Raw genomic sequence first — 115343 nt, 5'->3', positions numbered from 1 at the left:
GACTTCCGTTGGCAGTCACCGTACGAACATTGGTCTAGACTTTTCATTCCCCAGTGTGGTGAAAGGGACCGGTCCATGCGCGGAACGACGGTGTTGCCCAGGACGCCTTGCCTCAAACCGAAGGCGGGGGAATTGCCACTTCATCGGCTGGAGGTCCGTTCGCCGGACGCCCTGCCGTTCACAGTAGGTACCTTCGACACGATCGGGCCGATGTCGCGGGCGGCTTTTCCGCACCGGCACACTTTCTACGAAATAGTCCATGTCACCGGCGGCAGCGGTGACCACGTCATCGATTTCACGCGCTGGGAATTGGGGCCGCCCCAACTCGCGGTCATAACACCGGGGCAGGTGCATCATTGGGATGCCCGCGATCTCACCGGATTCGTCGTCTTGTTCACCGACGACTTCCTGCTCGAACATCCGGCGGATCGCGAAACCTTGAGACGGCTGAGTCAGAAGCCTTGGCGGCTCGACGAACGCGCGGCCGAGGAGACGGCGCGGCTGGTCGCCGAACTGGACGAGGAATTCCGTTGTGGCGGACAGGGTACCGATTCGGTGCTGCGGGCCCTGATGCACGTGCTGATCGTCCGGGCGGGACGGCTGCCCGGACTGGCGGATCCGCGTCCGCCCGCCAGGGCGCAGGCGGTGGGAACGGAATTCGCGCGGTTGCTCGGCAGGCCCGATCTCGGGCTCTGGTCGGTCGGCGCGCTCGCGGAACGGATCGGCGTCACACCGGGATATCTGACCGACGCGGTGAAAACGGCGACCGGCCGGACGGCGGCACAACTGATGCGAGAAGCCAGGACCCGGGAGGCGAAACGGTTCCTGCTCGGGACCGATCTCACCGTCCGGCAGGTCGCCAGCCGGGTCGGATTCGCGGATCCCGCCTATTTCTGCCGGTTCTTCCGACGGGAAACGGGGTTGAGCCCCGGTGATTATCGCCGGACCGGAGACGCGCCCCCGGAGATTCACCACGACTGACCAAGGCAGTCCATCGTCCGGAGCTGATCTTCTCCATACCGTCGAGGGTGATTCCCGAAGCCCCACGAGGAGCAGGTCATGGACGAAGATAACAAGCTCAGCCGAAAGACTGTGCTGAAGGCCGCGCTCGCCGCGGGTGTCGTCGCCCCGGTCGCGCTGGTCGGTGGCCCCGCTCTCGCGCGCACCACCGTCGCGAGCGGCAAGACGCCCGAGCTGACCCCGGAATGTCACGACGGAGACGCCCCGACCATCGCGCAGACCGAAGGTCCTTACTTCAAGCCGAACTCTCCGGAGCGGACGTCGCTCGTCACCCCGGGCACGCAGGGCACGAGGCTCACCGTCTCCGGCTTCGTCTTCGGTCTCGCGTGCCAGCCGATCGCGCGGGCGCTGCTGGACTTCTGGCAGGCCGACGTCAACGGCAACTACGACAACTCGGGATACACCTTCCGCGGTCACCAGTACACCGATGACCAGGGCAGGTTCTCGCTGAGCACGATCGTGCCCGGCCTGTACCCCGGCCGCACGCGGCACATCCACGTCAAGGTCCAGGCGCCCGGCAGGCCGATCCTGACCACGCAGCTCTACTTCCCCAACGAGCCGCGCAACAACACCGACACGATCTTCGACCCGCGGCTGCTGATGGAGGTGCGCGACGTGGGCACGGCCAAGGAGGCCGCGTTCGACTTCGTGCTCAACGTGCGGCAGACGCCGACGTCGACGTCGCGGCCGACCAGCTCGAACCCGACCACCTCCAATCCGCCCACTTCGACCTCCAACCCGCCTGGCGGGACGACCTGGGCGGCGGGAACCGGCTATTCCGCGGGCGCCCGGGTCACCTACAGCGGCCGCGGTTACGTGTGCTTGCAGGCGCACACGGCCCAGCCTGGCTGGGAGCCGCCGAACACGCCCGCGTTGTGGCGCGCGGAGTGACGAGCAGCCGCTGCGGAGGGAGATAAACGCGGGTGGATTCCCGCCGCCGACCCACACTCCGGCGGCGGGGGTCCACCCGCCTTCTCGTCTTGGGGTGGGGTTTTCCCCACCCCAAGTGGGAGCTTCGCTACAGCGCGCCGACACCACTCCTCGGACGATGATCGTCTTCGACATCGGAACGAAGGGGTGAGCTGGTATGACTGAGAACCGGAAGCGTTGGGGGAGACGGGGTTTGGCGGTCGCCGCGGTGGTGGCGGCGGGGGCGATGCTCGCGCCCGCGGCGAACGCGGCGGAGACGGCGGAGACGGCCGCGGCCTGGCGGGATCCGGTGGTGCGCTCGCTGGACCGGGCGGCGTATCCGCTGCGGTCCACCGATCCCGGCCGGAACACCGCCGACCTGCGGGCCTTGGGCAGGATGATCGGCGACGCGAAGGTGGTCGGTCTCGGCGAGGCCACGCACGGCTCCCACGAGTTCTTCACGATGAAGGAGCGGGTGTTCCGCTATCTCGTCGAGGAGAAGGGTTTCCGGGCGTTCGCGCTGGAGGCGAGCTGGTCGGCGGGCATGGAGATCGACGACTACGTCCAGACCGGCCGGGGTGACGCCCGCGAGATCCTGAAGCGGACGGTGGCCGGTTCCCCTTGGGACCGCGAGGAGTTCGTCAGCCTGATCCAGTGGATGCGCGACTACAACCGTGCCCACCCCGACCGCACCGTGCACTTCGTCGGTGACGATCTCGGCGGGCCGTCGATCAACGACGCCTTCTTCGCCAGGATCACCGACTTCGTGCGGCAGCACCACCCGGCGGCGTTGCCCCGGCTGAACCAGCTCTACACCGGTCTTCGCCCGATCGACGACCATCTCGCCTACCTCCGCAAACCGCTCGACGAACGGAAGCGGCTCGCCACCCAGGCGGAGCAGGCCTTCGAGCTGATCAAGGGGCTCACCGGCGCGGACGACCTCGACTGGACCGCTCAGCACGCCCGGTTCGTCGCGCAGACCGCCCGTTTCCTCACCGTCGACCTCGCGGACATGACGACGCTGCCCCCCTTGCAGATCCTGCGGGACAGGGCGATGGCGCAGAACGTCGCCTGGTGGCAGCGGCGGACCGGGCAGAAGGTCCTGCTCTCCGCGCACAACACCCACGTCGCCTACATCCCCGACAACCCGGCGATGTACCCGAAGACGCAGGGTGCCTTCCTGCGCGAGACGCTGGGCCGCGACTACCTGCCGATCGGGTTCAGCTTCGACAAGGGTTCCTTCCTCGCGACGGACAAGGCGATCGGCGGGGCGTGGAAGCGGTTCTCCGTCCCGGCCGCGTCGCCCGGGTCGAACGAGGACACCCTCGACAAGGTCCGGTACGAGGACTTCTACCTCGACCTCCGCACCGCGCCGCCCGCCGGCCGCGCCTGGCTCGACGTCGCCCGGTCCACCCGCACCATCGGCACCCAGTTCCCCGTGGACCCCGTCGACCTTTCGCTGCGGAAGTCCTACGACGTCGTCATCCACCTGCACGATGTGCGCCAGGCCGATCTGGCAAGGTAGTGACGTCGCGCCCGTTTAGGGGTTTTTAACCCGTTTTGCCTGGCGTGCCGCGGCTGTTCTCGGTAGTAGTCGAAGTGGCCGCTCTCGCGGCACACAGGTTCCAGTACCCAGCGGAGGAAATCCCTGATGTTCAAACGGATGCTCAGCGCCTTCGGGGTGGGCGGCCCGTCCGTCGACACCGTGCTCGACTCGCCGCACGCCGTACCCGGCGAGGTGATCACCGGACAGGTCCGTATCCAGGGCGGTTCGAGCGACGCCCAGATCGAGGAGATCCTGCTTTCGCTGGTGACCCGGGTCGAGGTCGAGCACGGTGACCACGAACGCGCCGGGACCGCGGAGTTCCTGCGGGTCAGCGCGGGGCACAAGGTGAAGGTGACGGCGGGGCAGCTGACCACCGTGCCGTTCCGGATCGCGCTGCCCTGGGAGACACCGATCAGCGCGGTCGGCGGACGCGAGCTGCCGGGCGTGGTCGTCGGCGTGCGGACCGAGCTCGTCATCGCGGGCGCGCCGGACAAGGGCGACCTCGACCCGGTGCTGGTCGGGCCGCTCCAGGCGCAGGACCGGGTCCTGGAGGCGTTCGGGGAGCTGGGATTCTCGTTCCGCAGCGCCGACGTCGAGGCCGGGCGGCTGCACGGGGTGCGGCAGGAACTCGGGTTCTTCCAGGAGATCGAGTTCTTCCCGCCGTCGCGCTACGCCGGCCGCGTCAACCAGGTGGAGCTGACCTTCGTCGCGAGCCCGGACGAGCTGGTGGTGGTGCTGGAGGCCGACAAACGCGGCGGCATGTTCCGGTCCGGCGGTGACTCCTTCGGCCGCTTCCACGTCTCGCACGAGGAGGCCCTGCGCACCGACTGGGCGGCGGCCATCGACGGCTGGCTGGCCAAGGTCGCCGAATCCGGCGGCGGGCACGCCATGTTCGGCGGGCACCAGGAGCACTACGGGCACGAGTACGACCACCACGGCCACCCTGGTCACCACGGTCAGCACGGCAGGCGGGGCCCGGGGATGGGCGGCATGGTCGCCGGTGCCGCGGCCGGTGTGGTCGGCGGCATGATCCTCGGCGAGGTCATGGAAGACGTCTTCGACGGGGGAGACGAAGGCTTCGAGGAGTAAGCCGGGCCGGGTTGGTCGTGAGTGGTAAGTGTCGTTAGAACGTCACTTACCACTCACGACCACCTGTACCGAAGGATCAGGTGTACCAGGTGGGTTCCGGGAGTTCGTTCAGCAACGCGTAGGCGCCGACCTCCCGGCGCTTGTAGGCCACCGGGTCGTGGAGCGAGTGCGTGCGCAGGTTGCGCCAGAAGCGGTCGAAGCCGTGTTTCGTCGCGCTCGCGCGGGCGCCGGTCAGCTCGAAGATCTTCGTGCCGATTTCGAGCCCGGTGTCGATCACGCGCTGTTTGGCGGCGGCGACGAGGACCGCGATCTCGCCACGTGCCTCGGGCGTCAGCTCTTCGCGTGGCGCGTGCAATACGGTCGAGATCGCCGTCCCGGCCTTGTCCACCAGTGCTTCGGCGGCCCACAGCTTCGCCTGGAGATCGCCGTAGCCTTCGAGGATGTACCACTCCTCGCCGGCGGAGGTCTTGTCGTCGCCGCCGTACGGCCAGGCGCGGGTGTGCTCGCGCGTGTACGCCAGCGCGGTTTCGAGTGCTCCCTGCGCGATGCCGAGGTAGAAGTTGGCGAACACCAGCTGGATCGCCGGGACGTTGAGCGTGTTGTAGGTCAAGGGGTGGAACTTCTTGTCGACGTAACCCGCCGCGCTCGCCCACGGGACCCGCACGTCGGTGATGGTCACGCTGCCCGATTCGGTGAGCCGCTGGCCGATGTTGTCCCAGTCGTCGTGGAAGACGATACCGTCCTGTTCGGACGGAACGATGGCGAAGATGTGGTCCTCGGTGCCTTCGAGGACACCTTCGAGCACGGTCAGATCGGAGATCCTGCTTCCGGTGGAGAACGACTTGTGTCCTTTGTAGACGAGTTCGTCGCCGTCCTCGGTGATCTTCAGATCGGAATCGCGGGGATTGACCGCGCCGCCGAACACGAAATTGTTACGCGTATACAGTTCTTCGACCGCGGCGATCTGGTCGTCGGTCGCCACCAGTCGCGCGGCCCAGGCCCAGAGGTAGTGATAGCCGAGCACTTGGCCGATGGAACCGTCGCCGCGCGCGACCTCGCGGGTCACGCGATAAGCGGTCTCCCAGCTCTGGCCGCCACCGCCGTGCTCGACCGGGCCGAGCAGGGTCACCAGGCCGGTTTCCTTGAGCAGCCGGACTTCCGCGGTGGGCGTTGCGTTCTTCCGGTCGCGCTCGGCCGCGTTCACCGCGAGTTCGGCGGCGACCTCTTTCGCGACGGCCAGCCATTCGGTGGCGGACCGGACCCGGTCCTCGGTCGTGGTCATGGGTGAATTCCGTTCTGTGCGAGGGCGAACGGGAATTCCGGGCAGGGCGGAGCGCCCGGAATTCCCGGGTGTTCTCGAAAGTGGGCGGACACTGGTTCAGGCCGTACAGAGCATGCGTCCGAGTAGAGCAGTGGCACTACAGGGTGTCAACGAACGTCCGCGCTCTGAGACCGCGCCCCTCGCGTGATCAGAACCAGTGCAGGCAATGCGGCGGACGTTCGGCACGGAACAGGGCGTCGGCCAGCGCGGCCGCACCGGGGCGATGGGCGCGGACGCGCCCGGCCCGGACGAGCGTGCTCGGGGCGGTGCCGCCGAGGTAGATCGAGCCGAGGTCGCTCACGTCCAGAGACAGGTCGGGTTCCCGGTCGGTGGGGACGCAGTCCGCCTCGCCGTCCCGGACGGTCAGCAGATGGCGGCCGTGCTCGCCGAGCGCGGGGTCGTCGACATCGAGGACGAGCTCGCCGTCGGCGAACCAGCCGCGCGCGGTGAGCGCTCGGGGGATGTCCAGCAGCCGCACCCACAACCAGTCGGTGTCGTCGGCGGCCTCGGCGGCGCGGAAGTCCTCGAGCTGCCAGCGCAGCGGGTGGTCGGGCGGGCAGTGCTTGAACACGACCTGGGTGATCAGGTCGTGTTCGAGGAGGAACCGGGCCAGCGCGGTGCCGACGGCGTCGTCCGCCGCGATGGTCTCGTCGACGGTCAGGGTGCTCGGGGCGGTGTGCGAGTAGGAGGCGTACCCGTCCGGGACGCCGTCGGCGTCACGGTGCACGGCGATGTAGCGCGGCGCGGCGGAGATCGGGGCCAGTCCCGCGCCCGCCGTCCACCAGCGGCGCGGGCGCGACAACGCGCCCGGCCGAGTGCGGCGATAACGGTCGTAGACCTCTTCCAGGATCTCGCCGCAGTCGGCACGACGCAGCAGCTCGACCGAGCCCCCGTCGGCCTGGGGGACGGCGAAAGCCGCCTGGTGGCGCTGCACCGTCAGCCGGTGGGTGTAGGTCGCCGGTCCGTAGCCGAACCGGCGGTAGATCACGGCCTCCGAGGCCAGCAGCACGGAGAGGAATTCACCCCTGGCCCGGAAGTCGGCGAGCTGACGCAGCATCATCGCGCTGAGCGCGCCCCGGCGCCGGTGCGTCGGCAGGACACCGACGGCGGTCACTCCCGACACCGGGATGACGGCTTCACCGGGAAGGGTGAGCTCGAAGGAGTGCGCGGAGGCCGTGCCGACGGGACGCCCGTCGTCGGACATCGCGAACAGGCCGCGGTCCATTTCCAGTGCCGACCAGACCGTGGCCGGGGTTTCCGGGAAACGTGCGAACGCGGCGTGCGTGGTGTCGACGAAGACGTCGAATTCGTCACCGGTCGTGGGACGGATCTCCATCCCCACAGTGCATCGTCGTCCCGCGACCGGGTCAACCGAATTGCCGGTCAGAAGGCCACTGCTCGGCGCAGGACGTCGCCCAGTTCCTCGATCTGACGGCGGGACACCTCGGCGGACAGGATCGCCTGCGAGCCGTGGAAGGTGCCGGGCCACTGATGCAGTTCGACGGACACCCCGGACCGCAGCAGCCGGACCGCGTACTCGATGTCCTCGTCGCGGTTGGGGCAGAGTTCGGCGGTGGCCATATACGCGGGCGGCAAGCCGGAGAGATCGGTGGCCCGCGCGGGGGCGGCGTACGGCGAAGGAGCGGGACGGCCGTCGAGGTAGTGGCGCCACATCGCGGTGACCTTTTCCCGGTTCATCCACGGCGTGCCGGTGAACTCCCGTGCCGACCACGTCTCCTGCCGGTCGTCGAGTCCGGGCTGGTTGAGCAGCTGGAAGCAGATCCGCGGTCCGCCCTCGTCGCGCGCCCGCAGCGCCGTCGCCGCCGCGAGCCCGCCGCCCGCGCTGTGCCCGCCGATCGCGATCCGGTCCGGCGAGACGCCGAGTTCGGCCGCGTGGTCCGCCGCCCAGTTCAGCACGGCGTAGACGTCGTCGGACGCGGCCGGGAACGGGTTCTCGGGAGCCAGGCGGTACTCCACCGAGATCACCACCGCGCCGGAGGCCTCGGCGAGCCGGGCGGCCCACGGATGCTCGGTCTCCAGATCGCCCATGACCCAGCCACCGCCGTGCAGCCAGACGATGGCGCCCCGCGCCTCGTACGGCCGGTAGATCCGCACCGGTACGCCGGGTTCGCCGGGCACGAGCCGATCCTCGACCGTCATCGCCGACGTGTCCGGTTTCGGCACCGACCGGGCCAGTTTCGCGAAGTTCGCGCGTTCGGTGACCGGGTCGTCGAGCGTCGCCGGAGGGAACAGCGCGATGAAGGCTTCCAGTTCGGGATCCATGACGACGATCCTTCCAGGCCCCGGCCCTCCGGCCGCCCGCCAACCGTCGCGCGTGATCGCCCCTCCGCGCGACGATCGCCGCGTACGCTCGCGGACATGGAGGCATTGGCGGCCCGCTTGTCGCATCTGGATCCCGACGTCGAGGGCGCGATCCGGGTCGTGATGTTCTACGACACCCTGATGCGCCGCCGGGTCGACCTTCCCGCGCTGGCCCGCGCCACGGCGGGCCTGGCGGAATGCGTGGCGGGCATCCGGCTCCACAGCGCGGGGCGCACCATCCGCATGGCGCCGGACGGCCGCGAAGCCGCGCCGTCGCCCGTGCCCGCGTCCATCACGGTGGCGATCACCCTCGACGAGGAAGAGATCGGCACGGTGTGGCTGGAGCGTGAGGGAACCCCCGGCGCCCTCGACGACGCGGTGCTGGACCGGCTCGCGATCGCCGCGGCGACGGTCGTCGAACGGTACGGCCCGGCCCGCACCACCATGGCCGATCCGGCGCTGGTGGAACTCGTGATCAGCGCTTCCGGCGACGACGCGGCCAGGAGCCGGGCCTTGCGGCTGCTGGGTTTCCCCGCCGACGCGCCGATCAGGGTGGTCGTCGTCCGGTCGAAGGTCCCGCTGGAGAAGGTCGGGAACCTGATCTGCCCCGGTCGCCCGGTCAAGGCCGCGCCGCTCACGGACGCCGGCGTCATCCTGGCCGCCACGGTGGATCCCGCCCGGTTCCCGGAAGGAGTGCGCGCGGGGATCGGCGCCGCCGGATGCCCGCACCGGTCCTGGCAGGACGCCAGGACCGCCCTGCGCTTCACGACCGTTCGCCTGCCGGTGATCCACTACGACGACCTCGGCGCGCTGGCGCTGCTCGCGCGGATCCCGGAGGAGGACACGCGGGCCAACGCCGACGTCGTCGCGATCGCGGGCCTGGCGGCGGAACCCGAGGACCTGCGGACGCTGGACGCCTACTGCGTCACGGGTTCCGTGCGCCAGGCCGCCGATTCCCTGCACCTGCACCACAGCAGCGTCGCCCGGCGGCTCGGTCAGATCGGGAAGAGCCTGGGGATCGACCTCACCGATCCGCTCGGCCTGACGCGGGCGCGGCTCGCCCTCACCGCCTGGCGGCTGCTCGGCGAGGCGACTACCTAATGATCTTCGGCGCATACTCAAAAATCTCTTCCACGCGTCATGGAATTAAATAGGTAGCGCACGCGAACTTTCGTCGGTTTCCGGAATCCTTTGGCACGACACAGAATCAGCGCGTTGGTCCCCACTGACGCGGCCCGGACTCCGGCCGCAGAAATGAGTCGGAACATGCGACTGCGCTCCCTCGTCCTGCTGGCCGGTACCGCCTTCATGGCGTTGCTCGGCTCGACCGCCCCCGCCGCGACCGCCGCCGAGCCCTCGGGCGTGCAGCCGATGATCATCGGAGGCCAGAACGCGCAGAGCGGTCCCTGGGCGGCCCGGCTGTTCGTGAACGGCCAGCAGAACTGCACCGCGACGATCATCGCGCCGCAGTACATCCTCACCGCCAAGCACTGTGTCGCGAGCAGCGGCACCTACACCTTCCGGATCGGCAGCCTCGACCAGCAGAGCGGCGGCACCATGGCCACCGGCTCGACCATCACCCGGCACTCGGGCGCCGACCTCGCCATCGTCAAGCTGACCAGTTCGGTCAACGCCACCTACTCGCCGCTCGGCACCACGAGCAACGTCGCGGTCGGCCAGAACGTCCAGGTCTACGGCTGGGGCGCGACGAGCCAGTGCGGTTCGGAGATCAACTGCCAGTCCCGTTACCTGAAGGTCGCCACCGTCCGGGTCAACTCGGTCAGCTGCAGCGACTACAACGGCGGCGTTGCGGTCTGCGCGAACCGCGTCGACGGCATCACCGCCGGCGGTGACTCGGGCGGCCCGATGTTCTCCGGTGGCCGCCAGGTCGGTGTCGCCTCGACCAGTGACCGGTCGAACAACACCGCCTACACCAACATCACCCGCTACCGCAGCTGGATCCAGCAGGTCGCCGGCGTCTGACCCCCCCGGTGAAAGCGGAGCCCTCCCCGGCGCGGTCGGGGAGGGCTCCGTGCTCGTGGGCAAATAACCAGCACGGAAACATGCGCATGTATTTGTCAATTGACACTCAACTCGGGGCCGAATGACGCGATAATGTGGCGTTCGGCGCCGGTGTCGGCGCTGTGGACCTTGGGAGGGGGCCAGTGGCGCAACCGACGCAGGCTCTCGACCGCACGATCGTCGTGGTGGACGTCGTGGGCTTCACCGCCCCGGACCGTAACTCGCTCGATCGGCTCGCGGTGCGCCAGGGCATGTACGAGGTACTGAAGACCGCTTTCGCCGAAAGCGGCGTCGATTTCGATTCCTGCGCGTGTGAGGACCGCGGTGACGGAGCGCTGGTCCTGCTCCCGCCGGGAACGACGAAAAGCCTGGTCGCCGACAGGATGCCGGATCGCATGCTGGTCGCGCTCCGCCGGTACAACCACACGCGGACCCCGCAGGCGCGGATGCTGCTCCGGGTGAGTGTCAACTCCGGCGAGGTGCTGTACGACGGGAAAGGCTGGGTCGGCGAAGCGGTCGACACCGCCTTCCGCATTCTGGACGCGCGAACCGTGAAGGACGCGTTCGCGGAATCCGGCCGGATGATCGCGTTCATCTCGTCGGAACGTTTCTTCACCGACGTAATCGAGAAGGACCCGGGTCTGCTGCCCGAGTCGTACGGTGCGTTACCGGTCTCGGTCAAGAGTTTCACTGGAATGGCTTATTTACGCTTGCTCGGAGAGGTCACGGCGCCGATTCCGCAACCATCGCCCGATCCGGCGATCGTGGCCGCCGAAGACCTGTTCGTCGCCGATCTGAGCAGCGCGGTGCTGGATTTGATCCCGCGCAAGGATCTGGTCGGCCTGCATCACCATCTGACCCGGATGGAGGTCCCCCATCTGGCGGTGATGATGAGCCGGGCACTCGGTCCCGCCGTTCCGTTGCCCCGGCTGGAAGGCATCAACGACGCGTGGGGCGCTTTCCATCTGCTCACCGATTTCAACGCCGGACCGGACGGGATCCCGCCGGCGGTGACGTTCTTGCGGCTGCTCGGGGAGAACCTCGACGGTGAACCGGGTGCGATGATCGCGCGCTGGATCGCCGACCAGGCCCGATCGCTGCGGCTCGTTCCCGCCCTCGGTCACCAGGAAAAGAGCAGGCCGCCGATCCCGGAGCGCCCCCATCTGCATTTGATGATCATGCTCGAACCGGTTTCCGCCGACCCGACGCGATGCACACTCGCGTTCTGGCGTCAGGACGACCCGGAAGTCTGGCCGCCCGCACTCGGAGGAGTGCGGGAAATCGGCATCGACGAGGTCGAGTTCCGGGTCGACGACGTCATTCTGGAAACCGAGGGTGTCTGGTCCGGGCAGAGCATGTCCGCGTCCGTCGAATTCCTGCTGCCGAGGACGTTGATCAATTTGCCCGTGCAGCGCTGGGCGAAGGAGCACGGGACCGGTCAGCCTCAGCCGCTGCGCTACGGGTACCGTCTCGGAATACGGTCATTGGAGAGGATGCGGGCGAGGCATTGGCATCGCGCATGGCATGTTCGCTGGGACTCGATGGTGGAGAACCCCGCCGCCGAACGGTTGCACTATTCCGGATGCGCGGAGTTCGACGGTCACCCGATCGACGCGATTCTGAGCGACGATCACTGGGTCGGGCTCGTCTTGGCGAAACCCCCGTCGCCCCAGGCGGTACCGGGTTCCGCACCGGACGAGTTGACGAGTGCCCTGCGCAGCGGGCTGCCGGTGGTGCTGTGGCATCCGGACGCCGAACCGGAGAACCTGCGCGAGTTGCTCGACTGGGTATTGGCCGAGGAACGCGGTTTTATCGAACTTCCGGATCGTCGCAAACTGGCGAATTCGGGTGCCGCCGTACCGTTCAAGAATTCTCTGGCTCACGATCTGGTGGTAATGTGGGACGACCCGAAACGGGTAATCGTCCTGGACCAGCCGTTGATCCCGACTCGACTGTAAGGGGATGCCGCGGATGAGCGGGAACGATCAGGACGCGACCGTGAACGGCCGGACGCCACCGGCCGACGCACCCGATTGGTGGATATACCGGGGCACCGGAAGGCCGATTCACGACATCGACCTCGCGCAGCTTCTGCCCGCGCCCCCGCCTTGGCGTTCCTATCGCGGTGACCCGCCGCCGGAGAACGACGCGCCGCCGCCGGACGACGGGGAGGCCGAGCGCCGTCTCGGAAGCGAGTTCACGTTTTCCGAGGCCGACATCGACGCCGCTGAGCTGAACATGGTGAACGCCGCGCTTTATCTGCGACGGCCGTTGCTGGTCACGGGGAATCCGGGGACCGGGAAGTCCAGTCTCGCGTACCGGATCGCCAGGGAACTGGGGCTGGGCAGGGTACTGCGCTGGGGGATCACGAGTCACACCGCGCTGGGTTCCGGGTTGTACGGCTACGACGCGATCGGCCGGGTGCAGGCCGCGGCGACGAGTCAGGCCCAGCTCGGTGGCGAGGCCGAGGAACCACCGATCGGCGATTTCGTCCGGCTCGGTCCGCTGGGCACCGCTTTCCTGCCCGGCAGGTTGCCCCGGGTGCTGCTCATCGACGAGCTGGACAAATCCGAGGCGGACCTCCCCAACGATCTGCTGTCGATCTTCGAGGACGGCGAGTTCTCCATCGAGGAGCTGGCCCGGGTGCGCAACCGGCATCCCGAGGTCACCGTGCACACCGCCGACCCGGAGCGCACCGCGGTCGTCCGCGACGGCCGGATCGCTTGTCGCGCCTTCCCGGTCGTCATCATGACCAGCAACGGTGAGCGGGAGTTCCCGCCCGCGTTCCTCCGCCGCTGCCTGCAACTGCGGATCGAGAACCCCGACGAGGACCAGCTCGCGGCGATCGTGGCCAGTCATCTGGTCGGCGAGCACGGCGAACACCGGGACGAGCTCATCCGCGAATTCGCCGAACGGAGCAAGGCGGAAGGCGGTCTCCCGACCGACAGGCTGCTCGACGCCGTCTATCTCGCGACGTCGGGCGCGTACCAGCCGGATCAGGAGACCTGGCCGCGGCTGGTGGACGCCCTCTGGCAACGACTGACGGTGCGGTGACATGAACGGGCCGGGCGGTGCCTCCGACTCGCGTTCCGCCCCGGTGGCGGAGCACCGGAGGACCGGTTTTCCCCCGCGGGCCAAGCGGATCGAATTCAAGGACCTGAGCTGGACCGACGTCGCGGACATCGTGTGGCTGGCCGCGGCCATCGCGCCGCGGGGCACGAGTGACGAGTCCGCTTCCGCCGACGAACCGGCGAACCAGGACGTGCGGATTCGCAACAGGCCTTCGGAACGCGGGGAAATCCCCGAGCCGCCCGAGTCGCAGCTGTCCGCGGTATGGGACGAGACGTCGCCGGATCAGGACGACGACGCCGAGGTCGTCGAGATCGAGGCCGTCACCGGTGAGCTGCCCGAACCCGCGGTGGACGGCACGGGGCCGGGCGGTGCCGTCCTCATCGAGTCCCTCGACTACTTCCGCGCGCTGAGAACGTTGAAACGGCAGAGGGCCTCGTTGCGACACAACAATGTGGTCCTGGACGAAGTGGCGACCGCTGTCCGCGCCGCGGAGACCGGACGGTGGTGGCCTGTCACCCGATCGAGGAAAGAGCGCTGGCTGGACCTGACGCTCGTCCTCGACAACGGCCCGTCGATGGCCTTGTGGCGGCCGCGGGTGTCGGCTTTTGTCGAATTGCTCCGGCAAGTGGGTGCATTCCGCACCATTCAGGTCCGGCTGTTGGAAACCGCTAAGGACAATGACCAGGAAGATCTCGTTCTTCGTGGTGGCACGTCCGGCGCGTCCGCCCGCGACCCGGACGAGATCATGGATTCGTCGGGGCGGCGGGTGGTATTGCTGCTGACCGACGGTGTCGGCGACGCCTGGCAAAAGAAAGACACGCTCTACCCGATGCTGGCGCGGTGGGGCGCGAAGATGCCGGTGAGCATCGTGCACCTGCTCCCGGAATGGCTGTGGGGCCGGTGCGGCATGAGCCCGCACAAGGCCCGGTTGCGGGTCCCGAACGTGTTGGCCCCCAACGGTCGATGGGCTTGCGAACTCGCAGACGCCTGGCTCGAACCCGGCGCGAAAGTGCCCGGCCACGTCGTGCCGGTGCCGGTGCTGGAACTGCGGCCGCGGGCGCTGGGCTGGTGGGCCGGGCTGATGACCGGCGAAAACGATGCCGCCGCCGAAGGAACGGTAGTGCTCACCACGGAACGGATTTCCCAGTCCGATTCCGATGACCCGCCGGTAACTTTGTCACCCGTCGAAACAGTTCACAGATTCCGCAGTGTGGCCTCTCCGCCGGCGCTACGCTTGGCGCAGTTACTCGCGGCGGTGCCGGTTCGCCTCGATGTGGCTAAACTGGTGGGACAGCGGTTCGTGCCGGAAGCGAGACTCGAGCACCTCCTCGAACTTCTCCTTTCGGGGATCATGTACGCTCCCGGACTCAGGGAGGGGAAGTCCACTTGGGACACAGGTGGGGTCTTCGCTTTTCCCGAGGCAGTCCGGGAATTGCTGCTCAGTGGCGCGCGGCGGTCGGAAACGGCCAAGGTCGTCCGGGTGGCCGCCACTCATTTCGGTGGCCGGATTCCGCTGCTCGGTCACCTCCGAGACGCCATCGCCGACCCGAACAACACACCGGATCCAGAGCTCACTGTCGAGTCCTCGGCCGATGTGGAACTGGAAAGCGTGCTCATGCGCGCGCTTTCCGGCCCGTACCTGTCCCGGGCTGACCGTCTGCGGAACGCGGGGAACTACACGGGCAACGTCGTATCCGTTCCCGTGACGATCAAGACATCCACTAAGACTGCGAGCCCAGACATGCCCGAAACGGTCGAACGTCCACCTGCCTTGACGTCGGCGACGCAGGGACGCTCGTCCTACCTCGGCGAATCCGAAGCGAACGAGCCGACGACGAGGATCGTCCACCCCGCCGCGTCGGACACGACCCGGACCTTCCCGGCCCGCCAGCCCGACGATCCGCCACTCGTCTTCGGGAACGTCCCGCCGCGCAACCCGAACTTCACCGGTCGTGACGAGCTGCTCGACCAGCTCACCAAGCGGTTGAGCAGCGGTACCACCGCGGTGCTCCCCTCGGCGCTGCACGGACTCGGCGGTATCGGCAAGACCCAGATGGCCGCCGAGTACATCTACCGGCATCTGCAGGACTACGACCTCGTCTGGTGGATCGACGCCGCGCACACCACGCAGATCCGCGCCGGGCTCACCGAACTCGCCGGTCTGCTCGGCCTGCAAGGCGCGTCCGAGGCGAACATCGCCGTCCCCTCCGTGATCGAGGCGCTGCGGACCGGACGGCCGTTCCGCCGCTGGCTGCTGGTCTTCGACGCCGCGGAAAGCCCGGAGACGGTGCTGCCGTTCTTCCCGCGCAACGGTCCCGGTGAAATCCTGATCACCTCACGGAACTCCGACTGGGCGGGCATCGCGCGCCCGCTGGAGCTGGCCGTGTTCAAACGCGAGGAAAGCGTCGAGCTGCTCGGCCGCCGCGGCCCCGAGATCGATCCGGCCGACGCCGAGGAACTCGCCGAGAAGCTGGGCGATCTCCCGCTGGCCGTCGAACAGGCGGCGGCCTGGCGTGCGGTGACCGGGATGCCGGTGCAGGAGTACCTGCGCCTGTTCGACGAGTCGGTCGAGGAAATCCTCGACACCGCCTCGGCGCCCGACTACGAGGTCTCGGTCGCCGCGGCGTGGAACGTGTCGTTCGAGGAGCTGAAGACCCGCAACCCGGCGGCGCACCAGATCCTGCACATCTGTGCCTTCTTCTCCCCGGAACCGATTTCTCGTGACCTGCTCACCGGGGTCAGCCGGGTGTCGATCTCGCCGGAGCTCGACGCCGCGCTGCGCGATCCGATCAAACTGGCCCGCGCCATCCGCGACATCAACCGGTACGGCCTCGCGAAGATCGACCACGGCAACAACACCCTCCAGCTGCACCGGCTGGTCCAGCTGGTCCTGCGCAACCGGGTCATGGCCCGTCAGGTGCACGCGCGGATGCAGCACGGGGCGCACCAGCTGCTCGCCGCGCTCGACCCCAACGACCCCGAATCCAGCAGGCACTGGTCGCGCTACCGCGAACTGCTGCCGCACGCCTACGCGGCGAACGTGCTGGACTGCGACGACGACTGGCCGCGTCAGCTCCACATCAACCTGATGCGGTACCTGTTCGAGTACGGCGACCACGAAGAGGCGGCCCGGCTCGGCCTCGATGCGCGGAAGCGGCTCACCGACACCCTCGGTCCCACCCATCCGCAAACCCTCGAAGTGTCGTCCAGGCTGGGTCTTTACCTGTGGGCGATCGGCCGGTACTCCGAAGCGGCGGAACTCAATCAGCGCACCTTGGCACTGCGTCTCCAGGTCTCCGGTGAGGAGAACGAAGAGACATTCGCGCTACAGCGCAACATCACGATCGACCTGCGGGCGCAAGGCGACTTCGCGGGCGCGACCAAACTGAGCGAAGAGATCTACCACAAGTCCAAGCGCATGTTCGGCGAGGACGACCCGGAGACGCTCAGCGCCGCGTACCAGCACGCCATCAGCCTCCGGCTGGCCGGCGCCTACCGGGAAGCCGCGGAGCTGGACCAGGACACTCTCCGTCGCCGGATCGAGGTCCTCGGCCGCGACCACGTCCGCACCTTCGGCGTCAACAGCTCGCTGATCGTGGACCTGCGCGAGGCGGGGGAGTACGGCCAGGCCCGGGTCCAGCAGGAAAGGCTCACCGAGAACTTTTACGCCCGGTTCGGCGCGGAGCAGGTGGACGCGGCGGGTAACACCTTCCTGCTTTCGATCGCGAGGCGGAAGGACGGCGACCATCCGGGCGCGCTCGCGCTGTCCACGGACGCGCTCAAGCGGTTCCAGCTCGTCTACGGCGACGACCACTCGATCACGATGGCTTGCGCTCTCGCCCATTCGATCGATCTTCGTCACTCGGGCGACTTGACGGCGGCCAAAAAGCTCGGGGAAGACGTCTTCGAGCGGTACCGGAGTGGCCTCGGCGAGCATCACCCGCACACCCTCGCGGCCACTGCCGACCTCGCGGTGACCGTGCGGCTCATGGGAGATCCCGCGACGTCCCGCGTTCTCGACGAGCGCGCGCTCGAACAGTTCCGCGCCACCATCGGCCCGGATCACCCCTACGCCGTCACCGTCACGATCAACCTGGCGAGTGATCTCTCGGTCTTGGGCGAGTTCGACAGGGCGATCGAACTGGGGCGGGACGCGGTCGAGCGCGGCAAGCAGGTGCTGGGGGAGGACCACCCCACCGTGCTGGCGGCGACCTTCAACCTCGGACTGGACTTGGCCGCCCTCGGCCGGGACGAGGAGGCTGCTCCGTTCCGTGACCCGATTTTGGTGAAGTATCGCAGGATTCTCGGCGAGGCTCACCCGGGAACGCAGGCGGCGGGCCGCGGCGCCCGTGCCGACTGCGACATCGACCCGATGCTGATGTAGCTCAGCCCGGGACGAGCTGGCCGATCCAAGAGGCGAGCCGTTCCACCGTCGGTGGCCGTGGAGCGGAGCGCAGAAGCCGGTGCACCGCGCGGACGAGCTCGGGGCGGTGCACCAAGGCGCGGCCCGCGGGATGAGGGCCTCGTGCGGAGAGCGCGAGGCCCAACCCGACGAGAGAATTCGGCCGGTCGGGATCCGCGGCGAGTTCTTGCCGATAGCCCTCGATGGCGTCGAGGAAGTCACCTGCCGTGTAAGCGGAATCCGCGGCGGTGGCCCCGGGCACCGTCGGGGCTTGCGGCGCGCCTCCGACGGCCAGCCGGATCAGGTCCGTCCTGGCCTGCGACCAGCTCCCGTCCGGCACCGGGGTCGGTGAAAGTTCCGAGGTGTCGCGGAGGACGGGCGGCCTCGGCCGCCCGTCGAGCCAGGCGGCCGCCAGTTCGGTGACCACGGACGGGTCCGGGCGCAGATGGCGGGCACGCCAGCCCGCCAGGTGATCCAAGCCGGCGGCGGCGGCGAGTTCGCGTGCCTCCGCCGGTACGGGTTCGTCCCGCCAGGGACCGAGGCGTTCGGCGATGTTGCCGAGGAATCGCCGTCCCGCCGCGGTCAAGGTCGCGTCCTCGCGCAGGACCCGCAAGGTCGCCCAGGTCCGCTCACGCCAAAAAGCGAATTCGAAGCCGGAGCGCCGGGGAGTTCGACCGGCCCGGAGCAGCGCACGCCAGAACGCGGTGACCCCGAAAAAGGCGTAAACCCCTTGCAGGGCACCGCTCAAAGGGCGCGGATCGTCCCGCCACGCCACGTAGATCCGCTCCCTCGGATCCGGTTCGTACAACTCGACGAGGTGAAGCAGACCGCCGAGCACGATGTGCTGGAATTCGTGGATCAGGCTCTCGGCGAGGGAAGCGCCATCGGCGGGAAGGCCGATCACCGCGCTGCCGAAAGCTTCCCCGGTCGACGCGCTCGGATTCCGGAACAGCACCTGGGGTTTCGGCACCAGCGAAGCCAGCCCCACCGGCATGATGCGGGCAAGGCCGGGCAGATGAGCGGCGATCAGGCGGCAGGCTTCGTCGATCAGCCGTTGCCAATCCGCGAGCTCCTTGCCGGGCAACCGTTCCGGCGGGATCGGTTCGTAGAGCCCGCGATAGGGATCGATATCGTCCAGCCACAACGAGAACCGGTGCGTGCCGACCTGGCTCCGGACCCGTCGGATTCCCCACCAGCCGGGGGCGTCGGACTCGGGTGCGTCCGGCAGGTGGACCGTCGTTCCGGCGTTCGACACCGAGTACTGGGCGTCCGCGCCTCGCACGACCGCCGAAGAGAAGGGGTCGGTGCCGGGAAATCTGGCCATTCCGAGGGAGGGGAGCATGGCGTTGCCGTGCCACGCCGGAATGGCGGTCTCGAAGTCCAGCTCCGCCCGGATCGCCGCGGCGGCCGAGATCGCGTGCGCGTGCCCGAGGTGCATCCACAAAGGACTCACGCCGTCGATTCCGTTGCGCATCAAGCGAATCGTGTAGCCCACCCAGCTTCCGGTGTACGGATTGGTGAGCAACCGGTTCACGGCCCGGGGTGCTCGTGCTTCGGCACGTGCGAGGAGTTCCCACGCGGAATCCAGCGGCGGCAGGCGATCTTCGTAACTTGGCGTCTTCGCGGCCTCTGTCAGCAACGTGTGGATCAGGAGCTTGCGACGGCTTCGTTCGGCCCGACGAAGGCGGCGAGCCATGTCCTCTTCACCGTCGAGGCGTGCCAGTGCGTCGAACTCCCGCCACGACAAGCGATGGAACGCGGGGCGAACCTCGGCCGCCGGCGGCATCAGTCGATCCGCTCGCCGCCAGCGGCGCCCGCACTTCTATAGCGGGCACGGACAAGAGTGGTGCGTTCGACCACATGATGCGCCGACCGGCGGAACGCTTCACCGTCCAGCTCCCGTAACGCGGTGAACGAGACATCGTCGAGATCGATCAACGCCGATTCGATGTCCGGTTCCGTGCTTGCCGAGAAAGAACTCATCGTGCCGATTCCCTCCACCCCGTGAAACGGTTGCGAGAGTTGAACCACGACCAGGATAGCCGAGATTCCGGGTTCGATCAGGTCTTGTCGTCCGGAGGGGGACGGCCGGCGGCCAATTCCCGCAATGCGCGAGGGTGGGTGATGGTGACGCGCTGACGTGCGGTGTGCACCACCCCCAGCCGCCGGAGCTCTTCGAGACCTCGGATCAGGGTGCTGCGCGAGACCCGGGCGAAACCGGCCAATTCCCCTTGATTGAAACGGAGAACGACCTGTTCCTCGTTCGTCCAGTCGACAGCGTGCTGCAAGGCCAGTTCCACGAGGACCGCGGCGAGACGTTGCGGGAAATCCGGCCCGCCGGACTCGAGGCGCAGCCTGTCGGATTGCTGCAGCCGGATCGCCGCGTTGCGGAAGATCTCCTCGGCGATCCGCGGCCTGTCGCGCAGCACGCCGAGGAATTTGTCCTTGGGCACGACGAGGGTGTGCACCTCGTCGATCGCCGACATCGTGGCGGACCGGGGGAGCCCGCTGATCGGGGCCAGTTCGCCGACGATCTCCGCGGGCCCGCGCGCGGCGAGCGGGGCGTCCTCCCCGCGATAGTTGGTGGCGCTGATCTTCACCCAGCCGTGCAGGACGACGAACATGCTGGTGGGCGGGCTGCCCTGGAGGGCGAGGATCTGGCCGGGTCGCCACACCTTCACATGTCCCGCGCTCCGGAGAGCGGACTGTTCCGCCGGGGACAGCCGCCGCCAGGCTCCGAAGCCTCCGGGCTCATCCGTGGCGGAACCGGTCATCCCGGCCCTTCGGCGCTCGGTGCCTTTTCGACGCTGTGTTCCATTTGACGCATCAGCCAGTCCCCCGACTCGTCAGCATGGTCAGTGGGCAGAACGACCCGGAAAGTTTCGAACCGCAACCGGTAATTGTGCCAGGCGAGAGGTCGCTTCACCAGGCCTCGGGCCGGCGACGGGGGAGGATGTCATGCGCGGTGCAGAGAGTGTCATGAGACGACCGAAGGATCATCGCCACGTGCCGGCCGAGGAGAATCCCCGCACGCCCAAGGCGTTCGGGCGAAGGCCTGCTTCCTTCGCGCCACACCCGCCACTGATGTCCGGCGGCTGGTATCAGAGCACCGACCACGAGGTCGTCGGACCGGGGCGGTACGCGGTTCCCCGGCCGCCTGCCAAATCGGCGAAGACGGCGCTGCGGTGGGCGCTCTTCTCGGGGCCGCTGGGCCTTTTCTACGTATCACCGGTGGGAGGGCTGATCGCGACGGCGGTTTCCGTCGCCGCGATCACCCTCGGGGGCGCCTCGCTGCTGGCCGTGATCTGGCCGGTCGTCATGGTGCTGTCGCTGGCGCTCTCGTCCGGGAGGTCCGAAACGGGGGATGAATGACGTCCGGCCGGTCCGGGCCGGGTGAACCGGGTGGGGGCCGCTCAAGGGGGGCGGCCCCCACCTCGGCTTTCTGGCACAGTCGACCCCATGTCGTCGGACGAACTGCCGGGGTGGCTGACGGAATGGTGTTCCGAAGAGCTGGGTGCCAAACCCGATGACGTCCTGTTCCGGGCGCACTCGATCTCGACGGTGTTCGGCCTCCGCCTGACCGACGGGACGGACGTCGTGGTCAAGGCGCGCCCGGACGACGGCCGGGCCGAAGCGTGCGTCACGGCCCAGGCGCGACTGGCCGAACGCGGGTTTCCCTGTGCGCGGCCGCTCACCCGGGTGGTCGAGGTCGGTTCGCTGGCCGTGCACGCGGAGGAATCGCGGCCCGGCGGCGAGATGCTGCGCGGGGATTCGCCCGAGGTGGCTGTGCGCTACGCGGAGGTCTTCGCCGGGGTGATGGCCGGACTGGCGGACGTCGTGGTCGCGCCGCCGTTGCCGAATCCGCGCTGGGTGCGCTGGGATCACCGGGATCCCGGGCTTTGGCCGTCTCTCGATTTCCTCGACGAGCGAAACCAGGACGTCGTGTCCGCGCTCGTCGTCGACACCGCTTCCCGGGCTCGTGGGCGGTTGACGGCGGCAGGGTTGCCCCGCGTTCTGGGGCACGGGGATTTCGAGGGGCAGAACCTCCGGTGGTGTGACGGGGCGGTGTCCACCGTGCACGACTGGGACAGCTTGGCGTGGCAACCGGAGGCGGCGCTGGTGGGCGCGGCGAGCGGGATGTTCTCCAGCACCGGACCGCCGACGCTGGCGCCGATCGCGAGTTCCGAGGCGTTTCTGTTGGCCTATCAAGACTTTCGGGAACGCCGGTTCACCGCCGCGGAGCAGGAGGTCGCCTGGGCGGCGAGCCTGTGGCCGGCCGCGCACAACGCCCGCTGGGAGGCGCTGCACGGCGACGCCCCGTTGTGCGGTGACCAGCTGCGGGCGCAGGCCGCCGAACGCCTGCGCCGGGCGAACGCCTGAACGTGGGTGGTCGCCTGCTCTGTTCCGTGAAGGCCTCCTTGAGGGACCCAGAGTCCCTCAAGGAGGCCTTCACGGAACAGGGATCACAGCTCAAGCAGTGAAGGTCGAGTTTCCGCGGCTGAGCCGAGGGAAGGGGGCCTTCCCCCGGTCCGGCAGTGAGAGCTGGGGGCACTGTGACTTCTGTGGCGATGGGCAAGGTAGTGAAGGAGGCCTTCACGGACCTTGGGAGCGCCCGAAGGGGGCCCGACCATCCGAAAGTCGCGACCTGTTGGTCCGATCATGCAGCCCGGCGGCGGAACTCTTGAACCGAGCAGGCACTTATGTTTACATCTGCTCGCAGATCGCATCAAAGGTGCAGTTTCGATCACATTCGAGCGGTTCAACGCCATTCCTGGAGGGCTCCGTGCGCCGTCGCACCCTGCTGAAGGCCGCTGGTGCGGCCACCGCCTTCACCTTGCTTCCGGAGAGCGTCCGGCAGGCGCTCGCCGCCGAGGCGCCGACGGGCGGACTCGACGTCATCGAGCACGTCGTGGTCTTCATGCAGGAGAACCGGTCGTTCGACCACTATCTCGGGACACTGCGCGGCGTACGCGGTTTCAATGATCCGGCCGCGATCAAGCTGCCCTCGGGGGCGTCGGTCTTCCAGCAGCCCAACGGCTCGGGCACGCTGCTTCCCTACGCGATCGACGACCAGTTCATGGCCGACGTCGACCACAGCTGGTCGGGCGGGCACCGCGCGTGGAACAAGGGGCGTCACGACGCGTGGAGCGCGGCCAAGGGGGTCCGTTCGCTGACCTATCACACGCGTTCGGCTCTGCGGTTCTACCACGAGCTGGCCGACGCGTTCACCGTCTGCGACGCCTACCACTGCTCCGAATTGGGGCCTACCAACCCGAACCGGATGTACCTGTTCACCGGCAAACTCGGGTTCGAGCCGGACGGCAAGACCCGCGCCATCGGCAACGCCGCCTGGCAGAATCCCGGGCACACCGGCTACACCTGGAAGACCTACGCCGAACGACTCCAGGCCGCGGGCCGCAGCTGGCGGGTCTATCAGGAATGGGACAATTACGGCGACAATTCGCTGGACTATTTCAGCAGTTTCCTCGCCGTCGGCACCAAGGCGCTTTCGAAGGTGAAGGACTCCGCGGGCAAGGCATTCCCGAAACTGGAGTACTTCTACTACGCCTTGGATTCGGCCTCGGCCGCCGAACGTACCCGGCTCCTCGACGGGCTTGCGGCGGGCGTGGCGACCCTGAACCCGACCGAACGGGCCCTGTACGACCGCGGCTTGGCCCGGGTCGCGCCGAAGCAGTTGTTGAGCGCCTTCAAGTCCGACGTCGACGCGGGCAAGCTCCCGGCGGTGTCCTGGATCGTCGCGCCGGAATCGCAGACCGAGCATCCCGCTTGGGGACCCAACACCGGCGCCGATCTGGTCAAGTCGATTCTCGACACGATCGCTTCGAAGCCCGGGGTCTGGGACAAGACGCTGTTCCTGCTGACCTACGACGAGGACGGCGGCTTCTTCGACCACATGCCGCCGCCGGCGCCGCCCGTTTCCGACGACGAAGGCAAGAGTTCCGTCGCCACGACCGACGAATTCGTCTCCAGTGAGCCGATCGGGCTGGGGGTGCGGGTGCCGATGTTCGTCATCTCGCCGTGGAGCCGGGGCGGCAAGGTGTGTTCGGAGGTCTTCGACCACACGTCCGTGCTGCGGTTCCTGGAACAGTGGAGCGGCGTCGCCGAACCGAACATCTCGCCGTGGCGGCGCGCGGTCTGCGGGGATCTGACCTCCGCGCTGGACACGACGGCGCCGAGTGCCACCTATCCGGCGCTGACCAAACCGGTGCCGACGAGCGGGCCGTGGAACACCCAGCCACAGCCGCCTTCCGTGCAGAAACCACCGGTGGCGGAGACCGGGGTCCGGACGGCGCGGCCGTTGCCCTATCAGCTGACGGCGTCGGGACGAGTGACGGCGGAAAAGTTCTGGATCGACTTCGCCAGCACCGGATCCTCCGGCGCGCACTTCTACGTCTACGCCAACGCGCACCGGACCGACGGGCCGTGGCGCTACACCGTCGGCGCCGGTGCCACGCTCTCGGACTTCTGGCAGGTGGGCTCCCCGGACGGCGCGTACGACCTCACCACGCACGGCCCCAACGGTTTCCTGCGGCGGTTCGCGGGAAACCGGATCACCGCGACCACCGGGGGCAAACCGAATCCGGAAGTCGTGCTGCGGCCGGGTTCCGGTGTCGTGTACCTGAAGATGACCAACGCCGGCGCCGCTTGCGAACTGACCGTGCGCACCGGGAACCGGGGCGGCGGGCCGTGGACGTACTCGGTCGCGTCCGGCGCGACGGTCGAGGACTGGTTCAGTACCGAAGGCGGCATGGGCGGCTGGTACGACCTGACCGTTCAGGGTCCGGACGGCTTCCTTCGCCGCTTCGCGGGGCATGTCGAGACAGGTGCCGAGACCATCAGCGATCCGGTCATGGGCTCAGGGCCGCTCGCCGCCACCGTCCGCTCGGCCGACAGTCAGGAGACCTCTGGCGAATCCGGCGCCGCGACGAACGCGGTCGACGGCGACCCCGCCACCCATTGGCACAGCAAGTGGTCCGGTGGGGAAGACCCGCTGCCCCACGAACTCCAACTCGATCTGGGCGCCGCCCGCACCGTCACCGGCCTGGCCTACCTGCCGCGCCAGGACGGTTCCGACCATGGCCGCGTCGGCGGATACGAGGTCTACCTGAGCGCCGACGGCTCGGCTTGGGGGAGTCCCGTCGCGGCGGGTACTTTCGCTGATGACGCGGTCCGGAAGACACTTCGCTTCTGGCCCACCCGGGCCCGTTATGTGCGGTTCCGCGCGCTCACCGAGGCGGGTGGACGCGGGCCGTGGACGTCGGCGGCCGAGGTCACCCCGCTCGGCTGGCCCTGACCGAACGGGCAGAGTCGACTGTCCTAAAGGGAAAGATGCGTGGAGGCCGTCGAGGTTGCTTCAGTGAGAGCAGCGTCATCGTGACGCATCTTTCCACCCCGGTTGGGCATCTTGCTTCGTGAATGATCCACAGCGAGCAGGACCGACCGGGGAGAAGATGATGAGCCACCGATCCATTCGAACGAACGTCACGCGGGTCGCCAAGGTGGTCGCGGCCTGTGCCGGTGTGCTCGCCGTCGTCGCCTGCAACAACTCCGGTACGCCCTCGGCCGCGCCGCAGTCCTCCGCTTCGGCGGGCGGTGGCGGGGTCGAGACGTCCGCCGCGCCCACCGCCACCTCCGCCGCCACCGGCGCGCCCGTGCCGCAGGGCGGGCAGGCGGGGACACCAAAACCGTCCACCGCCGGGAAACCCGTCGGGTCGGGCAACAATCCCCGTTGCGCCACAACGGATCTGTCGCTCGTTCTGGGCGCTCCCAAGCCGTCCCCGAACTCGCCGACGCAGCTCGACGTGCCGCTGACTTACAAGAACAAGTCACCCCGGACGTGCGCGTTGTACGGCGTGCCCGGCGCGGACCTGAACGGCCCCGCCGACCCGAACGGCCCGGTCTACCACCTGACCAGGGTGGACAACGGCGTGAAGTACAACGACGTTCCCGCCGGTTCGACCGCGACCGCGACCATCACCGTCCTGAAGCCCGCGGCGGGCGAGCCCACGTGGACGCCGACGCAGGTCACGACCATCCCGCCGGGGCAGACCCAGGCGCTCACCGCGAACTGGCCGTCGGATCTCCCCGTGCTGCGCCAGGACGCCGCCACGCACCCCGGCACCTACGTCAACGGGATCCTCTCCGACCCCGCCTGACTCCAGTGGGTCGTGAGTGGAAAGTGTCGTTCTAACGACACTTTCCACTCACGACCCACCTCGGCCGGTGAGATCCGCTGGGAGGCAAGGGTTGCGAAAGCCACTTTCGCAACCTTCAACGTTGCGAAAGTGGCTTTCGCGTCATCCCCCGGTCCGCGGCCACGACCACCTCAGCAGACCGCTCGCCCTGCGGCGGCAAGGCCAGTCTTGTACCGTGTACTTGATACAAGAGGAGGCTGATCGTGCCGTTCGACAACATCGTGGCCGTCGCCCTGTTCATGGGCCTGTTCGGTCTCGTGATCCTGATCGTGCTGTGGCCGGGCGACAGGCAAGGCGTCAAGGTACTGCGACGGTGGGGCGTCGCCGATCCCTCACTGTCCGACGTCGACGAGGCCGTGCGCTATCTGCGCCGCCGCCGGTTCTGGTATCCGTGGCTTTACCTCGGGTTGCCGCTGCTGGCCGAGTCAACCGGGGTACGCGGCGACAGTATGTCGTCCATCCTGGCCACCTTGCTCGCCGGCGCGCTGATCGCCGAGGTGCTGGCGCAGCGACCCCGGAAAGGCGCCCGCCGCGAGGCGACACTGGAACGCCGCGGGGTGCGCGAACTCATTCCGGTCTGGGGCCTGGTCACCTACGCGGTGATCGCCGTGGCCGCGGCGGTGTGGATCGCGGTCAACCAGTGGTGGGCGCAGCTCGGGATTGCCGCCGGTGTCTCGGCGGTGACGTGGCTGGTCGTCCTGCTCGCCGTCCGCCGACCGTCCACAGGGGACACTGCGGCCGACGCCGCGCTGCGGGTCCGGAGTGCCCGGGTCGCCGCAGGGCTGGGGTTGGCCGCCACCGTGACCCTCGCGATCCCGGAGAAGGCGAACCTGGTGTCCCTGCTGCTGGTCCTCGCCGGATTCGCCGGCTGGTACCACCTCGCGCACCGATCGCGTGCCGAGGCCGGCCGATCGCGTCCCGAAGCGGCCTGATGCCGCTGAAGGTCGTCGTCGACACGGATCTCGGGATCGCGCCGTGGCGGCAGGTCCGGGACCAGGTCGTCCATCTGATCACCACCGGCGCGCTGGCGCCGGGCACCCGGCTGCCGCCCATCCGGCAGCTCGCCAGGGATCTGGCGCTGGCTTCGGGCACGGTGGCGCGGGCCTACCGTGAGCTGGAAGAAGACGGCTGGGTGCAGACAGCGCGCGCCAGGGGCACGGTCGTCGCCGAAGCCGCCGACCGTCCTGGCAAAGCCGACCTCCTGCGGGCCGCGGCGGACGACTACGCGCGTGCCGCTCGTGAGCTCGGCGTCGATCCCGCCGTCGCGCTGACCGCCGTGGCCACCGCGCTGGAGTCACTCCAGTGACGTGTCGCCGAAGTGCTCGAGCAGCAGCCGCAGGCCGCCGATCAGTTCCGCCCACTGCTCGGGCTTGAGCTCCGGCAGAAGGTCGGCCTCGTTCTCCAGGTGGAGCACGAAAACCTCGTCCACGACCTGCCGTCCCTTGCCGGTCAGCCGGATCTTGACCGACCGGCGGTCGCCGCTGTCGCGCACTCGCTCGACCAGTCCCTTGGTCTCCATGCGGTCGATGCGGTTCGTGATCGCCCCCGAGGTGACCATCGCGGCCTTGAGCAGCGCGCCCGGCGTCAGGCCGTCGGCTTCCCCAGAACGGCGGAGCGTGGTGAGCACGTCGAACTCCCACGATTCCAGGTCGTGCTCGGCGTTGAACTCCTTGAGCTTCCGGTCGAGGACTCGGGAAAGCCGCTGGACGCGCCCGATCACCTCCGCGGGCCAGAGCTTGTCTTCGAGGTCCGGCCGCTCGCGTCGCCAAAGCCCGATCACCGCGTCCACCGCGTCGGCCATGACACACCTCCCACTCATCTCAACATTAAGAGACTTGACATTGACAGAACTCGCTGGTGGTATCTCAACGTTGAGATTATCAGTGAGGAGACATCATGGCGATCATCGCCGAACGGCCTGTCCAGACCGAGCCCGCGGCCGCGAAACCGACACTCCGTGACGCCGGGCTGGCCGCGCTGGCACCCGCCAGCTGGGGCACCGTCTACGTCGTCACCGCGACCTTGCTGCCCCCGGACCGGCCGCTCCTGGCCGCCGTGCTGCGGGCGCTCCCGGCCGGGCTGCTCCTGCTCGCGCTGACCCGGCGGCTCCCGCACGGGTCCTGGTGGTGGAAGACGGCGGTGCTCGGAATGCTCAACTTCGGCGCCTTCCTGCCGCTGATCTTCCTCGCCGCGTACCGCCTTCCCGGCGGTGTCGCCGCGACACTCGGCGCCCTGCAGCCCCTGATGGTGGCCGGGCTCGCGCTGGTCGTCCTCCGGGTCCGGACACCGGTGGCGACCGTGCTCGCGGCGATCGCCGGTGCCGGTGGTGTCGCTCTGCTGACCCTTTCGTCGGAAGCCCGGCTCGACCCGCTCGGCCTGGCCGCGATGCTCGGCGCCGTCGCGCTCGTGGCCGTGGCCATCGTCCTCACCAAGAAATGGGGCCGTCCGGAACACCCGCTGGCGATGACCGGCTGGCAGCTCACCCTGGGCGGGCTCGTCCTCGCCCCGGCGACACTCCTCTTCGAAGGCCTCCCCGGCTCGCTGACGACCGCGAACCTGCTCGGCTACGGCTACATCGGCATCGTCACCACCGCGCTGGCCTACCCCCTGTGGTTCCGCGGCATCGACCGCCTCGCCCCGACGTCGCTCTCCCTGCTGACGCTGACCAACCCCTTGGTCGCCACGGCGGCGGGTTTCCTGGTGCTCGGCCAGACCCTCACCGGCTGGCAGCTCACCGGATTCGCCGTCGCCCTCACCGCGTTGACGCTCAGCCAGACGCTCGCAGGTGCTCGGCGAGTTCGATGACGGACGGATGGTCGAACAGGACGCGGGCGGGGACCTCCACGCCGGTCAGCTCCCGGAGCCGGGTGCGCAGGTCGATGACGGCGAGCGAGTCGAGCCCGAGGTCGGTGAACGGCTTGTCGTCGGGGATCGTCTCCGGATCCTGGTGGCCGAGGACTTCGGCGAGTTCGACGCGGAGCAGGTTCCGCAGCTCCTGCTCGGAAGGATGTTCGGGCCAGCGCCGATCCGGTGACGGTGCCGGTCTCGGCGCGGGGCGGCCGAGGTCATCGGCGATCGGGGGCAGGCCGGCGGCGGTGGGGTCGAGCCGCGCGGCGATCAGGACCGGCTCGGCATGCCCGAGCGCGGCGTCGAACAGGGCCATTCCCTGCTCCAGCGTCAGCGCGACCACCCCGGAGGACTGGATGCGATGCCTCGCCGCGTCGGGAATGTGCGCGCCGAGCCCGACTTCCAGATCCCAGAGGCCCCAGGCGATCGACGTCGCGGGCAGGCCCTCGGCCCGGCGCCGGACGGCCAGCGCGTCGAGCACGCGGTTCGCGGCCGCGTAGTTCGCCTGCCCGGCGTTGCCGAAAATGCCTGCCAGTGAGGAAAAGAGCACGAACGCCGACAGCGGGAGACGTCGCGTGGCCTCGTGCAGGACCAGGGCGGCGTCGGCTTTCGGACGGAAGACGGTGTCGAACCCGGCGGGCGTCTGCACGGTGAACGCGGCGTCGGCGACGACGGCGGCGGCGTGCACCACGGCGGTCAGCGGCGGGTCGCAGGAAGCGACCAACCGCCGGACGAAAGCGGGATCGGCGATGTCGCCGCCGACGATCCGCACGTCGGCAGGGAGCAGCCGGAGCGCCTCCGCGCCGGGCGCGTCCGGGCCGCGCCTGCTGACCAGCAGCAGATGCCGGACGCCGTGCGCGGACACGAGATGCCGGGCCAGTGCCGCACCGAGGCCGCCGGTGCCGCCGGTGATCAGCACGGTCCCCGCCGGATCGATCGGCTTGGCCGACGCGGGCGCGGTGCGGGCGATCCGCAGCGCGTGCGGCACGCCGTCCCGGATCGACAGCTGGGGTTCGGGGTTGCCGCCGACGAGCTCACGCACCTTCTCCACCGGCAGATCCGTGCCGACGACGCTGATCAGGCCGCGGTACTCGGCCGAGGCGGCGGTACCGAGCCCGAACACGGCGGCCGCCGCCGGATCGGCCGCGTCACCGGTGACGACGACGGTGCGTTCTCCGCGCGGGAGCGTGTCCTGCAAAGCGGTGAGCACGGTGCGGACGTCCTCGCCACGCGCGTCGACGACCCGGACGTCGTCGGCGCTCGCGGCCGGAACGCGGATCCATCGCGGGCGGTAGAGCATCGTGCTCCCGGCGGGCAGCGGCCGGGTGAGCAGGGATTCCACGACCGCGACGGGCATACCTTCGGGGTCGAAGAGTTCGACGCGGACTTCGCCTGGGCCGGACCGTACACAGTGGACTCGCGCCCGGCCCGGGGCGGACGCGAACACGTGGACACCCGTCCAGAGGAACGGCACCCGCGGCTCGGCGTCCGGCGGCCCGGCCAGCGCCAAGGTGTGCACGGCGGCGTCCAGCAGCACGGGATGCAGTTCGAAGCGGCCATCGACGCCTTCGGGAAGCGCGACGTCGGCGAAGAGTTCGTCCCCGTCCTCCCACAATCCCGTCACCGCACGGAAAGCGGGACCGTAGTCGAGGGCCGCGTAGGCCCGGTCCAGGTCGACCGGTTCGGTCGCGGGAGGCGGCCACTCGCCTTTCCACGGCTGCGCGAAGACATCGGACGGCCCCACGCGACCCGTGGCATGACGGATCCAGGCGCCGGAATCCTGGGCGTAGATGTCGATCCGGGGCCCGTCCACGACCACCTGGAGCGCGACGTCCTCGGTCCGGCCGAGCCGTAGCGGTGCCTCGATCGTCAGCTCGGCCACGCCGGTTTCGCCCGCGTGCAAGGCCAGTTCGACGAACGCGGTCGCCGGGAACAGCGTCGTGCCGCCGACGACATGGTCGGCGAGCCACCCGTGTGTACGTACGCCCGCCGAACCGCCGTGCACGATCCTGGGCGAGTCGGGCGCGACCAACGCCGGGCCGAGCATCGCGTGCCCGTCGCCCGCCGGGCTCCGGCGCGGTTGCGGGTCGAGCCAGAAACGCTCGCGCTGGAAAGGATAGGTCGGCAGCGAGACCCGTCCGGCGCCGCTGTCCGCGAACACCGATCGCCACGACACGGGCACACCGGTGGTGTGCAGCTCGCCCGCCGCGTCCAGTACTCCTCGACCGGTGTCCATAGTGGACACTGTGGGGAGTACCGCTCCCGCGGCCCGGCTCAGCACGGCCGACGGCCCGATCTCCAGGCAGATATCGGTTCCCTCGGCGGCCACGGCGTCCAGTGCGTCGGCGAACCGGACCGTGTCCCTGGCCTGCCGGATCCAGTACTCGGGGCCGAGGCCGGTGATCGCGCGGCCCGCGAGCCCGGAGACGAGCGTGAGTTCCGGGCCGAGGTGGGTCAGCCGGGTGACCACTTCGCGGAACTCGGCGAGCATCGGGTCGATCAGCGGCGAATGGAAGGCGTGACTGACGCGCAGCCGCGTGGAACCCGGCCACTGGGCCGCGACGGCTTCGGTCACGCTCTCGGATCCGGACAGGACAAGGGATCGAGGGCCGTTGACCGCGGCGATCGCCACCTGGTCGGCGAACTCGCCCACCAGCGGCGCGACCTCGCTTTCGGCCGCCCGGACCGCGATCATGACGCCTCCTGGAGGCAAAGCGGCCATCAGGCGCCCGCGCGCGGACACCAGGACGCCGGCGTCTTCGAGGGAGAGAACCCCGGCGACGTGCGCGGCGGTGATCTCCCCGATCGAGTGCCCGGCGACGGCGGCGGGCCGGACGCCCCAGGATTCGAACAGCCGGAACAGCGCGACCTCGAAGGCGAACAGGGCGGCCTGCGCGTGATCGGTCCGGTCCAGCAGTTCTCCACCCGAGAAGGCGACGTCGCGAACCTGACCGCCGACGGCCTCGCAGGCCGCGTCGAACGCCGTGCGGAACACGGGGAAGGTGCCCGACAGTTCCTTCCCCATCCCCGCGCGCTGCGCGCCTTGCCCGCTGAACAGGAACGCCGCGGTCGCCGGTCCGCGTACGGTCCGGCCGCGACGTTCACCCGCGGCGAGGGCGCGCAGCGCGGCGAGATCGCCGGACGACACCATCGCGCGATGCTCCAGCGGAGTGCGGGTGGTGAGCGTGAACGCGACGTCGTCCACGTCCTGGCCGCCCGCCGTCGCCAGCAACCGGGACGCGACCGCTCGCAGCGCGTTCTCGCTCGCGGCGCTCAGCAGCCACGGCGCCTTGGACGGCGTCCGGCGTCCGGCGTCGGCCGGTGGCGGCGCTTCCGAGACGAGCACGTGCGCGTTGGTGCCGCCGATCCCGAACGCGGAAATCCCGGCGTGGCGGGGCTTCGGTCCGGTACGCCATTCGCGGGCCTCGGCGAGCAATGCGACGTCGCCCGCCGACCAGTCGATCCGCGGACTCGGATCGTCGGCGTACAGCGACGGCGGCAAATGCCCGTGCCGCAACGCTTCCACCATCTTGATCACCCCGGCCACCCCCGCCGCGGCCTGGGTGTGCCCGATGTTGGACTTCACCGACCCCAGCCACAGCGGCCGGGCACGCCCCGCGCCGTACGCGGCGATCAGCGCCTCCGCCTCGATCGGATCGCCGATCGGGGTGGCGGTGCCGTGCCCTTCCACGACGTCGACGTCCGAGGCGGCCAGTCCGGCGTCGGCCAGCGCGGACCGGATCACCGCACGCTGGGCACGTCCGCTGGGCGCCGTGATCCCGTTCGACGCCCCGTCGGAGTTGACGGCCGAACCGCTCACCAGCGCCAGCACCGGATGCCCGTTCCGGCGGGCGTCCGAAAGCCGCTCCAGCAGGACGACGCCCGCGCCCTCGGCCCAGGCCGTGCCGTTCGCGCCCGCCGCGTACGAACGGCAGCGCCCGTCCGGGGAAAGACCGCGCTGGCGGCTGAATTCGAGGAAGGTGCGCGGCGACGACATCACCGTGGCGCCACCGGCCACGGCGAGCGAACACTCTCCGGCCCGCAGCGCGCGCACGGCCCAGTGCAGGGCCACCAGTGAAGAGGAGCACGCGGTGTCGACCGTGACCGCCGGACCGTTCAGGCCGAAGGTGTAGGAGATCCTGCCGGACGCGAGCGCGTGCGAGGACCCGATGCCCAGCCGTCCTTCCAGCCGATGCCCTTGCAGGCGACTGGCGTAGTCCTCGTTCATCACTCCGACGAACACGCCGGTGTCGCTGCCTCGCAGCGTGGCGGTGTCGAGACCGGCGCGCTCGAACAGCTCCCACGACGTCTCCAGCAGCAGCCGCTGCTGAGGGTCGGTCGACAACGCCTCGCGCGGCGACATGCCGAACGGGGCGGGGTCGAAATCCGCCGCGTCGTACACGAAACCGCCGCGGCGGGTGAGGGAACCGCCGATCCGGGCGGGATCCGGGTCGTACCGCACGGTCTGGTCCCAGCCGCGGTCGGCCGGGAAGTCACCGGTGGCGTCGACACCGCCGGCGACCAGGTTCCACAGGTCCTCGGGTGAGGTCACCCCGCCGGGGAACCGGCACGCCGTCGCGACGATGGCGATCGGGTCGTCGTCGCGCGTGGGCGCGGTTTTCGGCGTGACGGGCCCGCGTCGCCCGGACAGCAGCCGCTCCAGTTCGCCGATGACCGCCGCCGGGGTCGGGAAGTCGTAGACGAGCGACTGGGGGAGTTCGCGGCCGGTCGCCTCGGCCAGCCGGTGCCGCAGGTGCACCCCGCCCAGCGACGTCAGGCCCAGCTCGGAGAACGGCCGGTCGCGCCATCCTTCTCCGGAGTCCTCCTCGCCCAGTTCGGTGATCGCCTCGCGCACCAGCGCTTCGACGTCGTCAGGGCGGGGGACCCGCAACTCCCGCCGCAGCGCCTTTCCTGACGGCGTCCGCGGAAGCCGCTCGACCAGGTGAAAGGCCACCGGAACCTTGAACGGGGAGAGCCGGCGTCGGCACAGGCGGCGCACTTCGTCGAGGTCCGGCTCGTCGGACACGAGGAACGCCACCGGCACCGCGCCGAGGACCTCGTCGGGTCTTCCCGTCACGAGGACGTCCCGCACCGCCGGGAGTTCTCCGATGACCGCCTCGATCTCCGTCGGGTGCACGTTCTGGCCGCCGCACACGATGACGTCGTCGGCCCGCCCGTCGAGCGTGAGCCGCCCGTCGGCGAGGCGGCCCAGGTCGCCGGTCCGGTACCAGCCGTCCACGGCCTCGACGTTCGGCGCCACCCCGGGACCCCGGACCTCGATCCGGCCGTCGACGATCCGGATCTCCATGCCCGGTACCGGAATCAGCCCGTCGTCGCCGGTGAGCTGGACGGCGATCTTGCCGCCGGTCTCCGTGCTGCCGTAGCCGTCGAGGACGGGGGTGCCGAACAGTTCCCGGACCGCGGCGCGGGCCGACGGGGTGCAGGGCGCGCCCCCGGACAGACACAGCCGCGGCGCGGGGAGCCCGCCGCGCACCTCCTGCCGCAGGTTCAGGAAGGTCGCCGGGACACCGGCGAGGACGCCGCCCGGATACGCCGTGAGCGCTCCGCGCAGGTCGTGGCCGACGATCCTGGTGTGCGTGCCGAGCGCGATCGTCCCGGCGAAGGCCAGCGACAACGCATACGCGTGGTGCAGCGGCAGGGGCCAGAGCAGAGTGTCGGCGTCGGAGATCCCGTACATCGGGCCGTAGCAGGCGGCCGGCGACCAGAGGATCGCGCGCTGCGTCGTCAGGACACCTTTGGGGCGGCCGGTCGTGCCGGAGGTGTACAGCAGCCAGGCGGGTTCGTCGAGACCGAGATCGTCGCGGGGTTCACCCTGGGGCGGCATCGGCTCGTCCTCGACGAACACCACCCGCAACCGCGGCCGCTCCGCCTGGACTTCGCGCACCACTTCCGCGTGCCGGGCCTCGGTGATCAGCAGAGCGACGCCGGAGTCGTCCGCGATCCGCGTCAGCTCGGCCGCCGTCGACCGCGCGTTCGCCGGAACCCCGACCCCGCCCGCGCGCAGGACCGCGAGACAGTACTCGGCGAATTCGACGCGGGCGCCGAGATGGACCAGGACCCGGTCGCCCCGCGCGATTCCGAGCCCTGTCGCCAACCGGCCGCTCGAGTCCAGCAATTCCCCGAAAGTCAGGGTCCGGCGCTCGTCGGTGAATGCCGACCGGTCACCCGGCAGTTCCCGCAATAAAGTCACCAACGGCCGCAGCGGGCCGCCGCGAATCTCGGTCATTACACGAAGGTATAACCGCGTTGCTCCACGCTGGTACAAACGGGCGCCGTCGCGAACACAGCGAAGTCTTTTCTTGCCCGATCGTGCACTGTCCGGAGACGGATCGCGCATTCCAGACTGGGAACTCCGGCAAAGAACCCAGGAGGAAACATGACCGAGACCGTGTCCACGTCCGAAGCCGCTCAGACTTTCGAAGCCGTTGAGGGCGAACAGAAAATCCACGTCCCCACCGACGCGAAGTGGGGCCGCTTCACGCTTCGAGGAGGACAGGGAGGGCACGGCAACGCGGATTCCGGCGGCCCCGGCCACGGTGCCGAGGTCGAGGCGACGATACCGGTGAAAGGCGGGGAAACACTCAAAATCAAGGTCGGCAAACAGGCCGGTAGATCCGGCGGTTCCGGATTCACCATCGGCGGCAGAGGTGGATCCGGGGAAACCGATTCCGGCCGCAACGGCGGAGGCGGTGGCGGGTCGAGCGCGGTCTGCCGCGGCGACGTGCCGTTGATCGTCGCGGCCGGGGGAGGCGGCGCCGGCGGAGGATCACTGCTGGGCCGCGGCGGTGACGGCGGAGCGGGCGACGAGAAACCGCACAAGGGGGACAACGGCGAGCGCGGGACGCTCGGCGTGGGCGGCGACGGCGGAGGCGGCGGTACCGCGAAGACGTCGAAGGGTGACAACGGTCAGGGCGCGCCCGGAGCGTCGACCGCCGGTGGTGGCGGTGGCGGTGGCGCGGGCTACGCGCTGAAGGGCGGCGGCGGAGGCGGTGGTGGCAAGTCGGGCACCAACGATTCGGCGGGTGGCGGCGGTGGCGCCGGGGCCTCGTACTACGTCGAGGGTTCCCGCGACGCGAAGATCCACAAGACCGGTTCGAAGGGTGACGGAACGGTCAAACTGCTGGAGTGGCTGAAGAAGTGAGCCGGAGGCGGCCCTCCCCGACTTGGCAAGGGGAGGGCCGCCGCCTCGGGCGCGCGGTCATCTCGGGCAGCGGGGCCGAGGGTGTCGCGAAAGCCACTTTCGCGACGTTGAAGGTTGCGAAAGTGGCTTTCGCGACACGCGGCGCTGCCGGAGTGCGCCGGGTTCGGGTGGTCGTGAGTGGTAAGTGTCGTTAGAGCGGACCGGTATTTACCTACCCACGCCTGACCTGCGCGAGGGTGACGGTTGCCGGGCTCGACGATGAAGGAATTGGGACGTTGAACGTCCCAATTCCTTCATCGTCACTCCTGCATCGTCGCTCGGTGTCGCCCGGCTTCGGATCTTGATCAACGGAGGATCCGGGACGCTCAACGTCCCCGATCCCCCGTCGACCACACTGCCATCCAGCACAGGCGCTACCCCTGGCGCGCGAATCCCTCATCAACAAGACCGAGCGTGGAGGATTCAGGACGCTCAACGTCCCAAAACCTCCACACACGATCGCCGACCACACCAAGGGGTAGGTGAATACGAGTCCGCTAGAACGACACTTACCACTCACGAGCGTTTCACCAGGTGACCGGCAACTCGTGCACGCCGTAGATGTTCATGTCGGTCTTGAGCTTGACCTCGTCCGCGGGAACGGCGAGCGAGAGAGTCGGGAATCGGCGCAGCAGACCTTCGAAACCCGCGCGCATTTCGATCCGCGACAACTGCTGCCCGAGACACTGGTGGACGCCGTGCCCGAAGGAAAGGAGACCGCGGGCGTTGCGGTGGAGGTCCAGGGTGTCGGGGTTCTCGAACCGCCGCGGGTCGCGGTTGGCGGCCAGCAGCGAGACGATGACCGTCGAGCCCGCCCGGATCGTTTCGCCGCCGAGTTCCAGATCTTCCGTGGCGTAGCGGAAAAAGATGTCGGCGACGGACAGATAGCGAAGGAGTTCCTCGACGGCGGCGGGGAGCAGTTCCGCGTCGGCCCGCAGTTCGGCCAGCTGCTCGGGGTGCTCCAGCAGCGCGAAAGTGCCCAGCGCCAGCATGTTCGCCGTGGTCTCGTGCCCGGCGAGCAGCAGCAGGAACGCGGCGCCCGCCAGTTCCTCGATGGTGAGGTCGTCGTAGCGGCCCAGGTCGGACAGGATGTCGTCGCCGGGGGTCTCGCGCTTGCGCGTCACCAGTTCGGTGAGGAACGTGTTCATCCCGATGAACGCGGCCATCTTCTCTTCCAGCGTCTGGTCCCTGACCATGAGCTGGGCGGAGTTGGCCTGGAAGTTCTCACGGTCTTCGTACGGGACGCCGAGCAGTTCGCAGATCACCAGCGACGGCACCGGCAGCGCGAACTCCTTGACCAGGTCGACCGGCGGGACCAGCTTCGTCATCGCGTCCAGGTGCTGTTCGGTGATCTCGACGATGTGCTCTTCGAGCTGCTTCATCCGCTTCACCGTGAAAGCGCCGGTGAGCCGCTTCCGCAGCCGCCCGTGGTCCGGCGGGACCATCGCGACGAACATGCCCGGCATCGGCGGGGACGGTTCGGTCGGGGCGGGCATCCCCGGCGTCTCGTACGGCAGGTGGAGGATGCCGAGGTCCTGGCGCGAGCTGAACCGGGTGTCGGCCATCATCTGCCGCACCTCGTCGTAACCGGTGACCAGCCAGCCTTCGTGACCGTCGGGGAAGACCATGGGACTGACCGGGCGGGCCCCGCGCAGCCGGGTGATCTCGCTGGGCGGGGCGAAGGGACCCGCGTCGCGCTGCATCGGGAGGCCCTGCGGGACGGGAACCGTCTCAGTCATCGGGTTGCCTTTCGTGGTGGTTGTGCCGACCACGTTCCTCGCGGGACCTGACACGCGGCTGACACGGCGCTGACACCGCCTGTGTCAGCGCCGTGGCGGAGGCGTGTCAGCAGGGCCGCCCAGAGTGGCTCCCATGAACGACACAGCGATTGCGGTCTCCGGACTGCGAAAGGCCTTCGGCGACAAGGTCGTGCTCGACGGAATCGACCTGGACGTCCCCGCGGGCACCATCTTCTCCCTGCTCGGCCCGAACGGAGCGGGCAAGACGACGACGGTGAACCTGCTGACCACCCTGATGACGGCGGACGGCGGTACGGCCAAGGTGGCGGGCCACGACCTCGCGACCGACGCCAAGGCGGTCCGCGCGGCGATCGGGGTCACCGGCCAGTTCGCGGCGGTGGACGAACTGCTGACCGGGCAGGAGAACCTCCAGCTGATGGTGGACCTGAACCGGGGCGCCGTCGGCGGCAAGCGGGTCGTGAGCGATCTGCTGGAGCGTTTCGACCTGGTGGAATCGGCGAAGAAGCCGGCCTCGACCTACTCCGGCGGCATGCGCCGGAAGCTGGACCTGGCGATGACGCTCGTCGGCGATCCGCGGATCATCTTCCTCGACGAGCCGACCACCGGCCTGGACCCGCGCAGCCGTCGCACGATGTGGTCCCTCATCCGCGAGCTGGTGGCGGACGGCGTGACCATCTTCCTCACCACCCAGTACCTCGAGGAAGCCGACCAGCTCGCCGACCGGATCGCGGTCCTCGACCAGGGTCGGCTGGTCGCCACCGGAACCCCCGACGAACTCAAGCGCCGGATGCCCGGCACGCACGTCCGGCTCCGGTTCACCACCGTCGCCGAACTCGACGCGGCGGCGGGGATCTTCCCCGGCGCCACCCGGGACGACGAGGCGCTCGCGCTGCGGGTCCCCAGCGACGGCGGGACGAAATCCCTGCGGGAGCTGCTCGACCGGCTCGACGAGCGTTCGCTCGGCGCCGAAGAGTTCTCCGTCCACACCCCTGATCTCGACGACGTTTTCCTCGCCCTGACGGGCCACGACACAGAGGCCGTGAAGTGATGACCACCAGGACCATGACCATCCAGACCACGACGACCGCGCGCGCCAAGTCGCCTTCGCTGGTGATGCTGCGCCGCAACTTCAAGCACCTGACCCGGAATCCGACCTCGGTGTTCAACGCGATCCTGATGCCGGTCGTGATGATGCTGATGTTCGTCTATGTGTTCGGCGACGCGTTCAGCGTCGGCGTCGACTACATCGACTACGCGACGCCGGGCCTGATGCTGCTCGCCGTCTGCTACGGCCTCGGGGCCACCGCGACCGCGGTGAACTCCGACATGACGAAGGGCATCATCAACCGCTTCAAGGTCATGGACGTCTCCCGCGGCGCGGTGCTGACCGGGCACGTCGTCGCCAGCCTGCTGACCAACCTGATCGCCATCGCGGCGCTCACCGGCGTGGCCTTCCTGCTGGGTTTCTCGCCGTCGGCGGGTTTCCTCGACTGGCTCGGCGTCGTGGGGATGGTCGTCCTGCTCGGATTCGCGGCGGGCTGGCTCACGATCGCGCTGGGCCTGGCGGCGAAGTCCCCGGAGACCGCGGGCATGGCTTCCGTGCCGCTGGTCATGCTGCCGTTCTTCAGCAGCGCGATCGTGCCCGCCGAGAAGATGGGACCGGGACTCCGGGAATTCGCGCAGTACCAGCCCTTCACCCCGATCATCGAGACCCTGCGCGGGCTTCTCAACGGGGCACCGGCCGCGAGCGACGTGTTCCCCGCCCTCGGCTGGTGCGCCGGGATCGCGCTGGTCGGCTACCTGTGGGCGTCCTCGACGTTCAAGAAGCGAGCGTGACCTCGACCAGCTTGGTCCAATCCGCGGCAGTGCCCTCTCGCGCCGCCTCCGCGAACTTCGTTTCGCCGAGGCGGCGCAGCACTGTCTCCTCGATCCGCGCCACGTCCGGACGTGACCGGTCCGGCAGCCCGCGCAGCTCGTCGGCCGCCGCGAGCAGCCGCGCGGCCTGCTCCGGGTCGTCGTTGCGCAGGGCGAAGTCCGCGATCCCGACGATCATGTGGGCGATCAGGGGCACATGCCGCACCTCGGCCGCCGCTTCCCAAGCCGCTTTCCGGTGTTCCCTCGCCTTGTCGAGGTCGTCCGCGAAATAGCCCAGCAGGTCGTGGGCGATGGCGCGGACGTGTCCCAGTTCCGCTTCGTCGCCCATCACGCTCATCGCGATGTCGAGTTCCCCGGCGGCTTCTTCGGTTTCGCCGCGCCAGTGCGCGAGTTCCGCGCGGGCGAGGGCCAGCATGCCCAGCGCGCCCGGCCAAGTGACCTGTTCGGCGCACCGCCGCGCTTCGGCCGCGGCGGCCGCGCTGGCTTCCTCGTCGCCCATCAGCCAGTACAGCTGGGCCTGCCGTGACTGCAGCCGGATGAGGTCCTCGACGGAACCGACCTCGGTCACCACCGTGATCGCCTGTCCGTAGTACTCGCACGCGGTCGCGAACTCGCCGCGAGTGGCGATCCGGTCCGCCAGTTCGGTCAGGGCGAACGAGATCCCGAACCGTTCGCCGAGGGCGCGGAACTCGGTGAGCGACTGTTCGAGATACGTGTCCGCCTCCCGGCCGGGTTGGCCGAGGGTGATCCGGAGCTTGCCGAGGTGCAGCCGGGCCAGTGCGCGCACCCAGGGGTTCTCGTCCTCCAGCACCGGCTCCCACGCGGCCGCCGGTTCCGCCCCGGTCAGCATGCGCTGCAGCGCGGCGACGAGCCCGAACAGCGGGTGGTGCTTCGCGCCGCTCTGGCTGAGCCGGTACGACTCGTGGATCCACTTCGCCGCGGTGTTCTCGTCGGCGAAACCGGAACTGACGAACAGCGAGACGAGCCCGTACACCACGGCCGCGACCTCGTCGGGCGTCTCACCCGGGACTTCGACGGCCGCGCTGACCAGCTCCATCCCTTCCGTGCGGTGCCCGCTGAGCCACCAGTACCAGCCGCAGGCCGCCGCGAGCCGCATCGCCGCCGGTGCCTCGGCCGCCGCGAGCGCGCCGCGCATCGCGGAAGTGATGTTGTCGTGGTCGGCGTTGAGCTTCGCGAGCCATTCCAGTTGCTCGGCCTGGCGGAGCATCGGTTCCGCGGCCTCGGCGAGCTCGATGAAATAGGAGAGATGCGCGTCGCGCGCCAGCGCCGCTTCGCCCGCTTCGGCGAGCCGGAGTTCGGCGTACTCCTTGATCGTGCCTAGCATCCGGTAGCGCGGGGCTTCGTCGCCCGCGGCGACCAGCAGCGACTTCTCGGTCAGCGCGGTGAGCAGTTCGAGCACCTCGTACTGCTCGACGTCTTCGCTCACGCAGACGTGCTCGGCCGCTTCCAGGCTCGCCCCGCCCGAGAACACCGAGAGGCGGCACAGGACCGTCCGTTCGGCGTCGCTCAGCAGTTCCCAGCTCCAGTCGACCATGGCGCGCAACGTGCGGTGCCGCGGCAGCGCGGTCCGGCTGCCGCCGGTCAGCAGGCGGAACCGGTCGTCGAGCCGGTTGGCGAGCTGGTCGATGGACATGGTGCGCAGCCGGGCCGCGGCGAGTTCGATCGCCAGCGGCATCCCGTCCAGCACCCGGCACACACGCGCCATCGTGGACAGCGTCGCCTCGTCGGCCACGAAATCCTTGCGCACCGCGCTCGCCCTGTCCCGCAGCAGCAGGACGGCGGGGGAGGATTCGATCTCGCCGGGAGCGGCGTGCGGATCCGGCAGGGCCAGCGGCACGACCTGCCACAACGCCTCGCCGGTGATGCCGAGCGGTTCCCGGCTCGTCGCCAGGATCCGGAGACGACGGCATTCCCCGAGGACCCGGTGCGCGAAGGCCGCGGCCGCCTCGATCACGTGCTCGCAGTTGTCGAGGATCAGCAGGACTTCACGGTCGCGGATGGAGGCGATGATCCGGTCGACGGGTTCGGCGTTCGGTGAATCCCCGAGCAGCGAGTCCCGCAGGCCGAGCCCGGCCAGCGTCGCCTGGGCGACGTCTCCGTCCGGGCCGATGGCCGCGAGTTCCACCAGCCACGCGCCGTCCGGCAGATCGCCGAGCAGGGTGCGCGCGGTTTCCGTGGCCAGCCTGGTCTTTCCGGAGCCGCCAGGCCCGATCAGCGTGGTGAGCCGGTGCTCGGCGACGAGGTCGCGGACCTTGGCGACGTCGGCGTCCTTGCCGACGAAACTGGTCAGCTCGGCGCGTACGTTGGTCTTGCGGTTCTCCTCCCGCCGTCCCAGTTCGCCGCGCAGCAGCGCGACGTGCACCGCGGACAGCTCCGGCGAGGGATCGACGCCCAGCGCGTCGGCGAGGGCTTCCCGCGTGCGCTGGTACACGAGCAGCGCTTCGGTGTCGCGCCCCGTCGCCGCGAGGGCCCGCATCTGCGCGGCGACGATCCGCTCCCGGAGCGGATGCGCGGCCGCCAGATCGGTCAGTTCGGTGACCAGGTTCGCGCCGTGGCCGAGGTCGAGTTCCGCGTCGAACCGGTCTTCCAGCGCCGTCAGGCGAAGCCCTTCGAGCCGGGTGACCGCCGCGTCGAACGCTTCGCTGTCCTGAAGACCGACGTCCTGCATGGCCGCGCCGCGCCACAGGGCGAGGGCCTCACGCAACCGTTTCGGCTCCTCGTCGCCGCGGGCCTGGCCGACGAGGCGTTCGAACCGCACGGCATCGACGTCCTCGGGCGCGATTTTCAGCCGGTAGCCGTCCGGCTGCCCCTCGACGGCCCCTTCCGGCAGCACCTTCCGCAGCCGGGAAACCAAGCGCTGCAAGGCGTTCGTCGCGTCAGCGGGCGGCTGTTCGCCCCAGATCCAGTCGACGAGCGTCGCCTTCGGGACCACACGGCCCGGTTCGAGCGCGAGGGCGATCAGCAGCCCCCGCAGCCGGGCGCCCGGGACGTCGGCGAGGCCACCGTCATCCGTGCGAACCTCGAAGGAGCCCAGCATCCCGATCTGCATTGGGACGATTTTGCCACGGATGATCAGCGGACCTTCCGCCGCGGACGTGGGTTGGCTCTGCGTATCCCGGCGATGTCACCGAGCTACGACTCGCCGGTGATCCTCGCCGTGCCGATCGAGGCCGCGGTGATCGCCCTGGCTGCCGTCTGGGTGGACGAATTGGAGTTCAGATTGGTGAGCGACGCCCGGTTGAGGGCGTGCACGACGAACTCGTAGGTGTTCACCGTCGAGGGCGAGCACGGTCCCTGGTAGCCGAAGAGGCTCGCGCTCCCGCGGTAGTAGACCTGCCGGGAGCCGGCGGGAACGGGAGGCTGGTAGACGTGCTGGACGTTCTGGGGGAGCGAGGCCGCGGTCGCCGGGATGTCGTAGATGACCCAGTGGATGAGGTTGTTGTTGTCGAGGTCGCGCATGACGATCGCGTAGCTCTTGGCCGCGGCGGGAGCACCCGACCAGGCCAGCGGCGGCGACTCGTTCTTCTTGGCCGGGTCCTGCCCGCCGCCGCTGGTGCACTCGTGGACCTTGGGCATGAGACCGCCGTTGGCGAAAGCGGTGCTGGACAGGGTGAACGCGTTCGGGGCCGCCGAGGCCGCGGGGGAAAGGCACGCGGCGCCGAGGGCGAACAAGGCGCAGAACACGATTCTCGTTGTTCTCATGGGAGACTCCCGAGGAATTTGGTGATTTTCTTGCGCGGGATTCAGCGTAGGCAGCCGGGAATCAGGCGGCTAGCGCACTTTTCCGGCCGAACGAGGTGTTTTCGCCGGGTGATTCAGGGGCGCACGAGGACCGAGAAGTAGATCGGCCTGTTGCCGGGGAACAGTTCCCGGTCCTGTTCGTCGACCATCTTCCAGAACACCTTGCAGGCGGCCGGGGCGGTCGGCGGTGTGCCCACGGTGACCGTCACCTGCACGTTTCCCTGCGGCGCGGTGTCGTTGACCGGGATCCGGTCCGGGGTGCGGCAGGCACCGGGCGCGACCGGGAGGTCGGTGCGGCGAAGGTACCGCTTCTTCCACTCGACGGTGCCGGTGTTCTGGAGTTCCCAGACCTTCACGAACTGCGTGCCCGGTTTGACCACGGTGTCGTCGGGAATGGTCACGTCGGCGATGAACTTGCTCGAGTCGCCGGGATGCGGCGGTTCGGGCGAGCTCTCGTCACCGGGCAGGAGGACGACCACGACGGCGGCGATCGCGGCGACCAGCACGAGGGCCAGCGGCACCAGGACCCGCTTGGACCGCCACCGCGATCGGGCGGGCGCGGGTTCCGGCTGCCGGTCGGCGGAGAGCACGAGCTGGACGCCCTGCCATCGGGCGTGCCACTCCTCCTCGTCACCGTCGCAGGCGCGGACGAACTCCCGGACCGTCTCCCACGGCTGGAGCCGCCTGCCGGTGACGGTGAGGTGCAGGGTCGCGTGGGACACCGCGCCCGACTTGGCGGCCATCTTCCGGAAGGAGGGCTCCCCGGCCCGCGTCCGTAGCTTCCGCAGCTCGTCCATGAACGCTTCGAGCTCCGGCGTCCGTTCTCCCGCTTGCGCTCCCGGCACGCTTCCCCTCGCGTTCGTGTCCAACGTGACAACGATTTTCGTCACTCTGCGCGGCCAGGTGACTATATCGCGAACTTCGTCCCGATCGCCGTGCCGACCAGCGGGATCGCCCCGGCTCCAGCGCTGTCAAACGCTGTCAACCTGCGGTTTTTGACGTCAGACGTTCCGTACAGGCGGTTCCGGACGACCCCTCGTCCAGGGCAATGTCGGTCACGAGCTGTTCACAGGGAGCAGCACCGAGTGAAGGAGCAGTCATGCGCAAGGTGGCAACGGCCGCGACGTTCACCGCTCTGACCGGAGCCGCGCTCATGGGGGTGACGGCGGGGCAGCCCGCGGTGGCCGCGCCGTCGGTCAACATGGAGGCCGTGATCAAGGCGGCCATGTGGGATCCGTACAAGGCCGACCAGGCGATCACGCCGGGCTCCGGCCCGAGCGTCAAGGTCGTCGAAGAGGCACTGGCGGCGAAGAACCTGCTCGACAAGAAGCAGGTCGACGGCCACTTCGGCACCTCGACGGTCAAGGCGTACGAGAAGTACCAGAAGTCGCTGGGGCACAGCGGCCTGGCCGCCACCGGGCTGCCGGGCAAGGGTTCGCTGACCGAACTGGGCAAGGGCCGCTACACCGTGACCGCGCCGATCAGCGTCGGGTCGAAGACCAGCCTGGACGGCAAGACGGTGAACAAGCGCACCGCCGACATGATCGCGGCCGCGGAGAAGAAGGCCGGGGTCAAGTTCACCATCACCCAGGGCTCGTACAACGCCGGCGGTGTCGGCGCCTCGGGTGGCACGCACGACGGCGGCGGCGCCGTCGACATCTCGGTGAACAACATCTCGAACAAGACCGCCGCGGTGAAGGCTCTGCGTGAGGTCGGGTTCGCCGCGTGGCACCGCACCCCGAGCCAGGGCGACTGGGCCGAGCACATCCACGGCATCGCGATCAGCGACACCGACATGTCGCCGCAGGCGCAGGCCCAGGCCGGTGACTACTTCAAGGGGCTCAACGGCCTGGCGAGCCACGCCAAGGACGACGGCCCGCAGGTGAAGAAGGTGACCTTCGAAGAGTTCAAGCGCGGATGACGCGATCCGTGAAGGACGGGCGGGCGGCTTCGGCCGCCCGCCCTTCTCCGTGAAGTCGTCGCCCTGGCGCTTCGCGACCGGACCGGTCACGCGGGACTGTGTGGATTTTTGCTCGTCCAACGCACCAAAATCCACACAGTCGGCGACACGGCAGACAGGAGGCCTTCACGGACGGGCCGCCGGAAACCCGACGACCGCGGCGTCACCGGCCCGGGCGGCCACCAGCGCGCCGGGCGCCGGGATGAGCGCGTGGCGGCCGGAGCCGGAGAGCAGGCCGCCGATCAGGTCGCCGGGTGGCGGCCACGAGACCGGGAGGGTGGACGCGGGGGAGCCGTCGATTTCCTGCCGGTGCACCGCCATCCCGCCGCCGGGCGAGCCGCACAGGCGCAGGTACGCCGTCGGCGTGGTGGCCTGCGCCCGCCGGTCCGGGCAGGCGGCGAGGTCGACGGCCACCCCGCCGTCCAAGGTGGCCGCGGTGGTCTTCCCGTTCTCGTCGCGTTCGGAGACGGTCACCGGGCCGAGCGTGATCCGCGACGGCGCCTTGGGGTCCATTGTGGACAGAAAGGTGCCGGTGGCGGCGTCGAGCACGACGTCGGTGTTCTGTCCGCTCGCCAGGCCCGAGTACCGCAGCGACAGGGAAACCTTGCCGCCGCCGGGAGAGGAGTTCAGGTAGTAGTCGGCCTTCTCGTCCGACGGCCGGGACACCGGCAGCCGGTGTTCCCAGCGCGGCTCGCCGGTGCGTTCGTCCAGGCCGAGCACGCTGAGCCGGTCCTGGCACAGCAACGGCGCCAGCACCACGTCACGGCCGCTCGCGGGAAGCGCGAACGGGGAAACGCACCCTTCGGGCGCTTTCCACGACCACAGCGGGCTTCCGGCACGCAGGTCGAGCGCGTCGACGCGGAAGTCGTTGTTCCCCAGGTAGGTGAGCGACGGCAGCACGGTGGAGGTCGGCGCCAGCAGATCGAGGCCGTGCACGTCGTCGATCACCGTCTCCTGGACGGGAACGCCGGTGATCGCGTCGAGCACCGTGAGGTGATTACGGCCTTTCCCGCCGTCGCCGGGCGCGAAGACGGCCAGCAGCAGAAGCCCGTCCGGAGTGGGGACGAGCGCGCGGACGTGGGCGCCGGGGCGGGCGTAGGTCCAGCGCACCGTGCCCGTCGGCCCGTCGAGCGCGGTGACCTCGCCGCCGGTCCCGGCGACCGCCACCCCGGCGCCGGCCGCGACCACGTCGAGGACCGGTGAGGTTGGAGTCCAGCTCCACGGCGCGGCCATCACCCGATCGGCGAGCGGCGGCGCCGTGACGGCCGTGGCGGTCGCGGACCGCACGGCCAGCCCGGGCACGGTCGTCACCGCGGTCACCGTTCCCGCGGCGAGCACCGCCACGAGCGGGACCGCGAACCACCAGCGGACCGGTCGCGGGAGGCCCGCCACCACCAGTGTGACGACGGCGGCGACCGCGAGCACCGCCGTCGAACTCCCCGGGGTGCCGCTGCCGAGGTCCGTGCTCAGGCAGTAGATCGCCCAGCCGGTGGCGCCGAGCGCGCAGACCGGCGCGGAAACCTTCGCCCCGGTGGACTTCCCGAACGTCAGCAGGGCCGCGAGTACCGACGCCGCGGCGGCCAGCGCCACTTCGAGATCCGGCCGGTCCGGACGGACCGCCCCGCCGGGGAGGAACACCGCCAGTACCGCGCAGCCCGCGGCGAGTGCCGCGACCACCGCTCCCATGAGTTCCGCCCCTCGACCTCCGCCTGCTCCTGCCGCCGGATCCTGGCATGGCCGGAATCGCCGGGAGACCGTCGAAATGACGTCACCGCAGGCTCGTTCGCCGCCAGTGTTCGGCCGCCTCGCTCATGTCCTTGTGCAGATGCCGGAAGAACCGGCTGGTGGCGTCCAGCCGGGCGCTCGCCGGGCCGTCGACCAGCCCGGCGCCCCGCCGGGTGACGTCCGCCCACGCTGTCATCGCTTCGAGACTGGCCTGCCAGGCCCGGTAACCGAACTGGTCGTCTATGACGTACCGCTGCCGCCTGCCCTCGCGTTCGCGGCCGATCAGGCCGCGTTGCCCGAGCCAGGCGACGGCCTTGGACACCGACGCGGGGCTGACCTCCAGTCTGGCGACGAGTTCGGCGGCGGTACTGCCGCCGGTGTCCCCGGTGAACAGACAGGCCAGCACCCTGGCCATCATCGCCGGGACCCCGGTCGCGGCCATCATCTCGGCGAACTCGGTCTCGAAGTCCCGCAGCGCCTCCGGGGTGCGCTCGACGGGTTCGGCGACGGGCGGCGGACCGGGTTTGCGGCGACGTGCCCGCCAGTGCGTCGCCTGCTGAGCCTGGCCCGCCCGGTAACCGTGGGCACCGCCATTGCGCGCCACCTCGCGGATGATCGTCGATTTCGGGCGGTCCATCCGGCGGGCGATCTCGGCGTAGGCGAGCCCCGCCGTCAAGCCCGAGGCGATCTGCCTGCGCTCGTCGTGGGTCAGGCGGTTTCCCGGCACCCGTCCTCCAGTCCCGGTGCATTCAGCTCCATGGTCATTGCATCGATTGTATGCCTTTCACCTGGACTTACCGCGAATCTGCGTTGCCGCGTAGGGAAATCCGGTGTTTCGTGGACGGCGAAGAGATCGGGAGGTGCACACGGAATGACGACCAAGGTCTGCCTGGTCACCGGCGCTTCGTCGGGGATCGGCCACGCCACCGCGCTGGAGCTGCTGAGCGCCGGACACACGGTCTACGGCGCCGCGAGGCGCGTGGAGAAGATGGACGACCTTCGCGAGGCGGGCGGTCGTCCGCTGAAGATGGACGCCCGGGACGAGGGCGATCTCCGTCGCGCGGTCGGCACCGTTCTCGACGAGCAGCAGCGGATCGACGTCCTGGTCAACAACGCCGGGACCGTCCTGCACGGCGCCATCGAGGACGTCCCGCTCGACAGCGCGCGCGACCAGCTCGAAGTCAACCTTCTCGCGCCGGCGCGGCTGGTCCAGCTCGTCCTGCCCGCCATGCGGGCGCGGCGGTCCGGCACGATCGTCAACGTCTCGTCGATCGGCGGCGAGATCGCCTTGCCGCTCGGCGCTTGGTACTACGCGTCGAAGCACGCGCTCGAAGCGTTCTCCGACACGCTTCGCATGGAGGTCCGGCCGTTCGGCATCGACGTCGTGATCATCCAGCCGGGCATCATCAAGACCGAGTTCGAAGACCGGACGTCCGCGCAGCTGCGGGAGATCTCCGGCGGCGGCGCGTACGGGGCGATGGCGGAAGCCATGGCGCGGCAGGGGGAAACGGGACTCAGTGACGGCTCCGATCCCAGTGTGGTCGTGGACGCCATCCGCCGTGCCATCGAGTCCGATCGCCCGGAAACGCGATACGCCGTCGGCCACCTCGCCGAGAAACTGCTCGAACTCAACAGGACACTGCCGGACCGCGAGTTCGACGAACTCGCTACTCGCTCGACGAACTAGGCCGGCGGCGGGCGCGCGCGACGCCGATCCACAGCAGAACCGAGACGACGGCACCCGGCGCCGCTGTCAGATACACCGGCCACGCCCGGAAATCCGACACCCACAGCATGGCGACCAGGCCGAGGGTGATCAACGTCCAGGCCAACGCGAGCGTGCCGCCTCGCCGCTGCCAGCGAGCGGCGAGGCCGCGCATCCTGTTCTCTGCTCCGATCACACTGGTGGGTACCCGCTCAGCGCCTGGTCAACCCCAAAAAATCAGGCGCGGAGGTATCCGGTGATCATCGCCACGAGTTCGTTCTCGAGCCGCGTGAGGTCGATGGAGTCGGGCGCGGCGATGAGCTGGTGCACGGTCAGCTCCACGGTCGACGTGACGAGCCGGGCAGCGGTGTCCTTGTCCTGGACACGGACTTCGGGATGAGCGTTGAGCAGATCGAGCAGGTCGTCGATCATCTCCCACTTCACCCGGGTGACCCGCTCCAGTATTTCGCCGGAGCGCGGCGCCTGCTCGATCATGATCCGCAGCAGCTGCGGATCGTCGAGGTGGTTGTCGATCACCGTGCGCACGAAGTCCCTGATGATGGTCTCCAGCGGTTCGGGCGACTCCTTGTATCGGCCCTCTTTGTATCGGCGGAGCGTCGCGGTGCCCCGATCGCCGTCGAGGTGACGGGTCAGCAGTTCGGCCAGGATCGCGTCCTTGTTCGGGTAGTACTGGTACAGCGAACCGATCGAGACGTGGGCCCGTTCGGCGATCCGGTTCGTCGTCCCCGCGGCGTACCCGTACTCGGCGAAAATGTGAGCAGCGGCGGTGAGGATGCGCTGCCGGGTCAGCTCGGCCCGGACCTGACGCGGCTGTTTACGTGGCTGGATGCGGCGCTGGTCCGACGTCATGGCACTCCTGAGTGAAGCGGCCTGAAAGCGAGTAGCGGTCAGGCTGAACAATTGCTCATAATTGTGTCATGACCAGCAGTTATCTCGCCAATGAGACGCGTCCGCGCCGGCTCTCGTACGAGGAGGTCCGCGCCCGGCTCGGGGAGCCGGAGGCGATGATCAAGGCCAAGGTCCACGACCGCGTCGACAGGCACGGCCACCGGTTCATCGCCCATTCGCCGTTCGTGGCGATGGCGACGGCGGACGCGACCGGCCTGCCCGACTGCTCGCCGCGCGGCGACTACCCGGGCTTCGTCAAGGTGCTCGACGAGCGCACCCTCGCCATCCCCGACCGGCCCGGCAACAAACTCGCCGACTCGTTCCGCAACCTCGCCGAGAACGACGGGATCGGGCTGATGTTCGTGGTCCCCGGCATGCGGGAGGTGTTCCGGGTCAACGGTCACGCGTATCCCACCGACGAGCCGGACGTCCTCGCCCGGATGCGCACCGAAGGCAAGGAGGCGGAACTGGCGATCATCGTGGAGGTCGCCGAGACGTTCTTCCACTGCGGGCGCGCGCTGGTCCGGTCCCGGCTCTGGGATCCGGCGAGCCAGGCGCTGGCGGACGAACTGCCGTCCGCGGGCGAGATCGCCACCGAGCAGATGGGCCTCGACCTCGATCCGTCGGTGCTGGAGGACATGCTCGAAACCAGCTACCGGCAGCTGTACTGAGGGGATTTCGTTGATGCAGCAGACCATTCTCGACCGTGTCGAACCGGTCGCCGAGGGCACCGTCTCCCTCGTCCTGCGCGGCGCCGAGGGCCCGCTGGCCCCCTGGGAGCCGGGCGCGCACATCGATCTGGCGTTGCCGAACTGGCTGACCAGGCAGTATTCGCTGTGCGGGGACCCGGCCGATCGCGGCAGCTACCGGGTCGCCGTCCGGCACGACAGGCTCAGCCGAGGCGGATCGGAGTACATCCACCTGTTCCTGCGCGCGGGCCGAAGCCTTGAAGTCTCCTTGCCGCGCAACAACTTTCCCTTGCTGTCCGCGCCGGAGTACCTGTTCCTCGCGGGCGGGATCGGGATCACGCCGATGATGCCGATGCTGGCGGCCGCGGTCGCGTCGGGTGCTTCGGCCAGGTTGGTGTACGTCGGCAGGTCTCTGGCCGCCATGCCGTTCGCCGCCGAACTCCGGGCCACCCACGGCGACCGGGTGCGCGTCCACGCCACCGACGAACACGGCAGGCCCGATTTCGCCGCACTGGCGGCCGGACTCGGTCCGCAGGCGCTGGTTTACTGCTGTGGTCCCGCTTCGATGCTCGACGCGGCCGAGGCGGCGTTTCCCGCGCAGGGCCTGCACCTTGAGCGTTTCCAGCCGGTGGCCAAGGAATTCGCGCCCAATGAGCCTTTCGAGGTGAACTGTGTCCGATCAGGACGGACGGTGGCCGTCGCCGCGGAAGAGTCCCTCTTGGATGCCTTGCGCCACGCGGGTTTCCCGGTCCAGTCCGGTTGCCGGGAAGGCGTATGCGGCAGCTGCGAGATCGGCGTCGTCGGTGGCGAACCCGAGCATCGCGACGACATCGGCGCGGCGCCCGGGCGCATGTACTGCTGTGTCTCGCGTGCGTCTTCGCGGCTCGACCTCGACCTCTGACCCCGTCGTATACGAGTTGTCGGCGACCGGTGGCTAGGCTCGCGCGATGGTCGAGCCCGCATACGATCCCGAACTCGCCGCCGTGCTGCCCGCGCTGGCGGGACATGTCCCGGTCGGCATGACGGCGGAGCAGTTGGAGCGCTACCGGGCGATGAAGTTCCCGTCCATCGAAGAGCAGATCGGCGATCGCCCGGTCACCTGGACCGATCACACGATCCCCGGGTACGGCGGCGCGGAGGTCGTGGTCTCGGTCATCGCGCGCGAGGACCATCGCGGCGGCGGGCCGGGGATCTATCACGTCCACGGTGGCGGAATGGTGATGGCCGACCGGTTCGCGTCGGCGTATCCGCTGGTCGAGTGGGCGATGAAGTACGACGCTGTCGCGGTCACCGTCGAATTCCGCCGCGCGCCGGAGCATCCGCATCCGGTGCCTGTGGAGGACTGTTACGCCGGTCTGGAGTGGATGGCCGCGCACGCGGACGAGCTGGGATTCGATCCGGACCGGCTGGTCATCTTCGGTGGGAGCGGCGGCGGAGGCCTCGCCGCGGGGGTCACGCTGATGGCGCGGGACCGGGGCGGGCCGGCGCTGTTCGGGCAAATGCTCCAATGCCCGATGATCGACGACCGCAACGACACCGTGTCGGCGCGGGAGTACGACGGCGTGGGCGTCTGGGATCGCACCAGCAATCTGACGGCGTGGACGATGGTGCTGGGGGAGCGGCGGGGCACGCCGGACGTCTCGCCGTACGCGGCCCCGGCACGCGCGACCGACCTCAGTGGATTGCCGCCGACGTTCATCGACGTCGGCGCTGTCGAGGTGTTCCGGGACGAGGCCGTGGCTTACGCGAGCGCGATCTGGGCCGCCGGAGGACAGGCGGAACTGCACGTCTGGGGCGGTGCCTTTCACGGTTTCTACGACATCGCACCGGAATCCGCCGTCGCCCGATCGTGCCTCGCCGCACGGGAATCGTGGCTGGAACGACTGCTCGCCGGACGTGAATGAATTTCCCCGAATTGCCGCGTGCCGAGCGCGGTGTAACCCTGGTCATACCGAACGACACCACCACCACGAAGTACAGGAGTCGTTATGACCACCACGGAAATGCCCGCTGTCCACGAATGCACGGTCAGCGGTTGTTCCTACAACCACGACGGCTGTCACGCTTTCGCCATCACGGTGGGCGGCGGCAACGGATCGGCCGATTGCGGAACGTTCGTCCCGCTCAACACCAAAGGCGGACTCGATCGGGTGACCGCGCAGGTGGGCGCCTGCTCTCGGACCGATTGCCGGCACAATTCCGCTTTGGAATGCACCGCTTCGAGTGTCCGCGTCGGACCGGGTGAAGGTGACCACGCCGCGAATTGCCTGACCTACTCCAAGTAGGCATCAGCTACTGGCCGTCGATTTTCGTAAGTCCGTGAAGGCCTCCTTGAGGGACCCAGAGTCCCTCAAGGAGGCCTTCACGGACCGAGCTCGAACCTGGCGCGAGAGGTGGGTTGCGAAAGTGGCGTTCGCAACCTTCAACGTTGCGAAAGTGGCTTTCGCAACGTTTGCCCCTGACGGGGCCGCTGCGACTAGCGCGTGAAGGCCCCCTTCCCTCGACTCAGCCGAGGGAAGGGGGCCTTCACGCGCATCCGTTGTGACTGTTGCTGCCGTGGTGAACGAGGTGATCGCCCTGTCCGTGAAGGCCTCCTTGCCTACCCTGAAGGTAGTGAAGGAGGCCTTCACGAACTTGGGGCCTAGGGCGGACCAGAGCGGCCGCGCGGTCAGCTGCCGGCCTGGTCGCAGCTGGCGGCATCGGTGCTCAGCGCCGGGTCGGTCACCGGCCGGTGGTCGATCGCGACGGTGCTCTGCGTCGTCAGCGCGCCGTCCCGCAGGGTGTAGACGGTGCGCGTGCCGCTGTAGGTCAGCGGGTCGGCGCTGATGTCGTCGGCTTCGGCGGCGACGGTTTCGAAGGTGCGGCCGCCGCCCTGGAGCGGAGTGCACTGGTAGCCCAGGTGGGCGGCGACGCCACCGCCTTCGGCGACCGACAGCGGCTTGCTGTCGTTGTCGACGACCTGGCTGAGGTTGCGGCCGTCGTAGTGCAGCGCGGTGAAGAAGGTGGTGTTGGCGCCCACCGACTGGGTGACGATGAGTTCGGCGCGGCCGTCGCCGTTGAGGTCGGTGACGCGCGGGGCCTCGAGCGGCACGGAGCTGTCGGCGCCGAGGTGGATCGAGGTGAACGTCCCGTTCACGGTCGCGGAGATGACCTGGTCGTTGTCGCCGGTCAGCTGCGCGGTGACGGTTTCGAGCTCGCCGTCACCATCGAGGTCCGCGACGGTGGTGACGGGGTCGCCTGCCGGGGCGGCCAGCGCGGGGACGATGGCCCCGAGGCTCAGTGCGGCGGCGACGCCGGTGATGGTGGCGGTGCGGATGATGCGAGTGTGCTTCATGGTGCTCTCCCTCCACGCTTCGGTGAGCTTTTCACCGAATGTGCTCTCACTAGGGGAGACGGTTGCGGATCATGGACGTGCATCGAGAGTGTGATGGGCCACACATAAGCAACCGTGCGGCCCGCCACCCGAACGAGGGGCGGGCCGCTCGAGGAAAAAGCGGACTACTTGATCGCCCACAACTGAAGTGCGGAGCCGGTGTCGGCCCGTTGCGTCACGGCGGCACCGTCCGAAGTGGACGCCGTCGTCAGGAGCAGGCCCGAGCGGACACTGGTGATCTTGTAGGTCCCGTCAGGCTGTTTCGCCGCGGTCCAGCGCTGGTTGGGGCCGCCGGTGCACGTCCACTGGATGACCCGCGCGCCCGCGCCGGTCGCTCCGCCCTCGACGTCGGCGCACAGCTTCGAATGCGTGTTGGTCAGGGTGTAGGAACCGTCGGACTGCTTGGTGAACAGCCACTTCTGGTTCGCGCCCTGGTTCGGCGCCCAGGTGACCAACGGCGTGCCGGTCGACGTCGACGAGTCCGGGTCGTCGAGGTTCTTGCCGGACGCGGCCAGGGTGTGGACGCCCTCGAGAGCGCCCGCGCCCGCGTCGGTGAACTTCAGGGTTTGCTCGGCCGCGGTTCGCCCGCCGCCGACGGCGTTCCCGGTGCTGTCGGTCCAGGAACGCAGCGGTGTGGTCTCCGCGAGGCGTGACGTCTTGCCGGACAGGCCGAGCACGAGTCCGCTGTACCGGTTCACCAGCCGGAAGGTTCCCTTGTCCACTGTGGACGGGATGACGAACCACTGCTGCCCGACCGTGGTGGAAGAAGACACGGTCGGCTTCGCGCCCCACGCGCGGCCCGCCTGTACGGCGTCGACGCCGAGAGCCTGGCCCGTCGCGGCGTTGGTGACGCGGTACGAGCCGTCGCCGTCGGAGGAGAACTGCCACGCCTCACGGTCGGAGCCGGTCGTGCTCGCGACGGACGTCGTCGCGCTTCCGGTGCCCTGCGCGAGAACCCGGCCGTCACCGAGGCCGATGCGGTACTTGCGGGAAGTGTCCACAGGAGACGGTGCGGGAGTGGACGAGGTGATGGTCTGCGTGGTGTACTCGCCGCCCGCGCCGCCGGAACACGCCACCGCGCAGTACGACCGGAACTGCTTGCCGATGATGGTCGAGTTCGTCTTGTTCGCGGCGTCGACGAACCAGCGGTACCAGGACTGGTTGGTGTAGCTCCCGGTGTCGCCGATCAGCCGCCATTTCTGCGTCGTCAGATCGTCGGTCGCGTAATACCGCTGGGGGACGACGCTGTCCACGGCCTCCGGCGCGCCGATGTAGAGCCCGAGATGCGCGTTGTAGGCGATGTTCATGATGAACAGATCGGATTTGCGCGGCAGCTGCCCCGCGGCGATCTGCTGGCTGACGTTGCCGGTGTTGGCCGGGTCGTAGTCGTCCGCGACGGGCGTGTAGCCGGTGTCGCCCGTGGCGGCCACCGGGACCATGTTGCTCTCGCGGCCGCCGACGCCGGGCTGGGACCAGCCGCCGTCGAACCACTTCTGCCACGAACCGGTCGCCATCTTGGCCGAGATCGGCGAGCGGGCGACGTGCGCCAGCCCGGTCATCGGGCCGCCTGCACCGGCCTTCGGCACGATGCGCGAACCGTAGTAGACGTAGAAGTACCCGGAGGCGGTGTCGACGAACAGGCGCGGGTCGCCGTCGCCGTAGTCGAACGTCTGATGCGGGAACGCCGCCGTGTCGCCGCGTTTCGTGCTGTAGGGCGAAGTGATCGCGTGGTCCTTGATGGCCCAGGTCTTGCCCTGGTCCTTCGACACCGCCATGTCGATCGCGTCGTAGTGCGAGAACGAGTACGCGCCGAATGGCTCGGGCGTGAACTCGTTGTGGATCAGGCCGTACCAGTCGCCGGTGTCCGGATCGACCCAGGTGCCGACGAGGTCGCAGAAGTTCCGCTGCGAGTAGCCCGAACCGGCCGGCGGATTCGTGGATTCCTTGCCGGTGGGGCTGTTGTTGCAGCGCCAGGTCGTGTCGTCGTTGCGGTCGGCGGAGTTGGCCGGGTTCACCGCCTTGCTGATCGGGTTCTTGGTGAAGCTGTCGAAATCGCGTCCGCTGTAGAAGTCCCACTCGCGCGGCTGGTCGGCGCCGTAGAGCGCGGCCGCCTGCTGGAAGTAGAACGTGCCGTCCTTGTCGACATAGCTACTCGCCGGGGTGTCGGTGGTCGGGCTGAACGACTTCTTGGCGTCGACCGTGATGGTGTACGTCGCGTCCGGCGGCGCGGCGTCGGACGACACCGGTACCACCGTGGTCGCCGCCACGGCCAACGCCGCGGCGCCGAGAAGAGGCAGGGTCCGCATGACTCTCTCCCAAGGGTGACCCGCACCACAGTTGGCGGGGCGGTCGCCGATGTTATGAACGTTACTGCGCGTAAGTCAACGCGTTCGCTCAACTTCAAGCGTTGTTCATGCACTTTGTGCGCGGAAAGTCCAAGCGGTCCGCTACGGAAGTCCAAGGGATCAGTCGGGCACCAGCGGCGGGTCGTCGGGAGGCGGGATCCGCGAGCTCCAGCCGCCGGGGACGGCTTGGACGCGTGACTCGCGGAAGCGCCCGGGGGAGACCCCGACCCGGCGGGTGAAGAGCCTGCTGAAGTAGGCGGCGTCCTCGTAGCCGATCGCCTGCGCCACCTCCTGCACCGGCATCCGAGTGGTGGCCAGGAGTTCCTTCGCGCGGTTGAGGCGCAGCGTCAGCAGATGGTCCTTCAGCCCCGATTCGGTGCTCCGGCGCACGGCGGCGCGGAGTTCGGGCAGGGTCATGCCCCGGCGGGCCGCGATCTCGGCGACGCTGATCGGCAGCAGCGCGTCCCGCGCCAGCGCCGCCAGCAGAGACCCGCCGCTGTCGGCGCCCGCTCGCCGCAACGCCACCAGCAGGTGGTGCACGGCCGCCGAGGCGTCGACCTGGGCCAGCGGGCTGCCGCCGCGCGCACAGCGCACGATCCGGCTCACGATGTCGCGGACGACCTCGACGTCGCCCAGCGGCACCACCGGCGTCCCGGGCGTGACGTAGCCGAGTTCGACGTAGGCGTCCACGGCACTGCCGTCGAAGTCGACGAAGCACTCTTCCCAGCCTTGCCCGGGGTCGGGCGCGTAGTGGTGCCCGACCCCGGGGACGAGCCACAGCAGGGCGGGGGCGACGACCTCCTGCCGTTCCCCGCCCGCCACGGCGAACCAGCCGCGTCCCTTGGACACCACGACGGCCACGTAGTGATCGAGCACGCGCGGCCCGACGACGGGCAGGGCACCGTGCTGGAGCCCGACCCCGAGGCACACCAGACCCAGCCGTCGGTGCACGTCGGACGGCGTGAAGTACCGCATCCAGGTCCGGTAACCCATCCCCGCATCTTCGCGCAATCACCCCAGCGCGGCGTCGAGGGTGACCGCGGCGTCGATGAGCGCGAGGTGCGTGAAGGCCTGCGGGAAGTTGCCCAGCTGCTCGCCGCTCGGCGCGATCTCCTCGGCGTAGAGCCCGACGTGATTGGCGTAGGTCAGCATCTTCTCGAACGCCGCCCGCGCCTCGTCCAGCCTGCCCGCGCGGGTCAGCGCGTCGGCGTAAGCGAAGCTGCACAAGGAGAACGTGCCTTCCGAACCCGCGAGGCCGTCCGGGGACGCCGCCGGGTCGTACCGGTGTACCAGGCTGTCGGTGACCAGGTCCTGCCCGATCGCGTCGAGGGTGGAAAGCCACAGCGGGTCCCGCGACGGGAGGAAGCCGGTGCGGGGCATCCGCAGCAGCGACGCGTCCAGTTCGTCCCCGGTGTAGTGCTGGACGAACGCCTGCCGCGTCCGGTGCCAGCCCTGGTTCAGGATCTGGTCGTAGATGCTGTCCCGCTGCCACGTCCAGTCCTCGACCGGCGCGGGACGGCCGTGCGTGCTCGCCATCCGCAGGCCTCGGTCGAAGGCGACCCAGCTCATCAGCCGGCCGTAGGTGAACGACCGGCGCCCGCCCCTGGTCTCCCAGATGCCCTCTTCGGGCTGGTCCCAGTGTTCGCCGAGCCAGTCGAGCGCCGCGCGGACGGCGGTCCAGCCGCGATGAGGCAGCTCGAAGCCGGCCTGGTCGGCGGCGAAGACGCTGTCCAGCGCCTCACCGTAGATGTCCAGCTGCAACTGTCCCGCCGCGTCGTTCCCGATCCGGACCGGCGTCGACCCGCGATACCCGGACCAGTGCGAGAGGTCCTCCTCTCGGAGATCCGTCGTGCCGTCCACGCGGTAGAGCACGGCCAACGGCCCGCCCTCGGCGCGCTCGCGGCCGCCTTCGCGGATCCGGTCGCCCAGCCAGCCGCCGAAGCAGGCCGCCTCTTCGGTGAAACCGAGGGCCAGCAGCGCGGAGACCGAGAACGACGCGTCCCGCACCCAGGTGTAGCGGTAGTCCCAGTTCCGTTCCCCGCCGAGTTCCTCCGGCAGGCCGAGGGTGGGCGCGGCGACCAGCCCGCCGGTCGGCCGGTAGGTGAGCAGCTTCAAGGTGATCGCCGAGCGGGCCACGACCTCCCGCCAGCGTCCGCGATAGGTGGAGCGGGCCAGCCACGAACGCCACCAGCCCACCGTGTCGTCGAACAGGTCGGTGAACTCGCCGAGCCGGATCTCGCGCGGCGGTTCCGCGGTGTCCGTCTCGAGTACGACACCGCGGACCTGGCCCGCCGTCAGGCCGATCCGCAGGTGCACGTCGTTCCCTTCGATCCGCGGCTCGGCGAGGTGCTCGTCCTCGGGCTCGCGGACCGGGTGCAGCGTCAGGGAAACCTCACTCGACACGAAGACGGCGCCGTGTCCGAAGAGGATCGCCTCGTGCGGACGGCGGCCGTAGTCGAAGCGGGGCGCGACCACCATGTCGAAGGTGATCTTCCCGCGGACACAGCGCACCAGGCGGGCGATCCGGTGCTTGGCGGTCGCGGCGCCGTCGGCGGGTGGCATGAAGTCGACCACCTCGCCGATCCCGTCCGCTCCGGAGAACCGGGTGATCAGGACCGCGGTCTCCGGGTAGTACATCTGCCTGCTGGTGTACGGCCCGGTGGGGTGGACGCTGAACCGGCCGCCGTGGTCGTCGTCGAGCAGCGCGCCGAAGATCGACGGTGAATCGAAGCGTGGGCTGCAAAACCAGTCGATCGAGCCGCCGGTGGTGACCAGCGCGGCGGTCTGCAGGTCGCCGATCATGCCGTGATCGGCGATCGCGGTTTCGGGCATGGCGCCTCCTCGGGCGTCGGTGTGCGGTCGGAGATCACCGTCGTCGCGGCGGGCGATCAGTGCCTCATCCACCCGGGGTGAGGTGGCCGGGGTGCCGCGCACGACACCGTGTGCGGCACCCGAGAAGGAAGGCCACGCCGATGCTCGTCCCGCCCTTGGCCCTCGCCCAGTTCGTCGCCAGTTACGCCGCGACGACGATGACCGTGGCCGTCAGCGTGATCGCGACGGACCTCGGCACGACGGTGCTCGGTGTCCAGACCGCGATCACGCTGTTCACCCTCACCATGGCTTCGCTGATGGTGCCCGGCAGCAAGCTGACCGACTTCCTCGGCCGCAAAAGATGTTTCCTCCTCGGCCTCCTCGTCTACGGTGTGGGCGCGCTGCTCGCGTCGGCCGCCCAGGGGACGGTGACGTTGATACTGGGGTACTCCCTGTTGCAGGGCATCGGATCCGCGCTGATGATCCCGCCGATCTACATCCTGGTCACCGTCACCAGTTCCGACGTCGCGACCAGGGCCCGCCGGTTCGGCGTGGTCAGCGGCGCGGGCGCGCTCGGGGCGGCCGCCGGGCCGCTCATCGGCGGGCTGATCACGACCTGGCTGGGATGGCGGGCCTCGTTTCTCCTGCAGGTGGTCATCGTCGGTCTGGTCGTCGTGCTGGCTCTGCGGCTCGTGGAGCCGCCGGAAGTACCGGCCAGGACCCGGTTCGACGTCGTCGGCGCGGTGCTTTCGGCGGCGGGCCTGTTCTTCGTCGTGGTCGGGATACTCCAGATGGGCACGTCACTGTTCTGGGTTTTCGCCGGAGTCGGCGTCGCTATCCTGTACGCGTTCTTCGCGCACATCCGTACGCGGGAACGGAAGGGGCACGAACCGCTGGTGTCCCCGGCGCTCTTTCGCGACCGCACCACCCGCCTGGGCCTGGCCACCCAGCACGTGCAGTGGCTCGTGCTCCAGGGTTCGTTCTTCGTGATCGCCGTGTTCCTGCAACAGGTCCGCGGCTACGACGCCATCCATACCGGGCTGATGCTGACGCCCGCGACGGTCGGCATCCTCGCCTCCTCGGCGGCCGCGGGACGGATGGCGCGGCGGCACTCACAGCGTCGCCTGATCCGCGGCGGTTTCGTGGTCGCCATCGCCGGGCTGGTGCTCGTGCTGCTGCTGGTGCGGGCGGATTCGGGGGTGGCGAGCGCCGTGCCGGGGCTGTTCCTGCTGGGCGCGGGCGTCGGCATCATGCTGACAGCGTCGGTGAACCTGGTCCAGTCGCGCAGCCCGGACGCGGCCCAGGGCGACATCTCGGGGGTCTCGCGCAGTGTGTCCAACCTCGGGTCTTCGGTGGGGACGGCGCTGGCCGGTTCCGTGCTGGCCGGGGTGACGCGCCCCGGCGGGACGTCCTTCGCGCTGGCGCTCGCCACGTTGACGCTGGTCGCGGTGGTGGGGCTGATCGCCGCCCTGCTGATCCCGAAACCGCTCCCGCAAGCGCGGTGAACCGTCCGATGTGGACGAACGACGGTGCCGCACGGCGGTCACGATCAGCCGCAGGGCGACGCTCAGCACCATCAGGTTCGCCACCATCTGGATCGTCACCAGGATCCGTGCGGCCGCCGAAACCGGCACTATGTCGCCGAAACCGACCGTGGTGAACATCGTGACCGTGAAGTACAGGGCGTCCGTCCTGGACAGACCGGTGTCGAACGACCCCGGCCGGTCCTGGCCGAGGATGTAGTAGACGTCGGCGAACAGGAGCAGGAACAGCGGCACGATCAGGGCCAGCGCCCGGATTCCCTGCAAGGCGGGGAACGGCGAGCGGAGGATCATCCGCACCTCGCCGACGACGAGCAGGGCCACGACGGCGAGGCCGCAGGCGAAGGCGGCCACGGTCCAGGCGTGCAGCCCCTGATCGACGGGTAGCAGGTAGTACAGGCACAGCAGCACGGTGACGGTGAGCAGTGGCCGCAGGACCGCCAGGTGGAAGAACCGCCAACCGGCCGCCGCGGTCAAGACGAGAGCGCCTTCCGCTTGAGCGCCTGGAATTCCTCCTCGTCGATGACGCCTTGGTCCAGCAGCCGCTTCGCCTCGGCGATCTGCTCCGCCGGGCTTTGGTCCGTTGTGGACGAATACCGCGAATGTCTTCCCTGGGTGCCGAGGTAGAGCAGGACACCGACGAACGGCAGCACGAACACCAGTACCGTCCAGCCCGCCTTCGCCCAGCCGGACACGGCAGGCCTGCGGTAGAGGTCGGTCAGGACCAGGAACAGCAACCAGAACCAGGCGATCCAGCAGAAGAACACCAGCATCGTCCACATCAGTTCGGAGAACGGGTACTCCGCGTTCGCCATGGCCATGATCTCTCCTCACACCGGATCGGACGTTTCCGTTCAACTCGACCGGATCCGGGCCCCGCTCGCCTCACCCGAGCCGGGTGAGGCGAGCAGGGGTCAACTCGTGAAATCACCGACCTCGGTGTCCAGCAGGCCACGCCGGAGCGCGGTCGCCACGGCGTCGCGCCTGCTGCGGACGTCGAGTTTCGCGTAGATGCCGCGGACATGGGTCTTGACGGTGTTCGGCGAGACGGTCAGGTCCTGGGCGATCTCGTCGATCGACCGCTGGGTGGGCAGCAGGCGCAGCACGTTGCGTTCCCGTTCGGTCAGCGGCGCGGGCATCGGCGGGGTGCGCAGTTCGCGGCGCTGGGCGAGCACCCGTCCGGCGAACCGCTCACCGGTGCCCAGTTTGCCGAGCCGCGCGGTCAGGAACGTGATGACGTCGGAAGGCGCGAACACGAACGGGAACCGGACGTCACCGGGTTCGGCGGCGCGCAAGGCGTCGTCCAGGGACCGTACCGCCCGTTCCCGTGCCCCGGCCGCCAGCGCCGCCCGCACACCGATCAGCGACGCTTCGATCCCCGCCCACGGCAACAGCATCGGCGCGTCCTCTTCCGACAGTGAGCGCAGCACGGAACTCGCCGCGCCCTGCCTGCCGAGCCGCAGCTGGGTCCTGGCCCGCATCAGCAGCAGCTCGCCCGAACCGGCGATGATCGGCTGGGCCCAGCGGAAGGCCTCCCTCGCCTGGTCCGCCGCGCCGAGCCGCAGCGCCGCACGGTGCTCCAGCACGGCGCACCACGCCGCGTGTTCGGCGGAGAAGCTCCGCCCGGTACCGAGACGCGTGCGCGCCCGGCGCATCCTCCGCAGTCCCGAATGCCAGCCGCCGAGCTCGAATTCGGCCGCGCCGCGCAGTGTTTCGGCGATCAGGCCCAGGCTCCGGGCCGTCCTCGCCGGCGCGTCACCCAGCATCCGCCCGATCTGCTTCGTGTGTTCGGCACACTCGGCGGCCTCACCTCGCAGCAAGGAAGCGAACGCGAGCTGTTCCGACACCTGGGCGCCTTCGAGCGAGCGATGGGGATCGTGCGCCGCGTGCCGGGCCTGGACCCGCTGGGCCAGCTCGTCCATCTCCCGGTAGTCGCCATCGGATCCGGCGAGGGAGCTCAAGGTGACGAGGCACTGGTTCACCAGGAACTGGTGGTTCACGCCCTCGGCGGCGTCGGCGACGTGGGCCAGTGCCGTCCGTGCCGAGCCCCGATCGCGGCGGGCGGTCAAGGTGGCGACCCGATGCAGGGTCGCCAACCCGCTGAGCGTGGTGTCCGCCGCCAGCTGTCCGTCGATCTGCTCGGCCGCGCGGACGGCCTGCGCCGGACCGCGATCGACCTGAGCGAGCCGGGACCGCACCAGCTGCCGCAGCACGGTCAGCTCCGCCTCCGGATCGGCAGGCCAGGCCGCGTCCGCGCAACTCAGCTGTGTCTCGGCCGACGACGGTTCGCCTCGTTCCAGATGCAGCGCGGCCGAGATCAGCGCCAGCAGAGGAGAGGTCACGGCCCGCCGATCGCCGAGGACGGCGAGCGCGAGCCGCAGCACGTTGTGCTCGCCGGCGAGGAAGAGCACCACCGCGTGACGGCGCAACAGTTCGCCGACGCGGGTGGTGTTCCCCGAGCGGACGCTGTGCAGCAACGCGGGAGCGGGCCGGTCGTGTTCGGCGAACCAGCGCGCGGCCGCCGCGTGCAGGCTCCTCGTTCGCTCCGGTGCCCGGCGCAGCAACTCGGCCCGCAGGTAGGTCCGCAGCAGGGGCGGCAGCCGGTGCCGCGCGGGGATTCCGACGGAGTGGACCACCTGCCCGGCCGGTTCGCCGAGTTCGCGGAGCATCGCTTCCGCGTCCGGCCGGTCGGACAGGGCGGCCGACAGTCCCGCCGGGACTTCGTCGCAGATGCTGATCGCGCGCAGCAGGTCCCGCTGGGGCACGGTCAGCGGCGCGAGTACCTCGTCGGTCAGGTAATCGAGTACCGCCCGGTCCCGTCCGGCGAGAAAATCGGCGAGATTTCCTTGCCGGGCGGCGGAAGCTGCGGCCAGCCGCAGCCCGGCCGGCCAGCCTCCCGTCCTGGCCACGAGCAGATCGACCTGATGCGGCGGGACACCCGGCTCGGTGGTCCCGACGAGTGTTCCGGCCTCCTCCGGCGAGAAACGCAGGAGGTTCACCCCCACTTCGAGAAGCCTGCCCGCGACGCGGGCGCGTACCAACGGCAGCGGCGGTTCGCGGCGGCTCGAGATCACCAGGCGCAGTCCTGACGGCTGATGCCGCAGGAGCGTCTGAAGTCCGCGCCAGGTGCCCGCGTCGGTGATCTCCTGGGCACCGTCCAAGACGAGCAGTACGGGTTCGTCCAGCGCGTCCAGCGCGTCGGCGATCGTGGCCAGGAAGGCGAGATCCGCGCCCGGGGCGGCGGGAACCGCGAGCGACCGTACCGGGTTTCCCGCCGGGACCGCGGCACAGCCGCTGAACGCTTCGAGGACCGCGGACCAGAAGAGACGGTCGTCGTTGTCCTCCGCGTCGGCGGAAACCCAGGCGACGGCGCCGCGGTGGCCGCTCGCCCAGTCGGCGAGCAGCACCGTCTTGCCGTAACCCGCGGGCGCCCCGACGAAGACCATGGCCTGCTCCGCCCCGTCGTCGAGCGCGGTGAGCAAACGCGGTCGCGAAACGAGATCGACAGGAGGAACGGGGATGGTCACCTTTGTCCTCGGGACTCGTCTTCGCGGCGAAATGTCGTGGTTCTTCATGCGCCAGCCTCCTTTGCGGCCATTTTCACATCGTCCCGGCGGATCCTGCCATGCAATTCGGTCGTCTCACCCGCGCTGGGCGAGGAAAAGGTCAGGACTACCCAGAATCGTGTGGCTCGTGAAGGCCCGTGGAGATTACTGGAGAAAACAGAAAGGCCGGAAACGGCCGACGTCGGTATTCATCGCGACGCAGTTCTTCTGGATCGGTCCCGTCGAGTTCGTGATGCTCGACGTCTTGCGGACCGGCCGCGTCGGAGCCGAGGCGGTGGTGTTCTCACTCGCCGTCCTGCTTGCCGCCCTGACCTCGGTGACCTCGATCCGGCTCGCCGCCAGGGCGGGTCTCGACCTGTTCGCGAGGCTGGTGTTCCTGCCGTCGAACACGTGGTCTTCGATCATTTCGGCGGTCGATCTGGCGATGCTCGCGGCGGCGTGGTTCATGGCCGGACGGGCGGGAAGGGGAAAGGGTAACCGATGAGTCCGCTGATTCCGGTCCAGCGTGGACCGTTGGCCGGAGTGAATTACGTCTTCCGGGGCAGTGGTCGAATCCCCGAACAGGCGAACGGGGTGGTGGACGATATCCGGGGAATGCTCGTCGTCCCGGTCGGTGACGAGATGATCGTCTTCGGCACGTTGACCGATCAAGGAAGCATTTCCCGCATTCTGCGGGCGCTCGAGGCGCTCGGGATGCGGGTGGACTCGGTGCACCGGGTCCGGGAACTCCCTCAATACGCGACCATTCGATAACGGGTTCCGGCCCTGTTCCGGCCCTGTCCGTGAAGGCCTCCTTGAGGGACCCAGAAGTCCCTCAAGGAGGCCTTCACGGACTCGCGTGACGCGGGATCAGAGCCGTTCGGGGAGCGGGGACTCGCCGAACGCGGTCCGCAGCCGCGCCTCTTCCTCGTCGGACAGGTTGGTGGTCACCAGGGTGGCGCCGGTCTCCTTGAACGGCTCGGCGACCCGGTCCAGCACGGCGCCGTCCGCCATCACGAACAGCGCGGAAGTGCCCGGCGTGACTCGCGCCCGGACGGTGGCGATGAAGTCTTCGTCGATGCCGACATGGGAAAGCGAGCCGGTCAGCGCCCCGATCGCGGCGCCGACCGCCATCCCCAGCAGGGGCACCAGGAAGATCAGGCCGAACAGGAACCCCCAGAACCCGCCGCCCAGCGCACCGGCGCCGGTCAACGAGCCGAGGTCCTTCGTCTTCGGCTTCTTCCGGTCTTCCGGCCAGGTGACATAGGCGGCGTCGGCGATCGAGATGAGCTGTTGCTTCTGCATTCGTTCCAGCAGCGCGAGCGCGTTTTCGGCGCCGTCGGCGGTGGGAAAGGCCCATACGGTCAGCGAACTCATGGTGCGGTCCTCCTCGGTCGGCGAAGCGGGGGTGTCCGAGCGGCACTGTGCCCGGGACGCCGCCACCCCGCATCGCCCGCGCCGTGTGGGGCGGAAACCCCTCCGGCCAGGCCTGATCTCACCTGACGCGGGCGAGGCCCCTGTCCCGGTGAACGCACCATGATCGCCCCAGTCCGCAGCCTCTCCTCCCGAAAAGAGGGACCATGAGCGAAAGAGCGCATCACTGGACCACCACGGCCGGGACCGGGCCGCCGCCGGATCGGCCGGACCCGGGCGTCTCCCGGTCCCGCCGGTCCGGCTGGATCTGGTTCGCCGGATCGATCACCGTCATGGCGGGTCTGTTCACCGCGGTGGAGGGGCTGGTCGCGCTGTTCGACCAGACCTATTACCTGATCGGCCCGTCGGGGTTGCTCGTGTTCGACCTCGGCGCCTGGGGGTGGATCCACCTGATCGTCGGGGCATTGGCCGTGCTCGCGGGGAGCGCGTTGTTCACAGGTGCGCCTTGGGCCCGCATCATCACTGTCGTACTCGCCGGGTTCAACGCGCTGGGGCAACTGGTGTTCCTGTCCGCGTACCCGATATGGGGTGTGGTGGTGATCGCCCTGGACGTCCTGGTGATCTGGGCGGTGCTCGTGCACGGGGACGAGGCCTCACACGAGATCTGGTGACCCGTAGGCCATACCGCTGATCAGTACAGTCGTGGCCTCCGCGGAACAGGGGGCGCGATCCTTCGAACGATCGAGAGGTTGACTTGCCCGCTCGAACGACATCGCGGTCCTGGCGGATTCCCGGAGCCAAGGTGACAGTGCCGCGGGTACCGGGCATCTTCGTCCCGCGTTCCCGGCTCATGACCCTGTTCGACCACGTCACCACCCGGCCGGTGACCGTGCTCCGGGCCCCGGCCGGATCCGGGAAGACCACGGCGCTGGCCGGATGGGCCCGCGACCGGCGGGACGTCGCCTGGGTTTCGCTCGACGGCGACGACAACGACGAACGCCGTCTGTGGGCGGCGATCCTCTTCGCGTTGCGCCGGAGTCCACAGCTGCCGGAAGACGGTTCGATGTTCCGGCTGGAACCACCCGGGCCCGGGAGACGCACCGAGTTCCTCGCGGATCTCGGCGACGCGTTCGCCGGATTGCGAGAACCGGTGTTCCTCGTCCTGGACGACGTCCAGGAAATCTCCCGTCCCGAGCCGGTGGAAGCGCTCGCCGCGCTGGCCCGGCACCAGCCGCCGATGCTGCGGCTGGTGCTGGCCACCCGGGTCGAGCCGAAACTCCGGCTCGCCCGGCTGGAGGTCGAAGGCACGCTCTCCCGCCTCGGCGCCGCCGAACTCCGGTTCAGCGTCGAGGAGACGGCGAGCCTGTTCCGCGCCGCCGGGGCCACGGTGAGCGAAGACCGTGTCCGCGAACTCACCGAGCGCACGTCGGGCTGGGCCGCCGCGCACGGCTGGGCCGCGGTCTCGGTGCGCGGGGCCGAGGACGCGGACGAACTCGTCGCTGATGTCGGGGGCGACGAGCTCGCCGTGGCCCGGTTCTTCGCCGAGGAGGTGCTCTCTCGGCTGCCTTCGGCGACGTCGGATCTTTTGCTCAGCATCAGTGTCTGCGACACGGTGAGCGCGACGCTCGCGGCCCGTCTGTCGGGATCGCCGGACGCCGGGGTGACACTGGACGAGCTGGAGCACGACACCGGGCTGGTCGTGCGCACCACGGCCGACACCTACCGCATTCCCACTCTGTTGCGCGGTTTCCTCCAGGCGGAGCTGGCCCGGCGGTCCCCCGCGCGGGTACGGCGGCTGCAAGGGATCGCCGCTCGCTGGTACGCCGGGGAAGGACGGTTCGGGGAAGCCCTGACGCACGCCGTCGCGGGCCGCGACCGCCAACGCGTCCTGCGCCTGGTCCGGGACCACGCGGTGCGCCAGGTGCTGGCAGGAGACGGGGAACTCGTCCGGGGAGCGCTCGCCTATCTGGGCGCGGGGGCGCTGACGGCGAGCCCGCGGCTCCGGCTGGCGTCCGCACTGGACCACGTCCAGCGCGGGGAGTTCACCGCCGCCGCCACCGATCTCGGGGACGACGGCCTGCGCCTGCTGGCCGTGCCCCATCTCGCGCTGGTGACGGGCAGCCGCCCGCCCGAGAGCGCGGTGCCCCCGGTGGCGCGATCCCCGGAGACCGTCGCCTGGGACAAGCTCGATCTGGTTTGGCAGTCCCTGTACCGGGGCGCCCGCCGCCACGCCGTCACTCGCGCCGAAGAGGCGCTGCGCGTGGCACATGGAGAACGTCTCGAACATCTCGTGCTGCACAGCAGACTCGCGCTCGCCGTCGCGACCGCGCTTCTCGGCGACCACACGGCGATGCGACGGGCGTGCATCGGAGCGCTCGCCGTCGCGAGACGGCACGGATGGCGCCGCTCTCCCGGCGTCGCCGAATGCCATCTGATGCTGGCCTACGACGACTTGATGCGGTTCGAGCCGGTGGCGGCGGCCGGCGAGCTGGCGCAGGCCCCGCGAGCGGAGGTACCCGGCTCCACACCGGTTCTCGGACCGCTCCGTGGCTTCTTCGAGGGCATGGTCCGGTTCGACGCCGGTGACCGGGCGGCCGGTTCGCAGGCCATGCGAGTGGCGCGGCGCCGGCTCGTGGACCTCGAACTGCCCCGCGAGCTCACGGCGATCTGCACGGTGGCGGAGCACCACGCGGCGCTCGTGGGCGGCGAAGGCCTGCACGCGGCGGAGGTGTTCGCCTGGGCGCAGGAAAGACTGCCGGGCAGCGCGGAGCTGGCCCTGCTCCAGATCCGCGCCCACCTCGCCGTCGAAGACACCGATCTGGCCGAGAAGGTCCTGCGTGCCACCGAGTCCGCACCCGCGCTGCTGCCGGCCACGCCGGTGGACACCTGCCTGGCGGAGACCGCGCTCGCGTTGCGTTCCCACCGGCGGACCCTGGCGCTGCACGCCCTGGACCGCGCGCTCATTCTCGCCCGGCCCCACCGGCTGGTGCGCCCGTTCGCGCTCGCCGAGCCGCGGGTCAGGAATCTCTTGATCGACCATTCGGGCGGTTTCGGCTCGCTGGACGGCTTCGCCCAGTCCGTCCGCGGAAGACTCGTCCCGGACACCTCGTCCAGCGAGCTGACCGACCGCGAGCAGGTCGTGCTGCGGAGGCTGCCGTCGCAGCGCTCGCTGGACGAGATCGCGTCCGATCTCACGGTCTCGGTCAACACGGTCAAGACCCACGTCCGGTCCATCTACGGCAAGCTCGGAGTGAACAACCGCCGGTCGGCCGTGGTGGTCGCACGCCACCACGGCCTGACCTGAGCGGCCGGTCACCCCGACCTCCGGTCCGGCGTGCACAGCAGCGCCTCCGCCCAACGGGCACGGGGATCGACGTCGATGAGCAGCGCCTTCGCCAGCAGAGTCGCCGGAACGGCCAGGACCGCGCCGAGGGGACCGAGCAGCCACGTCCAGAACACGAGCGCCAGTACGGTGACCAAAGTGGACAGTCCGACCGACTCCGCCACGAACTTGGGCTGGATCAACGACTGCACCACGAAGTTCAGCACGATGTACACGGCGATCGTGACGAGCATGGTCCGCCAGCCGCCGTCGAGCAGCGCGATGAGCGCGGGCGGGATCACCCCGATCACGAAGCCCACGCTGGGCACGTAGTTGGTGACGAAGGACAGCAGGCCCCACAGCACGGCGGCCGGAATGCCGAGCAGGGCGAGCGCGACGGTGTCGAGCGCCGCCACCGCCCCGCCGAACACCGTCGTCACGACCAGATAGCGCCGGGTGCCGAAGGCGAACCGCTTCAACGACGCGCTGATCCACGGCCGGTCGCGCGCGATCCGGCCCAGCCGCTGACCCGCCCACGCCGATTCGGTGCTCAGGAACAACATCAGCGCCAGCAGGAAGGCCAGGTTCGTGACCAGCCCGCCGACCCCGGCGAGCAGGGAACCGGCGAAACCGACCAGCTTCCCGGCGTCCACAGAGGACAGAACTTCGCGCAGCTGCTGATCGCCGACCCCGAAGCGACCGAGGAACGCCATCCCGTTCCGGAGGAGTTCGTCGGCCTGCCCGGCGTAACGGGGGAGCAGGGCCGACAGTTGCGCGAGGGACACCACGACCACCAGGAACAGCAGGAGCAACGCGGCGTAGACCGTGACGACCAGCACGGCGACCGTGAGCCAGCGGGGCAAACCCTTGCGGCGCAGCCAAGTGCGCACCGGGTCGAGGGTGATCACGATGACGAGGGCGAGGAACACCGGCCCGACGAGCCAGGCGACCGCGTACAACCCGGCCAGCACGATGACCACGGCCGCGGACCCCAGCAGCACCACCAGCGCGCGAGGCAGCGCCTCGCCGGAGTCCCGCGGTCTCAAGGGCGAGGGGAACTTGTCGAGCGACATGCGCACCATGCGGCATCCTCCGGAGACGGTCTGGTTCCTCCACCGTGGCAGGCCCGCGCCGCCGGAAGGTCACCCGGTACGGGCGAAAGCGGCGACCCCCGCCCGACGCCTCTCCGCCGCCGCGATAACGACGTCCCCCAAGAATCGTGACCTGAAAAAAGGGGATTCCGTCCACTTCGCCGCTTGATCACGGCGAATTTCTCAGCCGCGCGTAAAGTCCGTGCACGCCCGCCGGAGTTTCGGTATACGTGGAAGGAAGAGCGCTGCCGGGGAGGACGGCACGGCGCTTTGATCAAGGGGGATTCATTTGATGTTCGAAGCACGTATTGTCGCTGATCACGTGAGCCCGTTCGCCAAGCCGAAGATCAGAATCCTGTTCTACACGGATTTTGTCGGCTTCAGCGGTAACAATGGTTTCGCGCTTGGCATTCTTCGTGATCTCGTCCTGGCGAATCAGCCTTTCTTCGCCGAGTTCGAGATCGATCTGATCAATCGGCACGATGGCGGGCATGCCGCCAAAAAACTGACTCCCGAGGTACTGGGCAGATACGAGCAGGTGTGGTTCTTCGGTCTGTTGCAGTCCAACATGCCGGGAGAGCCGGAGAACGAACTCGTGGACGCGGAGGTCGCGGCGCTGCGGTCCTGGATGGACGCCGGCGGCGGTGTGCTCATCACCGGCGACCACTCCAACCCGCGTCCGCCGGGAGCGGATCCGTCGCTGCCCGACTACCTGAACCTGGGGCGGGCGCTGGGACACCGGGTCCCGCGCGCGGGTGAGCTGCGAGTGTGGAACGACCGGCCGGACGCGAGCATCGAGTTCAGCCACAACACCCACACGCCGGACCCGTGGGGCAGCGACATCAACAACCCGATCCCGAACGACCTCGACCCGTACCCGCAGGAGCTGATCCTGCGGAAGCGGTTCGGCAGGCCGCACGCGTTGTTCCAGGGCAGGCGGGGCCCGATCACCGTGTTCCCGGACCACATGCACGAGGGGCAGCTGCTCATTCCCGCGCAGTTCCCGACGGACGTGTGGCCCGCCGGGCGCCTCGGCCAGCCGAAGCCCGAGATCGTCGCGCAGGGCACGGACAAGCGCAACGGCCAGGTCTACGGCGTGTCCACTGTGTACGACGGCGCCGCGGCCGGTGTCGGGCGGATCGTCGCGGACGCCACCTGGCACCACTACTTCGACATCAACCTGTGGGGTTTCGAAAAGGGCGGCGAGGTTCTCGACCGCCTCACCGAGTACTACGTGAACCTCACGCTCTGGTTGACGCCGAGGCGCGTCAAGCTGGACGTGAACGCTCAGCTGCTGCACTGGCTTTCGAGCAACATGAGTCTCCGCGCGGTGTTGCCGGAAGGATTCCGGGTGCCGGGGCTCACCGCGGCGGGCCTGGTCCGCGAGGTCGGCGGGCAGGCGGTGCTGGACGACCTCGTCTGGCCGCTGGAAGGAACGCCCGGAGTGCCGGAGGAGCTGCTGCTCGGTGCTCTCGTCAAGGAGTCGGTCGCCGCGCTGAGCGGCGGGGACGTCGAGGCGTTCGACACCGCGAGCGTCTTCGAACGGGGCCTGCGGGCCGGGGCTGAAGAGTACGCCGCCGAGCTGCGAGCAGCGCTCGGCGACGTCGAAGGCCTGGGGGAGCTCATTTCGCAGGGGATTCGCTGACCGTTCGAGGGTGAGTGGCGACCTCGCTCGCCCGAGGTCCGTGAAGGCCTCCTTGAGGGACTCTGGGTCCCTCAAGGAGGCCTTCACGGACCGGACCGGCGATCTGCCACTCACGACCAGACCACCCGGCCGGGTCACACGATCGAGGCATCGCGCCGGGCGCGCGGTCTTCCGTGGGTACTCCTCAGAAAACGGAGGAGGCAACGATGCCCGACAACGAGCTTCCGGGTTTCCTGATCATCGGCCTGGTCTTCGTCGTGGCCGACGGCCAGATCCTGTATCGCGGCGCCAAGCGTTACCTGAACGGGCCGGACGGCCGTGCGGGCGGCGGATCCGTGGCCTGGATGGTGGTGACGGTCTTCCACCTGGCCGCGATCGGGCTGCTGGCGCTGCTGGCGGTCGTGGCCCCGGACTGGTCCGGTTCGACCGCCGCGTTCGTGGGCAGGCTGGGCGTGTTCCTGCTGCTCATGGCGGTGGCCCACGTGCTCACCCTGTCGGTGCTCGCCCGCCGTCGTGAGGATCGCGTGGTCGAGACCCGCTATCGCGAGCGCGAGACCGGCCGGGCCGACGTCGCCGGGCAGCCGACGGTCACGCCGGTGCCGGGGCAGGAGGGGCGGACCCCGAGGGTGAGCCCGGATCTCGGGAGCCAGGGTCCTTATCAGGCCTGAGGCCGAGCGCGAGCTGGAGCTGGCGTGCCCACCAGCGCACCTGAGGACCCGGATCGTCAGCCTCGTCGCCCGTGAGCCCGGCGCTGCGCCGGAAGGCGCTTCCGTACAGGGACTCCGTCGCCATCGCCTGGTGCAGGGCCGCGACGGCGAGCCGGGTGTCCTCGAGGGAAGCGCCGAGAGGACGGAGGCGGTGCAGGGCGTCGACGACCGGGTCGAGCATGCCGCTGCCCGGATCGCGCCAGCCCGCCGCGTGCAGCGCCACCGCGAGTTCGCCGTATCCGTGCTGGTAGAGGGCGTGAAGAGCCTCGGTGAACGCCAGCAGATCGGCGTCGTGGCCCAGCCATCCCGCGAGAAGGTCCCTTAGCGCGTCCCGGAGACGGCGGCCGCCGTGCCGGAGGAGTTCGGCGAGCAGCTTCTCGCGGTTGCCGAAATGATGGGCGACGCCGGCGTCGGTCATGCCCACCCGGGTGGCCACCGCGCGCATCTGGACGGCCGCGACACCGGCCTCGGCGAGCAGCGAAGCGGCCGCGTCGAGGATCTGCCGCCGGGCCTCTTCCGGTGTCCGTCGTGTTCGGGGTGGCGTCACGGACCGCATCGTACCTTGATTGGCCAAGGTAATCCGGCTACCTTGAGAGGCCAAGGTAACTGGGAGGACACGATGACGGAAATCAGCCTCGACCTGGGCGAAGTCACCTTGCGCGGCACGGTGGCCGGAGCCGGTCCGACGGTCTTGCTGCTCCACGCGGGCGGGGAACGGCGCGGGGTGTGGTCTCCGGTCGCCGCGGTGCTGGCTCGGCGCGGCCTCCGCTCGGTGGCGTTCGACCTGCGCGGACACGGGGAGAGTTCCGGCCGCGCGGCCACGCTGCGGGCGCTGGCCGACGACGTGGCCGAGATGATCCGGCGCCAACCGGCGCCGCTGGTCCTCGTGGGCGCTTCGATCGGCGGGCTGGCCGGCCTCGCCGCCCTCGCGGATCCCGCGATCGCGGATCTCGTGGCCGGGCTCGTGCTCGTCGACGTCGTCCCCGACCTCGCCCCGGGCCGGGTGCGTTCGTGGCTCGATTTCCATGGCCTCCGAGACCGCCATGCCCTGATCGTGGAGGACGTCCTCGGCTCGGGTTCCGCCCTCTTCGCGACCGCCGGCGCCTTGGACCTGCCCATTCTCGTGGTGCAAGGCGGGCCGGGATCGCCGCTCGGCGAGTCCGACGTGCTGCGGTTTCGCGCGGCGAATCGTCATGTCACCGTGGCCCGGGTCCCGGCGGCGGGGCACCTCGTGGCGCGGGACGCGCCGGACGAACTCGCGGACCTCGTGTCGGCGCACGCCCGCGCCTGGCTGAAGGCGGAATCGAAACCGGCCGAATACGCGGAGTGAATAGTGGCGGCAATTCCTTTCTTTTCGCCACGGACGGGACTCGATCCGGATAGCGTGAGCCGCGTCGCATCCCCGGTCCGGGGGCTGAGATGTCGATCACCAGATGGCGCGTCTTCGTGACACCCGTCACGGGCCGGTTTCGATCCGGCGGCCGGGCGGGCAAGATCGGGTGGCGGGAGCCCGGGGAGCTGGTGGGGAGCCTGGTCCGGCCCTGTGGAGCAGGGGCTCACCACGGACGATCGACACGCCGTGCACACGCCGCTACCAAGCGGTAACATATTGTCGGCGCCTCGAAAACCCCATCCGAGCCGGGAATATCGCGCTGCCTACAATGTCCGGCATGACCTACAGCGAACCAGCGCGATCAGCTGCCCCCAGCACCGGATCGCTGGCGTCCGCGTCCTCCTCGGCCGTCTTGGCGAGGGGAATCACCATTTATGGTTGTGGACAGGACGAGGCCGCCTTGTTCCGCGAGATGGCGCCTCGTTTCGGCATCACGCCGACAATCGCTGAAGAACCGGTATCCGAGGCCACCATCGAACTGGCGGTCGGAAATCGCTGCATCAGTATCGGTCACAAGACACCGATCACGAACTCCATTCTTCTCGCGCTGAGCAAGATCGGCGTCGAGTACATCTCCACCCGGAGCATCGGCTTCAATCACATCGACGTCGACTACGCGGCGAGCGTCGGCATCACCGTCGGCAACGTCGCCTACTCGCCCGACAGCGTCGCGGACTTCACGCTGATGCTGATGCTGATGGCGGTGCGCGACGCCAAATCCATCATCCGCCGCACCGACGAGCACGACTACCGGCTGAACGAGGTGCGCGGGAAAGAGCTGCGCGATCTGACCGTCGGAGTGGTCGGAACAGGGCGGATCGGGGTCGCGGTGCTGGACCGGCTGCGCGGTTTCGGGTGCAAGGTGCTGGCCTACGACACCGTCCTGACCGCCTCGGCCGACTACGTCCCGCTCGACGAACTGCTCCAGGAGAGCGACATCGTGTCGCTGCATGTGCCGCTCACCACGGAGACCTACCATCTGCTCGATCAGCGGGCCATCGAGCTGATGAAGCACGGCGCGTACATCATCAACACCGGACGTGGTCCGCTTATCGAGACCGAGGCCCTCATTGAGGCCCTGGAAAGCGGGAAATTGGGTGGCGCGGCGCTGGACGTCCTCGAAGGTGAGGAAGGGATATTCTACGCCGACTGCCGGAACAAGGCCATCGACGGCAAGCCGCTGCTGCGGCTGCAGAATCTGCCGAACGTGATCGTCAGTCCGCATACCGCCTATTACACCGACCACGCGCTGAGTGACACTGTTGAAAACAGCATCATCAATTGTCTCCAATTCGAAAGCGGGAAGTAGCATGGGTAGGCTGAAAATCGGAATTCTGTTCGGCGGGCTTTCCGAAGAGCATCCTATCTCCATCAAGTCGGCGAGCGAGGTCGCGAAGAACCTCGACCTCGAAAAGTACGAGCCGTACTACATCGGGATCACGCAGAGTGGTTCCTGGCTGCTGTGCGACGGTCCCTCCGCCGACTGGGAGCAGACCGCGAACCCCCGCCCCGCCGTCCTGTCCCCGGACCGCGGCGTGCACGGCCTGCTGGTCCTCGACGAGGGCAAGTACGAGACGATCGCCCTCGACGTGGTGCTGCCGGTCCTGCACGGCAAGTTCGGTGAAGACGGCACGGTGCAGGGCCTGCTGGAGTTCTCCGGCATCCCCTACGTCGGCTGCGACCTCCCGAGCTCGGTCATGTGCATCGACAAGTCGCTCACCTACTCCGTCGTCCGCAGCGCGGGCATCGCGACGCCGAACTTCCACATCGTCACGGCGGACAACGACATCGACGCCGACGAGCTCACGTACCCCGTCTTCGTGAAGCCGGCCCGTTCGGGTTCGTCGTTCGGCGTCAGCAAGGTCTCTTCGAAGGAAGAGCTGCCCGCCGCCCTGGCGGAGGCGCGTCAGTACGACGGCAAGATCCTGATCGAAGAGGCCGTCGTCGGCAGCGAGATCGGCTGCTCCGTCCTCGGCAGCGGCGACGACCTGCTGACCGGCGAGGTGGACCGGGTCGCGCTGACCCACGGCTTCTTCAAGATCCACCAGGAGGAGAGCCCCGAGACCGGTTCCGAGAACTCGAGCTTCATCGTTCCCGCGGACATCCCGGAGGAGTCGAGCACGCTCGTCAAGGAGACCGCGAAGGTCATCTACCGCGCCCTGGGCTGCAGCGGGCTCGCGCGGGTCGACCTCTTCCTCAAGGAAGACGGAAGCGTCGTCCTCAACGAGGTCAACACCCTCCCCGGCCTGACCTCCTACAGCCGGTACCCGCGGATGATGGCGGCCGCCGGCATCCCGCTCGGTGAAATGATCGACCGGCTCGTGACGCTGACCCTGGCGGGTCGCAAGGGATGAAAGACGATTTCGTCTTCGTAGACGAGGTTGTGTCCGGAATCCGCTGGGACGCCAAGTACGCCACCTGGGACAACTTCACCGGCAAGCCGGTGGACGGTTACCTGGTGAACCGCGTCGTCGGCACGCGCGCGTTCTGCGCGGCGCTGGAGAAGGCGCGGGACAAGGCCGAGTCGCTCGGCTTCGGTCTCCTGCTTTGGGACGTCTACCGTCCACAGCGCGCCGTGGATCGCTTCATGCGCTGGGCGGAAGAGCCCGAAGACGGCCGGAAGAAGGCAAGGCACTACCCGAACATCGACCGGCCCCAGATGTTCGAGCAGGGCTACGTCGCCACCAAGTCGGGCCACAGCCGGGGCAGCACCGTGGACCTGACGCTTTACCACCTGGACACCGGTGAGCTCGCGGACATGGGTGGTGACCACGACGTGATGGACGTCGTGTCGCATCACGGCGCGGCGGGCATCACGGAGGAACAGGAGAAAAACCGCGCGCACCTCTGTTCGATCATGGAGGAAAGCGGGTTCAGCTCGTACGAATGCGAGTGGTGGCACTACAACCTGAAGAACGAACCGTATCCGGACACCTATTTCGACTTTCCTGTCGCTTGACCGACGAGAAAGAGACCGGTGTCCGTCCGGTCGGTGAAGGTGATGCCGCGGGTGCCCCGAGTGGTGCCCGCGGCATTGCCGTCACTGGGCCACGTTAGCCGCCCGGCGGCGAAAAAAGCTCACCCCGCAGGGGGAATCGCCGATCTCAGCCGGGCTTGTCGGTGCCCACGGATCCTCCTCCGGAATCGACGGGTGCCCCCCCTCCCGGGTGAAGGAGGTGGCGAACACTTCTACCTTGGCACCCCTCACTTTGCTCTCGACGGTTCCGGCGGGCTCGCGTGCCGTCCAACCGCGAAGTCCGCTCCGTTGGTCGCCCGGGTGGTCGCGCGCGGAGGCGGTGACCAACTTCTGGGAGACCCGGCTCGACCGTTCGTGTGAATAAGTGCCGAAGGCCGGAACAGAGCGTTCGAGAGCCGTGACGATCCTTCGTGACGAATCAAGGCCCACGAATGGCCTAGCAATACCTGCGAACAGGCTAACCCATTACGTCCGTGAGCAGCGTGAGCGGGCGCTCCGTACTTACCCACGGCGAGCGCGTCAATACCGAAGTTGAAGTTTCGAATATCGATCTTGAACGGCCCTTCGGCTACGGAATTACCCTGTTCGTCAATTGCCGACAACGATTGACCGTGCCATGCTGAAGCGGTGCGCGACTCGCGCTGGGGTTGACAGAGCGCGCACTTACTGGGGCTTGAGGGGGGTGCGACCGTGACTCGCGACCGCGAGGAAGTCATAGGCAAGGCATAGATTCCGGCCGGTGAACCACTGATCCGAACCGGTGAAGAGAACGGTTACGAACTTCCCGAGACCTCGTCCCGCGGCGGGTCCGGCTTCTTCGGGCTGACCGGGTGTAGGCCCTTGCCGGACTGAAGCCGCTGAGCGAATGTCTTGGGAGAGAGCACGATCCGGGGCGAAGGAACGCTTTCCTTCGCTTCGGTGGTTCGTCGAAGTGCCCGCCGCCATCGGTCATCTGGGAGACCGTGGGGCGACCGCGAGTACGCGGCCCGCCGGCGGCGTTTCACATTGTCCTCACCGTCGAGGACGCCCACCGCACGGCCGGGATCCGTGCCGGAAGGGAATCGTGGTGTCCAACCACCGAAACCAAGCAGTTGGACGGTGGGTTCAGTGTCATGTCCAGAAGTTGACGAACAAGAGATTCTGTTGGGGGCTAGGTGGATCCGACGAGAGTTGACCTGTCCGCTCTCCCGGTCGTCGAAATCGAGCTGTCGCGGCTGTCGTCCGTATGCTCGCCGCGAACTTCGGGCGAGGATCCGGACCACGTCGAGACATTGCTGTCGGCGGAATGGGACCTTCCGCCCATTCTCGTTCACCGACCGACGATGCGGGTGATCGATGGCTTGCATCGGCTGAAGGCGGCGAGAGTCAGAGGCGACACCAAAATTCAGGCAAGGTTCATCGACGGCACCGAATCCGACGCCTTCGTCCTGGCCGTGGAAGCGAACATCCGGCACGGTTTGCCGCTTTCGCTGGCCGATCGCAAGCGCGCGGCCGTCCAGATCATCGGAACCCATCCACAATGGTCCGACAGACGGGTGGCCTCGGCGACCGGTATCTCGGCGGGCACGGTGGCGGACCTTCGCAAGCGTGGGGGAGAGGGCGGAAACGAAGCGAGGATCGGACGGGACGGGCGGATCCGGCCCGTCGACAGCTCGGAACGGCGGAAACAAGCGGCCGACCTCATCCGCAACGACCCGGGGCTCTCGCTGAGGCAGGTCGCCAAGCAGGTCGGCATCTCCCCGGAAACGGTCCGGGACGTGCGGGGCAGGCTGGAGCGCGGCGAAAGCCCGACACCGGACGGCAACCGGAGATTGCGGACCAAACAGCATCCGCTGACCCTGACGGAGCCCGATCTCGGGCACGAGCTGGACCAGGAACGGGTCGCCGTGCTGGAACGGCTCAAGGCCGATCCCGCGCTGCGGCTGAGCGAAGTCGGCCGGATCCTGTTGCGCATGCTCGCCATGCACTCCATGGACGGGCAGGAGTGGGAACGGATCCTGCACGGCGTCCCGCCGCATCTGTACGGCGTGGTCGCCGGATTCGCCAGGGATCACGCCAGGGTCTGGGCGGGATTCGCCGATCACCTGGAGCACCGCGCCACCGATCTCGCCGCGCGATGATCGCGGACGACGTCGTGTAGCGCGTTCGGTGGTACTCGGGGCGAAGGGGATTTCCCTTCGCCCCGACGTTTTTCGTCGCGGTGCCCAATTCCCGCGACTCGACACCGCCGGGAGAGCGGCTTAAGAAGGAGCAGTGACCATCGAGAAGGCGCTTGTCGTGGGTACCGGACTGATCGGCACTTCGGTGGCGCTGGCCCTGCGCGCGAAGGGCGTGGAGGTCTGCCTCTCCGACATCGACGAGCACGCCGTGGCGCTGGCGGGGGAGTTCGGTGCCGGCCGGGAATGGTCGGGCGAGGAAGTGGACCTGGCGGTGATCGCCGTGCCGCCGCACCTCGTCGGGGAGCGGCTGGCCGAGCTGCAGAAACTTGAGGCCGCGCGGGTGTACACCGACGTGGCCAGTGTGAAGGCCGACCCGATCGCCGACGCGGAGCGGCTCGGCTGCGACCTGACCTCCTATGTGCCAGGGCATCCGCTGGCCGGCCGCGAGCGGTCCGGCCCGGCCGCCGCCCGCGCCGAGCTGTTCGCCGGCCGTGCCTGGGCGCTGTGCCCCGGTACCGAGACCGGCGCGGACGCGGTGGCGCTGGTACGGGAACTGGTGTCGCTGTGCGGAGCCAAGGCCGTCACCGTCGGTGCGGCCGAGCACGACGCGGCGGTGGCGCTGGTGTCCCACGCCCCGCACGTCGCTGCCTCGGCGGTGGCGGCGAGCCTGAACGGCGGCGACGACGTCGCGTTGCGCCTCGCCGGGCAGGGGCTGCGTGACGTGACCCGGATCGCCGCCGGGAATCCCTTGCTGTGGCAGCGGATTCTCTCCGGGAACGCGCTGCCGGTGGCCGAGGTGCTCGACCGCATCGCGGCCGATCTCACCGCGGCGGCCTCGGCACTGCGGTCCGGCGATCCGGGCGGCGTGACGGATCTGCTGCGACGCGGAGCCGACGGGCAGGCGAGGATCTCCTAGGCCGTGTCCTGCAAGTCAGACTCACAGGACACGGCCCAGTCGCTTGTGGACGGTGGAAGTACGCGCGGAGTTCGCTTGTACCCCCTCGTGGACATCGACACGATTCAGCACGATTGAGATCGCGGACTTCGCGTGTGGGAGGAATGACCGTATGGACGTGGTGTTGAACTTCGGGGCACCGACCAAGAGCGACGACGACCCCGATCCCTGGGGGGACAGGGTCCGTCCGGGAACCGTGCGCCGCGTGCTCGCCTACTTCCGACCGCACCTCGGCCTGGTCGCGCTCTTCATCTTCATCGCCGCGCTGGAGGCGGCCGTCGTCATCGCGACCCCGCTGCTGATGAAGGAACTCATCGACGGCGGGATCCTCAAGAACGACTTCGGGGTCGTGATCCTGATGGCCGTCCTGACCGCGGCGCTCGCCGTGGTGGGCGCGTTGCTGTCGTTGTTCTCGGCCTACGTCTCGGCGCGGATGGGGGAGGGAGTCACCTACGACCTCCGGGTCCAGGCGATCGACCATGTCCGGCAGTTGCCGGTCGCGTTCTTCACCCGCACCCAGACCGGCGTTCTGGTCGGGCGGCTGCACACGGAACTGATCATGGCCCAGCAGTCGTTCGGCCATCTGCTGATGTCGGCGACCAGCGCGGTCACGGTCCTGCTGGTGCTGGCCGAGATGTTCTACCTGTCGTGGCTCGTCGCCGTCGTCACGCTGGTGCTGATCCCGCTGTTCGTCGTGCCCTGGGTCTACGTGGGGCGGATGATCCAGAAGCGCACCGGACGGCTGATGGAGGCCAACGCCGGTCTCGGCGGCCTGCTCCACGAACGGTTCAACGTCCAGGGGGCGATGCTCTCCAAGCTCTTCGGCCGCCCGGACGAGGAGATGGCCGACTACCGCGACCGGTCCGGGAAGATCCGCGACATCGGCGTGAGCATCTCGATCTGGGGCCGGATGTCCTTCGCGATGATGGCGCTGATGGCCTCGATCGCGACGGCGGTCGTCTACGGGATCGGCGGCGGGCTGGTGATCGACGGGGCCTTCCAGCTCGGCACGCTGATCGCCATCGCCACCCTGCTCGGACGGCTGCTCGGGCCGATCACCCAGCTGTCCGGGCTGCAGGAGACCGCCCAGACCGTCGTGGTGAGCTTCTCCCGGATCTTCGAGCTGCTCGACCTGAAACCGCTGATCCAGGAACGCCCCGGCGCGGGCGAACTCGAGAAGGACGTCGCGCCGGACATCGAGTTCGACGACGTGACCTTCCGCTATCCCACCGCGAACGAGGTGTCGCTGGCGTCGCTCGAACACCTGCGGACCAAGCGGGAGAACGAGGAACTGTCGGCGGACGTCCTGCGCGGCATCAGCTTCCAGGCGCCCGCCGGGACGCTCACCGCGCTCGTCGGCCCGTCCGGGGCGGGCAAGAGCACCATCACGCACCTCGTCTCCCGGTTGTACGACCCGAATTCCGGGAGCGTCCGCGTCGGCGGACACGATCTCCAGGACCTCACCTTCGATTCGCTCCGCGAGACGATCGGCGTGGTCAGCCAGGACGCGTACCTCTTCCACGACACGATCCGGGAGAACCTGCTCTACGCCCGCCCCACCGCGACCGAGGACGAACTGATCGAGGCGTGCAAGGGCGCCCAGATCTGGGATCTCATCGAGTCCCTGCCGCGCGGGTTCGACACCGTGACCGGCGATCGCGGCTACCGGATGTCGGGCGGGGAGAAGCAGCGGCTGGCCATCGCCCGGCTACTGCTGAAGGCGCCCACCGTGGTCGTGCTCGACGAAGCCACCGCGCATCTGGACTCCGAGTCGGAGGCCGCCGTCCAGCGGGCGCTCAAGACCGCGCTGCGCAGCCGGACCTCGATCGTGATCGCCCACCGGTTGTCCACGATCCGCGAGGCCGACCAGATCCTCGTGATCGACGGGGGAACGGTCCGGGAGCGCGGGACGCACGACGAACTGCTGGCGCAGAACGGCCTGTACGCGGAGCTGTACCGGACGCAGTTCGCCAATCCCGACCGCTTCGGCCCCAAGCCGGAGCCGGAGCCCGAAGAAGAGCCTGAGCCGGTGGCCACCTTTATGGGCCATGGAGGGTGACGATGAGTTCCGCAGCGCAGACGAGCCTTGCTCTTTTCGCCGCTCAAGCGGGCCGGACGCCCGACGCGGTGGCCGTGGTCGACGGGGACCGTGTCCTCACCTATGCCGAACTCGACGCGACCTCGGGCCGGTTGGCCGGGCGGCTGGCCGAACGGGGTGTCCGCCGGGGCGGACGCGTCGCGGTCATGCTGGACCGGTCGGCGGATCTGCTGGTGGCGCTGCTCGCCGTCTGGAAGGCGGGGGCGGCGTACGTGCCGGTGGACGCCGCGTATCCCGCGCCGCGGATCGCTTTCCTGCTGGCGGATTCGGCCGCGTCGCTGATGCTGTGCTCGGCCGGGACGCTCGGCAAGGTGCCGGCGGGGATCGACTCGATCGTCGTCACGGGTGACGAGCCGGGCGAGGCGCCGGTGGTCACGGCGCGTCCGGAGGACCTGGCGTACGTCATGTACACGTCCGGCTCGACGGGTACTCCCAAGGGTGTGGCCGTCCCGCATCGCAGTGTCGCGGAGCTGGCAGGGGATCCGGGCTGGGCGATGGGCCCCGGCGACGCGGTCCTCATGCACGCGCCGCATTCCTTCGACGCGTCCCTGTGCGAGATCTGGGTGCCGCTGGTGTCGGGCGCCAGGGTGGTGATCGCCGCGCCGGGACCTGTCGACGCCCGGCGCCTGCGGGAGGCGGTCGTGTCCGGGGTGACGCGGGCGCATCTGACCGCGGGCAGTTTCCGTGCGGTGGCGGAGGAATCGCCGGAGTCGTTCGCCGGGCTCGACGAGATCCTGACCGGCGGTGACCTGGTGCCCGCGCACGCGGTGGAACGCGTGCGGAAGGCCGCGCCGGGAGCGCGGATCCGGCACCTCTACGGCCCGACGGAAACGACGTTGTGCGCCACATGGCACGTGCTCGAACCGGGTGCCGAACTGGGTTCGGTGCTGCCCATCGGCCGTCCGCTGCGAGGCCGCCACGCCCGCGTGCTCGACGCGTCGCTGCGGCCGGTGGAACCGGAGGTGATCGGCGACCTGTACCTCTCCGGCGCCGGGCTGGCGGACGGCTACCTGGACCGGACGGCACTGACGGCCGAGCGGTTCGTGGCGGACCCGTCGTCGCCGGGCGAACGGATGTACCGGACCGGCGACCTCGCCCAGTGGAGCGCGGACGGCGAGCTGCTGTTCGCGGGCCGGGCCGACGACCAGGTCAAGATCCGCGGGTTCCGCGTCGAACCCGGTGAGGTCGAGGCCGCGATGACCGCCCAGCCGGACGTCCACGAGGCCGTGGTGGTGCCGCTCGACGGGCGCCTGATCGGCTACGTGGTGGCCGAGGTGGCCCCGGATCTCGTCCGCGACCGGCTCGCCGCGGTGCTGCCGGACTACCTCGTCCCGGCCGTGGTGCTCGCCGTGGACGCGCTTCCGCTGACCGGCAACGGGAAGGTCGACCGGGCAGCCTTGCCCGCACCCGATTTCACCGCGAAGACCGACGGCCGCGAACCCGTCACCGAGGCCGAGCGTGTCCTTTGTGGACTGTTCGCCGAAGTGCTCGGCATCGACCGCGCCGGCGTCGACGACGGTTTCTTCGACCTGGGCGGGGATTCGATCCTCGCCGTCCGCGTCGCCGCCCGTGCCGCCAAAGCGGGCCTGCTGGTGACGCCGTCGCAGATCTTCGGCGAGCGGACCCCGGCCCGGCTGGCCGCCGTGGCGGGTGCGGTCCCGCCGGGCGGCGACGCCGACGGGCCCCTGATCGACCTGACCGAGGAAGACGAGGCGGAGCTGGCGATCGCCGTCCCCGGGGCGCAGGAGGTCTGGCCGCTGGCGCCGCTCCAGGCGGGCCTGCTCTTCCAGACGACCCTGGACGACCAGGGCCCCGACATCTACCAGACCCAGTGGATCGTCGAGCTGACCGGACCACTGGACACGGCCCGGCTGCGGTCGGTGTGGGAAGCGGTCTTCGCCCGGCACGCCGAACTGCGGCTGACCTTCCACCGGCTTTCGTCGGGCAAGGCGGTGCAGGCCGTCGCCGGGCACGTCGACCTGCCGTGGCGCGAGGTCGATCTGACCGGCGCGAGCGACGTCGAAGCGGCCGTCGAGGCCGTGGCCGCGGCGGAACAGCAGGACAGGTTCGACCTCACCAAGGCGCCGCTGTTCCGGCTGGTGCTGCTCCGGCTCGCCGGGGACCGGTATCGCCTGCTGGTGGTGAACCACCACATCCTGACCGACGGCTGGTCGGTGGCGGTCGTCCTCAACGAGGTCTCCGAGGCGTATACCTCCGGTGGCCGGTTCCCCGACCGGACGGGCGCTGCCTCCTATCGGGACTACCTGGCCTGGCTGGAGCGGCAGGACAAGGACGCGGCGCGCGAGGCGTGGCAGGCGGAACTGTCGGACATCGACGTGCCCGCGCTGGTCGCCAAGTCGGACGTCGCGACGGAATACGACTACCGCGTCACACATCTTTCTCCCGAGCTGTACACGCGGCTGACCGATTTCGCGCGTGACCACGGGCTGACGCTGAACACGGTGGTCCAGGGCGCGTGGGCGATCGTGCTGGCGCGGCTCGCACGGCGGACCGACGTCGTGTTCGGCACCACGGTGGCCTGCCGTCCCCCGGAACTGCCCGGGGTGGAGTCGATGCCGGGGCTCATGATGAACACGGTCCCCGTGCGGGTTTCGCTCGATGGCGACGCGTCCATTGTGGACATGCTGACCGGGTTGCAGCGTCGCCAGGTCGCCTTGATGCCGCATCATCACCTGGGATTGACGGACATCCAGAAGACGGCCGGGCCCGGCGCGATGTTCGACACGCTGCTGGTGTTCGAGAACTATCCGCGGGACTTCGCCGACCGGTTCACCTATCTGGGCACCGTCGAGGGGACCCATTACCCGGTGACCGTCGGCGTCATCCCGGGAGAACGGTTCCGGATCCAGCTCGCCTACTGGCGCGGGCAGATCGACCGGGCCGTCGCCGATTCGCTGCTGGAGTGGTTCGCCGGCGCGCTCGAAGCGGTGTCCGCCGATCCGTCCCGCCTCGTCGGCCGCACCGGCATGGGCGAGATCCCGTTGCCCAGCTGGAAAACCGCGCTGGTGTCGGAGGAGCCGCTGCCGTCGTTGATCGGGCGGATGGCGGCGGACCGGCCGGACGCGGTCGCGGTCTCGGACGGTGCGGGCGACCTGACGTACGCGGAGCTGTGGGATCGGGCGGTCAGGTTCGCCGCCGTCCTGCGGGAACGGGGGGTCAGCCGGGAGCGCCGTGTCGGGCTCGTGGTCGGACGGTCCTCGTGGTGGCTGGTCGGGATGCTGGGGGTTTCGCTGGCGGGCGGCGTCTTCGTCCCGGTGGATCCCTTGTACCCGGCCGAACGCGTGAAGCTGATCTTCGGCAGCGCCGACCCGATGCTGGTGGTGTGCCAGGAAAAGACCCGCGGCTCGGTGCCGGAGGAGTTCGCGGACCGGATCGTGGTGCTCGACGGACTCGACCTGGACAGCGCGCCGAGCGCGATACTGCCGCGGATCGCGATGCGCGACGCGGCGTACGTGATCTACACGTCGGGATCGACCGGGACCCCGAAGGGCGTCGTCGTCACGTACTCGGGCCTGGGCAACCTGGCGATGGCGCATATCGAACGGCTCGCCGTGAAGCCGTCGTCACGGGTCTTGCAGTTCGCGGCGCTCGGCTTCGACACCATCGTGTCCGAGGTGATGATGGCGTTGCTTTCCGGGGCGACGCTGGTGATGCCGCCGGACGAGGACCTGCCGCCGCACGCTTCGCTGACCGACACGCTGGAACGGTGGGACGTCACGCATGTGAAGGCCCCGCCGTCGGTGCTGGCCACCGTGGATGCGCTGCCGGACCGGCTGGAGACGGTGACCGCCGCGGGGGAACTCTGCCCGCCGGGCCTGGTGGACCGGCTGTCGGCCGACCGCCGGATGATCAACGCCTACGGGCCGACCGAGACCACGATCTGCGCGACGGTGAGCATGCCGCTTTCGCCTGGCGGAGCGGTGATCCCGTTCGGCGGGCCGATCGCCGGGGTGCGCGGATACCTGCTGGACGCGTTCCTGCGGCCGCTGCCGCCGGGCGTCACCGGTGAGCTGTATCTGGCCGGGATCGGCGTGGCGCGCGGCTATCTCGGCCGCTCGGCGCTGACGTCCGAGCGGTTCGTCGCCGACCCGTTCGTCGCCGGTGAGCGGATGTACCGGACGGGCGATCTGGCGTACTGGACGGATCAGGGCGAATTGGTGTCCGCCGGGCGGGCCGACGACCAGGTCAAGATCCGCGGGTTCCGGGTCGAACCCCGCGAGATCGAGTTCGCGCTGTCCAACCGTCCCGACGTCACCCAGGCCACGGTGACCGTCCGCGAGGGCAGGCTGGTGGCCTACGTGTCGCCGGGTGACGTCGATCCCGAGGCGCTGCGGCGGGACCTCGCGGAGCGGATGCCCGCGTACATGGTGCCCGCGGCGGTGATGGCGCTCGACGTCCTGCCGCTGACGGCACACGGGAAGATCGACCGGAAGGCGTTGCCCGAACCGGACTTCTCGTCGAAGACGGTCGGCAGGGAGCCGTCCACCGTCCTCGAACGGCTGCTGTGCGAGATGTTCGCCGAGGTCCTCGGGCTGGCGAGGGTCGGGGTCGAGGACAGCTTCTTCGAACTGGGCGGGGATTCGATCTCGTCCATGCAGGTGGCCGCCCGTGCGCGGCGTGACGGGATCTCGTTGACCCCTCGGCAGGTGTTCGAACACCGGACGCCCGAGCGGCTGGCGCGGCTGGTCGCCGAAGCCCCTGCGCCACAGCAGGAAACGACGCCGGCGGACGACGGTGTCGGCGACGTCGCGTTGACGCCGGTGATGCGGATGTTCGGGTCGGGCGCCGCGGCGCCGGGGTTCGCGCAGTGGATGGTGCTGGGCACGCCTGCCGGGCTGACGGAGAAGACGGTGGTCGCCGGGCTGACAGCCGTCGTGGACACGCACGACATGCTGCGGGCCCGGGTCGCTGACGGTCACCTGGTGGTGGCCGGTCGCGGTTCGCTGGACGTGGCCGCGACCGTCAAGTGCGTGCGGGCCGACGGTTCGTTGGCCGAGGCCGTGGAGAACGCGGCACGCGACGCTGTCGCCCGGCTGGATCCGCTCGCGGGCGTGATGGTCCAGGCGGTGCTGATCGACGCGGGACCGGATCGGCTGGGACGCCTGGTCGTGGTGGCGCATCACCTGGTGGTCGACGGGGTGTCGTGGCGGGTCCTGTCGTCGGATCTGCGAGCGGCGTGCGAAGCGGTGTCCGAGGGCCGGGAGCCGGCGCTGGAGCCGGTCGGAGTGTCGTTCCGGCGCTGGACCGGGCATTTGGCGGAGCAGGCGGATTCCGCCGAGCGGATCGCGGAACTGCCGGTGTGGCAAGCGATTCTCGGACGCGAGGCGCAACCGGCGCCCACGTCGACCGGGAACATCCGCTCGCGGACGTGGTCGGTGCCGAAGGCCGAGACGGCGGTCCTGGTGGGCCGGGCCCCGGTGGTCTTCCACTGCGGGGTGAACGACGTGCTCCTGGCCGGGCTGGCGGGAGCGGTGCCGCGATGGCGCGGTGGGGACGCGGTGGTCGTCGAGGTGGAGAGCCACGGCCGTCATCCGGTCGACGGGATGGATCTGTCCCGGACGGTGGGCTGGTTCACCAGCGCGCATCCGATCCGCCTCGACGTCGCGGGGATCGATCTGGCGGACGTCCTCGCCGGTGGCCCGGCGGCCGGGCGGCTGCTGAAGGCGGTCAAGGAACAGTCGCGGGCCGTGCCCGGCGACGGCCTCGGATACGGCCTGCTGCGGTATCCCCACGACGGGCGGACCCCGGTTCTCGCCGAAAGCCCGTCGCCGCGGATCGGATTCAATTACATGGGCCGGTTCGTGGCGGGCGATCAAAGCGATGTGCGGGCGTGGCAACTGGTCGGCGACATCGGCGGTGCGATGGATCCGGGAATGACTCTGCCGCATCCGATCGAAGTCAACGCGATAGTCCAGGATCTGCCGGACGGCCCCGAATTGGCGCTGATGGTGGAATGGTCGGGCGACGTCTTCGGCGAGGCCGAGATCGCGCGACTCGGCCAGGAATGGCTGGACATGTTGTCAGGACTGGCCCGGCAGGCGGAAGATCCTTCGGCAGGGGGACATACGGCTTCCGACTTCGCCCTGCTCGAACTGGACCAGGACGAGATCGAGGAATTCGAAGCATTGGCGGCCGAGCTCCAGCAATAGCGGTGGAAAGCAATGGAGGCTAGATTTTCGTGAATACTCCGTCCACGTCCTCCGGAATGGCGCTTGCGGAAATCTGGCCGCCGTCACCGATGCAGGAGGGAATCCTTTATCACCTCGCGCTCGACGACGAGGCGCCGGACACCTACCGCATCCAGCAGACGCTGATCATCGACGGCCCCCTCGACCCGGAACGGTTCCGGACGTCCTGGCAGGCGCTGGTCGACAGGCACGCGTCGCTTCGCGCGGGTTTCGTCCGGCGGAAGTCCGGCGAGATGGTCCAGCTCATCCACCGCGAGGTGAAACTTCCTTGGGAGGAAAGGGATCTGTCCCAGCTGGCCGAGCGGGAAGCGCTGGCCGAGGTGGACGTGCTCGCGGAGCAGGAGCGCGCCAGGAAGTTCGACGTGGCGAAGCCGCCGCTGCTGCGGCTGATGCTGATCCGGCTCGCCGAGGGGAAACACTGCCTGATCACGACCAGCCATCACCTGGTGATGGACGGCTGGTCTCGGGCGCTGCTCGAAGCGGAACTCCTGAAGATCTACGCGGCGGGCGGTGTCGCCACTTCGCTGCCGTCCGCGCGTTCGTACCGGGACTACCTGGCCTGGCTCGACCAGCAGGACAAGGAATCCGCCCGTGCGGCGTGGAAAGAGGAGCTGGCCGGTGCCGAGCGGTCGGCGCTCGGTATCCCCGAAAAGGCGCGGAAGGCCCCTGGACAGCAGGCGCGGGAAGCGCTGGCCTATTCGCCGGAGTTCACCTCCGCGCTGGTGGATTTCGCCCGTCGTAACGGATTGACGCTGAACACGCTGGTGCAAGGGGCGTGGGCGCTGGTGCTCGCCCGCCTGGCGCGCCGTCGTGACGTGGTGTTCGGCGCGGTCGTCTCCGGGCGTCCGGCGGAGCTGCCGGGTGTGGAGAACGTGGTGGGCCTGTTCATCAACACGGTGCCGGTGCGGGTGCGGCTGGACGGCGAGAAGTCCGTCCTGCGGACGCTGACGGAGTTGCAGGAGCGGCAGTCCGGGCTGATCTCCCACCAGCATCTCGGGTTGCAGGAGATCCAGAAGCTGCCGGGGGCGAGTTTCGACACGATCCTGTCGTTCGAGAACTACGTCGACCCCGCGGCGAAGGGCGGCTCCGATCGCGAACTCAAGCTGAGCCTGAAGGAGTTCCACCAGTCGGCGCCGTACGCGATCCTGATGGGCGTCATCCCGGGCGAGAGCCTGCGGACCGAGGTCGAGTACCTGCCGGAGCTGGTCGACGACCACACCGCCAACGAGGTCCTGCACGGGCTTTTCCGCGTTCTGGAGCGGATGATCGCGGCCCCGGAGGCGCCGGTGGGCAGCCTCGACATGGTGAGCGACGCCGGACGCGAGTTGGTGGTCGAACGGTGGAACGACGTCGGCGACGCGATCACGGCTCCGTCTCCGGTGACGCTTTTCCTTCAGCAGGTGGAAAAAGCGCCTTCCTCGACGGCAGTGACAGCCGGGGGCCGGTCGTGGTCGTACGCGGAACTCGACCGGTGGTCCGGCCGGGTGGCGCGGGCGCTGGTGGAGCGCGGCGTGCGTCGCGGCGACCGGGTCGGCGTGCTGCTGGAGCGGTCGGCCGAGGTGCTCGCCGCCTGGCTCGGGGTGTGGAAGGCCGGGGCGGTGTTCGTGCCGGTCGATCCGGACTACCCGGCGGACCGGGTGGCGTTCATGCTGGACGATTCCGCGGTCGCCGCGGTGGTGTGCCGGGCCGGGACCTCGGCCGCGGTGCCGTCGGGGCATCAGCAGGTTCTGATCGAGGAGACCGACCACGGCGACGTCGCTCTCGTCCCGGTCGGCGCGGACGACCCGGCGTACGTGATGTATACGTCCGGATCGACCGGGACCCCGAAGGGCGTCGCGATCTCGCATGGAGGCGTCGCGGCACTGGCCGGAGAACCGGGCTGGGACCTGCGCGCCGGCGAGACGGTGCTGATGCACGCCCCGCACACGTTCGACGCGTCGCTGTACGACATCTGGGCGCCGCTCACGACGGGCGCGCGGGTGATGATCACCGAGCCGGGCGTGGTCGACGCCGCACGGCTCGCCGCCCACGTCGCGGACGGGCTCACCGCGGTGAACTTCACCGCGGGCCACTTCCGGGCGCTCGTCCAGGAGTCGCCGGAATCCTTCGCGGGATTGCGCGACGTGTCGGCGGGCGGGGACGTCGTGCCGCTCGAAGAGGTCGAGCGGGTCCGCCAGGCGTGCCCGAGCCTGCGGGTCTGGCACACCTACGGTCCGACGGAGACCACGCTGTGCGCGACGTGGAAGGCGATCGAACCCGGCGACCAGGTGGGGCCGACGCTGCCGATCGGCCGTCCGCTGCCGGGACGGAGGCTGTACGTGCTGGACGTCTTCCTGCGTCCGTTGCCGCAGGGTGTCGTGGGTGACCTGTACATCGCCGGCGCCGGGGTGGCCCACGGCTACCAGGGGCAGACGGCGTTGACGGCGGAGCGGTTCGTCGCCGATCCGTTCGCCGCGGGGGAGCGGATGTACCGGACGGGCGACCTGGCGTACTGGAGCGACGAGGGCGAGCTGGTGTTCGCCGGCCGGGCCGACGACCAGGTCAAGATCCGTGGCCACCGCGTGGAGCCGGGCGAGGTCGAGGCGGTGCTGGCCGAACAGCCGGGTGTCGACCAGGCCGTGGTGGTGGCGCGCGACGGCCGTCTGATCGGGTACGTCGTGTCCGAAGGCGAGGTGCATCCCACGCGGCTGCGCACCCGGATCGCCAAGGTGCTCCCGGAGTACATGGTGCCCGCGGAAGTGCTCGTGCTGCCCGCCCTCCCGGTGACGGCGAACGGCAAGGTGGACCGGGAAGCGTTGCCGTCCCCCGATTTCAGCGAACGCGTGACCTACCGGGAGCCGCGCACCGAGCCCGAGCGGGCGTTGTGCGAACTCTTCGCCGAAGTGCTCGGGCTCGACCGGGTCGGCGTGGACGACAGCTTCTTCGAGATCGGCGGCGATTCCATCTACTCGGTGAAACTGACCGCGCGTGCCCTGCGCGCCGGGATCAGCTTCGACGTGGCCGACGTGTTCGAACACCGGACACCGGCCGGGCTCGCGGCGATCATCGCGCCAGGTGATCCGGCGGTCGCCCCGGCCGAACCCGCGGCCGACGCGGAACTGCTCGACCTCGGGCAGGACGAAATCGACGAATTCGAGGCCGAATTCGACGACGCGCGGCAAGTCTGACAAATCCTCGTGAGTGGTAAGTGACGTTCTAACGTCACTTACCACTCACGACCCACCCGGCCCGGCGGATTTCGCGACCGGCGCGGCCTCTGGCGTGTCGCGAAAGCCACTTTCGGGACGTTGAAGGTTGCGAAAGTGGCTTTCGCGACACCCGGGCCCAGTGCTTTTCCTTGTGCTCCAACCTTTGTTCGGCCCGGAAGACCTGCGGGAAACCATAGGGTCGAATTGCGGTTGGACGGATTGTCCGGGCCCGCCCGCCCGGCGGATGATTCCTTTTGCGAGCCCGCAGATGATCGAGGGGAAATTGATGGCTCAGTCGCGGATCGAGGATTTCTGGCCGCTGTCGCCACTCCAGGAAGGGCTGCTCTTCCACACGGTCTACGACGACGAGGGGCCCGGCCTGTACGTCGGCCACTGGATCCTGGAACTCGACGGTCCGGTGGCGGCCGCCAGGCTGCGCGCGGCCTGGGAGGCACTGCTGGCCCGGCACGCCGCGCTGCGGGCCTGCTTCCGCCAGCGCAAGTCGGGCGAGACGGTGCAGCTCATCGCGCGGCAGGTGGAACTTCCGTGGCGGGAGGCCGATCTTTCCCACCTCGACGATCCCGAGGAGGCCGTGCGTGAGCTGGCCGAAGAGGATCGCACGACGAAGTTCGACCTCGCGAACGCGCCGTTGCTGCGGCTGACCCTGATCCGCCTCGCCGACGACGACCACCGTCTCGTGGTGACCTGCCATCACGCGATCATGGACGGCTGGTCGATGCCCATCGTCTTCGACGAGTTGTCGCTGCTGTACGCGGCCGACGGCGGCCCGCTGGACCTCCCCGAGGCGCGGTCCTATCGGGAGTACCTCGCCTGGCTCGACCGCCAGGACAAGGAAAAGACGCTGTCGGCGTGGTCGGCGGAGCTGCGGGGCGCCGAGGAGCCGACGCTCGTCGCGCCCGCCGAGCAGGGGCGCGCGCCGAGCATGCCCGACAACCTCATGATCGAGCTGCCGGAAGACCTCACGCGATCGGTGGCGGAACTGGCGCGCGCCAACGGGTTGACGCTCAACACGGTGGTGCAGGGCGCGTGGGGGTTCGTGCTGGCCCAGCTGTCCGGCCGCACGGACGTCGTGTTCGGCGCGGTGGTCTCGGCGCGCCCGCCGGATCTGCCCGGCGTCGAGGGAATGGTGGGACTGTTCCTCAACACCGTCCCGGTGCGCGTGCGGCTGAACGGCTCGAAGCCGGTCCTGGACCTGTTGGCGGAGTTGCAAAAGCGGCAGTCGGCGCTCATCTCCGATCATTACGTCGGACTGGCGGACATCCAGAAGACGGCCGGCCCCGGCGCGATCTTCGACACCTTGCTCGTCGTCCAGAACTTCCCGCGCGAGCTCGGCGAAGCGGATTCGGGCGAGACCTTCCGCATCACCATCACGCAAGGCAAGGAAGCCGCCCACTATCCGCTGACGCTGGTCGCCGTCCCCGGCGAGTCGATGCTGCTCAACCTCGACTACGTGACCGAGCGGTTCGACCATGACGACGCGCTGGCCATCCTCGACCGGTTCACCGGGGTGCTGCGCCAGCTCACCGAAACGCGCGACATCACGGTGGCCGAACTCGAGATGACGAGCGCGGCCGATCGCGCGTCGGTCCTGGAGGAATGGGGAACCGCGGCCGGAGCGGCGCCGGATCGCCTGGCGCCGAAGCTGTTCGACGGTCAGGTGGACCGCCGTCGCGACGGGATCGCGGTCGACGACGGCGAGCGGGCGTTGTCCTACGGGGAGCTGGCCGAGTACGCGGAAAGGCTCGCCGGTTACCTGAGCGATCGCGGGGTCCGGCGCGGCGACCGGGTCGCCGTGGTGATGGAGCGGTCCGCCGATCTGGTCGCGACGTTGCTCGCCGTGTGGAAGGCGGGCGCGGCCTATGTGCCGGTGGATCCCGCCTACCCGATGGAACGTGTGAAGTTCATGCTGGCGGACGCGGAACCGGCGGCGGTCGTGTGCGCGGAGGCGTACCGGGAAGCCGTGCTGGACGGCGGGATCGCCCCGATCGTCCTCGATCCGCGGACGCGGCAGGCGGTGGCGGAGCAGGCACGCCTTTCGGTCGCCGCCGCTGCCGACGACGTCGCCTACGTGATGTACACGTCAGGGTCGACGGGGACGCCGAAGGGTGTCGCGGTCTCGCACGGCGCCGTCGCCGCGCTGGTCGGCGAGCCGGGATGGCGCGTGGGCCCCGAAGACACCGTGTTGATGCACGCTTCGCACGCTTTCGACATCTCGCTGTTCGAGCTTTGGGTGCCGCTGGTCTCGGGCGCCCGGGTGCGGCTGGCCGGATCAGGCGTGGTGGACGGCGCGGCGCTGGCGGGCTACGTGGCCGACGGGGTCACGGCCGCCCACCTCACCGCCGGCGCCTTCCGGGTGCTGGCCGAGGAGGCACCGGAGTCGGTCGCCGGGCTGCGCGAGGTGCTGACCGGCGGCGACGCGGTGCCGCCGTCGGCGGTGGACCGTGTCCGCCGGACGTGCCCGGACGTGCGGGTGCGGCATCTCTACGGCCCGACCGAGGCCACGCTGTGCGCGACGTGGTGGGTGCTCGAACCCGGTGATCCGGCGGGTTCCGTGCTGCCGATCGGCCGTCCGCTCGCCGGACGGCGGGTCTACGTCCTCGACGCGTTCCTGCGGCCCTTGCCGCCGGGCCTGCCCGGCGAGCTGTACATCGCCGGAGCCGGTGTGGCGCAAGGCTATCTGGGGCGTCCGGTGCTGACGGCCGAGCGGTTCGTCGCCGATCCCTTCGCGCCCGGCGAGCGGATGTACCGGACCGGCGACCTGGCCTCCTGGACGGATCAGGGCGCACTGGCGTTCGCCGGCCGGGCCGACGACCAGGTGAAGATCCGGGGATACCGGGTCGAGCCCGGCGAGGTCGAGGTGGCGCTCGCCGAACTGCCCGGCGTCGGCCAGGCCGTGGTGACCCCGAGGGACGGCCACCTGATCGGTTACGTGGTCGCCGAAGCGGGGAAGACGCTCGACCCGGAACGGCTGCGCGGCGAGCTCGCCGAGACGCTGCCCGAGTTCATGGTCCCGGCCGCGGTGCTGGTGCTGGACGACCTGCCGTTGACGGTCAACGGCAAGGTGGACCGCCAGGCGCTGCCCGAGCCGGACTTCGTCTCGAAGTCGGCGGGCCGGGAGCCCGCCACCGAGGCCGAGTGGATCCTGCGCGGCGTGTTCGCCGAGGTCCTCGGCCTGGACGAGGTCGGTCTGGAGGACAGCTTCTTCGAGCTCGGCGGGGACTCGATCTCGTCGATGCAGGTGGCCGCCCGCGCCCGTCGCGAGGGAATCCCGCTCACCCCGCGCCTGGTGTTCGAGCACCGGACGCCCGAGCGTCTCGCGGCGCTGGCCCCGGCGGTGCGACCTGTATCCACAGTGGACTCAGGGATCGGTGAAGTCCCTTGGACCCCGGTGATGCTCGCCCTCGGAGAAGCCGCGATGCGCCCCGGCTTCGCGCAGGCACGCGTCGTCGCCACCCCGGACGGGTTCAACCTGGACGCGTTCGTGGCAGCGCTGCGCGCGGTGCTGGACACGCACGATCTCCTGCGGGCCCGGGTGGAGTCCGTCGGCCGGTTGACCGTGCCCGAGAAGGGATCCGCGGCCGCCTTGGTGACCCGGGTGGTGGCCGGGGCAGGAGACCTCGACGAGATCGCCGGCCGCGAGGCGGAAGCGGCGATCGGCGCGCTGGACCCGGCGGCGGGAACCATGGTGCGGGCCGTGTGGCTCGACGCCGGGGACGCCGAGCCGGGCCGGTTGGCGCTGGTGGCGCATCACCTGGTCGTCGACGCGGTCTCGTGGGGGATCCTGCTGCCGGATCTGCGCTCGGCGTACGAAGCCGTGCTCTCCGGCGGGACTCCCGCGCTCGAACCCGCGACGACGTCGTTCCGGCAGTGGGCTCGGCGGCTGGCCGAGCAGGCCCTCAGCGCGGACACGGTCGCCGAGACCGAGTACTGGGCCGCCGTACTGGACGGCGTGGAACCGTTGCCCGAGCAGGGAACCGGGCAGTCGCACTCGTGGTCCGGGACGGTGGACGGCGGCGCGGCGCGGGCTCTGGTGGGCCAGGTGCCGGGCGCGTTCCACTGCGGGATCCAGGAAGTCCTGCTGGCGGGTGTCGCGGGCGCGGTCGCGCGATGGCGCGGTGACGACGCCGCGGTCCTGGTGGACGTGGAAGGCCACGGCCGCCACGCCGCCGACGACGAGGATCTGTTGCGCACCGTCGGCTGGTTCACCGGCGTTCACCCGGTCCGCCTCGACGTCTCCGGTGCCGATCCGGCGTCCGGGGAGCTGCTGAAGGCCGTGAAGGACCAGGTCCGGGCCGTTCCCGGCGACGGTCTCGGCTTCGGTTTGCTGCGGTATCTCAATCCCGAGACCGGGGCGAGGCTGGCGGCGTTGCCGTCCGCGCGGATCGGGTTCAACTACCTCGGCCGGGCCGGTGCCGGCACCGAGACCGGCGCCTGGCAGGCGATCGGAGGGGCGCTCGGCGGCGGTCAGGACACGGTCCAGGCCCACGCGCTGGAGATCGGCGCGGACGTCCAGGACACGCCGGAAGGCCCTCGCCTGCGGCTCGTCATCGACGGCCGGGATCTCGACCCCGCCACGGTGGAGCGCCTCGGCGAGGCGTGGCTGGAGACGTTGACCGGGCTCGCGGCCCTGGCGGACGGCCCCGGCGGGCACACCCCGTCCGACTTCGAACTCGTGAAGCTGACGCAGCGCGACGTGGCCGAGCTGGAAGCCGCCGCGCCGGGGCTGGCGGACATCTGGTCGCTGTCGCCGTTGCAGGAAGGCATGCTCTTCGAGCGGGCCTTCGACGAGGGCGGGGTCGACGTCTACCAGACCCAGCGGATCCTGGACCTCGACGGACCGCTCGACGCGGGACGGCTGCGCGCGGCGTGGAACGACCTGGTCACGCGGCACGCGTCGCTCCGGGCGAGCTTCCACGAACTCGGCGCCGGGGAGACGGTGCAGGTCGTCGTCGACGAGGTCGAAATCCCTTGGCGTGAAAAGGATCTGTCGCACCTCGGCGAGACGGCCGCGGCCGAAGAGGTCGAACGCCTGCTCGCGGAGGACTCGGCGGCACGCTTCGACGTGAGCAAACCTCCCTTGCTGCGGCTGCTGCTGATCCGGCTCGGCGAGGATCGGCACCGGCTCGTGCTGACCGCGCACCACCTGCTGCTCGACGGCTGGTCCACACCGCTCGTCCTCGGCGAGACGGCGACCGGCTACGCGGGAGGGCAGGCCAAGCCCGCACCGTCCTATCGGGACTATCTGACGTGGCTGAGCCGTCAGGACGAGGAAGCGACCCGTGCGGCGTGGCGGGCCGAACTCGCGGGTGCGGACGAACCGACCCTGATGGACGCCGACGCGGGCAAGACGATGGTGCTGCCGGACGAGCGGTCCGAATGGCTGTCCGAGGAGCCGACCCGGGCGGTCACCGAGTTCGCGCGGGGGAACGGCCTGACGCTGAGCACGATCGTGCAGGGCGCGTGGGCGCTGGTGCTGGCGCGGCTCGCGCGCCGGACGGACGTGGTGTTCGGGACCGTGGTGTCCGGACGCCCGGCGGAGGTGCCGGACGTCGAGCGGATGGTCGGGATGTTCATCAACACCGTCCCGGTCCGCGTCCGGCTCGACGGCGGTGTGCCGGTGCTGGACCTGCTCCAGGATCTGCAACGACGTCAGTCGGCGCTGACCGAACACCAGTACATGGGGCTGCAGGAGATCCAGAAGGCGGCCGGGACCGGCGCGGTCTTCGACACCGTCCTGATGACCGTCAACTTCCCGCTGGACGCCGCAGGCGTTGGCGACGGCGGGGTCGCGATCAGCTCGGTCCGCACCCGGACCGGCACCACCTTCCCGCTTTCCCTGAGCGTGATGCCCGGCGAACGGCTGCAGATCCACCTGTCCTACCGGCCCGACCGGATCGCCGGGGAGACCGCCGCCGAGATCGCCAGGCAGGTCGTCCGGGCGATCGAGCAGGTGGTGGCGGACCCGTCGCTGCCCGTCGGCCGCCTGACCGTGACGAGCGAACCGGCGCGCGCGTCGGTGGTCGAACGCTGGAACGCGACCGGCGAACCGGCGGGCAAGACGTCCGTGCTGGAGCTTTTCCGGCGCCAGGCAGGGCTTTCCCCGGACGCGGTGGCGGTCGAGGAAGGCGGGCGGACGCTGTCCTACGCCGGACTCGACCGGGAATCGGACCGGCTCGCCGGGTACCTGGCCGGGATCGGCGTGCGGCGCGGTGACCGCGTCGGGGTCGTGATGGAACGCGGCGTGGACCTGGTGGTCGCCCTGCTCGCGGTCTGGAAGGCGGGAGCCGCGCAGGTGCCGGTGAACGTGGACCATCCCGTGGAGCGGATCGAGCGGATGCTCACCGACGCCGGCGCGTCGGTGGCGCTCTGCGCGGAAGCGACCCGCGACGTCGTGCCGGACGGAATCCGGTCGGTGGTCGTCGGCGCACCCGGGATCGGGGACGCGAAGGCGCCCGAGGTCACGGTGTCGGCGCAGGACGTGGCCTACCTGATGTACACGTCGGGATCGACAGGAGTGCCCAAGGGCGTCGCGGTCCCGCACGCGAGTGTGGCGGCGCTGGCGAGCGACCCAGGCTGGTCGCAGGGCCCGGCCGATCACGTGCTGCTGCACGCGTCGCACGCTTTCGACGCGTCGCTGGTCGAACTCTGGGTGCCGCTGGTCAGCGGAGCCCGCGTGGTGGTCGCGGAGCCGGGCACGGTCGACGCCGGCCGGCTGCGGGAAGCGGTCGCCCGCGGCGTGACCACCGTCCACCTGACGGCGGGCGCTTTCCGTGCGGTGGCGGAGGAATCCCCGGAGTCCTTCCTCGGCCTGCGCGAGATCCTGACCGGCGGGGACGCGGTGCCGCTCGCTTCCGTCGTGCGGATGCGCCAGGCCTGCCCGGACGTCCGGGTCCGGCAGCTTTACGGCCCCACCGAGATCACCCTTTGCGCCACGTGGCTCGTCCTCGAACCGGGTGTCGCGACGAGTGACGTGTTGCCGATCGGCAGGCCGCTGGACGGCAGGCAGGCTTACGTGCTGGACGCGTTCCTCCAGCCGGTGGCCCCCGACGTGACCGGCGAGCTGTACCTCGCGGGTGCCGGTCTGGCGCACGGCTATGTGGGCGCGCACGCGCTGACGGCGGAACGGTTCGTCGCGAATCCGTTCGCCGCGGGGGAGCGGATGTACCGCACCGGCGATCTCGCGCGCTGGACGGATCAGGGCGAGCTGGTGTTCGGCGGCCGGGCCGACTCGCAGGTGAAGATCCGCGGCTACCGCGTCGAGCCGGGCGAGATCGAGGCCGCGCTGACCGACGTCCCTCAGGTCGCGCAGGCGATCGTGGTGGCACGGGAAGAACGGCCCGGCGAGAAGCGGCTCATCGCGTACGTGACCGCGGAAGACGGGCCGGGACTGGATTCCGGCGCGGTCCGCGAACAGCTCGCGGCGCGGCTGCCGGAGTACATGGTGCCCTCGGTGGTGCTGGTGATGGACGCCTTCCCGTTGACGCTCAACGGGAAGATCGACCGCGCGGCCCTGCCCGCCCCCGAGTTCACCGCCAGGCGCGCCGGCCGCGAGCCGCGCACCGGGACCGAGCGGCTGCTGTGCGGCCTGTTCGCCGAGATCCTCGGACTGGACGAGGTCGGCGCCGACGACGGCTTCTTCGAACTCGGCGGCGACTCGATCCTCTCGATGCGGCTGGCTGCCCGTGCGCGGCGCGAGGACCTCGTCTTCGGTGCCAAGCAGGTCTTCGAGCAGAAGACGCCCGCGGGGATCGCGGCCGTCGCCGAACGCGGCGGACAGCTCCCGGCCGACGCCCAAGACGTCGAGGACGGCGTCGGGGAGGTCCCGTGGACACCGGTCGTGCGGGAACTGATCGAACACGATTCCGGCGCGCTGAACGGTGGCGCGCTCGCGCAGTGGGTGACCGTCGGTGCGCCCGGTGAGCTGTCCGTGGACGCCTTGACGGCCGGGTTGGCCGCGGTGATCGACACGCACGACCTGCTGCGGAGCCGGGTCGTCGAGGGCGAAGCCGCGCAGCCCCGGCTGGTCGTGTCCGAGCGCGGGACCGTGGACGCGACCGGGCTGGTCGAGCGGGTCGAAGCGGATTCCGGCGACCTCGACGAGATCGCCGAGCGCAGGGCCGGTGAAGCGGCCGCGCGCCTGGATCCCGTCGGCGGCGTGATGGTCCGGGCGGTGTGGGCCGACGCGGGACCCGGCCGCGTCGGACGACTGGTCGTGGTGGCGCATCACCTCGTGGCCGACGTGGTGTCGTGGCGGATCCTGCTGCCGGACCTCCAGACGGCCTGTGAAGCCGTGGCCCTGGGCCGGGAACCGGAGCTCGACCCGGTGGACGTCTCGTTCCGGCGTTGGGCGCGGACGTTGACCGAGCAGGCGGCGGCCCGCGGCGCGGAACTCGCGACCTGGACGGAGATCCTCGACGGCGCGGAAACGCGGCTGGGTGAGCTGGATCCGAAGCGCGACACCATTTCCACGTCGGGTCGCAAGTCCTGGACCCTGCCGAGGGAGCGCGCGAGCGTGCTCGTGGAGAAGGCCACCTCGGCCTTCCACTGTGGTGTCCACGAAGTCCTGCTGGCGACCCTGGCGGGCGCGGTGACCGGCTGGCGCGGCGGCACCGCCGTCGTGGTCGACGTCGAGGGCCACGGCCGTCAGGCTCTCGAAGATCTGGACCTGTCGCGGACGATCGGCTGGTTCACCGATGTCCATCCGCTCAGGTTGGACACCGCGGGGATCGACCCGGCGGAAGCGATCGCGGGCGGCGCCGCGGCCGGGCGGCTTCTCAAGGGCGTCAAGGAGAACGTGCGATCCGTGCCCGACGGCGGGCTCGGCTACGGGATGCTGCGGCACCTCAACGAGGAGACGGGGCAGGCCCTGTCGGTGCTGCCGAAGGCGGAGATCGGCTTCAACTACCTCGGCCGTTTCTCGGCCCGGCCCGAGGGCGACGCGGAACCCTGGCAGATGGTCGGGACCATCGGCGGCGCGGCGGAGCAGGATCTGCCCTTGCGGCACGTCGTGGAGATCGACGCGGCGGTGCTGGACGGCGACGGCGGACCCGAGCTCACGCTGACCGTGACCTGGGCCGGGCGGATCCTCACCGAGGCCGACGCGGAGTCGCTCGGGAAGACGTGGCTGGCCATGCTGACCGGGCTCGCCGCACACGTCGGCGCGGGCGGCTCGGGCGGGCACACGCCGTCCGACTTCCCCCTCGTTTCGTTGGCACAGCAGGAAGTCGAGGAGATCGAGGCCGCCGTTCCGGAGCTGCTCGACATCTGGCCGTTCTCCCCGCTCCAGGAAGGCCTGCTGTTCCACAGCATCGACGAACGCGGCCCGGACGTCTACGCGGGCATGCGGGTCCTCACCCTCGATGGTCCGCTGGACGCCGCCCGCTTCCGCTCGTCCTGGCAGACCCTGGTCGACCGGCACGACGCCCTGCGGGCGAGCTTCCATCAGCTCGGATCCGGCACCGGCGTGCAGGCGGTCGCCCGCCGGGTGACGGTGCCGTGGCGGGAAACCGACCTGTCGCACCTGCCCGAGGACGAGGCGCTCGCGGAGTTCGAGCTCCTCGCGGCCGAGGCGCACGCCGACCGGTTCGACCTGACCAAGGCGCCGCAGCTGCGCCTGCACCTGGTGCGCTTCGCGGAACGACGGCACCGGCTGATCCTGTCGTCGCACCACATCTCGGCCGACGGCTGGTCGCTTCCGGTGTTCCTGGTCGAGGTGATGGCGGCCTACGAGGCCGGCGGTGACGGCCAGACCCTGCCGGTCCCGACGTCGTACCGCGAGTACCTCGCGTGGATCGCCCGCCAGGACAACGCGGCGGCCAGGGAGGCGTGGCGGACAGCACTCGCGGGGCTCGACGAAGCGACCCGTGTCGTGGCGCCGGAAACGATCGCCACGCCCATCGAGCCCGACCGCGTGCGGTTCGCGCTCGACGAAGAGCTGAGCGGGCGGCTGACGGAGTTCACCCGGCGGCACGGCGTCACGATGAACACGCTGTTCCAAGGGGTCTGGTCCTTGCTGCTGGCGCGGCTGACCGGGCGCGAGGACGTCGTCTTCGGCACCACGGTGGCCGGACGGCCGCTGGAGATCCCCGGCGTCGAGTCCGCGGTCGGCCTGTTCATGAACATGCTGCCGGTCCGGGCCCGCCTCACCGGTGCGGACCGGTTCGCCGACATGCTGGCCGATCTGCAGGAACGGCAGGTCGCGCTGATGCCGCATCAGCATCTGGGGCTGACCGAACTCACCCAGGTCGCCGGTCCCGGCGCGGCGTTCGACACGATCGTCGTCTTCGAGAACTACCCGCCACCGCCGGAGCCGTCCGACGACCCCGGCGTCCTGGCCATGCGCCCGGCGGGGATCCCGGACGACAACGGGCACTATCCGCTGTCCCTGCGCGCGTCCGAAGGCGGCGGCGTCCACGGTGAGGTCATCTACCGGCCGGACGTGTTCGACCGGACGCGGGCCGAGGAGTTCCTCGCGTCGATCGTCCGCGCGCTCGAGCAGGTGGTCGCCGATCCGCTGATCCCGGTCGGGCGGGTCGGCCTGATCGGGCCGGAGCACCGCCGCCTGGTGGTGGACGAGTGGAACCGGACGGACGCGCCGCTCGTGACCGACACACTGCCGGCGCTGGTCCGCGCACAGGCGGACCGGACGCCGGACGCGGTGGCCTTCGAGGACGCGGCGCGGAGCCTGACCTACAGCGGTCTGCTGGACGAGGTCGAGGCGCTGGCCCGGCTGCTGGTCGACGCGGGCGTGCGGCGTGAGGCCCGGGTGGGCGTGCTGGTCGAGCGTTCGGTCGAGCTGGCGGTGACCCTGCTGGGCGTCACGTTCGCCGGTGGGGCGTTCGTCCCGGTCGATCCGGACTATCCGCGTGACCGCGTCGAGTTCATGCTGGCGAATTCGGCACCCGAGGTGCTGGTGTGCACGAGGACGACCCGGGCGTTCGTGCCGGTGGAGTTCGCGGGCACGGTGCTGGTGCTCGACACGCTGCCCACCGCCGATCCGGAGGTGGTGCTGCCGCCGGTGGCCCCGGAAGACGCGGCGTACGTGATCTACACGTCGGGGTCGACGGGGGTGCCGAAGGGCGTCCAGGTCACGCACTCCGGACTCGTCAACCTGGGGTACGCGCATATCGAGCGGATGGCCGTGACGTCGTCCTCGCGGATCCTGCAGTTGTCCGCGATCGGTTTCGACGCCATGGTTTCCGAGCTCTACATGACGCTGCTGGCCGGGGCGACCCTGGTCCTGCCGGACGCGGCGAACATGCCGCCCACGGTGACGCTGGGCGACGCGATCCGCCGGGCGGGCATCACGCACCTCACCGTTTCGCCGAGTGTGCTGGCGAGCGAGGACGACCTGCCCGACACCCTGCGGACCGTGCTGACCGGAGGTGAGGCGTTGACGGCCGCGCTGGTGGACCGCTGGTCGCCGGGGCGCCGGGTGATCCAGGCCTACGGGCCGACGGAGACGACCATCTGCTCGACGATGAGCGCCCCGCTGTCCCCGGGGCACGACGTCGTCCCGCTCGGCGGCCCGATCCACAACGTGCGGCACTACCTGCTCGACGCGTTCCTGCAGCCGGTGCCGCCCGGGGTGACGGGCGAGCTCTACATCACCGGGGTCGGGCTGGCTCGCGGCTACCTCGGGCGTCCCGGCCTGACGGCGGAACGGTTCGTCGCCAGCCCGTTCGCCCCCGGTGAGCGGATGTACCGCTCCGGCGACCTGTTCCGCTGGGACCCCGACGGCCAGCTGAAGTTCGTCGGCCGGGTCGACGCGCAGGTCAAGGTGCGCGGCTACCGGGTCGAGCCCGCCGAGATCGAGGCCGTGCTCTCGGCACATCCGGGAGCGGCACAGGTGGTGGTCTCCGTCCGCACCGACGGGCCGGGCGAGAAACGTCTGGTGGCCTACGTCGTCCCTGTCGAGTCCGATGTGGACGGTCTGGCGGCGGGGCTGCGGGAGCTGGCGGCCGAACGGCTGCCGGAGTACATGATGCCCGCGGCGTTCGTGACGCTGGACAAGATGCCGCTCACCCCGAACGGCAAGCTCGATCACCAGGCGCTCCAAGCCCCCGATTTCGCGGCCATGGCTTCGAAACGGGAGCCGAGCACACCGATGGAGGCCTTGGTGTGCGGGCTGTTCGCGGAGGTGCTCGGCCTGGACCGGGTGGGGGCCGACGACAGCTTCTTCGAACTCGGCGGGGACTCGATCACCTCGATGCAGGTGTCCGCGATGGCCCGCCGGGAAGGGCTGGCGCTGACCCCGGGCCAGGTGTTCGCCGAGAAGACGCCGGAACGGCTGGCGGCGCTCGTCAAGCCGCTGCCCGCCGAAGACGAGACCGCCCCGGAGCCGGAACCGGACGGGGGCACGCTCGTCGCGCTTTCCCTTGATCAATTGGAACAACTCGAGGCTGGACTGTCCGGCGACTGACGCTTTAAGGAGTAGATCGTGACCGTTGACGACACCCGCGCGAAGCCGCGTTCCAGCGTGGAGGACGTCTGGCCTCTTTCGCCGCTACAGGAAGGAATGCTCTACCACACCGTCTTGGACGACGACGGGCCCGACACCTACACCGTGCAGACCGTCTACGGCATCGACGGGCCGCTGGACGCCGCACTGCTGAAGGCGTCGTGGCAGGCCCTCGTGGACCGGCACGCCGCGCTGCGGGCCTGTTTCCGTTACGTCAGCGGCGCGCAGATGGTCCAGGTGATCAAGCGGGACGCCGAGATCCCTTGGCGCGAAACGGATCTCACCGGACTGCCGGACGACATCCTCGACGGCGAGGTCGACAGGCTGGCCGCGGACGAACTGGCCGAGCGGCTGAGCATCGACGCGGCGCCGCTGATGAAGCTGCACCTGATCCGGCTCGGCCCGGAACACCACCGGCTCGTGCACACCCTGCATCACGTCCTCGTGGACGGCTGGTCGATGCCGATCCTGCACCGCGAACTCGCCGCGATCTACGCCGCGGGCGGTGACGCGTCCGGGCTGCCCGCCACAGTGTCCTATCGGGACTATCTCGCCTGGCTCGGCAAGCAGGACAAGGAAGTCGCCCGTGCGGCCTGGCGGACGGAACTCGCCGGACTCGACACGCCGACCACGGTCGCGCCCGCCGATCCGGGTCGCGTGCCGGACATCCACACGACGGTCGTCGAGCTGTCCGAGGAACTGACCGACGGTCTCGCGCGGCTGGCACGCGGCCACGACCTCACGCTGAACACCGTCGTGCAGGGCGCCTGGGCCGTCGTGCTCTCCCAGCTCGCCGGCCGCGACGACGTCGTGTTCGGCGCGACCGCCTCGGGGCGGCCCGCCGATCTGGCCGGGGTGGAGTCGATGGTCGGCCAGCTGCTCAACACCCTGCCGGTGCGGGTCCGGCTCGACGGGACGCGACCGGCCGTCGAGCTGTTCGGCGACCTGCAGCGCGACCAGGCGGCGCTCATGACCCACCAGCACCTCGGCCTGCAGGACGTGCAGGCCGTCGTCGGCGCGGGCGCGGTCTTCGACACGCTCGTCATCTACGAGAACTTCCCCCGCAAGGGACTCGGGCGGTCGGCGGACGGCGGCCTGAGCCTGATCCCGGTGAAGCGGGGACGGAACTCCTCGCACTACCCGTTCACGCTGATCACCGGTCCCGGTGAGCGGATGCCGCTGATCCTCGACTACGACCGGGGTCTCTTCGACGAGGCGTCGGCCGAATCGGTCGTCGGCTCGCTGGCGCGGGTGCTGGAGCGGCTCGTCGCCGAGCCCAGGGTCCTCGTCGGCCGGCTGACGCTGGCGAGCGAGACCGAGCACGCCCTGGTGGTGGACACGTTCAACGCGACCGACGGCCCGGTACCGGGGGAGTCCGTGGTCGAACTGTTCGCGCGGCGGGTGGCCACGGCGGCGGACGCGGTGGCGATCACCGACGCGGCGGGCGCGAACCTGACCTACGCCGACGTCGACCAGGCGTCGAACCGGCTGGCCCGGTACCTCGCCGGTCGTGGCGTCGGCCGCGGCGACCGGGTCGGGGTGGCCATGGAACGCTCGCCGGAACTGCTGATCGCGTTCCTGGCGATCTGGAAGTCGGGCGCCGCCTACGTCCCGGTGGACGTGGAGTACCCGGCCGAGCGGATCACGTTCATCCTCGGCGACTCCGGCGTCTCGACCGTGCTGTGCACCCAGGCCACCGCCGGAGTCGTGCCGGAGGACGCGATCGTCCTCGACGCCTCGGAGACGCGGGCGGCCGTCGACGCTCTTCCCGCTGCGGCAACGGAATTCCGGCCGAGCGCGGACGACCTCGCGTACGTCATGTACACCTCGGGATCCACCGGCCTGCCGAAGGGAGTGGGGATCCCGCATGGCGCCGTGGCCGGTCTGGCCGGTGACGCGGGCTGGCAGCTCGGCCCCGACGACGGCGTGCTGATGCACGCGACGCACGTCTTCGACCCTTCGCTCTACGCGATGTGGGTCCCGCTTGTCACCGGCGGCCGGGTCCTGCTCACCGAACCGGGCGTGCTGGACGCGGCCGGGGTGCGGCAGGCCGTGGAACGCGGCGCGACCGCGGTCCACCTCACCGCCGGAAGTTTCCGCGCGCTGGCCGAGACCTCGCCGGAGTGCTTCGCGGGCCTGACCGAGATCGGGACCGGCGGCGACGTCGTCCCCGCGCAGTCCGTGGAGAACCTGCGGCGGGCCCAGCCCGGTCTGCGGGTGCGGAACACCTACGGGCCGACCGAGACCACGTTGTGCGCGACGTGGCTGCCGATCGAACCCGGGGACGTGATCGACCGGGAGCTCCCGATCGGCCACCCGATGACCAACCGGAAGATCTACATCCTCGACGCCTTCCTGCGCCCTGTCGCGCCGGGCGTGGCGGGCGAGCTGTACATCGCGGGCACCGGCCTGGCGCGTGGATATCTCGACAGCCCGGGCCTGACGTCCGACCGTTTCGTGGCTTGCCCGTTCCTCGACGGGGAACGCATGTACCGCACCGGCGACCGGGCACGCTGGACCCGCGACGGCGAGGTCGTGTTCCTCGGCCGCGGCGACGAGCAGGTGAAGATCCGGGGCTACCGCGTCGAACTGGGCGAGGTCGAGGCCGTACTGGCGGCCCAGCCGGGCGTGGTCGAAGCGGTCGTCATGGCGAGGGAGGACCAGCCGGGCGAAAAGCGCCTGGTGGGGTACTTCGTCTCCGACGGCAAGGACGCGGGGCCGGAAGAGATCCGGCGGCAGCTGGGTCTCGTGCTGCCCTCGTACATGGTCCCGCTCGCGGTCATCGCCCTGCCCGGGCTGCCCGTCACGCCCAACGGCAAGGTGGACCGCCGGGCCCTGCCCGCCCCGGATCTCGCCGGCCAGGCGGCGGAGAAGGCGCCGGAGAACGAGACCGAGAAGGTCCTGTGCGCGCTGTTCTCCGAGATCCTCGGTGTCCCGCAGGTGGGCGTCGACGACGCTTTCCACGACCTCGGCGGCAGTTCGGCGCTGGCCATGCGGCTCATCGCGCGGATCCGTGAGGAACTCGGCGCGGATCTGCCCATCCGCCAGCTGTTCTCCTCGCCGACGCCCGCCGGTGTCGCCCGTGCGCTCGCCGCGAAGTCCCGTCCCCCGCTGGAAGCCGTCGAGCGGCCGGACCGCGTGCCGCTGACCGCCCGTCAGCTCCGCGCCTGGCTGCTGGCCAGCCCGGGAGACGAGGCCGAGGGGCTGCACATCTCGGTCGCGCTTCGCTTGCGCGGCAGGCTGAACGTACCCGCGCTGGCGGAGGCGTTCGGCGACGTCGCGGCCCGGCACGAGATCCTCCGGACCACGTTCCCCGGCGACGCGCAGAGCGTTCACCAGCGCATCCACGACACCCTCGCGGTCGAACTGACCCCGGTCCCGGCGACCGAGGAAGAACTTCCCGGGCTCATCGCGGAGCTGCGTGAGCGGCACTTCGACCTCACCGACGAGGTGCCGTGGCGCTGCGACCTCTTCGCGCTCTCGGAGAAGGCGCACGTGCTGCATCTCAAGGTGCACCGGATCCTGGCCGACGACGAGTCGCTGGACGTGCTCTTCCGCGACCTGGCCGCCGCGTACGGCGCGCGGCGTTCGGGCCGGGTCCCGGAGCGCGCGCCGCTGGCCCTCCAGTTCGCGGACTACGCGATCTGGGAGCGGCGGCTGCTCGACGACGAGCGCGGGCAGGACAGCCTCATCAACGAGCAGATCACCTTCTGGCGGGCCAATCTGGCCGGTATCGACGGTGAGACGGTGCTCCCGTTCGACCGGCCGCGGCCGGTCGTCCCGTCACGGCGGGCCGGTACGGTCGCGGTCCGGCTGGAGGCCGAGCCGCACGCGCGGCTGACCAAGGCGGTCGCCCCGGTCGGCGCGCACGTCCTCCAGGTGGTGCAGGCGGCGCTCGCCGTCCTGCTGGTCAAATCCGGCGCGAGCGACGACGTCGTGATCGGCACGTCGCTGCCGAAGGACGACGACCTCATCGACCTCGAGCCGATGGTCGGGCCCTTCGCCCGGCCGCTCGCCCTGCGGACGAACCTCTCGGGCGACCCCTCCTTCCTGGAGGTCGTCACCCGGGCGCAGGAGGCGGCCCGGACCGCGCGCCTGTACCTGGATCTGCCGTTCGAAAAGATCGTCGAGCTGCTGGACCTGCCGGGTTCGCTCGCCCGCCACCCCGTGTTCCAGGTGGCACTGGAGGTGGGCGAGGAGGACCTCGGCGCCTGGGACGCGACGGAACTGCCCGCGCTGCGCACCGAAGCCGAGCCGGTCGGTCCCGACGCGTTCGAGCTGGATCTGTCGTTCAAGCTCACCGAGCGCCTCGATGAAGAGGACGAGCAGGACGGCATCGACGGCCTCCTGCACTACGCCACCGATCTCTTCGACGAGGCCACGGCCGGATCGCTGGCACGGCGGCTGGTCCGCGTCCTCGAACAGGTCGCGGAGAACCCGCAGCTGCGGATCAGCGAACTCGACCTCGCTCTCGACGAGGCCGAACGGGAACGTCCCGCCGAGGCACCGGCGAAGTGGGCCGGGGCGGTGCCCGCCGTGGCCGCCGAACTGGCCGAGGGCGGCCCGCTCGGCGCGCTCGTGCTCGACGACGAACTGCGGCCCGTCGTCCCGGGCGCCGTCGGCGATCTGTACCTCACCGGGGCAGTGGTGGACGCGAGTCCCGCCGAGAAGACTGTGGCCTGCCCATTCGGTACAGAGGGGAGGCGGATGGTGCGCACGGATCTGCTCGCCCGCTGGAACGCCTCCCAAGCGTTGGCCGTGGTGGGTGAGCGGCGTCTGCCGGGTGCCGCGGCGGCGACCGGCACGGGTGACTTCGAGGTGCTGCTTCCGTTGCGGGAAGGCGGAAACCGTCCGCCGCTGTTCTGCGTCCACGCGAGTGGCGGGCTCAGCTGGAACTATGCGCCGCTGCTGCGGAGCCTTCCGCAGAACCAGCCGGTGTACGGCCTCCAGGCACGCGGCCTGGCCCGCACCGAACCGCTGCCCGCCGATGTCGAAGAGATGGCGGCGGACTACGTCGAGCAGATCCGCACCGTGCAGCCGTCCGGGCCGTACCACCTGCTCGGCTGGTCGCTCGGCGGGCGGATTTCGCAGGCGATGGCCACTTTGCTTGAAGCGCAAGGGGAAGAGGTCGGCCTGGTCGCCCTGCTCGACGCCTATCCCACCGACGTCGGACGGCTGCCGCGCGCGCAGCGCGGCACCGAAGCCGACGAGGAGGCCGACGCCTTCGACAAGCAACAGGACCAGCAACTGGCGCTGGCCGCCGGAGTCGCTCGCGACGCCGGTGCCCGGACGAACCTGGAGGAGGTCATGGGGCACCTCCGCCGGATCGGGCCGGAGCACACCGCCCGGAGCTTCACCAGCGACATCCTGCTGTTCGTCGCGACGGAGAACCGGCCCTCGCATCTGCCCGCCGAGGTCGCGATCGCCAGCTGGAAGCCCCTCACCAGCGGGACCGTCGAACCGCACGAGATCGCATGCGGTCACATGGAAATGCTCCAACCCGCGGCGCTGGCCCAGATCGGGGCCGTCGTCGCCGAGAAGCTCCGGCCCCGGCCGGAGCGCGAAAGGACGCAACGATGAGCAATCCCTTCGACAACGAAGACGGCTCCTTCTTCGTGCTCGTCAACGACGAGGGCCAGCACTCGCTGTGGCCGACCTTCGCCGAGGTGCCCGCCGGCTGGACCCGCGTGCACGGTGAGGCGCCCCGGCAGGAATGCCTCGCCTACGTCGAGGAGAACTGGACGGACCTCCGCCCGAAGAGCCTCATCCAGGAAGTCGGCGGCTGAGCGGGGCTGTCCAGCCGTTCGAAGCGGTCAGTTGGACGAGCCGGCCGGGCTCGTCCGACTGACCCCGGGAAAGGACCTGTGCAGTGGAAGCGTTCGAGGAGCTCAACGTCGTCCTGCCGACGGAGATGCACCGGCGGGACCGGTTCGATCCGGTCCGGCTGCTGCTGGACTTCATGGCCAAGGGCCCGATGACCGAACTGGGCACCGAGGAGGACGGCGAAGGCCGGACAGCGTGGCTGGCCACCGGTTTCGACGAGGTCCGGCAGGTGCTCGGCTCGGACAAGTTCAGTTCCCGGCTCCTCTATGGAGGGACCGCGTCCGGCATCACCTTCCCCGGCTTCATCACCCAGTACGACCCGCCGGAGCACACGCGGCTGCGCCGGGTGTTGTCGCCCGCGTTCTCCGTCCGGCGGATGGAACGGTTCCGGTCGCAGGTCGAAGAGGTCGTCGAGGACACCCTGGACGCCATCGACTCCATCGGTGGCCCGCTGGACTTCGTCCCGCATTTCGGCTGGGCCATCGCGACCACGGCGACCTGCGACTTCCTCGGCATCCCCCGGGACGACCAGACGGAGTTGTCCCGCAGCCTGCACGCCAGCCGGGCCGAGCGGTCGGGCAGCAGGCGCGTGGCGGCCGGGAACCGGTACATGACGTACATGAGCCAGAACACGGCTCGGACGCGTCGTGACCCCGGTGACGACATGCTCGGCGTCGTCGTGCGCGAGCACGGGGACGAGATCACCGACTCGGAACTGACCGGGCTGGCCGCGTTCGTCATGGGCGCGGGCGGGGACCAGGTCGCCCGGTTCCTCGCGGCGGGCGCGTGGCTGATGGTCGAGGCGCCCGAGCAGTTCGATCTGCTCCGGGAGAAGCCGGACGTCATCCCGGACTGGCTGGAGGAAATGGTCCGGTATCTCAGCACCTCCGAGAAACTCACCCCGCGTATCGCGACCGAGGACGTGCGCGTCGGCGAATTCCTTGTCAAGGCAGGGGATACCGTCACCTGCTCGTTGATCGGCGTGAACCGCCGGGACTTCCCCGGGCCGTCGGACCGGTTCGACATCACCCGGGCGAAGACGCCGCATGTCGCGTGGGGGCACGGCATCCATCACTGCCTCGGCAGGCCGCTGGCCGACCTGATCTTCCGGGTCGCGATCCCGGCGCTGGCGACCCGCTTCCCGAAACTCCGGCTGGCCGAGCCGGACCGCGAGATCAAACTGGGGCCGCCGCCGTTCGACGTGAAAGCCCTGCCGCTCGACTGGTGACACCGCGAAAAGCTTGAGGAGAATCATGGTAGTTCCGCTGCCACATCAGCGGTTCGGGCTCGACCCGGTGCCGGAGCTCAGCGATCTGCAGAAGAGCGGGCCGCTGCACGAATACGACACCGAGCCGGGACTGGACGGCCGCAAGCAATGGCTCGTCACCGGCTACGACGAAATCCGGGAGATCCTTTCCGACGTCACCCGGTTCAGCTCCATGCGCCCGGTCGACGACGAGTCGGAACGGGCCTGGCTGCCGGGAATCCTGCAGTCCTACGACCCGCCGGACCACACCCGGTTGCGGGGGACCGTGACGAGGGCGAACACCGTCCGGCGGATCGAGGTCCTGCGGCCGGTCGCCGAGGAGATCGTCGAGGAATGCCTGGACGATCTGGAAGACATGGGTTCGCCGGTCGACTTCGTCCGGAACGCCGCCTGGCCCATCCCGGCGCTCATCTCCTGCGACCTCCTAGGTGTCCCGCGTGACGACCAGTACGAGCTGTCGCGGATGTTCCGGGAGAGCAGGGAAAGCCGGATCCCCCGGCAGCGGAACCTGTCGGGGCTGGGCATCGTCAACTACGCCCGGAAACTGACCGCCCGCAACCGCGCCGAACCCGGCGACGGGATGATCGGCGGCATCGTGCGCGACCACGGCGACGAGGTCAGCGACGACGAACTGGCGGGGCTGGCCGAGGGGATCATGATCGGCGCGGTCGAGCAGCTGGCCTCCCAGCTGGCGATCGCGGCGCTGCTCCTGGTGACCCATCCCGCCCAGATGGCGCTGCTGCGCGAGCGTCCGGAACTCGCGAACTCCGCGGCCGAGGAAGTGCTTCGGTACGCGTCCATCGTGGAGACCCCCTCGCCGCGGACCGCGCTGGTCGACGTGTCGATCGGCGGGCGCACCGTGCGCGCCGGCGACGTCCTGACCTGCTCGCTGCTGGCGGTGAACCGCGCGCGGGGCGAAGGGTTCGACATCACCAGGGAGAACACCGAGCACATCGCGTTCGGGCACGGCATCCACCACTGCATCGGGGCGCCGCTGACCCGGCTCCAGCTGCGGGTGGCGCTGCCCGCGCTGGTCCGCCGGTTCCCGACGCTGCGGCTGGCCGTCCCCGAGGAGGAGCTGCGGTTCAAGCCGGGCAGGCCCGCCCCCTTCGCGGTAGAGGAGCTTCCCGTTGAGTGGTGACGACTCGCGGCCCCTGCACATCCGGCGGGACGGTTTCGGCCCCGCCGAGGAACTGCGGTCCGCCGGTCCCCTGACGAAGATCACCATCGGGGAGGGCGCGGGCGCCGAGACCAGCTGGCTGGCCGCGAACCACGCCGTCGTCCGGCAAGTGCTCGGCGACCACCAGCGGTTCAGCAACCGGCGGCGCTGGCACGACCAGGACGAGGTCGGCGGGACGGGGATCTTCCGGCCTCGGGAACTGGTCGGCAACCTGATGGACTACGACCTGCCCGAGCATCCCCGGATGCGGCAGAAGCTGTTGCCGGGCTTCACTTTGCGCCGGATCCGGCGGCTCCGGCCGTACATCGAGCAGATCGTCGAGGAACGGCTCGACGCGCTGGAGGACGAGGGCTCGCCCGCGGACCTGATCGAGATCGTCGCCGACGAAGTGCCCGGAGCCGTGCTGTGCGAGCTGATCGGGGTGCCCCGCGACGACCGCACCACGTTCACCCAGCTGTGCCACCGGCACCTCGATCCCTCGCTGAGCCAACGGAAACGGGCCGCCGCGGGCGAAGCGTTCTCCCGCTATCTGCTGACGATGATCGCCAGGCAGCGCAAGGAACCGGGTGAGGGACTGATCGGCGCCGTCGTCGCGGAACACGGCGACGCGGCGACGGACGAGGAGCTTCGCGGTTTCTGCGTGCAGGTGATGCTGGCCGGGGACGACAACATCTCCGGCATGATCGGCCTGGGCGTGCTGGCACTGCTGCACCACCCCGAGCAGATCGCCGCTTTCCAGGGCGGTGATCAGGCGGCGGACCGGGCGGTGGACGAGCTGATCCGGTACCTGACCGTCCCGTACGCGCCGACACCGCGGACCGCGATGCAGGACGTCACCATCGCGGGCCAGGAGATCAAGGCGGGCGAGACGGTCACCTGCTCGCTCCCCATGGCCAACCGTGACCCCGCCCTGCTCGCGGAACCGGACCGGCTCGACGTCACGCGCGATCCCGTCCCGCATGTCGCTTTCGGGCACGGCGTCCATCACTGCCTGGGTGCTTCGCTGGCGCGCCTCGAACTCCGGGTCGTGTATTCCGCGCTGTGGCAACGGTTTCCGAAGCTGAGACTGGCGGATCCCGAGCAGGAAACCGCGTACCGGCTCACCACGCCGGCATACGGGCTGACGGAGTTGAGGGTCGAATGGTGAGAAGGCGGCGGTGAGTCGTGGGTCGGGTGGGTCGTGAGTGGTAAGTGTCGTTAGAACGTCACTTACCACTCACGACCCCCTGTACCGATGCTCTCTCTGGCGTTTTGCCTCTCGGGAGGTGTTGCGAAAGCCACTTTCGCAACCTTCAACGTTGTGAAAGTGGCTTTCGCGACACCGCTTTCCCGGGCAGATCGCGGCTGGGTCGGGTGGGTCGTGAGTGGTAAGTGACGTTAGAACGTCACTTACCACTCACGACCACCCCGACCCGCCGCCCACCGCAGCCCTGCCGCCCACCGCCCGCTTCTTCGTCCACGGCGGCACCCTGGACTTCTTTCCTGAGCACGGGCGAAGATTGGGGCACCCGAGTGTCCGAAGAGGAATCCGGAACACCCAACGCGGTCGGTGAAGGAGTTTCCACTCGATATGGATCAGGATATCGATGAGGTCGCGCCACTCGTGCGGCCGACGGCGAACTACATGCTCCGGACGCACTGCGATCCCCACGAGGACATGTTCGATCTCCGGGCGCACGGCCCGCTGGTCCGGATAGTCGGGAGCGCGTCCACCCAGCTGCGGACGGAATACGTCTGGCAGGCCATGGGATACGACGTCGTCCGGCAGATACTGGGCGACCACGAACATTTCACGACCCGGCCCCGCTGGAGCTCGGCGGAATCGCCCGCCGACGAACCCATTCCGCCGGATCTCATCGGGCAGTTGTCGGTCTACGACCCGCCCGAACACACACGCCTGCGCGGAATGCTGACGCCGGAATTCACCACGCGGCGGATCCGCAGGCTGGAACCCGCGATGCAGGAATTGATCGAGGACCGCATCGACATGCTGGAGGCCGAGGGGCCGCCCGCGGACGTCCAAGGGGTGTTCGCGGATCCGGTCGGCGGTCTGGCACTGTGCGAATTGCTCGGCATCCCACGTGACGACCGCACCGAATTCATCCGCCGCGTCCGGCAGAATGTCGCGCTCAGCCGCGGATTCAAGGCCAGGGCGCACGACAGCGCGGCGTTCAACCGCTATCTGGACGGCCTCATCGCCCGGCAGCGGGCGGATCCCGACGAGGAGTTCATCGGGGCGATCGTGCGCGAACACGGCGACGACGTCACGAACGCCGAACTGCGGGGCGTGTTCACCGCGCTCATCCTCGGCGGAGTCGAGACCGTCGCGGGAATGATCGGCTTCGGTGTGCTCGCTCTGCTGGAGCATCCCGAGCAGAAGGATTTGATGCTCTCCGGCAAAGAAGAGGCGGATCGGGTCGTCGCCGAATTGCTGCGATACCTGTCGCCCGTGCAGCAGCCGAACCCGCGGCTGGCCATCAAGGACGTCGTCGTCGGCGGTCAGCTGATCAAGGCGGGCGAGTACGTGATGTGCTCGATCCTGATGGCCAACCGCGACGAGGCGCTGACGTCGAACGCCAACGTCCTCGACGCGAACCGCACTTCGGGTTCCCACGTCGGATTCGGGCACGGGATCCATTACTGCATCGGCGCGGCGGTGGCGAGGTCGCTGCTGCGGATGGCCTACCAATCCCTTTGGGGCCGGTTCCCCGATCTGCGCCTCGCCGTACCCCGCGAGGAAATCAAGCTGCGGAACGCGTTCATCGATTGCCCGGACCAATTACCGGTCGCCTGGTAGCAAATGACGTCGACAGAGGAATGGTGAGAGATGTCGGTCGAAGAATTCGATGTGGTGGTCGCCGGTGGCGGGCCGTCCGGGTCGACCCTGGCGACGTTCGTGGCCATGCAGGGCCATCGAGTGCTGTTGCTGGAGAAGGAACTCTTCCCCCGGTACCAGATCGGCGAGTCGCTCCTGCCGTCCACGATCCACGGCGTGTGCCAGATGCTCGGCATCACCGATGAACTGGCGGCGGCCGGTTTCCCGATCAAACGCGGCGGCACGTTCCGGTGGGGCGCCCGGCCGGAGCCGTGGACGTTCTCCTTCTCCGTCTCGCCGCGGATCACCGGTCCGTCGTCGTTCGCCTATCAGGTCGAGCGGGCGAAGTTCGACCAGATCCTGCTGAACAACGCCAAGCGCAAGGGCGTCGAGGTCCGCGAGGAGTGTTCGGTCACCGACGTGCTCGAAGAGGGCGAGCGGGTCACCGGCGTCCGGTACACCGATCGTGACGGTAACGAGCACGAGGTCAACGCGACCTTCGTGATCGACGCGTCGGGCAACAAGAGCCGGCTCTACTCCAAGGTCGGCGGCTCGCGGAACTACTCCGAGTTCTTCCGCAGCCTGGCGCTGTTCGGCTACTTCGAAGGCGGCAAGCGGCTGCCCGAGCCGTACTCGGGCAACATCCTGAGCGTCGCGTTCGACAACGGCTGGTTCTGGTACATCCCGTTGAG

General features: G+C 69.6%; 73 protein-coding genes and 2 pseudogenes (1 of these 75 cut by a window edge). 48 read left to right on the top strand and 27 right to left on the bottom strand.

The window, feature by feature from the left end; genetic code table 11:
- Positions 1–75 precede the first annotated feature (75 nt).
- From B0293_RS33700 to B0293_RS33685, 4 genes are all read left to right on the top strand, one after another.
- Positions 76–981 carry an AraC family transcriptional regulator gene (locus B0293_RS33700; protein ID WP_039918096.1) on the top strand — a complete coding sequence of 302 codons (906 nt, stop codon included), beginning with the start codon at positions 76–78 and terminating at the stop codon, positions 979–981.
- Positions 982–1059: 78 nt separating this feature from the next.
- On the top strand, positions 1060–1911 hold the full coding sequence (locus B0293_RS33695) for a dioxygenase family protein (RefSeq protein WP_005157842.1): 852 nt from the start codon (positions 1060–1062) through the stop codon (positions 1909–1911).
- A 232-nt stretch (positions 1912–2143) separates the two neighbouring features.
- Positions 2144–3454, top strand: coding sequence for an erythromycin esterase family protein (locus tag B0293_RS33690; RefSeq protein WP_005157843.1), 1311 nt, complete (start codon positions 2144–2146; stop codon positions 3452–3454).
- A 126-nt stretch (positions 3455–3580) separates the two neighbouring features.
- Positions 3581–4564, top strand: a complete 984-nt coding sequence (locus B0293_RS33685) for a sporulation protein (protein WP_005157845.1) — start codon at positions 3581–3583, stop codon at positions 4562–4564.
- 76 nt (positions 4565–4640) lie between these two features.
- Here the strand turns inward: B0293_RS33685 and B0293_RS33680 are convergent, their stop codons facing one another.
- The 3 genes from B0293_RS33680 to B0293_RS33670 form a co-directional block, all read right to left on the bottom strand.
- Positions 4641–5846 (bottom strand): acyl-CoA dehydrogenase family protein, encoded by a 1206-nt coding sequence (locus tag B0293_RS33680; protein WP_005157847.1) that lies wholly within the window; start codon positions 5844–5846, stop codon positions 4641–4643.
- Between the two features lie 187 nt (positions 5847–6033).
- Complete coding sequence (locus B0293_RS33675; protein WP_039918102.1) at positions 6034–7221, bottom strand: GNAT family N-acetyltransferase; 1188 nt, start codon at positions 7219–7221, stop codon at positions 6034–6036.
- Between the two features lie 47 nt (positions 7222–7268).
- Positions 7269–8168, bottom strand: coding sequence for an alpha/beta hydrolase (locus tag B0293_RS33670; protein ID WP_005157851.1), 900 nt, complete (start codon positions 8166–8168; stop codon positions 7269–7271).
- Positions 8169–8264: 96 nt separating this feature from the next.
- Here B0293_RS33670 and B0293_RS33665 point away from each other — a divergent pair, with 96 nt between their 5' ends.
- The 5 genes from B0293_RS33665 (at position 8265) to fxsT (ending at position 17685) form a co-directional block, all read left to right on the top strand.
- Positions 8265–9308 carry a PucR family transcriptional regulator gene (locus tag B0293_RS33665; RefSeq protein WP_039918105.1) on the top strand — a complete coding sequence of 348 codons (1044 nt, stop codon included), beginning with the start codon at positions 8265–8267 and terminating at the stop codon, positions 9306–9308.
- 165 nt (positions 9309–9473) lie between these two features.
- Positions 9474–10190 (top strand): S1 family peptidase, encoded by a 717-nt coding sequence (locus B0293_RS33660; protein WP_005157855.1) that lies wholly within the window; start codon positions 9474–9476, stop codon positions 10188–10190.
- A gap of 182 nt (positions 10191–10372) precedes the next feature.
- Positions 10373–12187: a VMAP-C domain-containing protein gene (locus B0293_RS33655; protein WP_005157858.1), complete on the top strand. Its 1815-nt coding sequence runs from the start codon at positions 10373–10375 to the stop codon at positions 12185–12187.
- Between the two features lie 13 nt (positions 12188–12200).
- The gene (locus B0293_RS33650; protein WP_005157859.1) at positions 12201–13283 is read left to right on the top strand and encodes an AAA family ATPase; all 1083 of its coding nucleotides are present in this window, start codon (positions 12201–12203) and stop codon (positions 13281–13283) included.
- Between the two features lies 1 nt (position 13284).
- Positions 13285–17685 (top strand): FxSxx-COOH system tetratricopeptide repeat protein, encoded by a 4401-nt coding sequence (gene fxsT / locus B0293_RS33645; RefSeq protein ID WP_005157860.1) that lies wholly within the window; start codon positions 13285–13287, stop codon positions 17683–17685.
- Position 17686: 1 nt separating this feature from the next.
- Here the strand turns inward: fxsT and B0293_RS33640 are convergent, their stop codons facing one another.
- The 3 genes from B0293_RS33640 to B0293_RS33630 form a co-directional block, all read right to left on the bottom strand.
- A complete protein-coding gene (locus B0293_RS33640) occupies positions 17687–19489 on the bottom strand; it encodes an HEXXH motif domain-containing protein (protein WP_005157861.1) in 1803 nt (600 codons plus the stop codon).
- A complete protein-coding gene (locus B0293_RS33635; protein WP_245191950.1) occupies positions 19489–19686 on the bottom strand; it encodes a hypothetical protein in 198 nt (65 codons plus the stop codon). The genes B0293_RS33640 and B0293_RS33635 overlap by 1 nt, the downstream gene beginning before the upstream one ends.
- Positions 19687–19763: 77 nt before the next feature.
- Positions 19764–20477: a Crp/Fnr family transcriptional regulator gene (locus B0293_RS33630; protein WP_039918109.1), complete on the bottom strand. Its 714-nt coding sequence runs from the start codon at positions 20475–20477 to the stop codon at positions 19764–19766.
- 310 nt (positions 20478–20787) lie between these two features.
- On the opposite strand from B0293_RS33630, the gene B0293_RS33625 reads away from it, so the two are divergent.
- The 6 genes from B0293_RS33625 (at position 20788) to B0293_RS33600 (ending at position 27225) form a co-directional block, all read left to right on the top strand.
- The gene (locus B0293_RS33625) at positions 20788–21075 is read left to right on the top strand and encodes a hypothetical protein (RefSeq protein ID WP_005157868.1); all 288 of its coding nucleotides are present in this window, start codon (positions 20788–20790) and stop codon (positions 21073–21075) included.
- A gap of 87 nt (positions 21076–21162) precedes the next feature.
- Complete coding sequence (locus B0293_RS33620; protein WP_005157870.1) at positions 21163–22083, top strand: phosphotransferase; 921 nt, start codon at positions 21163–21165, stop codon at positions 22081–22083.
- A 403-nt stretch (positions 22084–22486) separates the two neighbouring features.
- Positions 22487–25018 carry a phosphocholine-specific phospholipase C gene (locus B0293_RS33615; RefSeq protein WP_005157873.1) on the top strand — a complete coding sequence of 844 codons (2532 nt, stop codon included), beginning with the start codon at positions 22487–22489 and terminating at the stop codon, positions 25016–25018.
- A gap of 160 nt (positions 25019–25178) precedes the next feature.
- Positions 25179–25880 carry a DUF4232 domain-containing protein gene (locus tag B0293_RS33610; protein ID WP_039918113.1) on the top strand — a complete coding sequence of 234 codons (702 nt, stop codon included), beginning with the start codon at positions 25179–25181 and terminating at the stop codon, positions 25878–25880.
- 242 nt (positions 25881–26122) lie between these two features.
- A complete protein-coding gene (locus tag B0293_RS33605) occupies positions 26123–26851 on the top strand; it encodes a hypothetical protein (protein WP_005157879.1) in 729 nt (242 codons plus the stop codon).
- Positions 26851–27225, top strand: a complete 375-nt coding sequence (locus tag B0293_RS33600) for a GntR family transcriptional regulator (protein ID WP_005157892.1) — start codon at positions 26851–26853, stop codon at positions 27223–27225. Before B0293_RS33605 ends, B0293_RS33600 begins: the two co-directional genes overlap by 1 nt.
- Here the strand turns inward: B0293_RS33600 and B0293_RS33595 are convergent.
- Positions 27214–27720 carry a MarR family winged helix-turn-helix transcriptional regulator gene (locus tag B0293_RS33595; protein WP_005157901.1) on the bottom strand — a complete coding sequence of 169 codons (507 nt, stop codon included), beginning with the start codon at positions 27718–27720 and terminating at the stop codon, positions 27214–27216. The two genes, B0293_RS33600 and B0293_RS33595, sit on opposite strands and share 12 nt — an antisense overlap.
- A gap of 95 nt (positions 27721–27815) precedes the next feature.
- Between B0293_RS33595 and B0293_RS33590 the strand changes: the two genes are divergently transcribed.
- Positions 27816–28724, top strand: a complete 909-nt coding sequence (locus tag B0293_RS33590) for an EamA family transporter (protein WP_005157916.1) — start codon at positions 27816–27818, stop codon at positions 28722–28724.
- Here the strand turns inward: B0293_RS33590 and B0293_RS33585 are convergent.
- A complete protein-coding gene (locus B0293_RS33585) occupies positions 28687–35013 on the bottom strand; it encodes a type I polyketide synthase (protein ID WP_005157919.1) in 6327 nt (2108 codons plus the stop codon). The two genes, B0293_RS33590 and B0293_RS33585, sit on opposite strands and share 38 nt — an antisense overlap.
- A 150-nt stretch (positions 35014–35163) precedes the next feature.
- Between B0293_RS33585 and B0293_RS43810 the strand changes: the two genes are divergently transcribed.
- The gene (locus B0293_RS43810) at positions 35164–35928 is read left to right on the top strand and encodes a hypothetical protein (protein ID WP_005157923.1); all 765 of its coding nucleotides are present in this window, start codon (positions 35164–35166) and stop codon (positions 35926–35928) included.
- A 566-nt stretch (positions 35929–36494) separates the two neighbouring features.
- Here the strand turns inward: B0293_RS43810 and B0293_RS33575 are convergent.
- Positions 36495–37706: a cytochrome P450 gene (locus B0293_RS33575; RefSeq protein WP_039918154.1), complete on the bottom strand. Its 1212-nt coding sequence runs from the start codon at positions 37704–37706 to the stop codon at positions 36495–36497.
- Positions 37707–37839: 133 nt separating this feature from the next.
- Between B0293_RS33575 and B0293_RS33570 the strand changes: the two genes are divergently transcribed.
- Complete coding sequence (locus B0293_RS33570) at positions 37840–38775, top strand: daunorubicin resistance protein DrrA family ABC transporter ATP-binding protein (protein ID WP_005157928.1); 936 nt, start codon at positions 37840–37842, stop codon at positions 38773–38775.
- Entirely contained in the window at positions 38775–39563 is a 789-nt protein-coding gene (locus tag B0293_RS33565; protein WP_005157931.1) for an ABC transporter permease, read from the top strand. The genes B0293_RS33570 and B0293_RS33565 overlap by 1 nt, the downstream gene beginning before the upstream one ends.
- Here B0293_RS33565 and B0293_RS33560 read toward each other — a convergent pair.
- The 3 genes from B0293_RS33560 to B0293_RS33550 all read right to left on the bottom strand — a co-directional run bounded on the left by B0293_RS33560 (position 39547) and on the right by B0293_RS33550 (position 44233).
- Positions 39547–42672, bottom strand: coding sequence for a BTAD domain-containing putative transcriptional regulator (locus B0293_RS33560; RefSeq protein ID WP_005157934.1), 3126 nt, complete (start codon positions 42670–42672; stop codon positions 39547–39549). The two genes, B0293_RS33565 and B0293_RS33560, sit on opposite strands and share 17 nt — an antisense overlap.
- A gap of 83 nt (positions 42673–42755) precedes the next feature.
- The gene (locus tag B0293_RS33555) at positions 42756–43325 is read right to left on the bottom strand and encodes a YbhB/YbcL family Raf kinase inhibitor-like protein (RefSeq protein WP_245191951.1); all 570 of its coding nucleotides are present in this window, start codon (positions 43323–43325) and stop codon (positions 42756–42758) included.
- A gap of 113 nt (positions 43326–43438) precedes the next feature.
- Positions 43439–44233, bottom strand: coding sequence for an NBR1-Ig-like domain-containing protein (locus B0293_RS33550; protein WP_245191952.1), 795 nt, complete (start codon positions 44231–44233; stop codon positions 43439–43441).
- A gap of 230 nt (positions 44234–44463) precedes the next feature.
- On the opposite strand from B0293_RS33550, the gene B0293_RS33545 reads away from it, so the two are divergent.
- Positions 44464–45285, top strand: coding sequence for a peptidoglycan-binding domain-containing protein (locus tag B0293_RS33545; RefSeq protein ID WP_005157944.1), 822 nt, complete (start codon positions 44464–44466; stop codon positions 45283–45285).
- 165 nt (positions 45286–45450) lie between these two features.
- Here the strand turns inward: B0293_RS33545 and B0293_RS33540 are convergent, their stop codons facing one another.
- Both B0293_RS33540 and B0293_RS33535 read right to left on the bottom strand, forming a co-directional pair.
- Positions 45451–47010, bottom strand: coding sequence for an outer membrane protein assembly factor BamB family protein (locus B0293_RS33540; RefSeq protein ID WP_005157952.1), 1560 nt, complete (start codon positions 47008–47010; stop codon positions 45451–45453).
- Between the two features lie 82 nt (positions 47011–47092).
- Positions 47093–47776, bottom strand: coding sequence for a helix-turn-helix domain-containing protein (locus B0293_RS33535; RefSeq protein WP_005157954.1), 684 nt, complete (start codon positions 47774–47776; stop codon positions 47093–47095).
- Positions 47777–47920: 144 nt separating this feature from the next.
- Here B0293_RS33535 and B0293_RS33530 point away from each other — a divergent pair, with 144 nt between their 5' ends.
- Positions 47921–48736 (top strand): oxidoreductase, encoded by an 816-nt coding sequence (locus B0293_RS33530; protein WP_005157956.1) that lies wholly within the window; start codon positions 47921–47923, stop codon positions 48734–48736.
- On the opposite strand, the gene B0293_RS33525 is transcribed toward B0293_RS33530, so the two are convergent.
- Complete coding sequence (locus tag B0293_RS33525) at positions 48717–48950, bottom strand: hypothetical protein (protein WP_245191953.1); 234 nt, start codon at positions 48948–48950, stop codon at positions 48717–48719. The genes B0293_RS33530 and B0293_RS33525 overlap by 20 nt on opposite strands.
- A 41-nt stretch (positions 48951–48991) precedes the next feature.
- Positions 48992–49624 (bottom strand): TetR/AcrR family transcriptional regulator, encoded by a 633-nt coding sequence (locus tag B0293_RS33520; RefSeq protein ID WP_005157961.1) that lies wholly within the window; start codon positions 49622–49624, stop codon positions 48992–48994.
- A 68-nt stretch (positions 49625–49692) separates the two neighbouring features.
- Here B0293_RS33520 and B0293_RS33515 point away from each other — a divergent pair, with 68 nt between their 5' ends.
- The 4 genes from B0293_RS33515 (at position 49693) to B0293_RS33500 (ending at position 52637) form a co-directional block, all read left to right on the top strand.
- Positions 49693–50334 (top strand): MSMEG_1061 family FMN-dependent PPOX-type flavoprotein, encoded by a 642-nt coding sequence (locus tag B0293_RS33515; RefSeq protein ID WP_005157963.1) that lies wholly within the window; start codon positions 49693–49695, stop codon positions 50332–50334.
- 13 nt (positions 50335–50347) lie between these two features.
- On the top strand, positions 50348–51253 hold the full coding sequence (locus B0293_RS33510; protein WP_005157965.1) for a PDR/VanB family oxidoreductase: 906 nt from the start codon (positions 50348–50350) through the stop codon (positions 51251–51253).
- Positions 51254–51299: 46 nt separating this feature from the next.
- The gene (locus B0293_RS33505) at positions 51300–52256 is read left to right on the top strand and encodes an alpha/beta hydrolase (RefSeq protein WP_005157967.1); all 957 of its coding nucleotides are present in this window, start codon (positions 51300–51302) and stop codon (positions 52254–52256) included.
- 84 nt (positions 52257–52340) lie between these two features.
- Positions 52341–52637, top strand: coding sequence for a DUF1540 domain-containing protein (locus B0293_RS33500; protein ID WP_005157969.1), 297 nt, complete (start codon positions 52341–52343; stop codon positions 52635–52637).
- Positions 52638–53020: 383 nt separating this feature from the next.
- Here B0293_RS33500 and B0293_RS33495 read toward each other — a convergent pair whose 3' ends face one another.
- From B0293_RS33495 to B0293_RS33480, 4 genes are all read right to left on the bottom strand, one after another.
- Positions 53021–53686 carry an FG-GAP repeat domain-containing protein gene (locus B0293_RS33495; protein WP_005157972.1) on the bottom strand — a complete coding sequence of 222 codons (666 nt, stop codon included), beginning with the start codon at positions 53684–53686 and terminating at the stop codon, positions 53021–53023.
- A gap of 164 nt (positions 53687–53850) precedes the next feature.
- Positions 53851–56031, bottom strand: coding sequence for an RICIN domain-containing protein (locus B0293_RS33490; RefSeq protein WP_005157978.1), 2181 nt, complete (start codon positions 56029–56031; stop codon positions 53851–53853).
- A 159-nt stretch (positions 56032–56190) separates the two neighbouring features.
- Entirely contained in the window at positions 56191–57063 is an 873-nt protein-coding gene (locus tag B0293_RS33485) for an AraC family transcriptional regulator (RefSeq protein WP_005157981.1), read from the bottom strand.
- Between the two features lie 18 nt (positions 57064–57081).
- Positions 57082–58902 (bottom strand): glycoside hydrolase family 15 protein, encoded by a 1821-nt coding sequence (locus tag B0293_RS33480; RefSeq protein WP_039918119.1) that lies wholly within the window; start codon positions 58900–58902, stop codon positions 57082–57084.
- A gap of 140 nt (positions 58903–59042) precedes the next feature.
- On the opposite strand from B0293_RS33480, the gene B0293_RS33475 reads away from it, so the two are divergent.
- Complete coding sequence (locus B0293_RS33475) at positions 59043–60386, top strand: MFS transporter (RefSeq protein WP_005157987.1); 1344 nt, start codon at positions 59043–59045, stop codon at positions 60384–60386.
- A gap of 90 nt (positions 60387–60476) precedes the next feature.
- On the opposite strand, the pseudogene B0293_RS44455 reads toward B0293_RS33475, so the two are convergent.
- The 3 genes and pseudogenes from B0293_RS44455 to B0293_RS33460 all read right to left on the bottom strand — a co-directional run.
- Positions 60477–60716 (bottom strand): annotated as a pseudogene (locus tag B0293_RS44455) (potassium channel family protein); the annotation flags it as partial.
- A 179-nt stretch (positions 60717–60895) separates the two neighbouring features.
- Entirely contained in the window at positions 60896–61243 is a 348-nt protein-coding gene (locus B0293_RS33465; protein ID WP_005157997.1) for an SHOCT domain-containing protein, read from the bottom strand.
- Positions 61244–61336: 93 nt separating this feature from the next.
- Positions 61337–63997: a LuxR C-terminal-related transcriptional regulator gene (locus B0293_RS33460; protein ID WP_005157999.1), complete on the bottom strand. Its 2661-nt coding sequence runs from the start codon at positions 63995–63997 to the stop codon at positions 61337–61339.
- Positions 63998–64115: 118 nt separating this feature from the next.
- Between B0293_RS33460 and B0293_RS33455 the strand changes: the two genes are divergently transcribed.
- Positions 64116–64472 (top strand): hypothetical protein, encoded by a 357-nt coding sequence (locus tag B0293_RS33455; protein WP_143254700.1) that lies wholly within the window; start codon positions 64116–64118, stop codon positions 64470–64472.
- Complete coding sequence (locus B0293_RS33450) at positions 64469–64741, top strand: hypothetical protein (protein WP_052014467.1); 273 nt, start codon at positions 64469–64471, stop codon at positions 64739–64741. The genes B0293_RS33455 and B0293_RS33450 overlap by 4 nt, the downstream gene beginning before the upstream one ends.
- Positions 64742–64837: 96 nt before the next feature.
- Here the strand turns inward: B0293_RS33450 and B0293_RS33445 are convergent, their stop codons facing one another.
- The gene (locus B0293_RS33445) at positions 64838–65344 is read right to left on the bottom strand and encodes a DUF1269 domain-containing protein (RefSeq protein WP_005158019.1); all 507 of its coding nucleotides are present in this window, start codon (positions 65342–65344) and stop codon (positions 64838–64840) included.
- A 203-nt stretch (positions 65345–65547) separates the two neighbouring features.
- Here B0293_RS33445 and B0293_RS33440 point away from each other — a divergent pair, with 203 nt between their 5' ends.
- On the top strand, positions 65548–66012 hold the full coding sequence (locus B0293_RS33440) for a DUF7144 family membrane protein (protein ID WP_005158023.1): 465 nt from the start codon (positions 65548–65550) through the stop codon (positions 66010–66012).
- Positions 66013–66143: 131 nt separating this feature from the next.
- Positions 66144–68645, top strand: coding sequence for a LuxR C-terminal-related transcriptional regulator (locus B0293_RS33435; RefSeq protein WP_085939668.1), 2502 nt, complete (start codon positions 66144–66146; stop codon positions 68643–68645).
- 8 nt (positions 68646–68653) lie between these two features.
- On the opposite strand, the gene B0293_RS33430 is transcribed toward B0293_RS33435, so the two are convergent.
- Positions 68654–69745 (bottom strand): AI-2E family transporter, encoded by a 1092-nt coding sequence (locus B0293_RS33430; protein ID WP_005158027.1) that lies wholly within the window; start codon positions 69743–69745, stop codon positions 68654–68656.
- A 283-nt stretch (positions 69746–70028) separates the two neighbouring features.
- On the bottom strand, positions 70029–70247 hold the full coding sequence (locus tag B0293_RS44450) for a hypothetical protein (RefSeq protein ID WP_245191954.1): 219 nt from the start codon (positions 70245–70247) through the stop codon (positions 70029–70031).
- Positions 70248–70292: 45 nt separating this feature from the next.
- Between B0293_RS44450 and B0293_RS33425 the strand changes: the two genes are divergently transcribed.
- Complete coding sequence (locus tag B0293_RS33425) at positions 70293–71399, top strand: hypothetical protein (RefSeq protein ID WP_245191955.1); 1107 nt, start codon at positions 70293–70295, stop codon at positions 71397–71399.
- A 206-nt stretch (positions 71400–71605) separates the two neighbouring features.
- Positions 71606–72067, top strand: a complete 462-nt coding sequence (locus tag B0293_RS33420; protein ID WP_005158031.1) for a hypothetical protein — start codon at positions 71606–71608, stop codon at positions 72065–72067.
- On the opposite strand, the gene B0293_RS33415 is transcribed toward B0293_RS33420, so the two are convergent.
- Positions 71988–72653 (bottom strand): TetR/AcrR family transcriptional regulator, encoded by a 666-nt coding sequence (locus B0293_RS33415; RefSeq protein WP_245191956.1) that lies wholly within the window; start codon positions 72651–72653, stop codon positions 71988–71990. The two genes, B0293_RS33420 and B0293_RS33415, sit on opposite strands and share 80 nt — an antisense overlap.
- Positions 72654–72725: 72 nt before the next feature.
- Here B0293_RS33415 and B0293_RS33410 point away from each other — a divergent pair, with 72 nt between their 5' ends.
- The 16 genes and pseudogenes from B0293_RS33410 to B0293_RS33330 all read left to right on the top strand — a co-directional run.
- Positions 72726–73436 carry an alpha/beta fold hydrolase gene (locus B0293_RS33410; protein WP_005158035.1) on the top strand — a complete coding sequence of 237 codons (711 nt, stop codon included), beginning with the start codon at positions 72726–72728 and terminating at the stop codon, positions 73434–73436.
- A 340-nt stretch (positions 73437–73776) separates the two neighbouring features.
- Positions 73777–74808, top strand: coding sequence for a VanH-AOV family D-lactate dehydrogenase (gene vanH / locus B0293_RS33405; RefSeq protein WP_077241459.1), 1032 nt, complete (start codon positions 73777–73779; stop codon positions 74806–74808).
- Between the two features lies 1 nt (position 74809).
- On the top strand, positions 74810–75853 hold the full coding sequence (vanA-Ao2, locus tag B0293_RS33400; RefSeq protein ID WP_005158039.1) for a D-alanine--(R)-lactate ligase VanA-Ao2: 1044 nt from the start codon (positions 74810–74812) through the stop codon (positions 75851–75853).
- Positions 75850–76458: a D-Ala-D-Ala dipeptidase VanX gene (vanX, locus tag B0293_RS33395; protein ID WP_005158041.1), complete on the top strand. Its 609-nt coding sequence runs from the start codon at positions 75850–75852 to the stop codon at positions 76456–76458. The genes vanA-Ao2 and vanX overlap by 4 nt, the downstream gene beginning before the upstream one ends.
- 1340 nt (positions 76459–77798) lie before the next feature.
- Complete coding sequence (locus tag B0293_RS33390) at positions 77799–78596, top strand: helix-turn-helix domain-containing protein (protein ID WP_245191957.1); 798 nt, start codon at positions 77799–77801, stop codon at positions 78594–78596.
- A gap of 133 nt (positions 78597–78729) precedes the next feature.
- Complete coding sequence (locus B0293_RS33385; RefSeq protein WP_005158045.1) at positions 78730–79551, top strand: prephenate dehydrogenase; 822 nt, start codon at positions 78730–78732, stop codon at positions 79549–79551.
- Between the two features lie 151 nt (positions 79552–79702).
- Positions 79703–81649: an ABC transporter ATP-binding protein gene (locus B0293_RS33380; protein ID WP_005158047.1), complete on the top strand. Its 1947-nt coding sequence runs from the start codon at positions 79703–79705 to the stop codon at positions 81647–81649.
- Positions 81646–91064 (top strand): annotated as a pseudogene (locus B0293_RS33375) (amino acid adenylation domain-containing protein). Before B0293_RS33380 ends, B0293_RS33375 begins: the two are co-directional and overlap by 4 nt.
- A 307-nt stretch (positions 91065–91371) precedes the next feature.
- A complete protein-coding gene (locus B0293_RS33365; RefSeq protein ID WP_005158061.1) occupies positions 91372–103527 on the top strand; it encodes a non-ribosomal peptide synthetase in 12156 nt (4051 codons plus the stop codon).
- Positions 103528–103545: 18 nt separating this feature from the next.
- Entirely contained in the window at positions 103546–109146 is a 5601-nt protein-coding gene (locus B0293_RS33360; RefSeq protein ID WP_005158063.1) for a non-ribosomal peptide synthetase, read from the top strand.
- Entirely contained in the window at positions 109143–109352 is a 210-nt protein-coding gene (locus B0293_RS33355) for an MbtH family protein (protein ID WP_005158065.1), read from the top strand. The genes B0293_RS33360 and B0293_RS33355 overlap by 4 nt, the downstream gene beginning before the upstream one ends.
- A gap of 125 nt (positions 109353–109477) precedes the next feature.
- Positions 109478–110617 carry a cytochrome P450 gene (locus B0293_RS33350; RefSeq protein ID WP_052014470.1) on the top strand — a complete coding sequence of 380 codons (1140 nt, stop codon included), beginning with the start codon at positions 109478–109480 and terminating at the stop codon, positions 110615–110617.
- Between the two features lie 25 nt (positions 110618–110642).
- Positions 110643–111797, top strand: a complete 1155-nt coding sequence (locus B0293_RS33345) for a cytochrome P450 (protein WP_005158068.1) — start codon at positions 110643–110645, stop codon at positions 111795–111797.
- Positions 111787–112983, top strand: a complete 1197-nt coding sequence (locus B0293_RS33340; protein WP_039918133.1) for a cytochrome P450 — start codon at positions 111787–111789, stop codon at positions 112981–112983. The genes B0293_RS33345 and B0293_RS33340 overlap by 11 nt, the downstream gene beginning before the upstream one ends.
- Before the next feature lie 423 nt (positions 112984–113406).
- Positions 113407–114633, top strand: a complete 1227-nt coding sequence (locus tag B0293_RS33335; RefSeq protein ID WP_005158071.1) for a cytochrome P450 — start codon at positions 113407–113409, stop codon at positions 114631–114633.
- A gap of 30 nt (positions 114634–114663) precedes the next feature.
- Positions 114664–115343 carry the 5' portion of a tryptophan halogenase family protein gene (locus B0293_RS33330; protein ID WP_005158073.1) on the top strand. 790 nt of this gene lie beyond the right edge of the window, so only the first 680 of its 1470 coding nucleotides appear in the window; the start codon lies at positions 114664–114666; the stop codon falls past the right edge of the window.

This window comes from Amycolatopsis azurea DSM 43854, from assembly GCF_001995215.1.
Classification (GTDB): Bacteria; Actinomycetota; Actinomycetes; order Mycobacteriales; family Pseudonocardiaceae; genus Amycolatopsis; species Amycolatopsis azurea.
This window is presented reverse-complemented; position numbering and strand designations above follow the sequence as displayed.

Excerpts from the sequence above, each read along its gene's own strand:
- B0293_RS33700 (WP_039918096.1), top strand. The coding sequence starts at position 76 with ATGCGCGGAACGACGGTGTTGCCCAGGACGCCTTGCCTCAAACCGAAG.
- B0293_RS33695 (WP_005157842.1), top strand. The coding sequence starts at position 1,060 with ATGGACGAAGATAACAAGCTCAGCCGAAAGACTGTGCTGAAGGCCGCG.
- B0293_RS33685 (WP_005157845.1), top strand. The coding sequence starts at position 3,581 with ATGTTCAAACGGATGCTCAGCGCCTTCGGGGTGGGCGGCCCGTCCGTC.
- B0293_RS33680 (WP_005157847.1), bottom strand. The coding sequence starts at position 5,846 with ATGACCACGACCGAGGACCGGGTCCGGTCCGCCACCGAATGGCTGGCC.
- B0293_RS33675 (WP_039918102.1), bottom strand. The coding sequence starts at position 7,221 with ATGGAGATCCGTCCCACGACCGGTGACGAATTCGACGTCTTCGTCGAC.
- B0293_RS33670 (WP_005157851.1), bottom strand. The coding sequence starts at position 8,168 with ATGGATCCCGAACTGGAAGCCTTCATCGCGCTGTTCCCTCCGGCGACG.
- B0293_RS33665 (WP_039918105.1), top strand. The coding sequence starts at position 8,265 with ATGGAGGCATTGGCGGCCCGCTTGTCGCATCTGGATCCCGACGTCGAG.
- B0293_RS33660 (WP_005157855.1), top strand. The coding sequence starts at position 9,474 with ATGCGACTGCGCTCCCTCGTCCTGCTGGCCGGTACCGCCTTCATGGCG.
- B0293_RS33650 (WP_005157859.1), top strand. The coding sequence starts at position 12,201 with ATGAGCGGGAACGATCAGGACGCGACCGTGAACGGCCGGACGCCACCG.
- fxsT (WP_005157860.1), top strand. The coding sequence starts at position 13,285 with ATGAACGGGCCGGGCGGTGCCTCCGACTCGCGTTCCGCCCCGGTGGCG.
- B0293_RS33640 (WP_005157861.1), bottom strand. The coding sequence starts at position 19,489 with ATGCCGCCGGCGGCCGAGGTTCGCCCCGCGTTCCATCGCTTGTCGTGG.
- B0293_RS33635 (WP_245191950.1), bottom strand. The coding sequence starts at position 19,686 with ATGAGTTCTTTCTCGGCAAGCACGGAACCGGACATCGAATCGGCGTTG.
- B0293_RS33630 (WP_039918109.1), bottom strand. The coding sequence starts at position 20,477 with ATGACCGGTTCCGCCACGGATGAGCCCGGAGGCTTCGGAGCCTGGCGG.
- B0293_RS33625 (WP_005157868.1), top strand. The coding sequence starts at position 20,788 with ATGTCCGGCGGCTGGTATCAGAGCACCGACCACGAGGTCGTCGGACCG.
- B0293_RS33620 (WP_005157870.1), top strand. The coding sequence starts at position 21,163 with ATGTCGTCGGACGAACTGCCGGGGTGGCTGACGGAATGGTGTTCCGAA.
- B0293_RS33610 (WP_039918113.1), top strand. The coding sequence starts at position 25,179 with ATGAGCCACCGATCCATTCGAACGAACGTCACGCGGGTCGCCAAGGTG.
- B0293_RS33600 (WP_005157892.1), top strand. The coding sequence starts at position 26,851 with ATGCCGCTGAAGGTCGTCGTCGACACGGATCTCGGGATCGCGCCGTGG.
- B0293_RS33595 (WP_005157901.1), bottom strand. The coding sequence starts at position 27,720 with ATGGCCGACGCGGTGGACGCGGTGATCGGGCTTTGGCGACGCGAGCGG.
- B0293_RS33590 (WP_005157916.1), top strand. The coding sequence starts at position 27,816 with ATGGCGATCATCGCCGAACGGCCTGTCCAGACCGAGCCCGCGGCCGCG.
- B0293_RS33585 (WP_005157919.1), bottom strand. The coding sequence starts at position 35,013 with ATGACCGAGATTCGCGGCGGCCCGCTGCGGCCGTTGGTGACTTTATTG.
- B0293_RS43810 (WP_005157923.1), top strand. The coding sequence starts at position 35,164 with ATGACCGAGACCGTGTCCACGTCCGAAGCCGCTCAGACTTTCGAAGCC.
- B0293_RS33575 (WP_039918154.1), bottom strand. The coding sequence starts at position 37,706 with ATGACTGAGACGGTTCCCGTCCCGCAGGGCCTCCCGATGCAGCGCGAC.
- B0293_RS33570 (WP_005157928.1), top strand. The coding sequence starts at position 37,840 with ATGAACGACACAGCGATTGCGGTCTCCGGACTGCGAAAGGCCTTCGGC.
- B0293_RS33565 (WP_005157931.1), top strand. The coding sequence starts at position 38,775 with ATGACCACCAGGACCATGACCATCCAGACCACGACGACCGCGCGCGCC.
- B0293_RS33560 (WP_005157934.1), bottom strand. The coding sequence starts at position 42,672 with ATGCAGATCGGGATGCTGGGCTCCTTCGAGGTTCGCACGGATGACGGT.
- B0293_RS33555 (WP_245191951.1), bottom strand. The coding sequence starts at position 43,325 with ATGAGAACAACGAGAATCGTGTTCTGCGCCTTGTTCGCCCTCGGCGCC.
- B0293_RS33545 (WP_005157944.1), top strand. The coding sequence starts at position 44,464 with ATGCGCAAGGTGGCAACGGCCGCGACGTTCACCGCTCTGACCGGAGCC.
- B0293_RS33540 (WP_005157952.1), bottom strand. The coding sequence starts at position 47,010 with ATGGGAGCGGTGGTCGCGGCACTCGCCGCGGGCTGCGCGGTACTGGCG.
- B0293_RS33530 (WP_005157956.1), top strand. The coding sequence starts at position 47,921 with ATGACGACCAAGGTCTGCCTGGTCACCGGCGCTTCGTCGGGGATCGGC.
- B0293_RS33520 (WP_005157961.1), bottom strand. The coding sequence starts at position 49,624 with ATGACGTCGGACCAGCGCCGCATCCAGCCACGTAAACAGCCGCGTCAG.
- B0293_RS33515 (WP_005157963.1), top strand. The coding sequence starts at position 49,693 with ATGACCAGCAGTTATCTCGCCAATGAGACGCGTCCGCGCCGGCTCTCG.
- B0293_RS33510 (WP_005157965.1), top strand. The coding sequence starts at position 50,348 with ATGCAGCAGACCATTCTCGACCGTGTCGAACCGGTCGCCGAGGGCACC.
- B0293_RS33505 (WP_005157967.1), top strand. The coding sequence starts at position 51,300 with ATGGTCGAGCCCGCATACGATCCCGAACTCGCCGCCGTGCTGCCCGCG.
- B0293_RS33500 (WP_005157969.1), top strand. The coding sequence starts at position 52,341 with ATGACCACCACGGAAATGCCCGCTGTCCACGAATGCACGGTCAGCGGT.
- B0293_RS33495 (WP_005157972.1), bottom strand. The coding sequence starts at position 53,686 with ATGAAGCACACTCGCATCATCCGCACCGCCACCATCACCGGCGTCGCC.
- B0293_RS33490 (WP_005157978.1), bottom strand. The coding sequence starts at position 56,031 with ATGCGGACCCTGCCTCTTCTCGGCGCCGCGGCGTTGGCCGTGGCGGCG.
- B0293_RS33485 (WP_005157981.1), bottom strand. The coding sequence starts at position 57,063 with ATGGGTTACCGGACCTGGATGCGGTACTTCACGCCGTCCGACGTGCAC.
- B0293_RS33480 (WP_039918119.1), bottom strand. The coding sequence starts at position 58,902 with ATGCCCGAAACCGCGATCGCCGATCACGGCATGATCGGCGACCTGCAG.
- B0293_RS33475 (WP_005157987.1), top strand. The coding sequence starts at position 59,043 with ATGCTCGTCCCGCCCTTGGCCCTCGCCCAGTTCGTCGCCAGTTACGCC.
- B0293_RS33465 (WP_005157997.1), bottom strand. The coding sequence starts at position 61,243 with ATGGCCATGGCGAACGCGGAGTACCCGTTCTCCGAACTGATGTGGACG.
- B0293_RS33460 (WP_005157999.1), bottom strand. The coding sequence starts at position 63,997 with ATGAAGAACCACGACATTTCGCCGCGAAGACGAGTCCCGAGGACAAAG.
- B0293_RS33450 (WP_052014467.1), top strand. The coding sequence starts at position 64,469 with ATGAGTCCGCTGATTCCGGTCCAGCGTGGACCGTTGGCCGGAGTGAAT.
- B0293_RS33445 (WP_005158019.1), bottom strand. The coding sequence starts at position 65,344 with ATGAGTTCGCTGACCGTATGGGCCTTTCCCACCGCCGACGGCGCCGAA.
- B0293_RS33440 (WP_005158023.1), top strand. The coding sequence starts at position 65,548 with ATGAGCGAAAGAGCGCATCACTGGACCACCACGGCCGGGACCGGGCCG.
- B0293_RS33430 (WP_005158027.1), bottom strand. The coding sequence starts at position 69,745 with ATGGTGCGCATGTCGCTCGACAAGTTCCCCTCGCCCTTGAGACCGCGG.
- B0293_RS44450 (WP_245191954.1), bottom strand. The coding sequence starts at position 70,247 with ATGCCCGCCATCGTGCCGATTGATCAGATCGATCTCGAACTCGGCGAA.
- B0293_RS33420 (WP_005158031.1), top strand. The coding sequence starts at position 71,606 with ATGCCCGACAACGAGCTTCCGGGTTTCCTGATCATCGGCCTGGTCTTC.
- B0293_RS33410 (WP_005158035.1), top strand. The coding sequence starts at position 72,726 with ATGACGGAAATCAGCCTCGACCTGGGCGAAGTCACCTTGCGCGGCACG.
- vanH (WP_077241459.1), top strand. The coding sequence starts at position 73,777 with ATGACCTACAGCGAACCAGCGCGATCAGCTGCCCCCAGCACCGGATCG.
- vanA-Ao2 (WP_005158039.1), top strand. The coding sequence starts at position 74,810 with ATGGGTAGGCTGAAAATCGGAATTCTGTTCGGCGGGCTTTCCGAAGAG.
- vanX (WP_005158041.1), top strand. The coding sequence starts at position 75,850 with ATGAAAGACGATTTCGTCTTCGTAGACGAGGTTGTGTCCGGAATCCGC.
- B0293_RS33390 (WP_245191957.1), top strand. The coding sequence starts at position 77,799 with ATGCGGGTGATCGATGGCTTGCATCGGCTGAAGGCGGCGAGAGTCAGA.
- B0293_RS33380 (WP_005158047.1), top strand. The coding sequence starts at position 79,703 with ATGGACGTGGTGTTGAACTTCGGGGCACCGACCAAGAGCGACGACGAC.
- B0293_RS33365 (WP_005158061.1), top strand. The coding sequence starts at position 91,372 with ATGGCTCAGTCGCGGATCGAGGATTTCTGGCCGCTGTCGCCACTCCAG.
- B0293_RS33355 (WP_005158065.1), top strand. The coding sequence starts at position 109,143 with ATGAGCAATCCCTTCGACAACGAAGACGGCTCCTTCTTCGTGCTCGTC.
- B0293_RS33350 (WP_052014470.1), top strand. The coding sequence starts at position 109,478 with ATGCACCGGCGGGACCGGTTCGATCCGGTCCGGCTGCTGCTGGACTTC.
- B0293_RS33345 (WP_005158068.1), top strand. The coding sequence starts at position 110,643 with ATGGTAGTTCCGCTGCCACATCAGCGGTTCGGGCTCGACCCGGTGCCG.
- B0293_RS33335 (WP_005158071.1), top strand. The coding sequence starts at position 113,407 with ATGGATCAGGATATCGATGAGGTCGCGCCACTCGTGCGGCCGACGGCG.